The sequence below is a fragment of the Commensalibacter communis genome (assembly GCF_947179105.1).
GTDB classification, from domain to species: domain Bacteria; phylum Pseudomonadota; class Alphaproteobacteria; order Acetobacterales; family Acetobacteraceae; genus Commensalibacter; species Commensalibacter communis.
Window position 1 is genome coordinate 1 of the sequence record NZ_CAMXCK010000005.1, and the last position, 115,343, is coordinate 115,343.

Sequence of the window (115,343 nt, forward strand, 5' to 3'; positions counted from 1 at the left end):
AAAAATTAATCAATAGAGCAACTCATCTTATTTACTCTATTTTTAATAATGAATTCAAAGACTTTTTTAAGAATAAACATTACACTTTCATAACTCTTTTGAATGGCGCTGTATTTCTTAATAAAGGAAAAAACTATGTCTAAAGTCACGGGTGGGATTTGTATTCCACACTTAAAACAAAAAATTATCACGCCCGCATTGAATTATCTGAGTGTTGGTGGGTCACGAGCCATTAACCAAGTTACAGGAACGTTCTTGGCAGAGGGATATGCTGGAGGAGTTACCTATTTAAAACAAATCGGCAAAGAGGCCCCGCAAGTTGGTTCCATGCAGATGGAGCCAGCAGCCTATAATGATATTTGGAAGAACTTTCTGAGTAATCCAAAACCCAGCCACCTTGTATCCTTGCTTAAAAATATAGCTGGCTCTTTTAACACCGATAATAATGGTATCCCCAAAGCAGAAACAATGATTGGCAACCTATTCTTTGCAGCAGCAATGTGTCGTGTGTTTTATTTGCGAATTCCCACCGCATTACCATTTGCGACAGATGCCACCGCAATGGCTCGGTATCACAAACGATATTATAACACCGCCCAAGGCAAAGCCGTCTGGAAAGAGAATGTTGATTGGTTACAGCAGGCGATTGCTGCTTGAGTTGAATTATATCGATCTATATATATAATAGTATATGTCGGTATTATTGTAGGTATCAAAAAAATATTTAACTAAAAATTATTAATATATAAGGTTTAAAGAATAGAATTCGATGTCCGCCGTGGACACCATTAATTAATTTTATTAAAATTGAATATAAGTATTTGTATATTAAAAAGAGTATTATTCAAACTATAGTTGTTTTGATCAAGCATGTATGGTAGTATAAACAAGATGGTATTTTGTTGTTTATAATAAATGATAAGATATAGTCCATCATATATTTATTGTTAACATTAGTTCGATAATGTTATATAAAAGAGCAGCTATTTTGAACAATTTAATACCAGAAATAGAAAGCGCATATTGCGCTTTTTTTGTTTTTCTGAGGCATTGTTTAATAAAGTAAGTAAAATATTGTAATTTATAAGAAAATTGATTTTAACGAGAGCTCTTAATAAATATATTTTTATTTTTTAAGAAAGAAAAAACATGACAGATGTAGCGAATAAAAATTTATCATTAGTAACATGTGATAATGCAGGTCTAGTGATTAGCCATGATGCGCATAATGAGATGAATTCATTAACCTTAAAGACCAATGATGCAGGGCTAATGATTGATACCATTTTAAAAGAAGACGCCAAAAGAACAAGTCTGCAAAGTGGTTATTGTGTGGTTGATTTGAACTCTACCCCTCAATATAATCATTATCGTTCAATTGTACAAGCAAACCAAGCCCGTTTAGATATTACTTTTAATGATACGCCTAGCCATTATTATTCAGTAGTTAATTTGCAATCTTTAGGATCAAATTTAATTTTGAATGGTTCCGAGGGAGCTTCTGATGCAGGTGAAGTTATTAATTCTTATCAATTTTTAGCATCAGCAGGTAGATGCTCATTAGAATTTTCAAGTATCATGTCCGATAATCCTTCAGATAGTTGCAGTGTGTTTATTGGTGATGGAATGCAATTGCAAATGATGAACCGTGCTGATGATCAATCTTTACAATTGTTAATACAAGGAGATCCTGTATTAACAATTGACGCCAAAGAGGGTATTTCTTTATCTGGGACCGTTAAAGTTGGTCAATTAGTTGTATCCCATAAAAACACAATCGAAACACAGGGGTTATTGGAAGGAACTCAAGCATGGGATCCAGTATCTAAAAAACCTTGTTGGTGGAATGGGGAACAATGGGTCGATGCAACGGGTACTATATTGATTTAACCTGTTGAATTATTTGAGGCATGAAATGGGGCGCAACAGCGTCTTTTTTTATGCCTTTTTGATGGAGGATAAAATGAATCATTCCGACTTGATGATGCAAATTTTTCAAAGTTTCTTGGATGTTATTCCAGGGGATATTGCAGGAAATATAGTAGCTGTGGTCACGAGTGTTGCGACTATGTATAAGTTGATTGCTCGATATATGAAAAAGAAAACACTGCAAAAAAGAAGATTTAAACGGTTATATTTTTTATAAGTATGGTATGTTTCAAACTTTATCATTTGTTCATATTCATTCATGTTGTTTGTATTTATTTATGTTTAAACTGATTTGTTCTGTTATTATTTTATATTGTCTAGTAATGCTGTTTATTATTATGGGTGGGATTAGAGATCACTTATTCAAAGCAGATTTGATGGTTGTTTTGGGAACCAAAGTGGAACGGGACGGCACTCCGAGCCGCGGGCTAGAAGCACGATTGAATAAAGCAATCAGCGTCTATCAACAAGGATATGCACCTGTTATTTTAGTCAGTGGTGGCACAGGGCTAGAGGGATATAATGAAGCCAGTGTTATGGCACAATATTTGGTGGATCATGGTATTCCTCAACAAGCGATTATTCAAGACAGTCAAGGTGTGAATACCCGATCAACTGCCAAGAATACTGATGAATATATGCAAAAAAATCATATGAAATCCGTAATTATCATTTCTCAATATTTCCATATTCCACGTACAAAATTGGCATTTCAAGTGATTGGCATTGATAAAATTGGACAAGGTTCACCCAATTATACTTCTTGGCGTGATTTTTTCTCTGTTCCGCGTGAAATGTTGGGATATCCAGCCTATTGGTTAAATCTGAAATAAAATCAGTGAACAGATAGATTAAGAAATCCGATCAAAATGGAAACGGTGATAATCATGGTAAAAGTAGAAATTGCTAGAATGGATGCAGATTCTTCTTGATATTGTTTATATTGGTTGCTGAGTAAAATAATCATGGGACCGGAAGGCATGGCGCATAATAATAGCCCCTCATTAAAAATCGCTGTTCCTGATTTTAATAACCAGAGAGAGGCTATGCCAAAGAAAGCAGCAGGCAAAGCAATATCCTTGATTAGGGCAAAACCGATACATTCTTTTGTTAATCGAAACCGATTGACTGCCAATGTCATCCCTGCAACAAAGATGGCAATGCCAGAAGTGGCTTTGCCAATTAGAAAGCAGGTATCACTGATAAAACTGGGTAATTTGACCCCACAAAATAATAAAATAATCCCTAGTAAAGGCGCCCACACATAAGGACAATCTATAATTGCATGATAGATAGAGCTTCCGATAAGTTGATAGATTGGTTTTTGCTGTGTGGCACTTTGTTTTTCCAGTTCAATTTCGATGATAATGGTTGCCAAAGGAATTAATGCCAAATTAATGACCAAAGCAATCATGCTGATGGCGACACTGCTGTTATGTCCATATAAAGGATCCAGCAATGCGGGGCCATAGAATGGACCTGCTGAAAAACTGCCGCCCAGACCTGCTAATGAGGATTGAATAATATTTCTCTTAAAAACAATTCTGGCAACGAAAAACCCAATTAAATAAATCAATATGGTGCTTAGTAATAGAGCTAGAAAGAGTAATAAAGCACCGTGTAGCTGTTCTTTGGAAACGCTGAGGGTTCCTGCAAATAATACAGGGGGTAATGTAATGGTTAAGACCAATTTGCTGAGAACAGAAATCGCATTGGCATTGTCACCAAAGATATTTCTTTTTGCTGAAAAAAATCCAAAAATGAGGATAAATATAATGGGAATAATGATCCCAACAGATTGTAATAAATGGTTCATAAAGCGCTTTTATCATTGAAATTAAGAAGGCAAAATAGTTTTATTAAAATTGAATATATAAATTTTGTTAAGGCTGATAGTCAGTAAAACAATTTTTGTCTATTTGATCATAGTTGTTAAGATAGTGCTCTTTTATGATTAAGGCAGAAACAGTAATATAATGTTGGAACTCTTGTTGTGTGTAAGATCGGAAGTGAGGGCTCGTTTTCTGAAAGTCAGATAATCGCCGATTAACTGCCGATTTTTCAAAAAAGGAAGTATGGGCAGGATTGGGATCGCCGATGATATAGGCACGTTCTTGGAAATAATTTGATAAATCGTAAAGCGCATAATCTGCAATCGCACATTTTTCTTTTGCTGGTTCATATATTGATGTATTTTTATAGCAATTTTCAATAGCTTTGGTGGCGTTATTGAGCCCTTGCTGATATATAATAGCAAGTATAAAATTCTCTGTTATTGCTAATATTTCGTTGTTGGTTCTCAGAGTGTGATCTCGAGCCATTGCTGCATTAGGAAGTACAATACAGAATGATATACATATCATTTTTAAAACATACATATTCAATCACATCGCATCCAGCCAATAACACGCTCTTGATGAGTATTCAAAGGTGCTATTTGCTTTGTTAAATTTAATATATATTTTCCTTGGTGATTGACCGATAATTGGTAAGGGAACAATCCATCTGCGGTCTTACATCTCAAAGATACAATAGATGGTAAGGGTAGCGCAATATTCCCTTGATTGACCAGCGTAATTTTTATTGCTTCAGGGGTGTTAGGATCAGGGATTTCTTTGACCATAATTTGTCCATGTAAATTTTGATGCTTAATCATTGCCATCCATGTATCAAGGCTCCAATTTCGTTGGTCGCTTGCGATTGGCAAGCGAAACCAAATGATTCCTCTAAGATTAATAGGTGTATTATGTTGTAATTGTTCAATTAACGCTCTGACTTGTTGAGGATTGCTGTATAATTCTTGACCAGATTTTCCTGTTTTAAAGTCATTTTCTCCTTCTATTGCATAAATCGTTCCGGATGGTGTGGTTTGTATTTTTAGACCATAGGTTGGTAATGCGACATAAAAAGGATGGTGTGTTAACCTATTCATTTTCTGAATATACATAAGTGCAGTATTGTTATTAAATAATCCAATATGGGGGTCATCAATACTGTGGACTTGCAAAACAGGATAAGGGACTTGCTCTGTCAATTCTGGGAACACAGGCGACCGCATCCAATCTGGGATCATGGTAATATTTAACCGCACATCTTTGGGCAGTTTTGCTTTTAAAGAGCGGAGTAATTGAATATATAAAGACAGTTTAGACGTTGGCCAATCCAGATCAAGCTCTATGCGATGGATGTGGTGGATTTGATAGGCAGGGGATTGTTGGATCAAATTTAAAACTTCGTCAACAGAAGGCAGAGGGCGTAAACGATCAAATCGATAGACAGCAGTTAAGGATAAATGGGTTTCTTGTAAGTGATCGAATTGAACGGATGGATAAATGACTTGTCCATCAGGTTCAAACTCACCTGCTAAAAACCGCCATCCTATGACATAGGGCGTGGTTTGTTCTATGGCTGGTTGTAAATATTGATTCCATTTTTTCTGCCAAATATAGACTTCTTGTGGCAAAATACGGTGGCTGTGGGTGCTGTAGGTCAAGCAAAACAGCAGACAGATACATACAAATTGTATCAATCGATAACAATATTTTATTGTACAGTAATACAATTCATCCCTTTTTGTTTAAGCTGACGACAGGCCTGAATTGCTGATATTTGGCTAATCCCTGTTAATCGTGCGCGATAAAGTGTAGTTCCATTTTTATTGACGCTTTCTATAGATGGGTTGGCGAAAGAGAAACTATCTGCTATTTTTGATTGTGCTTTGGCGGTGGCTTGTTGTGCTAAACTGACTGAGGGATAGGCACCCACTTGAATACCCCAATTGCCTTTGGAAGAAGATGCAGTGGGGGCATAAGCAACTTGTACAATATTGGGGCGGGGTCGTGATTGGGTTGGATAAATAGGAGTCATCGGTTTATAAGTTGAGCCACCCTTTAAACTCCTTCTTATCCGAGGCTGAACGGTATTTTGTGCAACCATTGTCGTTGGCGCATAGGATTTTGGAGTGTAATAGGCCCCTAGGGGTAAAGGTGTCTTTGATTTAGAACGTCTGGATGATCCACTAGCATATTTAGCAAAAGGCCCACTCATTGGAACATCATTGCCAAGTTTAGCAGATACTGCGGTTAAATATTGTTTGGTTGCTTTGGGTAAAGAGGAGCCGTGTTTTAAATGATTGCTGAGTGTGCCAGGTCCACCATGATACGCAGCAACAAATCCAGGCGCGCCAAATTGGTTATATAAAATACGAATATACGCCGTGCCAGCCATAATATTATCTTGTGGATTATAGGGATCTTTGCCCAGCTTATATCGTTTTGCCATATCGCGATAGGTTGGGGTTTTCAATTGCATTAACCCTTTGGCACCATGAGGTGAGGTAATCGGGCGTTTATTATAATATTGATATCCACGGGATTCTTGTATTATTACGGCTCTGATCCATTGATCGGGAACATTAAACCGTTGTGAGGATTGGTTAATATAAGGTCCCCAAGGATCAGCAGGTGGTCCTGGTGGTCGCCATTCTGGGTGACTGTCCATATAATTGCTGTAACGTGATGAGACAACGCCGCTTTTATTCTTATTACCGCCACTCCCACAAGCAGTTAATAAAATAAGTGCCAAAACTGGTGAAAAACGTAAGACATATAATAATGAATGATATTGTATCTTGTGATGGATTTTCATTCTTATTCTAACCTTAATTAAGCAATTATGTATAGGTATATCAGAGAATGATTGTTTTGTTAAAGTCATATTCAGTTTTTATAAAAGGAGATGATCTTGTATGATTATTAAAATGTCATTATTTGCAAGAATAAATTATGATATCGTGGCTAGGAAACGCCGTAATAAAGGATAGATGATGATTATTTTCGAGGGCGAAGAGCTGTTGTTACATTTTCATGAGGCAGAGAGTGATTATATTATCATTAGTTTTGCGTCAGCAGATCAAACAGAGCAGGCATATAATCGTTATTTTCTGCAACCGATTGCCGAAAAATATCATTTATCTTGTGTGGGAATTACAACGAAGATTGATAATTTTTATCAGCACTCTGATATGCATCATATTATTCCTTTATGTAATGAGATTACACAATATTACAAAAAAATAATCATCATTGGTCTGTCTATGGGAGCTTATGCTGCGTTAAAATTCTCAGCAGCTCTGCACGCTAATATTGTTTTTGCAATGGGTGCTCGATACACGTTGGATGCACAGATTGCGCCTGTCTGCCCGATTATGCAACGAACGGTTGATCGGTTGGATCCATATTCTATTCAGGAAACCACGATTCAACCCGATGAAGTTACAGGGAAACTCTATATTGCCCATGATACTTACCATGGAATACCAGGCTATAACGATATCGATCATCAACATGCCAATAAAATTATAGAAAATTTACCCAATAGCGTGCTTGTGCCTGTGCCATTTGCTCATCATTTAGTTGTGAATAGCTTAAAAGGATCAGAAGAATTTAAATCTATTTTGGATATGTTAGTGACAGAAGAAGACCATCATGTCATTCGTAGAGTGGCTGAGGTTCGCAGGCATCATATTTATAATATTTATAGCAAGATCCTAATACTTAAAGATCGTTATCCTTTGTTGATTTATAAATTATTGATTAGCAAGGCTTTGGCACAAGTGAAAAATAATCATATTGTCTATGATGATTACGTCCGTCATTCATCCGTCATTTACCAGCTAGCAATGCGTGGATATATAAAAGAAAGCCGTTCATTGTTGCAAAGTTATTTTTTAAGAGGTTTTTTGTATTGCAGTTTATATGAAGCCAATCAAATCAATGAACAATTTGAACTTCATCCCAATCCATTGTTGAATCAATTGCATTACCTAGTGGCGCATAGCGGTCGTTTACTTGCTTTTGATCAAATTCAGAAAAAAATTACGACAACACATATATTCATGCATGACACTCATCTTGTTCCTTTACGGCTATATAAAAATCAGCTTGTTTGTGTGTGGAAAGAAATGATGTTTACATTGAGATATAATGAGCAAGCAATCTCTTTGGTGCCTTTTGATGCTGATAACCAAGCGAATGATATGCTGGTGATCGAGAAACAGGATCAAACAGTGATTATCTATACCCCAGAACGCAAATCATGCTTTCATGTAGATCTTGAAGGTAATAGCGAGTTCTGTCATGTCGAACCAAGAGAGTGGGAAAAATTCGCAGTAATTTAGAGGGAAAGTTTCAAACTTATCTCGTGATGATGCAAGACATCTGTTGTTGTTTTAATTCAGTACATGCTTGAGAGGCATAGTTTGCTGTTAATCCAGAGAGTTTCACACGATACAAAGACTGACCATTTTTAGGGATTGTATCAATTTGTGTTGTTGCGGAGGAAAGCAAAGAAGGTGCCTTTTGACGGGCTTGGCTGGCAGCACGATTGGCAACTACTTCAGATGAAAACGCCCCTATTTGGACGGCGTAATTGCCTTGGCTGGTGGCCGTGTTGCTGGTGCTATAAGAGGATGAAGGTAAAGATGCCTTTTTCTTTACTTTACGCGATGATGAATTATTGCTTGTTGGCGTATACGCCCCAGTGTTACCCGAAGAGGGTGACAAGATAATAATCGGTGGCTCTTTTGGAGAAGATGAGGGAACAATACGTTCATTAGGGGTTACCTTCAACGGTTCCGACGCGGGGTCTTTTTTACCACAGGCTGCAAAACTTAACAAAATCATCAAAGGAAGAAAGCGAGCGAAGTATAATGGACGAGCAAGACTAAATCTGTGAATAAGAACCATTATGAAACTCTTTAAAATAAAGAAACGATTATTCATATATATCAGAAAATAACAAAGTGCTTCAATTTATATTTATGGTTTCACCTTATAATTTTATAGTAAGGCAAGTTCTTCTAATTCCTTGCGAAGTTTGACTGGAATATCAAGCAGTTGAGCTCCACTAATACTCAAGTCAATCGGAGCATCTTGTGGCTTTAAATATCGCCATCCTTGAAAAGGACGCATGGCAATGGATTGCGTGCGAATAATTCCTGGTTCTAACAAAATTAGTGTGCATGGATTGCCGTTATCTCTTTTGCTGGGGATAAAATCTTTGATGAGTTGACGACAGCATAAAGAGCCTTTGATGACCCGATATAAGGATCCACCTTGTAAAATATCTTCAACTTGTTTAGGAGGGAAGCGGGTTAACGTATAAGGATAGCCATTATTATCCTTGGCTAACCGCAGGTTAATTTGTTGTAATTCTTCAATATCTGTAACACCAACAGCAACTTTCATGATATGCAGCATTAAAAACCCCTTTCGTTACACATATAGTGTATATTATTTCAGGAGAGCCTCCAAGATCGCATTCAGGCGTAAACGGCCTTGAGGTGTCGTTTTAAGGCACTTTTGATCCCAAGAGAGAAAATTTTCTTCAACCAATGCACTTAACATGGACATATTCACTGCATCTGTTAAAGCCATACCACACCTTCTTTCAAATTGCTGTGCTTGAACACCCTTTATTAACCTTAACCCCATAAGCAGCATTTCTTGTGCTTTCTCGGCGGGGGTCAATGCCTCTTTGACTGACAAAGCATGTCCGTTCTGTTGCACATGTTCCAACCATTTAACAGGATTTTTATGACGTTCTGTGGCATATAAAGTTTGATCCAAAGTCACCCGACCATGTGCCCCTGGCCCAATGCCGATATAATCTTTATATTTCCAATAGGTTAAGTTGTGACGGCTTTCTGCACCAGGTTTGGCATAGTTTGAAATCTCGTAAGCCTGTAACTCATATTGGCTTGTAATCATTTCCGTAGTGGCCAGCATTGCTGTGCTGAGCTCTTCATCAGGTAACGTGATCTTTCCCTGGCGGTATTGTTTGGCAAAAATCGTGCCTGGCTCGATGGTTAATTGATACAAAGACAAATGATCGTGCGTCAAAGCTAACGCTTCTTGTAATTCGTTTTCCCATTCTTGAATGGTTTGACCTTCACGTGCGTAAATGAGATCAAAAGAAATCCTGGGGAAAATTTTCTTGGCGATGGTTAATGCTTCAATTGCTTGCCCAACAGAATGTTCTCTGCCCAATGCTTTGAGGGCAGTGGGGTTTAAACTTTGAATACCCAACGATGCTCGGTTAATCCCCGCATGATAAAAATCTTTAAGCTTTTGATTTTCAACACTGGTTGGGTTGGCTTCTAGGGTTATTTCCAGATTTGCAGATACAGGTAGTAAAGAGGTCGCAGTATCAATCAATATCTGGGCAGTGGAGGGTAACATTAGAGAGGGCGTTCCCCCACCAAAAAAGATAGAAGTCAGGGGAACTTTGGGAATTTCAGCTAAGGTTGTTTGCAATTCTTGCACCAAGGCTTTGGCATAAGCCTCTTGTGGGATTTGTTCAGCAACATAGCTGTTGAAATCACAATACGGACATTTGGCAAGGCAAAAGGGCCAATGAATATAAAGCCCAATGCCTTGTTGCGTATGTTGAATTGTTGCTTTCATCTCTATTAGATAGATACGCGCACGGCTAATTCAACCACACGATCCGCAGGAATGCGTAAGAAGTCTGTCACAGGGCTGGCATTTCTGTTCATGAACATGAAAATTGCCATCCGCCATTTGCTCATCTTTGGAATAGAAGCAGGAACGATTTGCTCTCTGGTTGTAAAATAAGAAGCTTGTAAAGGATCAAAGAAATCTAATTGAGGTTGAGATTTTAGCAGTTCCAAAACTTTTGGCAAATTAGGCATTTCCATAAATCCATATCGCACAATAATTTGATAAATATTGGGCGCAAGCTGACGCATGGCAATACGATGGCCGTATTCTGCCTCGGGTTGCTTTAAGTTTTCAATCGTTACGAATAGAACATGGTCATGCAAGACTTTATTATGCCGTAAATTATGAATCAAAGAATTTGGGATGGACATCGGGTCTGGCGTCATGAAAATCGCCGTTCCAGAAACGCGGGTAATTTTCCCTTGAGGTAAACGAGCTAAGAAAGAAGCAATCGGCATCGCATCTTGAGCACGTTTTTTAATAATGATATTTCGTCCTTTGTTCCAAGAGGTCATCATAATGGTTAAACAAATACCAAGCAATAATGGCACCCAGCCACCTTCGGGAATTTTTAACGCATTGGCGGTAAAGAATGGAATGTCAATACAGAAGAAAATACCAAATATGATCGCAACTTTATAGGCTGGCCATTTATAAAGTTTATGGAACACAACGCAAGATAACGTGGTTGTACAAATAAATGTCCCAGTCACCGCAATACCATATGCTGCTGCCAAAGCTTCGGATGATCTGAAACTGACAATAAGTAATAAGGCACCAATCATTAAAGCATGATTTACGTCAGGAACATAGATTTGCCCTTCTTCATGAGCATTCGTATGTAAAATACGTAATCGTGGGAAATATCCAAGTTGGGTTAATTGTTTAGCAAGAGAAAAGCCGCCTGAAATTCCTGCTTGGCTGGCAATCACAGTGGCAAAAGTTGATAAAATAACCAAAGGTATATTAAACCAATGAGGGGCTAAGTAAAAGAAAGGATTACTTAATGCATGCGGATTGGTCAAAACCAATGCACCTTGACCCAAATAATTTAAAGTCAATGCAGGCAGTACAAAGAATACCCATGCATATCCAATCGGTTTTCTACCAAAATGTCCCATATCTGCATAAAGCGCTTCGGCACCAGTGACCGCTAACACAACAGATCCCAAGGCCAAAAATGCCATCCATTCATGATGGATCACAAAAGAAACAGCGTAATATGGGGATAAAGCAACAAGGACAAAAGGATGTTGTATCACTTGCAACAATCCCAAAATACCAATCGTGCTGAACCACAGGAACATGACTGGGCCAAATATCTTGCCGATGCGTTCAGTTCCTTTGCTTTGCATACAAAATAAACCAAAAAGAATGATTAGTGCCATTGGTACAATAAATTCTTGAACGCTTGGTAAAGAAACTTCTAGCCCTTCAATCGCTGATAAGACTGAAACGGCTGGTGTAATCATTCCATCCCCAAAGAAGAGACAGGTTCCAGCAATCCCAACCATACCCAAGGCGACTTTGCCAGTGGTGTTTTTGGTAACACGTTGTGCCAAAGACATTAATGCCAATATGCCGCCTTCGCCATTATGGTCGGCACGCATTACCAGCATTACATATTTCACGGTCACAATCAAAACCAAAGCCCAGAAAATCAAGCTGATAATCCCAAATATTTCCCAGCGTTGTAAATCAGCGTGATGATTGGAAACAACCCCCATTGTTGCACGGAATGCATAAATAGGGCTTGTACCGATATCACCATATACAACCCCAAGAACGGTCATCAAGATCGCTGCATTTATGGGTTTCACTTTATGTTCTGGTTGATCTGTTCCAAATTCAGTGATTTGGCTTTCTTCATCCAGTGAAGGAAGAACCATAACATCGCCTTGTATCTCTTCTGTTGGTTCTGGAACAGCATCACCATCAGCAGAAATAATCACAGATTTTGCATCATCAGCTTTTGTCGACGATGATTCGTCTTTGTGATGATTATCCTCTTCGTTTGAAGAATCAGTCATGTAAAGAAACTCCACATATATTCATAATCGCTACAGATTATTCAACAATAACTGTAAGCCAAAACAAACGACACATATAGCTTTTTATATGTTTTGAAAAGTTTTTTATATTTTTACGAGCCGATCCCCAAAGATAGCAGAGCCCACCCGCACGAGTGTGGCACCACACGTAATCGCGTCTTCGTAGTCAGCAGACATCCCCATAGAAATTTCAGGTAAGTCATAGTGATGGGCGAATTTGGCCAGTTGTTGGAAATAGGGAACAGGATGATGACCAACGGGGGGGATTCCCATCACACCTTGTATTTTGCAGCCAAATTGTTTCAGACAGAGCTCTATGAATTCATTTGCTTCGGAAGGTAAAATCCCTGCTTTTTGTGGCTCTTGTCCGATATTAATTTGAATAAATAAGTTAGGGCATCGCCCAGTTTTATCAATTGCTTTTTGTAAGGGGTTTAGCAAAGCAACGCGGTCAATTGTTTCAATGACGTTAGCAATTTTAACAGCATCGAGGATTTTATTGGTTTGGATAGCACCGATAATATGTAATTGAATATTAGGATGCGCTTCAATCAGAGGCGTGAATTTTTCCTTGGCTTCTTGAATACGGTTCTCACCAAAAGTAAAATGATGATGGTCAATTACTGATTGAATGGCTGTGATCGGGTTAAATTTCGATACCACAACTAATTGAATATCGTTGGGTTGACGACCACAACGCAAAGCGGCTTGCTCGATATTTTGTATAATTTTATCAAGATTTTGTTGTATATTAATATCGTTCATTATAAAAATCAGTATAAATGGAAATTCTTTTTATACTAGAATGAACAGAATGCTTTATCCATCTTTTTTTTCCCATAGATGTTCGCGCAACTGTGTGATGTTGGCTTTACGTGCTTGGAATTTTTTTCTGAGATAACTGTAAAAAAACCAATCTTTTAGGAAAAAAGGTGTGAATTCATAAAGCATTTTTTCAAGTTTATTCCACTGAACCTTTTTACGATCTGCTCGTCGTTCAGAAGGCATACACCAATGTTTAGCAGAATAATATGTCTTTCCAACTTTAAGTAAACGATGGATAACTTCATGGTCCATCAGAACATATGGCCATATGTTTTGGTCAAATCCTCCGACTTGTCTTAAACTTTCTGTGCGGAACGTTTGGGCATATCCACCCGCATGGCATTGTTTGCTGAATATTTTTGATTTTCTGACAATTTTACGACATCTTTTCTGGCTTTGATAGTCGTAATAAGGGGCATAAATATCACAAGCCATTACCCCAACGATTTCGGGATCTTGTTCAAAGATATGATTGCAAAACCAAAGATAATAAGGGGGATAATAAGTATCGGCATCAATCGTGGCGACATAAGGTGTGTTAACGGCCTTTAATCCTGTTTGTAAGGCAAGGGTTTTTCCAGGCTTGGGTTCATATAGATAAACAACATCAATATCTGGATAGGCAGCTAATGTTTTCTTAGCAATCTCTTCGGATTCGTCATCGGATGCATTATTGATTAAAATTAATGTAAAATCTTTGAAATGTTGAGAGCAAATTGACTCTAGTGTGCCAGGCAAGAAATTTTTTTCGTTATAATAAGGCAGCAAGATAGACCATTTCTTCATGGTGAAAAGTAACGTTCCTTGTCGTGGTATATTAAAATAAAGATACTATAATAAGCAGAAATGTGGCATATTTAAGGGATGTAGGATTGAAAATATGTATTTAAAGAGTACAACAAAGAAAATCCCATCAAACCGAAAACTGTAAGATTAAGTCAGAAATAATGAATAAAGAAAAAGACGACACACGTCAAATCGCTTTTGAAGCACTTTGTCAAGTTTTGGAACGTAACCGTTCTTTGGATGCTGTTTTAGATCATCTATTATCTCGTCATGCGGATAGTCGGGACAAAGCTGCTGCTTATCGATTAATTGTGTGCTGTTTACGACAAAAGGGCGTATTAGAAGCCATTATTGAACCTTTATTACGACGAGCGCCCCCTCAGCCTGTTTCTGTCATTTTGTTGTTAGGTGTTGCACAAATTATATTTTTGGAAACACCAAGGCATGCGGCAATTAATACAACGGTGAATTTGGCTCGTAAAAACGGATTTTCTGGGTTTACAGGTTTGGTGAATGCGGTTTTACGTAAAGTCGCCGATCAAGGAAAAGAATGTTTAGAAGGGCTCGATCAAGAGCGTTTAAATTTACCATCTTGGTTATGGCAAGAATGGGATAAAGCAGGCTTTCATCCCCGCCAATTAGCGCAATGCTTGAATTATGAAGTGCCTTTGGATCTCTCCGTAAAAGCGGGTTTGTCTGCTCCAGAGGGTGGAACATTATTATGCGCAGATAGCTATCGTTATCCCGTCGGCACAAAGGTTAATCATTTGTCTGGATTTGAAGAAGGACAATTTTGGGTGCAAGATGTGGCTGCTTCATTACCTGCATATTTACTGAATGTGCAACAGGGTGAAACAGTCGCCGATTTATGTGCTGCACCTGGTGGAAAGACTGCTCAGCTCGTGATGGCTGGCGGACAAGTCGTGGCTGTTGAAAAAGATCCAAAACGCATTAAACGCTTAAAAGAAAATCTGGCTCGTTTGCAATTACAGGCAAAAATTGTGCAATCAGATGCCGCCCAGTTACAATATAAAGAAGAATTTGACGCAATTTTATTAGATGCCCCTTGTTCTGCCACAGGCATTTTCCGCCGTCATCCTGATGTGTTACATATTAAAAAACCCAAAGAAATTAGTGCTTTGGTGAATGTCCAACGTCAATTAATTCAAGCAGCGTTAAGATATTTAAAACCAGGCGGACGGTTAATGTATAGTGTATGCTCTCTACAAATTGCTGAAGCTGAAGAGCAAGCAAAATACATGTCCAGTTTACCTGAATTATCCCCTTTACCCTTAACCGTTGATGATGTGCCATTTTTACCTGAAAGCATCACCAAAGAAGGTTGGGTCAGGACATTGCCCTCTATGTGGTCAGAAAAAGGAGGATTGGATGGATTTTTTATGGCTAGATTTATAAAAAAATGATTTACTATGATATATAAATGCAACGTTGCTGTAAAATCTGAAAAATCGGTGATTTTGCATGAATATCATATTTCTTTTTATTTGATTCGATGTCATTTTATTAGAATAAAGTTTGAATCCTTTTATTATTTAAAAACGGAGTTTTTATGCCAGCTTTAGCCGTTCCTCTCATTGCCCCAAGTATCCTTTCTGCAGACGCTGCTCGTTTTGGTGAAGAAATCAAGGCTGTTGATGAACAAGGCGCGGATTGGATCCATTTGGATATTATGGATGGGCATTTTGTGCCGAATATGACGTTTGGCCCTTCGGTTATCAAGGCGTTGCGTCCATATAGTAAGCTTCCTTTTGATGTGCATCTGATGATTCAACCTGTTGATTTGTTTATCGAGCCTTTTGCCAAAGCAGGGGCTGATCAGATCTTGTTTCATATCGAAGCAGGGCCTCATGCACATCGTACCTTGCAAACAATCAAATCGTTTGGAATCAAAGCAGGGATTGTATTATGCCCATCAACGCCAGCACAGGCAATCTCTGAAGTCTTGGATATGGTGGATACGATTTTGGTGATGACCGTTAATCCAGGGTTTGGCGGACAAAAATTTATTTCAAGCCAGCTACCAAAAATACAACAGATTCGTGAAATGGCTGATGCCACAGGACGGGATATTCGTATCAGTGTTGATGGTGGTATTACAGAGGAAACAGCACCATCAGTCATTAAGGCAGGGGCAGATGTTTTAATTGCTGGCACGTCGGTTTATGGTCAAAAAGATTACCGTCAAGCGATGAACGCTTTGCGTGGAACAGATAGAAAATAGCAATTATTTATTATCTGTTAAACAAAAAGGGGGGCAGGTTAGGATGGCTTTACAAAGCATGCTACGAAAAATGCGGCTGTCTTTGGCACGTTTGCCCCCCGTTGGTTATGGTAAACTGCCGTTAAATCCAGCCTATTTCCTGCGTGATTTGTGGAATGGGGATTCTATTTATGGAATGCATCTGACCAAAGGGGAATTGATTTACAAAGATTATATCATTCCTTTGCAACCAGGATTATGGGGTAAACAAAATATTCCTGTTGATGGGTTATGCAAGATTTACGATTTTTCTTGGTTACGTGATTTGCGAGAATTTGGCACCGATAACGCCAGATTATGCGCCCGAGCATTAATTGTCGATTGGATGAGCCGTCCTCCTAATACCCAACATAAGGTCGCTTACCGAGGGGATATTTTAGGAAAACGACTGACAAATTGGCTGGGGCACTACGATTTTTTTGCGTCTTCAGCAGATAAAGCATTTAAACAACAATTTTTACATCGCGTTATGATAGAGGGACGGTATATCACAGCGATGTTGCCCCCAACTGCTGGCAGTCATTATGCGTTTGCGATGTTAAAAGGGGTCATGGCGGTTTCTTTATGTTTGCCAGAACAATTTGATTTATCCACTAAAATAACCCGATGTTTAAAGAATGAGCTGGCCAACCAAATTCTGGAAGATGGCGTTCATATAGAGCGCAATGCTGAAATCCAATTAATGGTGTTACAAGATTTGGTTGAAATCAAATTAATGTATCAACTTACTAAACAACGACCACCCAATGAATTAACTAGTGCTTTGGATAATCTGAGCAGAGCATTAAGAGCACTACGCCATGGTGATGGTGGACTGGCTCTATTTAATGGATCAAACGAATCAAATCCGCAATCCATTGATCGTATTTTATTTCATGCAACCCAAAAACGCGTTGCGATGACCAATATGACCAAAGGGGGATATATTCGTTGTTATGCCAACAGGGCGACTTTGTTGGTTGATAGTGGAACACCTGCGGACATTGGCCGTAGAAGTAAGCATGCAGGGTGTCTTTCTTTAGAATTCTCGGTAGGTAAACAGCGTGTTTTTGTCAATTGTGGGGCGGGTGAAACCAAAACATGGCGATCAATTTTGGGATGTACTGCTGCGCATTCTGTACTTGATTTGAATGGCACGGATTCAGTGGAATTCGTTCAAGGTAAAGTGACCCCTCATTTCGAAGCCGTTGCTAAACACCATATGGAAGAGGGTGCACATCTTTTAGAGATGGGGCATAATGGGTGGTTAAAACGTTATGGGGTTATTTATCAGCGAATTATTTATTTATCATCAAATGGTCAAATCTTGAAAGGCGAAGAGCGTATCGATGGCCCTCAACAATATCCTTTTATGGTTCGTTTTCATCTTCATCCTTCTATTGTCGTTGAAGAGGATTTCATTGAGTTTGTCAATGGTAAGCCCGAGCATGTTTATGCGTTGATGGCTAATAATCCCCATGAAGGTCGACAAATTTGGTGGTTTCGATTTTCTGGTGCAAATGCAAGAATAGAAGAAAGCGTCTATTTTGGCAGCGGCAGCCGTGTATTAAGTAAACAAATTGTGTTATATGTAACGGTTCCAGAGAAGAAAAATAAGGATGAGGTCGTTTCTGTTCAAACAGAATTATTATCTAAGACAGATGAAACACACAAAGTCGATACTCAAACGGTATTGACCGAGCAACCAGAGGAAAGTTCAGATTATGTGGCTATTTTTCATAATAAAAACAATGATCAAGGAAGTGGGCAGGAAAGCGATCCTGCTTTACATTCTGAAACTGTGCTTGAAACAACTGTGCCGCAAGAAACGGTAATATCAGAGCCGACAAAGAATCACGAAAAAGAAAAGCACGCTCTTGAAACGGATAACCCCATAGAAGAAGTTGATGCACCGCAAATTGTTCGCTGGGCGTTGCACCGTAAATTATAGATTATCATTATGAAAATTCTTGAAGTCACTAATGTTGATTTTTCATTATATCAATTTTTGTTGCCCTTAATGCGCTCTTTAAAAGCACAAGGACATGGGGTCATTGGCGTTTGTGCAGAAGGGGATTTATTAACCAAGGTTCGGCAAGAGGGTTTTGACATTCAGACAGTGCCTTTTATTCGTTCGTATGCGCCCGTCGGTCAAATAAAAGCATTATGGGCAATTTATAGAATTATCAAGCAGGAAAAACCTGATATTGTTCATGCACATATGCCGATTAGTGGTTTTTTAACCAGACTAGCAGCGTTTTTCTGTGGTACGCCGATCATTGCTTATACATGTCATGGCTATTTATTTAATCAAGCAGGACAAGGGGTTAAGTCTTGGATCAGACGCGGATTATCGTTTGCTTTGGAATGGTCTGCTGGACAAATCACTGATTTATACATGACGGTTTCTGCCGAAGAAGCCAAAGATGCTAAAAAATTAAGAATACACTCACAACCTGTTTATATTGGGAATGGCAGAGATCCTGTAAAATTTGCACCAGATTCAACCATTCGTTCTGCAATACGTCAAGAGATTGGGATTGATGACGATAAAACAGTGTTTTTAATTGTTTCTCGCTTAGTGCGTCATAAAGGATATCCTGAATTATTAGCAGCATTTATGGCACTTGCTGTACGAAATAAGAATATTGAACTGTGGATTGTTGGGGAAAGATTATCTTCCGATCATGGACATGCGTTAGATCGTGCATTTGACACCGCCAAAGAAAAATTAGGTGATCAGCTTCGTTTATGGGGATACAGAGACGATATTGACCAATTGATGAAAGCGGCGGATGTTTTTGTGCTACCCAGTCATTTCGAAGGGTTACCTATGTCTATTGTTGAGGCAATGTTGTCGGAATTACCCGTCATAAGCACCGCAATTCGTGGCCCACGTGAACAAGTAGAGCATAAAAAGACGGGGTTATTAGTGCCTGCCGGCTCAGTGCAAGAATTGGCAAAGGCGATGGCATGGATGATTGAATATCCAAAGGAACGTCAAGCAATGGGTCGGCTTGGTCGACAACGTGGCGTGGCGTGTTTTACAGAAGAGCAGCAATTACAAAAAGCAATGAAATTATTATTGTCTTATTAGTGTTTTTGTAAATCCTGTATTAACCATAATTGAATGACGGATAGAATATAAGTTTGCTCATCTGAGGTCAAAGGACGTTTTTGAGCAATCTGATGCCATTTTTGCAGGCATCCTCGGTAACAAGTTGCTGTAGCGTGTTGGGCGATAAAAACGGGATGCCCTTTCCAAGGGGTTTGCTTGCCATCATTTTTAGGCTCTGCTGGAGCAAGTCGCTGCGCGATAAAATCATGCGCATGAGACATAATTTTATCCATTCCTTGTCGATCTAGATACGCGAGTTCCTTGTCTTTAAACGTAAAACGAGCGCGAAATGCAGAATTATGTAATCGTTTCAAAATATCATGAGGTGAGGGAAGAGGCATGTTTGCGAGTTTCTTGTTATATTTTGTGGGGAGTTTCCTTGTCGAAAGGATTAGTGTGTTAATGTATTTCAGAATATAATTTTTTTATCGAACCATACATTCCCTCATGCTCGACTTCCCCAAAATGAGGATTCATCATTAATATAAGAGATAATACTAGAATATGATTTTTAGGGCCTGTTAATCCATCGCCATCATATTTTTTCAGGAAAAAGTAGGCTCAACGTCATCGGGTTTGACGTATTACCCCATGAACAGAATGGGCATTAGATCATGATTAATTTCATGTCCCTTTTGCAAGAATTTGAAATAAACTCCATTTGTTCTTCAGATATTATGGATTTTTTTTACATTGATTGCATATTAAATCCACGTCAACTTTATTTCGTCCAACCACAAGTAGTCTCAATTTTATCATACCAATATAACGTTTGTTATTTCTTACATCCTTCGGTAATACCTTTATAAACAGGATCAGCACCTTGTTGTAAATAAGCCAAGATTTGTGGGCTGTTATAGATATAAAACCGTGGCATATCACCCAATAATTGTAATCGTTTAACCACAGAGACAAAATTTAAATAGGATTCAGTGCCACTGACTGGGATATTTTTATCAGCGATCACTTCTGAAGGTTTCCTGTCTAATACAGAAAGATCCGCTTTGTTATCTTGGATCAATAGTTTGGCAATCGTGATGTCCCCTAAGACGCACATATCGATGGTGACACTGGTATCTTTGGTATTTTCGTAACATTTTTCTACCGCCGAGCTCAATCCTTGTAACCCATTTTGACAGTAAGGAGGGGTGAATTGTTTAATAGCCGTTTCAATTGTCAAAGGCAGCATCGCAACAGGTGCAGGCACTGCATGAGCCGTCAAAGGGAAAAACAATAGTAAAGAGATAAAGGGCAGGTATTTTTTAATCATAATCGTTATGTTTCAATTCATCGTATATAGGGTCAGAATAGTAAGTTACTGTTTATTCTATGAAATATAAAGTTTTTTTACCCTTTGTTTTTTATTCAACTCAGGTGAGGATACCAAATTTTTAGAGATATCTTACACAGCTGAATAAATCGATGGTAAAAACCAACAGGATTATTACAAAATATTTCTATTCAAGTATAGCAATGATAACTGCGATGCGATGGCATAAATTGTGCGCTTCGTTCGTATAATTCTTATGAACAAATATGGACTAAGTTTCATCAGATGATTGGATTTGCTTTCCTAGTACAGAATGCTTTCGACCATAGCTGTAATATCCAAAAAAACCAACCAATGCATAGGAAACTAATAAAATCATTGGAATAGGGTTATGATGAAATATAGATGCAACCATATCAATCAATAGCGGAACAATCATTGTTAAACAGCAAATAATGCCTAATAATGGAACATATCCAATCCATATTCCTTTTATTCTAAAACCTCCAAAAGGTACTTTAAAAGGACGTGGTAAATCTGGATGTGCATTCCGCTGCCAGATAACGGTTAGGCATACAATACTAAACGCAGTGGCAGTCCCAAGGCTGACCAAATCGCTAATAATATCTATAGGCAAAAAAGCAGTGGCAACGGAAACGCATAAGCCCAAAATGAGCGTGCCTAGCCAAGGCGTTTTGTATTGAGGATGTAATTTACAAAATGCAGGGGGTAATAATCCGTCTTTTGCCATGATGAAAAAAATACGGGTTTGACCATATAATAATACCAACATAACAGAACATAGCCCAATAACAGCGCTGATTTTCAAGGTCCATGTTAAGAATGGAATATTGATATAATTGGTGGCAATCGCTAATGGATCGGAAACATTTAATTGTTTGTAAGGCACGACACCGACTAAAACAAAAGCAACCCCAATATAGATTAAAGTGGATATAACCAAGGAGGCAATAATGCCAAAAGGAATATCAGTTTGTGGTTTTCTTGCTTCTGATGCGGCGGTAGAGACGGCCTCAAAACCAATATAAGCAAAAAATATGGTCGATGCAGCTCTGAATATTCCTGTTGTCCCAAAATTCATAGTACCTGTTGATTCAGGGATAAAAGGGGTTAAATTCACAGGGTTAATATAGAAAATTCCAATGGCAATAAATAATATTAAAATTCCAACTTTTAATGTCACGATAATTCCATTGATTGTTGTAGATTCTGAAACACCAAATAATAAGGCAATTGAAGCAATAATAACCGAAATTGCACCAACCAAGTCAATCGATTTGGTAACCATAATTCCTTTGCCATATCCTTCGGGTGATGGTTGAAACATCGGATGATGGATAAAGGAAGGTAGATTGATATGAAAATCTTGTAGCAAAGAGGCGCTATAACTTGAAAAGCCAGAGGCTACGGAAACGGCTGAAATCCCATACTCCAACAGTAACAGCCATCCAACTGCCCATGCAAACTTTTCACCTAATGAAGTATAAGCATAACTATATGCAGACCCCGCAACGGGGATTGTAGAAGAAAGCTCACCATAAGAAAGTGCAGCAAAGAGACAAGCAATTGCGGCAATAATGAAAGATAATACAACAGCCGGTCCTGCGAAATTAGCTGCGGCAGTACCTGTCATAACGAAAATCCCTGCACCGACTGTGGCACCTACTCCAATGGTGGTAAGACGCCAAGGGCCTAAACAACGACGCAAACCGTGGGAGTTCGCTTCTTTTGTAATTTGTTCAAGGGATTTACGTTTTGAAATAAGGGACATACTTAAAATTTAATTGGCGGTAAAATCAGTTCTTCATTGAACAACTGATTTACTCGTGAAATGTAAAACAGTAATCGTCAAAGCACGCTGTTTAATAAGGCGCTCTTTGACGAAAAATATTAATCTGGTAGCGATTCTTTGCGTTGTTTAATGATGTCTTGGACATGTTCTTCAATCGCTAGACCAATTTTATCTGCTTCATTAGCAAAAATATGATTGGCTTTTGGTAAGATACGGTAGTCTACATCAATGCCTTTTTGTGCATTCAGCTTTTCAACAAGTTTATCGATTTCCCCAATAGGTACTATTGTGTCGGCTTCACCTGCAATCATTAACCCACCACAAGGACAAGGAGCCAGAAAGTTAAAATCATAATGATTAGCAAGCGGGGCGACGCTGATCCAGCCTTGGATTTCAGGGCGGCGCATCAAAAGTTGCATCCCAACGAACGCACCAAAGGAATATCCGCTGATCCAGAGTTCATTGGAGTTTGTATTGGCCATTTGCAACCAATCCAACGCAGCGGCCGCGTCAGAGATTTCACCAATGCCACCATCATATTCCCCCTGAGAGCGTCCAACCCCCCGAGAATTATAACGTAATACAGAAAAACCCAAATTTTGAAACGTTTGATACATCGTATAGGTAATACGATTGTTCATTGTTCCCCCTTGCAAGGGATGTGGGTGAAGAATTAACGCAAGAGGGGCGTTAGGTTCATGAGAATGATGATACCGCCCTTCAAGACGACCTGCAGGACCTGCAAACATTACCTCTGGCATATAATTATCCGTTAGTTAGATATAATGATAAACTGGATTGTTGGAAAATAATCACAGAGCTTACTTCTATAAAACGATTTTATATAAAGGAAAAGCATTTTTAAAGAATTTAATCATCTCACTGTGATTAAATTACATAATATTCGTCTTATTTTGTCATTTTATAATAAGTTATGAAATTATCCTTTTTTTCCTTGAGAAAATATTGGTAAATTTAGTAAACTAACTGACCATTTTCCTATATTGAAGATTTAAAATGAATAAGCCTGTTTATCTAGACGCGAATGCCAGCGAACCTGTTCGAGATTCTGTTATATCAGAGATGGTCAAAGCGTTGCATATCACGGGCAACCCTTCTTCTGTTCATGCGATGGGGCGGCGTTGTTATCATATGATCGAGGATGCACGTGAAGTGGTTGCAGATCATTTCGGTGGCGATGTTCAAAATTGTATCTTTACCTCTGGTGGAACAGAAGCCGATATTTTGGCGATTCATGGACAAAAGCAAGATCGCCCCCTATGGGTTGGTGCAACGGAACATCCCGCAATCAGTCAAATTGATTATCCTAAAACCATTTTACCCGTGACTCAGCAAGGTATTGTTGATCTGGGCTTTTTAGAGCAATCACTCCAACAGGCGGAAACGCCACCGTTGGTCTGCTTAATGCTGGCGAATAGTGAAACGGGCGTGCTGCATCCTATCAAAGAAGCAGCGGAACTGTGTCATCACTATGGTGCTTTGCTGCATGTCGATGCGGTTCAGGCCGCAGGGCGTGTAAAAATTGATCTGTCAGAATTGGGCGCAGATAGCTTGGCGATTTCTGCTCATAAAATGGGTGGGCCTAAAGGAATTGGCGCTTTATTATTGGCATCAGGAAATATCAGAGGGGCTAAACGATTAGATCCTTTGTTTATTGGCGGTGGTCAAGAACAAGGACGTAGAGGCGGGACGCAAGCATTACCAGTGATCGTCGGAATGGCGGAAGCTGTAAGGGCTTCTTATATTCAAGATCGAACGGCTATTATTAAAATGCGCGATGCGATTGAAGCGGCAGCGAAAAAGCACGGTGCCGTGGTTTGTGGAGAGGGTGCCAAGCGGTTGGATAATACGTCTTGTTTAGCATTCGAAGGGAAATCAGCCCAGCAACAGTTGATGGCCTTGGATATGGCAGGGTTTTGCGTGTCGACGGGATCGGCTTGCTCTTCTGGAAAAGTAGCAAAATCGCCCGTATTGATCGCCATGGGATTACAGCGTTTGGCTGGCTATAGTATTCGTGTTTCTTTGCCTTGGAATATTACCGAACAAGAAACAGAACGATTTATAGAGGCTTATTGTCGAATAGTTGCTTCATAAAGAGTTATAAAGGTTGAGATATCTTGGATCAATGTATCTATTTAGATTATCAAGCGACTACCCCTTGTGACCCACGAGTCGTCGAGGCAATGTTGCCTTATTTCACCAGTTCTTTTGGCAATGCCCATTCGGATCATGCGTTGGGGCAACAAGCCTATCATGCGGTTGAATACGCACGAGCGCAAGTTGCTGGATTATTGGACGTTTTACCTGCGGAAATTATTTTTACTTCTGGCGCGACAGAAGCCAATAATATCGCCATTCAAGGGGCTGTTAAATATTTACTAAAACAAGATAATCCAGCGCGAAGAGTCATTACGGTTTGTACAGAGCATAAAGCTGTCTTGGAAACCATTCATTCTTTGACCGAATGGGGGATTGAAATTGTTATTTTGCCCGTTGATGATGAAGGGTTGATTGATCCAGAGCATTTAAAAGAAGCCTTAGAAACGCCAACATTATTGGTCAGTATCATGGCTGCTAATAATGAAACAAGTGTATTGCATCCTATAGAAGCATTAGCTCGAATTGCGCATGAATATGGGGCTTTGTTTCATTGTGATATGGCGCAAGCGATTGGTAAAATCAGTCCTTGGTCATTTCAACATATTGATCTTGCATCATTATCAGGACATAAACTCTATGCTCCCAAAGGAGTTGGTGCCTTATATATCAGCCGTAAACCCAGAGTGAGGGTGTCTGCTTTGTTTCATGGTGGTTACCAAGAAAGAGGGATTCGTTCTGGAACGTTGGCTGTGCCTTTGATTGTTGGATTGGGGGCTGCGTGTGAGATTTTACAGCAAAAGGGAAAGGAAGAAATTTCACGCTTAGCTCAGTATAAACAACAATTTTTAGAGGGACTACGTAAGGCAATTCCAGCCGTAAGGTTAAACGGTTCTTTGGAAAAAACTTTGCCGAACAGTATGAATTTATGGTTTCCTGGGGTGCAAGCTCTTGATCTTTTCAAAAAAACGCCTCATTTATATTTATCAACAGGATCTGCTTGCACGATGTCTTCTTTGATGCCGTCTTATGTTTTATTGGCGATGGGTAAGTCAAAAGAACAAGCATTACAAAGTTTGAGATTATCGTTTGGTCGGATGACAAATTACCCTCAAATACAGCAAGTTATTGATGCTTTATCTTGTGCTTATGAAGATATTATGGCAGGAAGATAATCATTTTATTTAAAGGAAGTTAAAAATGCCTCGTATGACATTTATTGAACGTGACGGCACAGAACGTGAAGTTGATGCGCCTGTTGGATTGTCTGTTTTGGAAATTGCTCATAAAAATGATATTGATCTAGAAGGTGCTTGCGAAGGCTCTTTGGCTTGTGCAACTTGTCACGTTGTGGTTGATGAAGCATGGTGGGATAAATTAAAATCTGCTGCTGAAGAAGAAGAAGATATGTTGGATATGGCATTTGGGTTGGAAAAAACCTCTCGCCTTGGATGTCAAATTATTATGACCGAAGAATTAGACGGTCTCGTTGTTCGTTTACCAAGATTGTCATAGAATAATGCGTATTATGGTTGCCATGTCTGGCGGTGTTGACAGTTCTGTCACTGCGGCTTTGTTAAAAGAGCAAGGACATGATGTTTTTGGGGCTACATTACAGTTGTATGATGCACGTGGTGTGGTGAAAAAAGGATCATGTTGTGCAGGACAAGATATTCGTGACGCCCGCAGAGTTTCTGATCAACTCGGAATTCCTCATTATGTGATTGATGCTGAAGATCGTTTTCACCAAACGGTGATAGATCGCTTTGCACAATCTTATACACGGGGGGAAACGCCAGTTCCTTGTATCGAGTGTAATCAAGGGGTTAAATTTACTGACCTGTTGAATATGGCTCGGGAATTAGGCGCAGATGCAATGGCAACTGGACATTATGTGCGTCGGATAGAAGGTGCCAATGGGGCGGAACTTCATCGTCCTGTGGATATGAGCCGCGATCAATCTTGGTTTTTATTTGCGACAACCTCTGAACAATTGGAATTTTTACGTTTCCCTTTGGGTGCAATGCCGAACAAAGATATTGTTCGTCAAGAGGCTGAACGTTTTGGATTAACGGTTGCACAAAAATCCGATAGCCAAGATATTTGTTTTGTTACGGATAAGTCTTATATTCAGATCGTTGAAAAACTATCTCCTGAAGGATTGGAAAAAGGAGAGATTGTGAATGAAACAGGCGAAGTTCTGGGACAGCATGAAGGGATCGCCCATTACACAGTAGGGCAAACCAAACGCCTGGGGAATCTTGCAATGCGTCAAGGCGACAAGCAAATGGTATTGCGTATTGATTCTCAGACCAGACGGATTGTTATTGGTCCAAAACAAGATGCGGGTCGCAAGCAATTTTATTTGCGTGATTTAAATTGGTTGATGCCTATACCCGAACAGGAAATGCGTTGCAATGTTCAAATTCGTGCGCGCGAACAAGAACGTTCTGCGACTATAAGAATATTACCAGACCAACGGGTGCAAGTTGAATTAGATGAAGTGGGTAATCCTGCCCCTGGCCAAGCATGTGTCTTTTATCAGGGCTCTCGAGTTTTGGGCGGTGGGTTTATTACTTTGGCATAATATCAAATAATATTTTTCTTTTCTTCTATAAGTTGCTGTTGTATTACAGAGGATGCCTGAGAGATGGCTTCTTTGGGTATTAGCAATGAATCGTTACATATTAGGATACCGCAGTTGTTTTTAAAATCATCTTTGACCCATATAAAATCTTATATTTTGTGTGTTCTTGCGTTATTAGTGGTATCTATTTGTTGTATCTTTGATCAGACTGCTCATGCTGCGATTAGTATTGGGTGGACTAATCAAGTTGACTTAGCAAAAATTGCACAAGTCAATGGTGCTTATCGCAAAGCATTAGGGGAGCGGATTTATTGGAAACAATATGACGATGATTTCCAAATGCTTCACGATTTGGCGATTGAAAAAATTGATTTTGCCCCTGTTGGATTAATTGCCTTGACCTCTGCGGTGACAGCGGGTCTACAAGTACGCATTATTGCCATTAGTTCGCAATATGGCACAGGCAGTGGATTGGTTTTGCGTAACCAAAGCCATATTGATAAACCAGAGTCTTTGGTTGGAAAAAAGATTGCTGTGCCTTTTCTTACCTCTGCTCACTATAGTTTGTTAAAAGCATTAGAACATTGGAAGATTAACTTTCGTCAAGTGCAATTAATCAATATGCCTGCTGATAAAATTGAAGATGCTTGGAAAAAAGGCGATATTGATGGGGCTTATGTTAATGGGATTACGTTGCTACATTTCCAAAAAGATGGACATGTATTGGTAACATCGCAAAAGCTTGCGGATTGGGGAAATCCCACCTATGTTTTTTGGGTGACAATGGACAATAAGATTGCAGATAAACCTTATGTTGTTAGACCTTTTGTCAATACAACGTTAAGTATGATTAAAGGGTTTAACCAGCGAAAAGATCAATTAACACCGCAGTCTAAAGATGTTGTGGATGTTTCGAAATTATTAAAAATTTCTCCAGAAGATACATTGATCTTATTAAAAGGCAATCTTTATATAGGACAAAGAGAGCAATCTTTGATATTCGAACGTCGTTTACCTACATATCTAGGAAATGTTGCTTTATTTTTGCGTAGTTTAAATGTGATGAATAATGTTTTATCAGATTATTTGATTTACATTTACCCAAGTTTTGTTGATGACGCAAAGATCAAATAGTTATTTACATTCTATTAATCATTAAGAAGGAGAACGTTCTGTCATGATGGATAAAACATCAAGGATAATGACAGTGCTGCCTCCTAAAGAAGGATTTTCGACTGATTGTGTTGGTGCGGTTGGGTTGCTGGTGCGTCGTTTAGCACAACCTGATGATTTGATCGTCGGTAGGGCGCTGACTAGCTTACCATTCTCAGGGTTGCGTTATTTAGAGATTTCTAAAAACTGGTTTTCAATCTTTATGAAAAACAAAGCATATCGTTATGGTGTGGCCAGTGTGGTTAGAAAATATCGCCCTTGTTTGATTGAAATTCATAATCGTCCTGAAATAGCTTTGTTTATTGCTCAAAGATTTCCAAAAATACCCGTAACCCTGACATTGCATAACGATCCATTGTCGATGAGGGGACTAAAGACCAGTATAGAGCGCAAAAGAATATTGCGTAAAGTGCATGTTGTTGCGGTATCTCAATGGGTGAAAGAACGTTTCTTATCGCGTCAAGTTGTGGGTAATATTACTATATTGCCCAATAATATCGATCTTCAAGAAATTCCTGAATATGTTCCAATTCCAGAGCGAGAAAAAAAAATTTTATTCGTTGGTCGTGTGGTTGCAGATAAGGGAGCGGATTTATTTGTGCAGATATGCGAACAGTTTTTGCAAATAGATCCAACATGGACAGTGGAAATTATTGGTGCGGATCGTTTTGATGTGAATAGTCCTGAAACGCCTTTTATTCAGCAGTTGAAACATCAAATTAAGTCAAAACAGATCCATATGACGGGGTACTTGCCCTACGATCAAGTATTGCAAAAGATGGCGCATGCTTCGGTAGTCATTATGCCCAGCCGATGGTCGGAACCTTTTGGTATGACGGCTTTGGAGGCAATGGCATGCGGTACTCCTTTGTTGGCATCCTTCGTGGGGGCTTTGCCTCAAATCGTGGGGCAGGGTGGGTTGTTGATAGATCCTAAAAAGCCCGAACATGCGGTGCTATTATTATCTAAATTACTTAAAAATATGCAATTACGACAAGAGTTATCAGTAAAAGCGATACAACAAGCCTCTGTGTATAATAAACAAGAAGCATTTCAAAGATTGGTCGCATTTAGAAAAAGAATATGCTCTGCTTTATCCGTTGAGCATTATTAATAAAAGTTTTTTTTACGCTGCGATTATTATAGAATACGGCATTATGCTGGGTTATATGGAATCGTTATTAGCATTTATATGTTGAGTGGTGCAGTTTTTATATGGTTACAAGTAAAAAAATATCAGATTTTTTTCAATATACTTCAATTGGTGCAACGCTTATTTTGCCACTCTTTTTGACGCATTTCAGAGGGATCGCAGATGGATTAATCAGTTATGTAGCTATTTGTTTTATATTGAATTGTTTGATTAACAAAGAATGGGAATGGACGAAACAAACTTGGGTAATGCTGATGTTTGCTTGGTGGGGATGGTTGTTGATTTGCACCATCCCTTTTGGTTCATTTTCAGGCTATGCAACAAATGGCAGCTTTCTTCAAGCGATAGGTATTGTGCGCTTCTTGTTTTTTATTATTGCTCTTCAACAATGGGTGTTAAGAGAAGCAAGATATCGCAGATGGTTGGCTTATGTGATTGCATTTTGTACCATTTACATTTTACTTAATATGCTAGCTCAGCTCATTATCGGGTATAATATTTTAGGAATGCCACGTTACTTTGATGGAACTTTGACGGGTCCTTATGAACATCCTCGGGCTGCTGCACCATTATCACGTATTTTACTACCGGTTACTTTGGCTGGTTGTGCTTATTTATTATGGGAATATAAAAAACCTAAAGGTCAAATTTATACATTATTATGCTTGCTATTTGTGATTGGAATGATGGTCTTGGCAGGACAAAGAATGCCTTTTGTTTTATTTGTATTTGGTTTAGGGATTGCAACGATTTGGTTAAAATATCTGCGTGTTGTCGCATTGGCAGCGCTGGTTGCAATTCCTATGTTGATACTTGTGACTGCTTTTACCTCTCCTGAAAGTTTTAATCATTTGGTAACGCATTTTATAGATCAAATGTCCCATTTTTCATCCAGCCCTTATGGGTTAGTGTATGTCAGAGCATTCGTTATGGGGATTATGAATCCATGGGCAGGGTTAGGGTATGATGCATTCAAGCATGCTTGTGGTAATCCTATTTATTTTCATGGCTGGCCATTTTGGGATCCCAGCTCTGGAAATGGTGGGGGAGCAATCATTTGTTTAACGCATCCTCATAATCATTATTTACAGATTTTTATTGATGCGGGTATTCCTGGATTACTATTATTTATTTTAACGATTTGCAGTTTATTGATTGAGCTGACAAAAGGATTAACAATCACTGTAACAACCAAAAATCAAGCCATTCAAAAAGCATGGTGTGTGGGATTATTTGCAGCTGTTTTTATTCATGAATGGCCTTTATCCTCGACGAGCAGCTTTTTTAATATGCCTTTGGGGGGATGGTTTTTCTTATTACTGGGCATGGGTCTAGCATATAGTTGGGATTATCAAACAACAATCAAAGAAAGAGAGTAGAGATGTCTGAAATTAAAGATACAGTGCCAGTGACGGTTCTGACAGGATATTTAGGTGCAGGTAAAACGACTTTGTTAAATCATATTTTGACGCAACAACACGGTAAGAAATATGCGGTGATTGTGAATGAATATGGTGAATTGGGCATTGATAATGATTTGGTCGTTGATGCAGACGAAGAAATCTTTGAAATGAATAATGGCTGTGTTTGTTGTACGATCCGTGGTGATTTGGTGCGTATTCTAGGAACGTTGATGAAACGCCGCATGAAATTCGATGGGATTATTGTTGAAACAACGGGTCTGGCTGATCCTGCGCCTGTGGCACAGACTTTTTTTGTCGATGAAGATGTTAAACAAAAGACCAGATTGGATGCGGTGATTGCTGTAGTTGATGCTCAACATGTGATGCAAACCTTGGATGACAGCAAAGAAGCGGTCAATCAAATCGCATTTGCTGATGTGATTTTGCTGAATAAAACTGATCTTGTGGATGAAAAGACCTTAAAAACAGTTGAGCAACGGGTTAAAGCGATTAACCCTTATGTGGCTTTATATCATACGCAAAAAGGTCAAATTGCGTTGGATAAAATTTTAGATCGTGGTGGATTTGATCTTAAAAAAGCATTGGAATTAGCCCCAGATTTCTTGGATAATCATCACGATCACGATCACGATCACGATCACGATCACGATCACGATCACGATCACGATCACGATCACGATCACGATCACGATCACGATCACGATCATAAGCATGACCATGACGCACATCATCATCATGGGGATGGCGTGACTAGCATTTCCTTATTGGAAGATAAACCTTTAGATTCAAAACGCTTTGACCTTTGGATAGGTTCTGTTTTGCAACAATTTGGTGTCGACTTGTTACGTACTAAAGGAATATTAAATTTCTCTGATTCCAAAGAATGCTTTGCGTTTCAAGCCGTCCACATGATGGCTGATGGGGATTTTATTCGCCCTTGGAAAGAAAATGAAAAAAGATGTTCTAGGTTGGTCTTCATCGGTCGCTATTTAGATGAAAAGAAACTTCGCGATGGCTTTAAAAGCTGTATTGCTCAGTAAGAGAAGATAGGAACAAACATGCAAGCACCACTTCAATTAATTGACAGCCGAGGACAATTTAAAGAGGTTGAAGGCAATATCATTGGCTGTGTTCATTCTCAAGACGGTCAATATATTGCTTTTGCGACTGCTGATGGGGATTTATGGTTGGTTGCTCGTAAAGACTTGCAACAACCTAACAATTGGCAAAAATTACAGCCTCATGAAGGGGGAATATTATGTCTATCACAAGATATGACGCCCTCTGGCTTTATTACTGCGGGCGACGATAATAAAATTTTACGCACTATTCCAGGAAAAGAGCCTGAATTATTGCTAAAAACCAAACGATGGGCAGAGCGTATGGTCACTTGGTTTGATGAAACCAATGTTGGCATAATGGTTGCTTTTACAGTCGGGAAAGAGGTTCATATTTATCAAGATCATTTTGATGAACCGAAAACCATTATAGAACATGAATCAACCGTCAGTGATTTGGTGTTTAACCAAGATGGTCAAAAGTTGGTAACTTCTTATTATAATGGTGCTACTTTATGGTCTTTGAAAGACAATACCAAGGTTAAAGAGTTTACTTGGAAAGGCAGCCACTTGGTTGTTGCATTGCATCCACAGGAAGAGGCGATTGTAACCTCTATGCAAGACCACGATCTACATGGGTGGCGTGTTTCTGATGGTCATAATATGCGCATGAGTGGGTATCCAGTGAAAGTACAATCACTTAATTTCTCTAAAGAAGGTAAGTGGTTGGCAACCAGTGGTGCTGAAGCAGTGGTGATGTGGCCTTTTTTTGATGGGGGGCCGATGGGCAAACCACCTGTTGAATTGCCTGGTATTCCTGGTGGATATTGCACGATTGTGCGGTTTCATCCTGTTTATGGGGATTTGCTGGCCGCAGGGTTTATTGATGGCAGTGTTCTATTAATCAGCCCAGATGGGGAAAAAGTATTGCCAATCAGCTTGGGGCAAGACAAAGCATTTGGCGCAATTACTGCTTTGAACTTTAACAATTCAGGTGATATCTTGTGCTTTGGTACTGAAAAAGGCATTATTGGATTGGTCGATTTGGCAGCATCAGCATAGGTAACTTCTGATGGTTTTCGAGCAAATTATCGACCTTGTTTTTGTATTTTATGAATAATTTTTCCTAATTCATATCGTTCATCACAAATTTGGAAAAGCTCTCTGTTTGGGGCGGCTTTTCCACGAAAAGACCCATGCCATAAGGTAACAAGAATACCTGATTGCTTAACCGCCTGGATTGCAGGGATCAAGTCACCATCCCCTGTGGCAATAATTAAGTGGTCAATCTGTTTCGTCAAAGCAAGTTGCATCATATCAACAACCATCAAGATATCGACGCGTTTTTGATGAAAGCTGAGCGAATTACCCTCTTGATCTTCATATTTAGACAAGAAACCAAGCCTTACTTCGAAATGAGGAAGGAATTTCAGCGCCTCGAAGAAATTCATTTTTCCTTCATAAAGGTTTCTATCGTCTTCAGCTGTTGAAAAATCCAAGCTGGGCAGACAATTATAGTAAAAAGTTCTGAATAAAGAATGGTCCGAAGTGATTTCTTTCACTAACTTTTCGTAGTTAATTTGTAAATTAGGAAATTCTTGCCGTGTAATATATTCAATATACCCAGCGTCAAGAAGAATTGCACAACGAGAAGGAATTTGCATATTTATAACCAATTTGATTCAGTAATGCCCGTATACTATGCGAATTCTGTTAAAAAATATATATTTTAATTGGAAAAAATCAAAAAAAATATAAATTTATCGAAACGTTAATTTTTGGTTATTTTGGAATCGTTATTTTTGCTTCGTTTTCAGGTTCAACATGAATATTAACGGAAATCGAACCAACTGCTTTTCTCAGAGCCATTTCAATTTTGTCACATATTTCATGGGCTTTGTAAACATTCATTGTGCCAGGAACAACCAAATGAAAATCAATGAACGTCATTGCACCGACTTGGCGAAAGCGAACCATATGGAACTCTAATGCTTCGGTGGCATTTGCTTTGATGATTTCGTAAATATGTTCTGTGACTTGCTTTGGCGGTGCTTGATCCATTAACCCGTTGAAAGAGTCAACAATCACGTGTAATCCCACGCGTAGAACATTAATAGCAATACAAAAGCCTAATATCGCATCCAGTAAAGACCATTGAAACAGTGGGATTAAAATGAAGCCACAAATTAGCCCCACTGTTGTCCAAACGTCCGATAAAATATGCTCTCCACCAGCAATCAACGCAGGAGAACAATATTTTCTACCGACTTTGATCAGAATAATACACCAAAATAAATTGACGATACCCGCAGAACCATTGAATAATATCCCAATAAAAGGTGCTGTGGGCAGTTTAGGATGTTGCCAAGCTTCGACTGATTCATATAAAATTAATGCCGCCGTGGTTAATACGAGTAAACCTTCGATGGCTGCGGAAATATATTCTGCTTTATGATGACCATAAGGGTGTTGCTGATCGGCAGGGCGAGATGCAAAAATTAATGCAACACATCCCAAGATGGCAGCTGCAACATTAATCAATGTTTCCAGCATGTCCGAATAGAACGCAACACTGTTTGTAGTATACCAAGCTATGTATTTTAGAGTAAATACGAGGATACTGATAAAAATGCTGCCAATACTAAACAGTATTTTTTTATTTTGGATCACTTTGACAATCATAGAGGTAATTTCTATTGTTATGTTGAAATATCATACGGTTTCAGCGTGCGCTAAAAGACAAATCTCGGCTTCATGCTGTAATTCAATTTGAATGGTTGTATGTCCAATTTTAAACTGATCTTTTAACTGCTGAGAAGTAACAGATAGGAAATCATCTAAACGATGGTCAACATTACTGACCAAATGAACGGTCAACGCTGTTTCTGTGGTGCTCATTGCCCATATATGCAAGTCATGTAAATCAACGATGCTGGGCAATGCACGTAAATATTGTTCGACATCTTTGCGATTGATATTGGTAGGCACGCCATCCACCGCCAAAGTCACAGAATCCTTAAGTAAAGACCAAGTTCCCATAATAATAACAATTGAAACAACAAGGCTGATAATTGGATCCAATAGGTTAAAGTTGGTAAAGAGAATAATAATCCCTGTAATGACAACGCCCAATGAAAGCAGCGCATCATAAGCCATGTGTAAGAATGCGCCTTTGATATTCAGATCTTCTTTGTGTCCAGAGGCAAACATCATGGCAGTTACGCCATTGACCACCACACCAATTGCCGCCACAATAATGACTGTCCATCCAGCAACAGGTGCGGGGTGAAAAATACGTTCGATGGCTTCTAAGATAATACCACCTGTGACGATCAACAAAATCACAGCATTGGTCAGGGATGCGAGAATAGAAGTCCTGCGATATCCATAAGTGAAGTTATCAGTTGGTTTTTTTTGCCCCAGAATTGCGGCAATCCAAGCACATGCCAACGCAAGAATATCCGAAAGATTATGTCCAGCATCGGCTAATAATGCCAAAGAGTTACCCCAAAACCCCCATGCTGCTTCGGCGATCACGTAAATCAGGTTTAACGTAATACCGACCGCAAAAGCAGTGCCAAAAGATTTTGGAACATGGTGATGTCCATGTGCATGCGAATGCGAATGTGTATGGGAGTGACCATCGCATCCATGATGGTCGTCATGTGAATGGTCATGTTCATGATGATGAGTGGAATGATCGGACATGACAGGCGATCCTTTGGGGATGAGGGTGGGATTTTAATTGATAAAATAAGAAGGATATATAAATATGTATTTAATTTTCATATTATATACTCATTTTGGTGATAAATATAAATAGTTTTCTATGCTATTTATAAGGTATATCCTGAAATAAACTTGCTTAACTATTCTATTAATATTTTTCACAGTTATAAAGCCGATGATTCGAATTACAGAACTTAAACTTCCTCTTAATCACAGTGATGCAGATTTAGAAAATGCACTCCACGAACGCCTTGCAACCAATATCATTGATTACCACATTGTTCGTCGTGGTTATGATGCACGCAGACGGGGTCATATTTTATTGGTCTATACGATTGATTGCACTGTCGAGAATGATACGGATTGTTTGAATGTTCATACGCAAGATAAACATATTCAAAAAGCACCCGAAGTGAAGTATCAATTTGTTGTTGATCGTGCTGATGGTGAACAATTATCCAGCCAGTCTTCCTATCAGCGACCGATTGTGATTGGGGCTGGGCCCTGTGGATTTATGGCTGGGCTTTTATTAGCACAAATGGGACTACGCCCGTTGATTTTGGAACGTGGTAAAGCGGTTCGGGAACGCACAGTGGATACTTTTGCGTTTTGGCGTAAAACGAATTTTAATCCAGAAAGTAACGTGCAATACGGCGAGGGTGGGGCTGGAACATTCTCTGATGGAAAATTATATACGCAAATCAGTGACCCCAATCATTATGGGCATAAAGTATTAACGGAATTTGTCAAAGCGGGTGCGCCCGAAGAGATTTTATATCTTTCTAAGCCCCATATTGGGACGTTTCGCTTGGTCAGTATGGTAGAACAAATCCGTGCTGAAATTGAATCTTACGGCGGATCTTATCAATTTAGTGCGCATGTTGATTCAATATTGATGGATAAAGACCGTCAAATTATAGGGGTCAAGTTGACGGATGGCACTGAAATCGCCAGTCGTCATGTGATCCTCGCGACAGGGCACAGTGCCAGAGATATGATGACATCCTTATACAAAGATGGCGTTGCTATTCAAGCCAAACCTTTTTCTGTTGGGGTGCGTATAGAACATCCTCAATCCATGATTGATAAAGTCCGCTTTGGCCCTCAGGCCGGTCATGAAAAGCTGGGGGCAGCAGATTATAAATTAGTGCATCATGCAGGCAATGATCGTGGCGTTTACTCTTTTTGTATGTGTCCTGGTGGAACAGTGGTGGCTGCTGCTTCAGAAGAAGGGGGTGTGGTAACCAATGGAATGAGCCAATATTCCCGTGCGGAACGCAATGCTAATGCAGCGTTAGTCGTCAGTGTTGATCCTCAAAAAGATTATCCAGATAATCCTTTGGCCGGTATTGATTTTCAAAGAGCATTGGAACGCAAAGCCTTTGTCTTGGGTGGATCAGATTACAAAGCCCCTGTCCAACGTGTGGAAGATTTCCTTGCTGGTCGAGCAACAACTGCATTGGGGGAAGTTATTCCTTCTTATAAGCCAGGCGTCACCCCCAGTAATTTGATTGATATATTACCGAATTTTGTAGTGAATGCTATCAAAGAGGCTCTACCCTCTTTTAATCGTAAATTGTCCGGTTTTAGCTTTGCCGATGCAGTGATGACAGGTGTTGAAACCAGAACCTCTTCGCCTGTTCGTATTCCCAGAGAAGAAAATGGTAACAGTATCAATACACAAGGTCTGTATCCTGCAGGCGAAGGGGCTGGCTATGCGGGAGGGATCATGTCTGCTGCGATCGATGGAATAAAAATGGCCGAGGCTGTGGCAAAGGATTTAATGTGTAAATAATACTTGTTACGAACGTGGGGCGAATAGAATAATACTTGCCCCGATTAAACAAATTGCTGCACCTGTGATATCCCATTTATCAGGTGGGGTATCTTCGATCGCCCATAACCATATCAAAGAACAAAGAATATAAATTCCACCATAAATCGCATAAGCACGTCCAGCAACATCTACATCAACTTTAGTTAACATCCATGCGAAAAATAACAAAGAGAACGTGCCTGGGATGATCCATAATGGGGTCTTGCCCAAACGTACCCATGCCCAAAATGAAAAACATCCCGCAATTTCTGCAAAAGCAGCCAAGAAATAAAAGATAAAAGATATCATTAATTTATCCAAAAAATAGCGCTGATTTTTTAATAGAGTTTCCGCTATAAATGAGTTATAAAGGAACAATCAAGTTGATGTAAAGCGTAACTGAATGGCAATGAATTTGTATATGGTATAACAGATATACCATATAGAATTAATTTTCGATCGATATATAACAGTTTCTTTATTATTTGTTATAGTTTTTATTTTATTTTTTGTATCTTACCTTTTTTTTATACATTCGCATCATTACATTCTTGATAGTCTTTGTGCAGCATCTTCATTAACAAAGTGTATAGGGTGTAATTATGTTCTTTGGTCTTACAGCATTGGAATTGGCGCGGTTACAATTTGCATTTACCGTTTCGTTTCATATCATATTTCCAGCGACTTCTATTGGTCTAGCCTGTTTTTTGGCGATTATTGAATGGAAGTGGCTGCGTACTGGACAGAAAATTTACTTAGATATGTTTAAATACTGGTCCAAGATATTTGCGGTTGCATTTGGAATGGGGGTGGTATCTGGTATTGTGATGGCATATCAATTCGGAACCAATTGGAGCGAATTTTCCCGTATTGCAGGAAGTGTCACAGGTCCTTTGTTAGCATATGAAGTGTTAAGCGCGTTTTTTCTGGAGGCAGGTTTTCTTGGTATCATGTTATTTGGGTGGGGACGTGTTGGACCAAAAGCGCATTTTACGGCGACTTTTATGGTGGCATTGGGAACATGTATTTCAATGTTTTGGATCTTATCTTCGAACAGCTGGATGCAGACGCCTCAAGGGTTTACTGTTGAAAATGGAATTATTGTCCCCCATGATTGGTTGCAAATTATCTTTAACCCAAGTTTCATCCATCGATTACTTCATATGGGAACAGCCGCTTTTTTAGTGTCTTCTTTGTTAGTAGTTGGGGCATCAGGATGGCAGTTATTACGTGGTCATCGCTCGCCAATGACAATGAAAGCATTTTCCATGGCGTTATGGATGGTTTTAATTACGTCTTGTGCTCAAGTTTATTTCGGGGATGCACAAGGGTTAAATACGTTAAAATATCAGCCTGCTAAATTGGCAGCTATTGAGGCACATTGGGAAACCAATACGGATAATCCAATGGCTTTGATTTTATTTACTATTCCAGATATGAAGCAGGAAAAAAATTATTACACTGTTTCTCTCCCTTATGTCGGTAGTTTAATTTTAACCCATCGTTGGAATGGTGTTGTTAAAGGGTTAAAAGAGTTCCCAGCACAAGATAGGCCCAATTCTTTAATTGTTTTTTGGACTTTTCGCTTGATGGTTGGGCTATGTTTCTTGATGATTGCAATGTCTTTTACAGCGTTGTGGTTGAGGTATAAAAAGCGACTATATAGCAGCAAATGGTTCAGTTATTTTGCATTATTTATGGGGCCCACAGGATATATTGCGTTATTAGCAGGCTGGGTAACCACAGAAGTTGGTCGTCAGCCATGGGTTGTTTATAATATGTTACGCACAGAACATGGGTTTTCGAACACGGTTGTCGCAGATCAAGTCGGATTAAGTTTAATTATTTTTGTCACTGTTTACACGGTCGTCTTTGGTAGCGGAATATACTATATTTTCAAATTAATCAATCAAGGACCCAAGGAATATCCTTTGCATGCTTCACCTGCAAAACTGAATAGTAAGGATGAGTTATTATGATAGATTTAGCAGTTATTTGGGCGAGTATTATTGCTCTTGGTGTGCTGATTTACATTGTTTTGGATGGTTTTGATTTGGGAATAGGGATTTTATTTCCTTTTGTCAAAAGTCATAAGCATCGTGATGTGATGATGAATACGGTTGCCCCTGTTTGGGATGGAAATGAAACATGGATGGTGCTGGGAGGGGCTGGATTATTTGCTGCATTCCCATTGGTTTATGCTACGGTTCTATCCGCCTTATATATTCCGATTATTTTGATGCTTGTCTCTCTTATTTTCAGAGGGGTGGCTTTTGAATTTCGCTTTAAGGCACATCGCAGCAAATATCTTTGGGATTGGGCATTTATATGGGGATCAACCCTAGCCAGTTTTTTCCAAGGGGTTATTTTGGGCGCATATATCCAAGGGATACATGTGGTAAATAACGCCTATGCTGGGGGGCCTCTTGATTGGTTAACACCGTTTTCCATTTTTACCGGTGTGGGTGTTGTGATGATGTATGCTGCTTTGGGATGCGCTTGGTTAGTGATGAAAACCAAAGATGATTTGCAACAAAGTATGTATCAATTAATGCCTAAATTACTCATTGGTTTATTAGTCATTTTTGCAGGTGTCAGTTTTTATACGCCTTTTATTCATCCAGAGATCGCATCACGCTGGTTTAAGATGCCCAATTTAATGTATCTTTCACCAGTACCTGTCTTAGTGTTACTATTTTCTTGGTTGATTTTGCGTGCGTGTCGGACACAAAGTGATAAGCAACCATTTTTATATATTCTATGTTTGGTGCTGATTACTTATGCTGGTTTTTTGATTAGTTTATGGCCAAATATTATTCCACCTTCTGTCTCATTATGGCAGGCGGCAGCGCCCCATAGCAGCCAATTATTTGCTTTGGTTGGTGTTGCGATTTTACTACCGATAATTATTGGTTATACGATATTAACGTATTGGGTGTTTAAAAGTAAAGTGGGGGTAGATGATGAAGGGTATCATTAATCGTACAAAAAACTTACAATTAAAACAATGGCAATGGTTTGTTGTTTTATGGTTGTCTGGAGTGTTGTCTTTGGGTGTTGTGGCACAGTTCTTTCGAGTCATATTATTAATGGCCAAGAACAGCATTTATCATTAGAGTCTGAGATCTCTTATTATGGTGCTACTTGTATTTTATGATGTTGAGATCGATGTATAAATTCAGACAGCTTGCTCAAAATATTCAATTTTTGATCGAAAGTGGGTCATGGCCTGCACATAAAAAATTACCGTCGTTAAGAGCGCAGGCTCAAAGCTCCGGATATAGCTTGATGACAGTATTAAATGCATATCAAGAATTGGAAGCAAAAGGATGGATTTATACAAAGCAAAAATCAGGATATTACGTTTCTGGGGATATAAATATATCTCCAGAACATACCAACAAAGTAGCATTAAACACCAATATTGAAATTAATTCATTGGTATTCGATCATCTAAAGAGGTTGCAACAAGATCATGTCATTCCACTAGGATCGGCCTTTCCATCGGTTCCACTATTATGCAACATTCATTTTATGAAAATTCTTTCTCAACATGCCAAACTACCCAATAGCTCGCTCAGCACTGACAGCATGCCACCAGGGTCTTTGCATCTCAGACAAATCTTAGCCAGTCGATACAGTTTAAATGGGATTTCGACGCAACCAGAAGATATTGTGATTACTTCTGGAGCATTGGATGCATTAAATTTATCTTTGCAAGCATTGACTAAACCTGGGGATTTTATCTTATTACAACAAACAATCTTTTATGGGGCTTGGCAAGCAGCAGAAAGATTGGGTTTAAATGTTATCACGATACCCGAGCACCCCGAGCATGGGTTTGATGTGAATGCGTTTGAGAGTGCTTTGAAAAATTATCCAATCAAAGTTTGTTGGTTAATGTTAAATGCACATAATCCCATCGGATTTACCGTCAGTAATGAAATTAAATTAGTGATTGCAGAGTTGTTGCATCGATATAAAGTCTATTTAATCGAAGATGATGTTTATCAAGAGCTATTTTACGAAAAACAAAAACCTTTATCAGTAAAACATTTTGATAAAGAAAATTATGTATTGCATTGTTCATCATTCTCGAAAATATTAGGCGCAGGTGTTCGGGTGGGGTGGGTGCATTCTCGACCATTTTCCAATGCAATTCAACATTTGCAATTGATGAGCACTGTTTCAGCCAGTAATTTAATGCAGCATGCATTGGTAGATTTTATCGGCACACATCATTACGAAAAACATTTGAGACAATTACGGCTAAAATTACAGAAAAATAAAAATACGTATTATAAATTATTAAAAGAAATACTACCCAAAAGTTGCAAGATTTATTTATATGCGACAGGTTATTTTTTATGGATACAATTACCCATAAATGTTGATAGCACCGTTCTATACCAACATTTGCTAGATAAAAAAATTGTAATCGCCCCTAGCATTTTGTTTCAACAAGATAATTTACCTCGAAATTATATAAGGCTTAATTGTTCTTTTAATCTTACTGAACCTATAAAAAGGGCTTTATACACCGTTGTCGAGATGATTAAAATGCTAGAACAAAATGCAGGTGCTGATGGTTCGTAAATAGTTTAATTAATTTGGTAATGCTGAGGTAAGAAACACTCCATATATGTTGCATTTTCTCCGTAAGTTTTAAGTTTTTTCTGTAAATATGAATCAGCAGAAACAACCTTAAACCCATATTTTTCCCAAAATGGTACTGAATTTTGGATTGAGATTAACGAGGCATGTTCGAATTGTTTTTGAAGTGCAATTTTGGCAAAATGTTGGATTAATAATTTCCCCACTCCCATGCCTCTGGCATTAGGATGAATAGCCAGGTCATGCAAATATAAACAATTTGGGTTGGGTTCTGTTGTTTGTGTATTGCTGTGTAATTGGGGGGGATTCCCAAGCGAGGAAGGTAAAGAAAGTAAATATCCTCTGATGCCCTGGTTATCTTTGGCAATGAAACACGTGTCGGGGCTGCTATATATTTTTGAAGCGATCACTTCTGGAGATTCTGGTTCAATTTCATGGTAGCAAAGATCTTGAATTTCTAAAATATTGTCCAATTCGCGATCCGTAGCAGGATAAATATACATCGTTATTTTTTCATAAAATCAATAGGTTAAAAAACGGCATTATCTATATCATTTTGTTGAATAAAGGAAAAGTATATAAAATATTTTCAGAGCATAAAGAAATTGTTACAAACTATAATTTTGGAGTTATATTGTAAAAAAATATTCTATGATATCAGTGATAAAGGGTAATAAAAATGAAGTGTTTATGGTGGTTATTATTTGTAATGCTTGGATGTTTTCCAATACATATAGCCATTGCCCAAACCAATATTATCGTTTCTCCAAATAAACCGAAGACCGATATATTGCCACATGCTTCGACTGATATTACGGATATGGAAAAACAAGCACTATCCGGACATATCAAAGCGCAATTTAATCTTGGAGTATTATATCTAGAGGGTAAAAAAATCCCCAAAGATTACCGTAAGGCTATACAATATTTCGAACAAGCAGCCAATCAAGGTGATGCACAATCCCAATTTAACCTCGGTGTCATTTACTTTCAGGGGGTTGCGACCTCTCAAGATTATATGAAGGCAATGAAATATTATCAAATGGCTGCATTTCAGTATATGCCCAAAGCAGATTTTAATGTTGGATATATGTATGAACAAGGCATGGGGGTAAAACCCGACATGCAACAAGCAATCATTTGGTATAAGCGGGCAGCAGAACTGGATGTACCAGAAGCGCAATATAATTTGGCACTGATCTATTATCAAGGAAAAGGCGGTTCTGTTGATTATCGTAAAGCGCTTGGATTATTTAAAGCAGCTGCTAAACATGGTCACTCGGACGGTGCTTATAATGCAGGATATATGTATGAAACAGGCAAAGGAACCGATATCGATAAAGAAAAGGCTAAATTTTATTTTAAGCAATCGTGTGATTTACATAACGCGGATGGATGTAAAGAATATAAAGAATTATTATAATCTATGTGTAACGAGGAAAAAAGTGATTTTCAGGTTGTGTTAGAAAATGCAAAAGAGGCTGCGTTCAGTCCCAAATTGTTTTTTCAGTTCGTTGAAAATATTGAGCATTTACCTAACAAATTACTTTTTATGTCAGAACATCAAAGACAGAATTATCCAATATTGTGGTGGGGATTACAAGAGGCTCATTTGACCTCTTTCCCAGCATGGCTTGATGCAGGCGAACCTAAAGATTGGACAGGGTTGGAAGATTATCAATTAAAAGCAGTTGAAGGTTTGACTCTATTTAATATCGTTAATGTTAGGGAATTATCTGCTTGTCGTTCAAAGATTGATTGATATAATTTATTCTGCATTTAAGCATTAAACTGAATTGCTTAGTTTTGCAAAAAAAATATCTATCATTATGAATATCGTTTTGATCTTCTATCGGAACAAGAACGATGTGAAATATTGGATATTTGTAATTATATTAAGCGTTTCGAAGATGAAGGTGGGGGTGCTGGAAATCTTTCTAGAATTGTTGGTGAATGTAAAGATTTCATGACTATTTTAAAAAAACATAAAAGAGACATAGAGCATCAAGATTGTTTTTAATGGTTGCGATTCTTCCTATGAAAATTTCGATTCATCTTCTTCTAGCCCCTCGGCTCCACAGGCTTGAAATAAATAATTTATGTTCCTCAAGGAAAAGACCAGATCAGGGACGGTGATAAAGTCATAAAACTGACCAGGATCCTTATCAAAAATGGTATTTCACCAAAACCAATTTTTATTTTCTTCTTCGAATCAATAGAGCCAACTGGATAAACCCCACCCATCATAAGACATAGAAATCGACAAAATTGCTTTTCTTAATTGATACAAAGATTTGTGAGTCATGGTATTAAACGCTGTCTTTCTAGCATCAATTTTTAATAGATCATGATCGTTATCGTTAATTCAAAAGAAAGATGGATTATTATATTATTATTTTGCAAGTTATTTTTCTTTATTTATAATCAACATAAATTTTAATCTGACTCAAACCTTGTGATAGCGAGCAAATATGTTAAATATCCGTTGTATTACCATGCAAAAAAACGAAACTTATTTACTAGACGCATGGATAAAATATTACGCATATTTGTTCGGTGTCGAAAATTTATATATTTTGGATAATGGCTCCACCGAGGAAAAAACAAAAGAGATTTTATCTTCTTATATAAAACTTGGATGTCATGTGATTGATGAATATCATACCCATGAGGACTTTGAAAATAAAGGGGATATCATCTGTAATATCATTAAAGGATGGGATCAGAGAGATGAGTATGATTTTGTCATACCGATCGATATTGATGAGTTTATTATTTTACACCAAGACTATCCATCTTGTAATAAAGAGAAAATTCATGACTATTTTAAAAGTCTGATCGGTATTCAAGATGCGTTTATCATGCAAGAATCATATTTGAATGTTCCTGGTGAAGTAGGATTTTTCTCACCAATTTGTGTTTCTAAATGTTTTTTTGCAAGTAAAACAATTGATTCTTTGGATCGCGGTTTTCATCATCCTGTATCTAAATACTCTTCGACATGTAAGAATACCCAATTGGGTTATTTGCACTTTCACAATCGCTCTTTTAAAGAAACCGTCGAGTTGGCTAAACAAAAACTTGCTCATCGTGTCGATGTTCATAACTTAGACGCATTAAAAAATTACGTAGGGGCAGGGGATCATTTGATTAAATATTTTTTAATGAATGAGTATGAATATTATCAGTTATATCGTAATCATGGAAATATTTATTTTTATGAGGCTATTTTATTATTTATATCTCTTTCTATTGATATAGAAGCGGTGTTTAATGGTAAATATAAAGAAATAAAGCCTTCACACGATACAAAAATTCTTATTCGCTATCCTAATATTCACAATACGGAAAATTACTTGTTTGGTTATTTTGATGTGACGAATTATTTATTTATGAACCAAGATGTAAAAGAGGCAGCTATTCATCCCATTCAACATGTTTGCCTACATGGATTTGTCGATGAAAAACGTGTCGCTCATGCATGCCAATCAACAATTTCAGCTGAACGAGATAGTTTTGCAGAATATTTATCAAATCCAAATGATTTGTATATTTTTAACTTAAAACTATCTCAATTAAAGTAGCTAATTTTTAATCGAATAGCAGAGTAAAAATTTTATTATTTTTGAATGTTAATCATACATTAAAATATTTATAGTTTAGTGATTAAGGTCAATGAGGAATATTTTTAAATTCAGTAATATCTGATATCGTTGCCATCATAGATATAGGACAAGCCATCCCCGTTTTATTCAGTGGCTTGTCTGTCTTATCGATGTTGATCCACAATCAATTGTTAACTCATGATTTTATGGTTGAAGTGGTTGGTGTTCTTTTGGATACAAGGAATCATATCGTATTGCTGAACGTAAAGGTCATAATGTAAGTTTTTGGTCTTTGCTGGTTTTTTTATTCAGCCCTATCTTTGTCATTTTGTATTCTTGCCGATCAGGAAAGAGGAAGAAGTTACATTATTTTGGCATTCATCTTTTGTGAAAACACATAATTGAATAAGCTGTATTCTATTTTCTTTGTAAAAAAGACAAAACCTCTTATTTCTTTGATCTCATATTATGGTATAGAATAAAAGTAATTATCGAATTTATAAACTAAAGCACTATTGAAATGATGGGGGCTGAATTGACGAATAAAATATTGGATAAAAAAATTGTCCAACGTGTTGCCAAGCTTTCTTCTTTGGCGGTCAAAGAAGATGAATTGGCAGTTTATGCTGCTGATCTTGGTGGTATTATCAATTGGATGGAACAATTAAACGAAGTTGATATTACCGATGTGCAGCCGATGGTTGGCACGGAAATTGCGCAATTACGCTTGCGCGAAGATGTGGTGACGGATGGGGAGTGTAAAGAAGATGTTCTTTCCAATGCTCCTAAACGGATTGCTGATTTTTATGCTGTGCCAAAGGTGGTTGAATAATGTTAACCGGAATGAAAATTACAGAGGCAGTCGATGGATTGCGTCAAAAGAAATTTAGTGCCGAAGAATTAACCAAAGCACATGTGAATGCGATTAATAAGCTGAATGATCGTATTAATGCCTATATTACAGTGACTGCGGACGCTGCAATTGAACAAGCCAAAGCAGCAGATCAAAAATTGGCTGCTGGGGATGCGCCTGCATTAACGGGGATCCCGTTGGCGATCAAAGACTTATTTTGTACCAAAGGTGTAAAAACCACCGCTGCCAGCCGTATTTTGGAAAATTTTGTGCCTCCTTATGAAAGCACAGTGACGGCTAATTTATTGCGTGATGGTGCGGTATTTTTGGGCAAAGTGAATCTTGATGAATTTGCGATGGGTTCTGGCAATTTAAATTCTGCCTTTGGTGCCGTGGAAAATCCGTGGAAACGTCAAGGCGAGGATACCTTCCTTGTTCCTGGTGGGTCTTCTGGCGGTTCTGCTGCTGCGGTGGCTGCTGAAATGGCCATGGGTGCAACTGGAACGGATACGGGTGGCTCTATTCGTCAGCCTGCGGCTTATTGTGGGATTACGGGGATTAAACCAACTTATGGTCGTTGCAGCCGTTGGGGCATTATTGCGTATGCCAGTTCCTTGGATCAAGCGGGTCCAATGGGGAAATCTGTTGAAGATTGTGCGATTATGTTGCAATCAATGGCTGGATTTGATCCAAAAGACAGCACCTCTGTGGACAAAGAAGTTCCTGATTACCGTGCTGCTTGTAATCGTTCTTTAAAAGGCATGAAAGTCGGTATTCCAATGGAATATCGTGCGCCTGGTCTATCCCCTGAAATTGAAGCAGTCTGGCAACAAGGCATTAATTGGCTTAAAGAAGCGGGTTGTGAAATTGTTGACGTATCTTTGCCTCATACAAAATATGGGTTAGCAACTTATTATATCATTGCGCCAGCTGAAGCATCTTCAAACCTTGCTCGATATGACGGGGTTCGTTATGGGCAACGTGTTGCTGGGGATAGTTTGGATGAGCTTTATGCCAACACACGTGGCGCAGGCTTTGGTGACGAAGTCAAACGTCGTATCTTGATGGGAACCTATGTGCTTTCTGCAGGATATTATGATGCGTATTATTTGCGGGCGCAAAAAGTGCGTAAATTGATTTATCAAGATTTCATGAATGTGTTTGATAAAGTGGACGTGTTATTAACCCCCACCGCCCCAACCGCAGCTTTTGCCAAAGGTGAAAACCAAGAAGATCCAGTGCAAATGTATTTGAATGATATCTTTACGGTTCCTGCCAGTATGGCTGGGGTTCCTGGTTTGGCACTTCCTGCGGGATTAAGCAGCCAAGGATTACCTTTGGGATTACAATTATTAGGTCGTCCTTTTGGTGAAGAAACTCTTTTTGCCGTTGGTTCTGCGATGGAAAAAGCAGCTAACTTTACCCACAAACCTACTCTTCGTGCTGGAGGTTCCCTATGAGTTATATGATTGAAGGTTCAACGGGTGCTTGGGAAGTGGTCATTGGGTTAGAAGTCCACGCTCAAGTTATCAGTAAAGCTAAGTTATTTTCTGGTGCTTCTGCACATTTTGGTGCTGATCCCAATACTCATGTCAGCCTTGTGGATGCAGCTTTTCCTGGAATGTTGCCAGTATTAAACCGTGAATGTGTGGATCAAGCTATTCGTACAGGACTTGGGTTAAATGCTAAAATTAATCTGATGAGCCGTTTTGACCGTAAGAATTACTTCTATGCGGATTTGCCTCAAGGCTATCAGATTTCTCAGTTCGAGTTCCCCATCGTTGGTGAAGGCAGTATTGAAATTGAACTAGAAGATGGTTCGGTTAAAAATATCGGGATTACCCGTTTGCATTTGGAACAAGATGCAGGGAAATCAATCCATGATTTAACACCTAAGGATACGGTTGTGGATTTAAATCGTTCAGGTGTGGCGTTGATGGAAATCGTCAGTGAACCTGATATGCGTTCGCCAGAAGAAGCAGGTGCTTATCTTCGTAAAATCCGTGCGATTGTGCGTTACCTTGGCACGTGTGATGGAAATATGGAAGAGGGCTCTATGCGTGCAGACGTGAATGTGTCTGTGCGTAAACCTGGTGAAGACTATCGTACGCGTTGTGAGTTAAAAAATATTAACTCTATTCGTTACGTGATGCAGGCGATTGAGATCGAAGCTAAACGCCATATCGAGATTTATGAAAATGGTGGCGAAGTTGATCAAGAAACGCGTTTATTCGATGTTGCTCGTGGGGAAACCCGCACGATGCGCAGCAAAGAAAACGCCCATGATTATCGGTATTTCCCAGATCCAGATTTGTTGCCTTTGATTGTCGAGCAATCTCATGTAGATCATTTAAAATCGACTTTGGCAGAATTACCAGATGACAAACGTAATCGTTTCCAATCTGAATATGGATTGACTCGTTACGATGCGAATGTGTTGGTTGCTGAACAAGATGTAGCCAATTTCTTTGAGAAAGTCGCTAAAGGCCGTGATGGTCGTATGGCCTCTAACTGGGTCACGGGTGAGTTATTTGCTGTATTGAACAAGCAAGGATTAACCATCCATGAAAGCCCCATCAGTGCCGATGCATTGGGTTCTTTATTGGACTTGATTGCGGATAATACGATTAACGGTAAAATTGCCAAAGAAGTCTTTGAAGATATGGTTGAAACGGGCGATATGCCTGGCGATATCGTTGAGCGCAAAGGCTTAAAGCAAGTGACCGATACAGGCGCGATTGAAAAGGTGATTGCGGAAATCTTGGCTGCTAATCCTGATAAAATTGCACAATATAAATCGGGTAAAGATAAATTATTCGGTTTCTTTGTTGGGCAAGTGATGAAGGAAATGCAAGGTAAAGCCAATCCTGCGATCGTCAATGATCTTTTGAAAAAACAATTATCTTAAAGAATGATTGAGAGTCTCTTAATATCTGTTTTACTCAAGTGTATTAAGAGACTCAATAAGGTATTGGAATTGAAGGCAATGGCATATCCGTGTGTTTGTTGTGGCTTTTTAACCAGAACTGAACCCAGTAACGGGGATTATGATATCTGTCCCATTTGTTTTTGGGAAGATAATCCTATACAAAACGATCAGCCCGATGCAGATGGTGGAGCGAACAGTATAACGCTTCATCAAGCACGGTTAAACTTTAAAGAATTCGGTGCAAGCAAAAAAAGATTTATAAAAAATGTTCTAGCACCAGATAAGACAGAATATCCTATTTAGCGTAATATTAAATGGCTAGTGTCAAGAATGATGATTGGGTTTTCTCAATAATGCGACCTATATTTTTCATTTGTCGCTGATTAATTGTTTAGAAAATTATTTTTGAAAAAAGTTAAAAAGGAAATTGACAGTTCCTTAATAAACCATTAGAACCATATCAGAGCAAACGCCGTGTTACTAAGCAACTCTTCTTGCGGAGGGGTGGCCGAGAGGCTGAAGGCGGCGGTTTGCTAAACCGTTGTACGATGAAAGTCGTACCGTGGGTTCGAATCCCATCCCCTCCGCCATATATCTATACATTATCTTGCCATATAATACAGTATAACACCTATAGAAACAGCCGTTTTTGATGTTTTTGCTCTGCATTATGCAGCATTTCAAAGCATGAAAAGTGGTGGTATATTTGGTGGTATCAAATAATTTTTGTTGGTATTGTCATGGCACGCGATAAAAGAAATAGACCTTTAACAGATAAAGGGATCAAATCATTCAAACCTCGAGATAAAGAATATTTAAAGGATGACACGCAATCATTATATCTTATTGTTGTACCTAATGGTTCAAAATTATGAAGCTTTAGATATAAGTTTAATTAAAGACAAAGGGAATTATCTTTAGGTTCTTATCCTCTTGTAACATTTGCTCAGGCAAGGCAGGCTCGTGATGATGAAAAATGTGAAATCGCAGACGGCATTGATCCAAATACTGTAAAAAAACAAAATAAAGCGCTGAAGAAATGTAATTAGCAATTGCAGAGGACTTTAGCCCAACATGGTTTTTATTTAGAAGGGTAGCTAATGACGTTTACAGCTCAAGAAATGAACGATGAAGCAAAGACTTTTTTTGATTATATACATCGTCAGTTGATTCCATCCTGTTTTGAAAGTTTAAATTTGGGTAATTTATGGATTGCTCGTCGGGTGAAGGCAACCACCGCTATACTAGTCGCTATCAAAAAGAGTAAGAATAAAACTATCCCTGCGTATGTTTATGCAAATCTTAGAGAATTTTATTTCGAAGTTAAAAAGAAAAATAAGGTGCCATCACGAATAAACCAGAAGTAGGCGGGATTGCAGCAGATCTATTGCGCAGCACCATTTTGGGAATTCCATTCTTGATTCATGTTGTGGTAAGGGAAACATTTCGACGGTCTTTTATAAAGTGGGATATGAAAATATTGAATGTCATGATTTGGTAGAGTGGGGCATTGCAACTCCTTCTTTGCAAGCAATATTTAAATAACAAGATTTTATTACAAGTTCCAAAGATAAATATGGGATACAATTGTCACGAGCCCACCGTTCAAAGATGCCTTGCCGATTATTGAAGAGGATTTGCGTGTATGTAACTAACTTTAAAGCTTGTATGTTGCTGCGTTTGGTTTTTTTAGAGTCAGAAAGGAGCACAGAGTTTTTTAAGAAATCTCCATTGGCCAGAATATGGGTCGTGAAAGACCGTGTGACAATGTACCATGGGGATTTATATGCCAGAATTAATTTTTAAGCGAAGGGATATTGGAGCATTTCGTTGGACCATCGCTAAAGTAAAGTCAAGTCTATGATAAGCTCTTTAAGATCTGGGCGGTTGTAGATATAATACCATTGCATGATCTTGAGTATAATTGTGTTGGGGAATATGAGCAGCAAAGAAATATCCCAGAAACTGCACCTGAACCTGAATTACGCAATGGGTCAGATGTTATCGACGTTCACTTTGCTTGAAGAAGCTATGAAGGCTTTATAAAAAGAAGCTTGTACTTTTGTAAAAACTACATTAATATATGACAAAATGGATGTTTATTTAGTTATTAACCTTTACCTGGTTTTTTACTAAGAAACTTGCCAGCATGGAAAACATCTTTATTATTCCAAATTACTCTAACTGGCGTAACCACCAAAATCTGTTATTTTTAGTGTTGATAAGTAATACGATGCTTTTTGTGAAAACGCTACAGTCCTTGAATACACTATGTTTTTATAGTATGGTAAGATAACAAAGTATTCTAACATCAAATATCATCCCTTCCACAGAAAATTATTAGAGATTCAAAAAATGTCACGTTTAGCACTCAATCAACTCAAAGATTGAGATTACCTGTAGATCATCTGATCTCTTAGACAAACACGATTCATTGATAAACCAATGGGCAATATCCGTAAAAGGGCCTAAAAGTAGGATTGTTTGTTTAATGTGTAATTACAGTAAACAGCAGTTTATTTAAATTTAAGATAGTTATTATTATATTTTTATTACAAAAAATATGATTATATAATTTTAAAATTAACCATTAAGCAAAATATAAAAACAACAGTATATCTCTTTGAAAAACATTTGAACAAGATTAATTATTTGAAACAAAATCGAAATTTAAATAAAATCACTCTACAACAAGTTGCAAATGCAACAGGATTAAGTATCACAACGGTTGATCGTGTAATTAATCGTCGAGGTGGTGTTTCTAAAAAATCTGAAATTAAAATTTTACAAGCAGCACAGGCTTTAAAATTAGATCGGTTTTTATTTATTCATCACTTACAACATATACGCGTGGCTGTTTTAATGCAGCCATCCAGCAACCATTATTGTGAAGTGTTAAAAAATACTTTTGATGAGTTAAATCATTCTAATCAATCCCGTATTACCTTTTTTTTACATTCTATTAATGTGCAAAATATTCCTGAAACCATTCAAAAAATTAAAAATGTTTCTATTAAATACGACGCGTTAGTTATTATTGCTCCTCATATTGATAAAATATCTCAACTGATCCAATCATTGGCTCAAAAAATCCCCGTTATTACCTTAGCAACCGATATTCCTGATAGCGCAAGGATGATTTATGTCGGCCCGAATAATTACCAACTTGGCCGAGTTGCGGGTGAATTAATGGGACGTTTCCTTGGCTCAATAGGCGGAGAAGTCATTGTTATCTTGGGGATTGCGAAGATGCATGGCCATACGGAAAGAGAACGTGGTTTTAAATCTATTTTACAAGAATCTTTTCCGCATTGTCATATTGTTAATTCATTTGAAAGCTATGAAAATAGTTACGAAATGAAGAAAATTATAATTAGCGCATTAAGAGAATATAAAAATATTAAGGGAATATATAATATTTCGGATGAAAATTCTGCCATTAGTGAAGTCTTAAATACTACAAAACTTGATAAGAAAATGACACTCATTACGCATGAGCTCACGCCTATTCATAAAGAGCTTCTTAAAAAAGGGGTGATTGACGCTATTATTGATCAAAATCCAGAATTAGAAGCAAAACAGATCTTAAATACAATTATTCATTATTTTCATAATGATAAAAATGTTATTCCAGAATATGACTATACACCCTTTAATATTTATTTACGTGAAAGTTTATTATAATTCTTTTTTATAACTAAAGAAAATGTGATGAACGAACACTGTAAATATGTTAATTTTGATGGGTTTCCATCATTTTGATCGTAGTTTATTAGAAAATATAGCGATAACTTTTGATGATATAGATACATTTTATCAAGAGTATATCATGACGCAACTTATTCAAAAACACGATCAATTATTAAAAGTTGGGGTTAGCCCTCTTTCTTGGGTTAATGAGGTTTTAGAGGACCTTGGCAAAGGAACGACCGCTGACCAATGTCTCTCTGAAGCAAAAACAGCTGGATATGCAGGGGTAGAGACAAGTAAGATTTTCCCTTCTGATCCAAGTGAATTAAAAACGCTGTTACAAAAACATGATCTACAACTTGTTTCAGGGTGGTATAGCGGTTTTTTAACAGAGAAATCTGTTGAATACGAATTTAAAGATGTCATTCATCATGCTGAATTACTAAAAGCATGTGGTTCATCCGTCATGGTATATGGGGAATGTGGGCATATGGCACAGGATGCCTTGGATATTCCAATGTCCCATAGACTGACTTTATCCCTTGATGCGTGGAAACATTATGGCGAACGCCTGACTTTATTTGCAGAAAAAGTAAAATCTGAATTTGATATACAAATTGCATATCATCATCATTTAATGATGGTAGCCGAAAAGTTGGATGAAATTCGCACTTTAATGAACACAACTGGAGATGCTGTTGGGTTATTATTAGACACAGGCCATGCTTATGCGGGTGGATTTGATTATGCCATTTTAATTTCTGAATTTGGGTCTCGCATAAAACATATCCATTTAAAAGATGTACGTGGGAATATTTTCCAAGACATTAGAAATAAAGATGCTTCTTTTAATGAAGGGGTCAGAGCAGGGATGTTCACTGTTCCAGGGGATGGAATAATTGATTATGAACCTTTGGCGCAATTTCTGAAAAATAGCAATTATTCAGGTTGGATATTGGTTGAAGCAGAGCAAGATCCAACCAAAGCTAATCCTTTATCGATGGTTAGCTCTGCTTATCAATTTATTCAAAAACAAATTCTAAAAAATCAATAGAGTTAAGGGGAATTTTGATGACACGTAAAAAACTGAATATTGGATTAATTGGCTCTGGCTTTATGGGACAGGCTCATGCAGATGCCTATCGAAGAGCCGCTCTGTTATATCGTAATTTAAAAGCAGAACCCATTTTGCATACATTTGCTGATGCGACCCCAGAGCTTGCCGCAGAAGGGGCAAGCCGTTTTGAATTTTTACATTCTACGCATGATTGGAAAAAACTCGTCACCCATCCTGAAATTGATTTGGTGGATATTACAACGCCTAATTCGATGCATTTTGAAATGGCGATGGCTGCTATTGAAGCAGGAAAGCATGTTTATTGTGAAAAACCGTTAACCGTGAATTTAGAAGATGCCAAGGCACTGTCTAAAGCGGCTAAAAAACATGGTGTAAAAACGATGGTTGGGTTTAACAATATTAAAACCCCGTCTGCATTACTTGCTAAACAATTGATTGATCGTGGAGATATTGGACAAATTACCCGTTTTCGCGGATGGTTCGATCAAGGATTCTTCAATGATCATGATATGCCATGGAGCTGGAGATGTTCTAAGAAACTTGCAGGAACAGGGTCTTTGGGGGATTTAGGGGCGCATGTCATTAGTGTTGCACAATTTTTAATGGGGCCAATTGAAAGTGTTTTGGGTCAAGAACAAACATTTTTTAAAACAAGACCAGCACCAGGCGATGGGTCTGGATATAAAGCCAGTGCAGATTTAAATGCAAAACGATTGGATGTTGAAAATGAAGACCAATTTCAATCCCTAGTTCAATTTAAAAATGGTGCAGGCGGTACTATTGAGTCTTCTCGAATTGCAGCAGGAAAAGTTTTCGGTGTTTATTGGGAAATATCAGGCACTGAAGGCACGATTATCATGGATGGTGAGCGATTTAACGAATTGAAAATTGTTCGATATCAAGATGATAAAGCGGATCGTGGATTTAAAACCATTTATGCAGGCAGTCAAGTTGAACAATTTAACGGCTTTTTTGGATTTGATTTTGCTGGCGGAGGGCTGGGCTATTTCGATGTAAAAGTCATTGAAATTTATGATTTAATTCAAGGGATTATGGGATCATCTGCATGCTTTCCAGATTTCTATTTTGGGTATGAAAATCAAAAAATTATTGATGCAATGGCTCAATCTGTTTCTGAACAAAAACGTATTTTTATTGAAGGATAATCACATGACAGGAATAGCTTTAATTGGTGCAGGGCGCATGGCCAAGGTACACGTTGCATCTATCCTTGCTGCTGGGGCAAAAATTGCCACAATTTATGATCCCGTTGCAGAAGCCAGCAAATCGCTTGCCGCACAAACCAATGCTAAAGTTTGCTATAGTGCAGCAGAAGCAATGAATGATCCTTCGGCAGAAGCGATTATTATTGCCACGTCTTCGGATACACATATTGAATTGCTGTATGAGGCTGTTAAAGCCAAAAAACCTGTTCTTTGTGAGAAACCCTTATCTGCGAATTATCAAGAAGGTATAAAATTCATTCGCACTATTGGCGATGATGCCGCAAAGAAAATATGCGTGGGGTTTAACCGTCGTTTTGATCGTGGCCATGCCTCGGTTCGAAATGGGGTTCATGCAGGGCATATTGGACGATTAGAGCAATTAACGATTACCAGTCGGGATCCATATCCTCCACCATTAGAGTATATCCCACGTTCAGGTGGATTATTCAGGGATATGATGATCCATGATTTTGATATGGCGCGCTCTATTATCCAGCAACCCATTATCTCTGTCACAGCCCATGGTTCGTCGATTGTTGATCCTGAAATAGGAAAGCTTGGGGATATTGATACAGCAAGTGTCACCATGATTGCTGAAGATGGTGCGTTGATTACGATTTTAAATTCTCGTCATTGTGCTTTTGGGTTTGATCAACGCATTGAAGTTTTTGGGGCAAAGGGAATGTTGGTTTCTGATAATCCAAGACAATCAGGATATACAACTTATACCAGTGAATATCCAGGAACGTCAGCACCGATATTAGAATTTTTTATGGAGCGTTATGGCCCTTCTTATACCGCAGAAATTCAAACCTTTATTGCTTGTTCACGTGAAGGAAAAGATATGCCGATTAATGCCATGGATGGCATGATGGCGGCCTATTTAGCTGAAGCCGCAACTGCTTCCTTAAAGCACAAGAAAACCATTACCCTTACAGGACTAGATCAGGAGTTTACACATGTCTGATTTAAATATACGCCATAAAAATACCATTGCTTTGATTACTGGAGGGGCGCAAGGGGTTGGGTTTGCAATTGCTCGCCAATTAATCGCCGAAGGATGCACAAAAATCATGTTGGCGGCACGTGATGTACAAAAGGGTGAAAAGGCCATTGCTGAGTTATCTTCTGCCAATGTGAATGTGCAATTTACCTCTTTTGATTTACAAGATACGCAAGCATGTCTTGATTTAGTCTCAACAACAGTCAAGACATTTGGGGATGTGAATGTCCTTGTCAACGCCGCTGCTTTTGGAGGACGTGGAACATTAACAGACACGTCCGCAGAATTATGGGATCAAATGTTTTTTACTAATGCTCGTGCGCCCTTTTTCTTAATGCAAGGGTTTGTTAAACACCGAATTGAACAAGGAGGATACGGATCGATTGTAAATATCTTGTCTCAATGCGCCCATTGTGGGCAATCTTATCTAGCCCCTTATTCATCTTCAAAAGGAGCGTTAGCAACATTAACCAAAAATGTCGCCAATGCGTATCGATCCAATCGTATTCGTTGTAATGCAATTTTACCAGGATGGATGGACACACCTGGTGAAAATATTACCCAACGTAAATATCATGGTGCAACGGATGGATGGTTGGAAAAAGCTGAGGCAGAACAGCCTATGGGTCAATTATGTAAACCCCATCAACTTGCGGAATTGGCAAGCTATTTATTAAGCCCCAATGCAGGAGTGATGACAGGTGCATTAATTGATTACGATCAAAATGTTGCTGGTGCATATCCAGAATAAAAGGTCTTGTTACAAATAATGTTCTAAGCTGTAATATGTATGAAAATTTGGTAGTGTAGATAGATATTATGTTATTTAACCCGCAGATGTTTTGAATGATTTTAATTTGTTTATTAATTAAATATCATACAAAAAAAGAAACGTACCTATCATGGAGATAGATGGGGGGATCTTTGGGTCCTTCCTAGCTTCTTTTGCATCACAGGTATTTCGCACCCTGTCTCGTGTCTAGCTAATAGGTTTTTTAGGGGGTGCAACCTAGCATGCAGTTGGGTTGCAGTACGGCAGAAACGATAAGTTAAAGTGAGGCTATACGTTGTGCTGGAGTTAGCCGAATAAACATTCAAAAGCAATTAAAAGTTGGATGGATACAATATGCTGGGAAAAATAAGGTTGATCTCGCATCTTTCAATGCTTGGCTCGCGAGTAAAAGAGATTTTGACCAAACTGTTGAGTTATCACAAACGTGGATAATTCCATATAATCCACCCTTACCTATTTTAAAAACCTTCAAGATGCAGAGCTTTCTAATGCCAGTTATGAGGCGCGCCTGAAACAATTAGACTGTGATTTTAAATTGGGTGCTGTGGTCAGGATTGAAGATGTGGTTGATGACCTCTCTTCACAACTAAGTGCGATCAGAACGCGTTTACTCGTAATCCATGCGGAAATGGCGCCTTTAATATTTAACTGTAAAACAGTTGCAGAAACTCAAGGTAAAATGCATCAATTGATGGTTAGAGCACTAGAAGAATTATCCGAGGATGAACGATGGATCCAACATTTACAAGAAAGGGAAAATAGCTTTTTGGAAAACACTTCTGAAAGCACAACGGCTTAATCTTTCCCCACCTCCTGTCTTGAGCCTCAGCCAATGGGCGGAGCAATATGCGTATTTATCCAAAGAAACTAGCGCACAAACAGGGCGATTTGAAGCCTATGCCTATCAAGTTGGAATGATGAACGCCATTACGGATCCGACAGTGGAAAAAGTCTTCGTGATGAAGTCAGCCCGTGTGGGGTATACAAAGATCATCAATCATATTGTTGGCTATTATCTACATCAAGACCCAAGCCCAATTTTAGTCGCACAATCGCGCGTGGAAGATGCAGAGGATTACTCCATCCCCCCATTATATACCAAAACATTTCTCCACATAATACAGCATAACATCTAAAGAAACAGCCATTTTTGAGGTTTTACTCTGCATTTTGTATCATTTTATATTATTTCAAAGCATGAATTTGGTTGGTAATTGTCATTGGCATGCGAAAAAAACAAATTAAGGCAGCTTATAATCGGATAGAGTATAACGAAAGAAGAAAAGCACTTTATCAAATTTATATAAAAATGCTTTTTAATGGTCTTATTCCTGTTGCGAGAATGCTCCGATAAAATCATTATTAATCATTTTCTCAATATTATTGCTATGTCTGAAACATTGGTAACACTATAATCACCGAGTAGGGTATTCCAGCCTCTTTTATCATTTCTTGCAATCCGTACATTGATTAAAGTATGGCAAGAAAAATTAAATTCGTTTTTGTAATTAAATAATGATACAATAGTAAAGTTATTAATTAGATTAAATAATTTTTTTTTATTTATAATTTTATGTATTATTAGGATAAAATCATGAGACTTAATTTTTTTTCAAGTATTGGTATAGGATTATTACTGTCTTGTACAACTTTTATACCCTTTGCGCAAGCAGAGGACTATGTAAAAACATCTCAAATTAATACACCTAATGGGGTGGCAGGATTAAATGCGAGTGGGCAAGTAAATGCAGATGTAGATAATAATAGCGTTCAAACATCACAAATAAAAATTGCTACGCAATATAAAGCTGTGGATGGGTCTGTTATTAATCGACCATTGATTAAAATGGTTCCTGATGCAACATCAGAATTTACACTAGGTAAAGAAACGGTGCAGTTTGGTGGTGATTATGATACCAATGAACAACTTGTACCTACGGGGCTGTCTATTTTTGGAAGGCCTTATGGAAATTATAATGCGGGTTGTACTTTATGTATTTTCTCTGCTGCTGGAGGTGTTGGTGCCGGAAGTGGGAAAGCAGCAATCTCTGGAAACGATTATCGTGGGGGTGCAGCCGCTATAGCTAAAAATGATATGACCGTTGTTGGCTTTTATCACTTTGATGAAAATTCGTCAGCTAGGGTTGTTGCACAAGCAGCCTCCTTTGGTTCAGGTGTGGTGAATTTATCTTCTCCGATGACAAATGCGGAAATGTCACAATTACATGTTGGGATGTATGTGGCAACAAATGTAATTGATCCTACTATAGTAAGTAAAAGTGATTTCATAAAACCTAAACGATATTGGGGATTTATAAAATCTTGGGATGCAAACCATATTTATGTTTATGATTGGGCAGTTCCAGAAAAGAATGACAAGTCAAGTGGTCAAATTCCTGATACTAATTATTTAGATGATCAGCTTTCTGAATATAAAGTGCCAATGATATTTGTAGGTGTGCCTAGTGGGGTAATGGCTGAGAACGAATATTTAGATGCAGATGGTACAAAAGTTCTTGGAGATCAAGCAACTGCAGTAGCGAACTCTTTTCGTAGAGAAGAGTTTGATTTTCGTGCACATGATTGGACAAAACCAAATAGTTTACTATTTCATGGTTGGGTCACCTCTTTTGAGTGTCGTCCAAATTGTGATCCAAATGCATTGGCGGAGGACAGTTTTGCTTATCTTGTTAATGGTCCGGACGGATTGCCAAAAGCTTATGTTGCACTAATGGGTGGGGATGCGTTAGAATTCGCAGGCTATAGTACATTCATAGGGGGGAATGGGGCGCCACAATCTTATGATGCACAAGGGAATAGTAAGGACTCTGTTGTAGTCGGTTCAAATCATATCATGAGCTCTTTTGCAAGCAGTTTACCTGAGGGTAACGTTATGCATATGAGTACGATCGTAAATAGAGAGATTCTTGGTACGAGCAATTGGCGTGATTATGGTGTACGTTTGGTAATGGATGTTGATAGCCAACGTGACCGTAAAACAGGATTAAATAATGGATCACGTATGGGTTCAATTGCTTTTAATTATAACGGAGCTCATTATGGTGGTGTGTGCTTGCTTGGATATGATTCCAATCAAGGGTTATGTCAAGAAGGAGATGGCTCAGTTAGTTTTGCCAAAGAGATAAATGCAAAAGAAGACGCATTTTTTCATAATGGAATTTTTACTGCCTCGGCTAGCTATGACCCAGCCCAAAAAAGCGTTAGTGGGCAGGGGGCAATGCAAACGTGGAATACGTATTATCCAGGTAATGCCCATACTGAATTTACGAATATTGACTCAACGAATGCTTATGGTGGTTTTGATTTTTACAATATACACACTGCTTCCTCAATCGAGAATGCCCAACCTTTGGTTAGGTTTGGGATAAGAGATTCATTTTTTGATATTTATCCAACGATGAAACAGGGTTTATCAATATCAGCTAGCAAAAAAATATTATTTAAAAATAATGATGACTCTAAGGGGGTTTATTTGACTCTAGATTCAAGTAACTATACTGACGACGATCAAGCGTCAGGAAAACCAGATACACGTGGTGATCTCTTGGTTGGCAGTGAAGTGGCTGATGGTGCTAATATCCGTGGTGTGAATGGATATTATGGTAAAAGCTTAACTGTGACACAACAAATATCTGCTGCGCAATTTCATGGTCAACTTTCAACACCGTCTTCATCATCTGAAGCTTGTAGTGCGGGTGATTTCAAAGATGATGCTAATTATCATTATGTTTGTGTTGCTGCTAATAAATGGAAACGAGTTGCCTTATCTGATTTTTAGTAATTGGTTTTAGTAAATTAGTGAATCTTAAGAACCACCCGTTAAGGTGGTTCTTTTACGTTTGAAATCATAAGGAAAAATTAAATACAATCGAAGCGACAAGTGAAGTTTATATTTCTCTTTTGAAACAAGAGGCTATGAAATCAGCTTTTGAATATACTCGTTTCATTAGGATGTATCATACAATTAACCAATTCACAGGATTTTGTTAGCAGAAAGATACACAGAGAGAAGCAATGATTTAAAACATACTTAGTAAAGGATCAGTAGTAGGTGCATTACAAAAGGTATTTTTTACTTATCATGATATATAGCAAAATTTAAATTTGCATTAAAACATAATTATCGTCAGGTATTATCTTGAGTATAGGTTGCTACGAACATGTTATAAGTTTTTTTAAGAACAAAATGTCAGGGTTCTGATGTGATGCATAGTTTGAAGTGTGATATATTTTTATTTTGAAATCTATTCATATTTATATCATCTTAACCACAGGTAGCTCATCCCAACGGGTTGTATATCGTTGGCTTAATAGATCACGTTTAAGATTCCATTGGGCATTGGTGTTGATGCCACCAAAGCTGATGGTATTTCTGCCCATTTTTTTATTAATTGTATCAAGAGTTGACATTAGTTGATTGCTGCGCGTTTTTGTTTCTGTATCCTCGGTTTGACTAAAGAAATCTAACTGTCTTTTGTTTTGATCGACGATATCCAGCATCATTACACCTGCTTTTTGATAGGAGTAATCCTCTTTGAATATACGGCAAACCCCTTCTTGAGCGGCTGTAATGATATGGCGTGTATCGTTGGTTGGATAGAGCAATGGAATAACGATCGATGGGTGATATTGCGATTGTTGTTCACCAAAACGGTTGGTTCTCAAAAAAACTAAGATTGCTTGTGCTAAGGATTGTTGAGTGCGCAACTTTTCAGCCCCTCTGCTGGCATGCAGGCGAATGACATCGTGTAGGTCATCAATATTATTTGTCGCTTTTCCAAAACTGCGAGAAGTCATGATGTTCTTTTTCGGTGTATGTATGTCTTCTAATTCAATACAAGCAGTGCCACGTAACTCTAAAATAGTGCGCTCTAAAACAACTGAGAATTGTTTACCAATAAAATGAGCATCAAAATTCCTTAGTTGCCATGCGGTTCGAATGCCCATATTGCTTAATTTAGCGGATAATTGACGACCAATGCCCCAAATCTCGGAAATTGGGAGTTGTTGTAATTGTTCTATAAAATCAGACGCATTTGGATCTAAATAATAAACGCCTTGAGAGCCCACTTTCTTTTTCGCAATATTGTTGGCAATTTTGGCTAAGGTTCGTGTGGGGGCGATACCCACACAAACTGGGATGCCTGTGCTTTGACGTATTATTTTTCTTAGATTGCGACAATATTCAACCGGATTACGTTGGTGTTGTAGGTGTAAGAATGCTTCATCAATAGAATAAAGTTCGGTATCAATAATGTAATCTTGAACAATAGAAAATACTCTTTGGCTCATATCCCCATAAAGTTCATAATTGGAGCTGAGTAAAGTAATTTGTTTTTTGATATGAGGCGGAATTTTAAAGGCTGGCATTGCCATCGGTACTAACGGTTTTAACTCATTAGACCGAGCAATAACGCAACCATCATTATTCGATAAAATACCGATTGGTTTTCCTTCTAGTTTAGGGTTAAACACCCGTTCACAAGATGCATAAAAATTATTGCAATCAATCAGACCAATCATAGATGACGTTTTCGAAAAGAATGTATATTATGAATGACGACACCCCAAATATAAATTTCTTTATCCTTCATCTCTATCGGGGGATAGTCTGGATTACCTGATTTAAGATAAGGGGTGTTATTTTTAAAGGCTAATAATTTGCACGTTAATTCCCCATCCAAAGCAACAATAACAATATCACCTTGATGAGGCTCTAATGATCGATCAACGATCAGCAAATCATGGTCAAATATACCATAATCCATCATTGAATCACCAGATACTCGAATATAATAAGTTGCAGCTGGATGACTGATTAAATGGTCGGTCAGGTCTAGTTTATTTTCAATATAATCACCAGCAGGGGAAGGAAAACCAGCCCGAACGATAATTTCGATATGGGTGATAAAGGTCTTAATTGTTTTGTCTGCAATATTATGAACAGACAGAGCAGTTGTTTCAACCATATAAACCTCGAATAATAACAATGAGCTATATATGGTTTTCAATCGATGGAATTCAATCAATTTTTTGGATGGTTTTTTAAGAGTTTAAATTGAACTTGTGGGGCCGTTTAATCAAGCTGCATATGTCGCCACAAGACCAAACGTAATCGTCATTGAATGACATCGAACTATGGGATAAGGAAACAATATAACAGCTATAAATATGGTTATTTTAAAATTTTGTTTTTATTTTTTGTGGATAAAACTGTTAGTAACTCTGTGTATAATATAAAATTATATTATTTAAGAGAATAAATGGGATGAAATATGATCGTAAATCTTACGATTATCGTTAACAGAATTTAAGGAAATAAAGCCTTGTATCGAATTCGTCTTTTGTAAAGAATCAAGAATAAGAATCTAGAAAGAAAATAGAATTAGTTTTGTGAATAATATTGATGCATAGAAGCAATTAAACGAAAAGGATTGGTTAAGATGTGTATATTTACTCACGAGAATGGATAAAATTATACGTTATGGTATAGAAGTTAATCTTATTATTAAAAGTAAATGACAATTTATTAAAAGATACTGAAATCAACATGTTACATAACATGGATGGTGGAGGGGGTTGGATTCGAACCAACGTAGACGTACGTCAGCGGATTTACAGTCCGCCCCCTTTAGCCACTCGGGCACCCCTCCGTAAATAAGTTAAGAGGTTAATAACAGGTTTGTTAATCAATTGTCAACAAGATAAATAACTTTTCGCTGGAGAAATTTTGTTTTTTTTTATAAAGTTTGGTTTTTAATAATTTTAAAGATTGATAATCCATGAATAGAAGACCTCGTCCCAATACAAATAACAGTACGAATTATAATATAAAGGGTGGTTTTTGGTTGTATGGGCAACATGCAGTACAAGCTGCGTTATTAAATCGTAAACGTCAAAAAATGCGTTTAGTGGCAACGTCTGATGCGTATGAAACCGTGACTTCAAAATTGGAAATGCCGCTTAAAACAGGACATGAAATTGTTGAACGTCCCGTGTTGGATCAAATCTGTGGCAAAGAGGCTGTGCACCAAGGGATTGCGCTACATGTAATGCCGTTAGGCAGCGCTAGTATAGAGGATATGTTAGAGCGTGAAGGGCCTATTTTAATGCTGGATCAAGTTACTGATCCTCGGAATATTGGGGCAATTTTACGTTCTGCGGTGGCTTTTGGAGCAGCTGGGGTGATTTTACAAGATCGTCATTCCCCTGATGAAAGTGGGGTTATGGCCAAGGCAGCTTCTGGTGGGTTGGATACTATTCCCATTATGCGTGCGGTTAATCTTTCCCGTGAATTGGTGAAACTAAAAGAATCCGGATTATGGGTCGTAGGATTGGATGCACATGGTAATCTGTTGAATGGTGCTGATTTTGTGAAACGCCGTATTGTCTTGGTCTTGGGGGCAGAGGGCGCAGGGATCAGGCAGTTGACCAAGAAAAATTGCGATGAAATAGCCAGTTTACGAATGACGGGCGATATTGACAGTTTAAATGTGTCTGTGGCTGGTGCGATTGCTCTATATGAGATCACGCGCCATTTCTTCTAGTCTCTGTTCTCATTATCAAGGTATAATTCTATGGGGTTAAAATCGCTTTTTTCTGCAATAAAAAAACAGTTTATAGCGCAGAAGGATTCCAAGGAAGTAATTTTAGAATCAGAACCAAAGGAGTTATACCTTGCCGATGTTGCACAAGAACAAGTTGAAGTTGAATTTTGTGAATTATGTGACGGTCAGTTAAAATGGTCGGGCGTTGAGCGTTTATCGAACCAACATTATTACCCGTTTTCGAACTGGAAAAGTGCTGCCAAGCCGATTTATTGTTATTGCTTACAAGAAATTGTTTTAGACGTTTATTACAAAGTTTTTTTCAAAGATAACAGAACTATCGTTAATAGCAGTCACTTTATCAATGGTGAGTTATTACGCTCTTTGTCTGTTCACTCTGATCGTTTGATTATTCATGAAGATCAAGAATCTGTTTTTTGCTGCTTTGACCATTGGGAAGATAATTATTTTCATTGGTTAGCCCATGCGATCCCTGCGTTCTACGCGGCGAAACAATCAGGTATACAGGGTAAATATCTTATTCCGATGGAGTTGACCTCTTGGCAACAGCGTACCTTGGAGTTGCTGGGTATAGAATTATCTCGATGTCTCAAAGTAAAAAAGGATCAACAATATTTCTTTCCATCTTTGATTTATTATGAGTTGGCGACGGGCGAGGCAGATTTTATTGACTCTAAATTGTCGGTTCAAGCGTATAAAATGATGGTCGAGAATGTAAAAATTCCTGTTATCCCAGAATTATGTCACGATAAGATTTATATCAGCCGTGCCAACAAAGAACATCGCCATTTAAGTAATGAAGGCGAATTGATTGAGTTACTAAAAGCAAGGGGATATTTTATCCTTGATCCAGAAAAATATAGCATTGATGAACAGATTATGATCTTCCAACAGGCTAAAATCGTTGTGGCATTATTGGGGGCTGGATTATCCAATATTGCTTTTTGTAAACCAGGCACGGTTATTTATGAATTGATCCCCAGCCATCATGATAATCCTTGTTTCCTGACGATGTCTTTACAGGGTCAATTAAGATATTGGGCAGATAAATTCGATACAGGTGTGGATCATAACCAACCAGATCACCTCAGCGCATGGGTCAACAGGCTTGATATTGATTTTGTTTCTAAAAGATTGGATGAGCTGGAACAATTCATCACAGAATAAATTGTAATTTTTTATTCGGCGATTATGTTATAATAAAACCATATTGGGAATCAAAGGGGTAGATCATGCGTCAATTACTGAATGCTGTTATTGCAGGGGCTTGTTTGTTTTCTTCGACCAGTTTGGCTTGCACCAGGGCTGTTTATTTGGGCGATAATAATCAAATTATCACTGCACGATCTATGGATTGGAAGCGGGACGTTGGAACGAATTTATGGATACTCCCTCAAGGAATGGATAGAGACGGTGCTACGGGCGACAAAACAATCCATTGGAAGTCTAAATATGGCAGCGTGATTGCAACAGGATATGATATCGCGACCACAGACGGGATGAATGAAAAAGGTCTGGATGTAAATATGCTGTGGTTGGTAGAGTCCGTCTATCCCACACCTATCAAAGATAAGCCAACTTTATCAATTTCCGTATGGGGGCAATATGTATTGGATAATTTTGCCACCGTTGATGAAGCGGTTGCTGCTTTGGAAAAAGAACCGTTTACTGTGATAACGGATAATGTCCCAGGCGAGAAAAGAATGGCCAGTTTACACATGTCTATTTCTGATCCAACGGGCGATAGTGCGATTATCGAATATATTGATGGCAAACAAATCATTCACCATAATCGCAAATATCAAGTGCTGACGAACTCACCTGCATTTGACCAGCAATTAGCGCTGGATGCCTATTGGAAATCCATCGGGGGAACGGTGATGCTGCCTGGAACCAACCGTGCTGCGGATCGTTTTGCCAGAGCTTCTTTTTATATTAATGCTATTCCCAAGAAACTTGATGATCGGACTGCGGTGGCAAGCGTGTTTAGTGTGATCCGCAATGCGTCTGTGCCGTTTGGGATTAATACAGAAAACGAACCCAATATTTCCTCAACCAGATGGCGCACGCTGGCGGATCAGCAAAATAAACGCTATTATTTTGAATCAGCATTAACGCCAAATATATTCTGGGTTGATCTAAATCAAATCGATTTCTCCGAAAAAACAGGCAAAGTTAAAAAACTAGACCTTGGCAAAGACCAAACCAATATTTTCTCTGGCAATGTCACCGCATCGTTTAAAGAGGCACCAATGTTTAAATTCTTGCCGATTAATGGGGTGAAGTAAGGGTATATATAAGCCTCTTGAAGAAAAGGGGCTAATTGTAATTAATTGTTTTTGTTAAATCTTTTTAGAAAATTTTGAGCTATTTTTTTGTTGTTATCATTGTCAAGTTTGCTGATGATTTTTGCAATTTCGATTAGAGGTAATAGCTTTTTTTCGAAAAGTTGTTGTGCTTCTGGATTATTGTTTAATAGATTATTTTGATGTGTATAAATATCGTATGAATTACGATCAATAGCGTTCATTGCAAGAATTGCACAGTCGTGATGTTCGTGAAAAAAATTTGTATCCATTTAGGGTCTAAAAGGTTAAAAAAGAGTATATACATATTGGAAGACCAGTTGGAAAAATTTTGGGTTTCGGCTAATTCTTTGAATTTGATTGTATAGATTTCTTTGATTATATCCTGATGTTTCTCAAGTGCGTTGTTCAATGCGTGATGAGGTATCATTGTATTTGTGATTATAACTCTAATTATAAACAATTTTGTTAATATAGGGTTAAAAGGGTAGTTTCTATATAATTTTTCCAGCTGTTCTTGATGTGAGTTACTATCAAGTAATTCAAAACTGTTAATTAAAATAGCTCTTATTTCTACATTTACATTATATTCAATGGTTGTTGGTATTGTTTCTCTTAGATAGATGGTGATAGATATTAGGAAATAAATAATTTGTTTAATAGTATCTTGAGGATAGGTCGATAAATGTTTTTGCCAATAAAAGATTAAATATTTGGGTGTTGAAAGATTAGTATCAGGACATTTTATATCTGATTGTTGAATGATTGAGAGTGCATATTCGGTATTATCCAAATTATTTTCTATTTCTGCAAGCTCAGAAGGAGATAGTACCGTTTGATAAGAGCCATATATAAAACAGTTATAGAAAGATTGTTCAATCTCTTTCAAATCTAGAGTTGGAGGAAATAATGCAAAAAAGATATTGATTTTCTCTTCATATTTTTTTATTTCTTCTTCAATTTGTTTTTCTTCTATTGTGAGATCCCTTCGAATATCTTCGGGTATAAGTCGAAGAAAGCTCATCTTAATACAAAAATCTCTATGGTTTTTGATAAAATCATAAAGATTATGATTCAATAAACGCCATGATTCGGTAATAATGAAAAGAGGTGGGTTAACAGTGTTTTTAACAGAGAGCCACCCAACAACTAGAGCATTAATAAGACGGTTAACTTGCCGAGGATTTTTTAGTTGTGGGTATAGAAGTTGTTCAAAATAAGAAACGCAATTTTCTTGTAATTGTAACTGTTGATAAAGATCCCATATTTCAGTTCTAAGTTTATTCCAAAAAATTGTTGCACTTTAAATGGGATAATATGGGGAAGATTAAAAGAACCTTGCACTATTTTTTCAATCCATTGAGGCCCTTCGTGATCGGTATCTTTTTCAAGTGCTCTTTCAACAATTTTTCGGTCAAACCCTAAAAGATAAGTCACATAAGGCAAATCTGCTACGGATTTTACCAGTCTGAGGACTTGACGCATTTCATCAGCAGGCAGGCGGTCTATATCATCGATAATGATTAACAGAGGACGTTTTTGTGCTTTTAGAGCTTTATTCAATGCTCGCTTCGTTTGTTCCAAAGAAGGTCTTTTTTGAAGATTTTTTATAAGGAGTTGTGTGGTATTGCCTACCATTTTGGAGGTCGCGGGATTTAGATAAGAAAGCGCCTCAAGTGAAGGTAACGTTAATGCAGCAATGGTTTTCAAAAACGCTTTAATATTGCCCCAGCTGTTATCAAGTTGCTTTTCAAGCTCATGAAAAAATGCAGTTGTTAAATTTTCTTGATTAGAAAATAACCAAGGTGAAAAATGGATGATCGTTGTAAGTGGTTTAGTTTCTTTGATCTGTGAAGGTCTATCTGGTTCGAATGTTTTATATAAAAATAAATCATTTAATATTTTGAATTTTGTATATTTAGAGCGATATCTTTGTAGCCATTTTAAATGTTCTACCACTAAATTAATCGCCGAGGTTTTCCCAGAACCCCATTCCCCATGAATGCCAAGGATAAGCAATCCTCTCTGGTGGTGGCATTATCTAAAATCGTCGCAATATTTTTTGCAAAAGGGCTGTATCCTAAACAATCAGCAGCTAGGTCTGTAATGGGGCTATCAGCGGACAAACTATTCGCAGATATATCATTCATATACTGAACCCTTTTGTACTATATTGATGTTAAATCACATAATCAATCGGGGGCAGGGATAGATCCATTGAAATGCCAGGCATATCTTTGTGTTTGATCCCAACTGGACGGGCGGGATTGCCAACGACTGTGGTGTAAGGCAAAACATTTTGCAGTACAATAGAGCCAGCGCCAATCTTTGCCCCTTCGCCAATTTCTACATTGCCCAGAACTTTGGCACCAGCACCAATTAAGACGCCACGACGAACTTTTGGATGGCGATCTTGCTCGACTTTTCCTGTTCCACCCAAGGTTACGGCTTGTAAAATAGAAACATCATCTTCGATGACAGCCGTTTCCCCAATGACGACACCTGTGGCATGGTCAATCATAACCCGTTGACCCAATCTTGCAGCGGGGTGAATATCTACCGCAAAGACTTCGGAAATACGGCTTTGCATATGTAACGCAAGGAAAGGACGCTCTTGTCTCCATAACCAATGGGCAATGCGGTGGGCTTGGATTGAATGAAATCCCTTAAAAAATAAAAAAGGCGTCACCAAGTTTGTACAAGCTGCATCACGCATCATGACTGCAATTAAATCCGCCGCTGCAACGGAGACCAAAGGAGGGCTGAGTTGATAGGTTTCTTGAATTAGATGCGTCAAGGCTGATGGTGAAATAGAGGTGTCGCCCAATTTGCGTCCGATAATATCCGCTAACGCTGCCGAGAAATTAGGATGGCGATGAATGCACGCATTAAAAAAACTGGCCAACAAAGGGTCACAACAAGCACGGCTCTCATCAACTATTTTCATCCATAATGCATCCAGATTGATTTCATGACTGTCTGGACCACTAGCAAGCGTATTGCGTGGATTATTCATAGCGTTTTGTTCTGGAATAATAGGATATGGGTAACGCGATAAAGAATCACTCATTAATAAAGCCTCGGAATATTTATTTTTAAAAATCTTTAAGATAAAGCGTAAATAGATATTATTACTATATTTCAGTTTATATAATATGTCATTTTTAAGAAACAGATTTAATTTTTATATTGGTTCGGTAAAAAAATATTACCCACAATCACAGTTTCGTGTTTAGAATTAACATATATATCAATAACAATTTATTTATTGAAGTATAATTATCATTTTGGGTTGTTTGGGGATTTTATATTTTTCATACATATTATTTCAGAGGGGGATTTTATTCGATGAGGGGCAGAATTCTGAATATTTTGCGGCTAAGAAATTATTTGTTGATTGGGTTGCTATGCTTAATGCCCATGCATGCTTATGGTGCCACGATTGTTTCACCAACGTTGGATACAGGGGATACAGCATGGATGTTAATCAGCTCAGCGTTGGTTTTATTGATGACTATTCCTGGTTTGGCGTTGTTTTATGCGGGGATGGTCAGAAAGAAAAACGTTCTGGCAACGATGATGCAGTCTTTTTCTATTTGTTGTATGATGAGTATATTGTGGGTTGTGATTGGATATAGTCTTGTTTTCACCACAGGAACACCTTTTATTGGGAATCTCTCTCAATTTATGTTGGGTGGGATTCTAGACCATTATCATTTTGGTATTGATAAAGGATTTGTACTGGGGTCAGATACCGCGGCACCTGTGATGATGACTATTCCACAAAGTGTTTATGTTGTTTTCCAAATGACATTTATTATTATTTCTGTGGCAATTTTGGTTGGTTCCGTTGCGGAACGAATGAAATTCAGTGCACTATGTTTATTTTGTCTTGCATGGGGATTATTATCCTACGTGCCGATCGCGCATTGGGTTTGGACTTCAACAGGATGGTTGGCTGCGTTAGGAGCAATTGATTTTGCTGGTGGTACTGTGGTGCATATTAATGCTGGGGTGGCTGGTTTGGTTTGTGCCCTCATGGTTGGCAAAAGAATAGGGTTTGGTAAACGTGACTTATCCCCTCATAATGTGGGCTATGCGGTTATTGGTGCCTCTTTGTTATGGGTTGGTTGGTTTGGCTTTAATGCGGGTTCAGCGTTAGGTGCAAATGGACGTGCAGGGATGGCGATGTTGGTCACTCAAATTGCAGCTGCATCAGGTGGTATTGGTTGGATGTGTATTGAATGGATCAAGCGCAAGAAACCAACCGTTTTGGGGATTGTTTCTGGTGCCATTGCGGGGCTTGTGGTGATTACGCCAGCCGCAGGGTTTGTCTTACCTGGGCCTGCATTATTAATGGGCTTTATTGGTGGTATAGCATGTTTTTGGAGCTGTTCTTACTTGAAGCATAAATTAGGGTATGATGATTCGTTGGATGCGTTTGGTGTGCATGGTATTGGTGGTATTATTGGTGCTATTTTAACGGGTGTATTTGCATTCGGCCCTTTATCAGCCACAGAATCTGATCCAGCAGGAATTTCAGCGTCCGTTGGATTGGTAATTGCGCAAATTGAAGCCGTTATTGTGACGATCATTTGGAGCGGTGTGGTCTCTTGGGTTTTATTAAAAGTGATTGATAAGCTGGTTGGTTTACGTGTTACTCAAGACGAAGAGCGCGAAGGATTGGATATGGCTTTACATAACGAGCAGATTAACTCATAATTCTAATCAACGAATGAATAATGCTTTTCATCAATATTACAGCATTATTCATCGGGCAATTTTCTTTACATCAAAAGGGTAATCCATGAAAAATTTCCTTTCTCCAATTTCTGTATTGGGATCATATGCTGCCGTTGCTGCGTTAACTGTTGGTACGATGGCTGGTTTTTCTTATTCTGCACATGCAGCAGAAGGAAAAGCATGTTACGAGCAATTTAGTGAAGCTAAAAAGAGCAATACATTAAAAGAAAAGAATTTCAAAGAATTCAAAGCCGCACATTGCGATCAAAAAGCTGCTGCACCAACGGATAAACCAGTAGCAGCAAATGCGCCAAAAGCTGATAAGCCAGCGGCTGCAACAAATGAACCAGCTAAAAAAGATTCCACTAAAAAAGAAGCAGCAGAAAAAGCACCAGTAGTTAGCGGGGATGTTGTTTTCCCAGATAAAGTTGATCCTCAATTCGCCAGTGAAAAAGAGGGAACTGCTCGTATGAATACCTGTAAAAAGCAATATCATTTGAATAAAACATCAAATAAAAATGGTGGTCTTAAATGGATTCAAAAAGGTGGTGGATATTACAGCGAATGTAATAAACATTTAAAATCAGCCACAGGTAAATAATTTTTACTAATATGATAGTTAAATAAAAGGCCTATTTCTCGAAAAGGAATAGGCTTTTTATTTATTCTTCGTCAGGGTACAAATCTTCTCTCTTAACAACTTGGATCTCGCCTTTTTGAATGGTGATAGGATCCAGAATAATAATGTAATCACATAATGCCACCGTTGCAGGTCGGTGTGCTACGATTACACGCGTGACTTGCATATTTTTCAAGGTCTCAGCAATATGGCTTTCTGTATATTCATCAAGATGGCTGGTTGCTTCGTCAAGGAATAAAATTTCAGGTTGACGGTATAAAGCCCGTGCAATAATAACCCGTTGCTTTTGTCCGCCCGATAATGAGCTGCCCATATCCCCAACAAATGTCTCGAACTTCATGGGCATTGCCATGATATCGTCGTAAATGGCTGCTTTTTTCGCACATTCCATGATACGGTCAGGATTTGGATTATCATCAAAGGCACAAATATTATCTGCAATAGATCCGGAAAATAATCCATCATCTTGTAAAACACCTGCAATATTTTGACGATAATTATCTAAGGATTGTTTAGTAATATCTTGCCCTTTGTATAAAATCTGCCCTTCTTCTGGGAACGTAAGCCCCATCATAAGTTTTAATAAAGTTGATTTTCCACATCCCGACGTGCCTACAATCGCAATACTTTGCCCCTGAGGGATCTGTATATTCAAGTTTTGAAAAACCCAAGGCTCGGCTGGTGAATATCTAAAACCTAAATTATGGCATTCTAGTTGTTCAGATTGTTTTTGATCTGGCAAACTGGTTGTGTTTTGGGGCAGATTGTAATCAGTTGTATTCTTTTCTGTAGGGGTAAGGGCAATATCAGAGATGCGGTCGCTTTGAACTGATAACATACGAAGTTTAAACACAGCACCAATTAGACTGCCAATACGTCCTGTAAATTGATCTTTATAAGATAAGAACGCCACCAACATCCCAACAGACATTTGGTTATCCATTACAAAATATGCCCCAACAACCATCATAATCAGGCGGTCAGAGGCAAAAATTGCATCATTAATACGTCCGAAAATCAGATCATAACGTTGTGTTTTTAAGCCAACATTGATGCTGTCTACTAATAAATTGAGCCAACGTGCGCGACGGCGCTCACGCAATCCCAATAATTTAATGCTGGCCATCCCACGCACGGTTTCAATAAAGTGAGAATCTTTTTTAGCACTGTAGATAATGCCCTCTTCAGAGGCTTGTTTATAAGGGCGATATGCAATAAAACGAACAATTGCATCCAGTGTCACCGCAACAACAGTTACAATCGCCAACCATTTGCCGTATATAAACAGCATGATTAACATGCCTACTGCCATAATACCATCCATTACCGCTTGAACCATATCGGTGGTAATGGTGGTTTGAATGGTGCCCAATGATCCAAAACGCGACAAAATATCACCAACATGACGTTTTAAAAAATAATCAAGCGGCAGACGGGTCAAATGGTCAAAAAGTCCAGCATTCCATTGCACATTTAATCGTGTGCTAAATAACATCATCATCCATGTTCTTGCGGTGGCGATAATCATTTGTAATAAAATTAATAATCCCACCCCAATGGCAATTGTAGTCAGTAAATTTTTATCTAAGGTCACAATGACCTCATCAATAATAACTTGGGAGGCCATTGGCATAATAATGGCGATTAGTTCAAGACCTAATGAGGCAAAGAATAAATAGCTTAATGTTTTTTTTAAACCATCGGTTTTTCTGAATAAATCTCTTAATTTTAAATTATTACGCTCATCTTTACGCTCGAATTTTTCATTGGGTGAAACTTCTAATGCAACCCCTGTGAATTCTTTATTGACCTCTTCCCATAAGATTTTACGTTGCCCATGGGCAGGATCATTAATGATAATACCATTGCTTTTGACTTCAGTTAATACAACGAAATGATTCAGACTCCAATGTAAAATGCAAGGTAGTTTTAATTTATTCAGTTCATCCATATCTAGGCGTAACGGACGGGTTACCATACGGTTGCGATGTGCGACATCAATAATATTTTGTAACGTAATTCCCTTGATCGAAATGGATTCACGACGACGAAACGTCGTCAAATCAATATAATTTTTATAATGCCCCATAATCATTGCAAGGCAGGCCAAACCACATTCTGCTGCTTCTACTTGAAGAATAACAGGGGTTGTATGTCGGAAACTGAAATTGAGTTTGTTCAGAACATCTATCATGGTGTTGGTTTAATCAATCTGGTTTGAACGGTATTTTTGACTTTGATGAATGGGTCTAGCATCCATTGATATAACCGGCGATAATCAATCGCGATATCAGCCTCTACACGCATCCCTGGTTGTAAAAAATGTTTCTGGTTGTGATATCCCACGATAAATTGATCGCTTGGCTTTACCCTAACACGATAGAGATTGTGGTCACCTTCAGCATTTTTATTCGCAAATTCGTTTTTAAGCCGTTCGCTATCTTCTTTGCCCATCGTTTCAGAAGTGACGGGCGTATAGGTAATTTCTGATACTATCCCTTTATATAAACCAAATTTTTGATAAGGAAATGCGGAATAACTTAAAACAACGGTATCGTTCTTTTTTAACAAACCTACTGCAGAACTGGGGACGTAAAGTTCTGCCTCTAACTGCTGTCCTTCTGGAACAATGCTAAGTAAAGCAGAGTTCTGCGTAACTTGTTGACCAATGTAGCCACGTAATGCGGTGATATTGCCGCTTATTGGTGCGGTGATGATAATAGTTTGGTCTTTTTCACCTTGAATAATTTTTTCTTCAGTTTGAGTTATTTTTTGTTGAATATCATATAAATCATGTTTTAATGTGCTATCAAATAAACGAAGTTTAGAGGTATTTTCTAAAATTTGCCCTTCTATAGAGGTTTGACTTTGCAAAAACTGAGAATGAGACCCTAGAATTTGAGCGTAAGTATATAATTGATTTTGATATTCTAAATTCGTTGCCAAAGCCATTTTTTTGGCTTTTTCAATCATATTTAGCGAAGCCTGGATTTTTGGAATAATAACATTATCTTGATTAATTTGATCGGTAACTTTTTGATGTTGCCGATATAAATTGGTTAGCGTACTGGTAATATTATTTTTTTCAATAGGGGCATTATCTTTGCGCAAATTATATTGATCGATCAATATTTGTTTTTGTTTTTTAAGCACTTGATTGATTTGTGCCTGAGCTGGCCCATTAACATTATTATTTTCAAGGCTGATTGCAAAAAGTTTTTGCCCTTTTGTTACAAAGTCGCCTTCTTTGACATTTTTTTCGACGATAACCCCAGTTGCCCTCGACCCAACGGTAACCAATCCAGAAGTAGGCATCATACTACCAACGGCATGGGTTCGACGGGTATATCCACCGTAATAAATATATAAAACCACTAATATTGTAAATATCAGGGATATCACTGATATAATTTTAATAGGAATAGGTTGGATATCTTGAACTTTACCAAGCCAAGTATCGCGTTTAGCTTCTAATACTTCATTTCTAAAAAGTGAGCTCATTCATTCGCTTTATGTAGTGGGGTAATATCAAAAATATATGAAGTTTAAAAAAATCCTAGTTACTGAAAGCAAATCTGTAATATTTTAGTCTTTTGCATACCGTTTGATTACTATAATTTTTAAATAAAAACTGGCGTGCAGAGTATCGATAATTTTGTCTTCAGAAACAAACGCCCAAGATACACAGCGAACCATATTAATAATCGTGATGATATTCACAATATTAAAATAGAGTTACTGTTAGATGTCTGTCTGATAATCCAGTGAAATCTTCATCAATAATTTAAGCAATCGTTATAAATAAGATATTATCTATTCAGCACGATTAAGATGCAAACTGAGTTTTGAACTTCTGTGATCCGAAGCTCACTTATTTACCTCCAAATATTTGTAAATTGTTTTAAACTCTTAATTGCTGATTGATTAAGAATGTTACGATTTATAACACATTCATTATTATATTACAACCTTATTGATATTAAAATATGTTCGGATTAATTATAATTTCGATATACTAATTTATATTTCATTATAACGGTGTGTAGATATTATTTTATATTCATTTTTCCAACCATATTATAACTGCCAATCACGAGGCTTTGAATTGTAATATCTGGGGTCGAAGCTATGTCGCCATCCATACCATTCCCTTGATACTCTTTAGTTAATTTCGGCAAAATAATCGGTTTGACAAAGTTCGGATTATCGCTTTTTGGCCATAAAAGAACGCTGCCATCTTCTTTGATTTGTATAATTTTTAGTGTTGCTTCATAACAATCAGTCAAAGAATCTCTTCTAATGGTGATGACGCAGTCCCCATCTTCTGGATTTCGTCCAATATCAGAAAAGTTAATCGCTATAACAATGGTCCCTTCGGGATATAATAAGTTCATGGAATCCCCTTTAACGGTCAGGGCAAAGCTGTTAAAATGCTTGTAGCGGCGATCAACAGGTACAGTCAAAGGGATCCAATCGCTTTCTGGCCATTCCGTTGCTGTGTTCCATTGTCCGGCTTGGACTTCGCCACGAATATAGATAGTTGTAATTGGAATCGGTGAATTTGCCTCGATATTTGATGATGAGTCGTGTTTTTTCACCGGATTAAGGAAAAAGTTTACGTTTACATCTAGTGCCTGAGCCAGTTTTATCAATTTATCAGTTTTAGGTATATTATTATATCTTTTTAAATTTCTGATAAAATCCTCTCCAACACCGGCTTTGATTGAAGCTTTTCTGGCGCTAATTTTTTTTTCTTGTAGTAATTTTTCAATTTGATCTAGTAAGATTTTATTCTTCATGTTCATTAATTTACTGAATGTTGAAAAGCTATCAGGATTTATAGCCTTAATTTATGTTGACAATAAGGTTAAATAACCTTAAAAGTAACTTACATTACAATTATTCACCTTATATTAATAATTTTATCGCTATAAATATTTTAAATGGTTTTTATATTGGAATATAATACATATTTAAAGATATTTATATCAAATAGAGGAGGTATCGGTTTATGAAGAATTTATTATGTATTTCTAAATATTCAAGAGGATATATAAAATAATTAACTCAAATTTATTTTCTTAATTAAAGATGTTGAAAGTGAAATTGTTTTTTTTTAAATTTTCTCATGGTGCGAGAATTCTGTTTTTATATAAAATTCTTTCAGAAGTTGATTTTATATTTCCAGCGGCAAGTATTGAAGAGTTTTTTTAATATATTTTTATTAGCATAAGAACAATTATTCATTACTAAATAGAATCTTTGAGATCTATGAGTCAACAATAAAGATTAAGGGTAAATTATTTCGTTAAAAAGCAAATATTGGATATTTGATAATTACTCTTCAAAAGTTGTGGTTAAAGGTAAACACCATGGAAAAAATGGGTTTTAAGTATAGTTGGGGGAAATTTTATTGGGATGCATGGTTGAATGATATTAATTTACAAAGTTGTGATTTAGCAGCACAAGGATTGTGGATTAACTTAATTGCGATTATGCATAAAAGCGATCAAATAGGATATTTGGTTATTAATGGTCGCCCAATGAATGTGGCTGATATCGCCAAACGGGTTGGTATTCGCAAGGACAGAGCTGAACGCTTATTACAAAAACTAATCGATAATGATGTGTGTTCCGTTACTGACGAAGGTATCTTATATTGTCGTCGTATTGTGCGAGAACAAAAAAAACGTAATCAACATAATAGTGGTAATGAGTTCGATCTTGATTATAAAAAAAACGATAACCAGTTTGAAAATAAAAAAAAATGTTCTGGTTATCGTAAAAAAAATCAAGGAGAACAAAATGTTATAAATTTTTCTTCCTTATATAAAAATATAAAAAAAGAAATACAAAATATAGACATCTTAACTGATATGGAAACGGTAAAAGAAAATATCAAGAGTAAAAATGAAAATTTTTATTATGCTTCGGGTTCCCGTTTACCCTCAGATTGGTATCCAGATACACAATGTCGTCAATTTGCTTTTGATTTAAATCTTTGCCCAGACACTATGGTTGAGGATTTTAAAGACTTTTGGCATGCTAAGCACGGAAAAGAAGCAATCAAAATGGATTGGTCAGCAGCATGGCGTAGGTGGTGTAGGATTGCTAATCAATGGCTAAAAACGACGTCTGTTCAATCTGATGAAAAAAAAAATCTTAGTTATTTTTAATGATTTGAAAATACACGCGTAAAAATAGGAATGTTTTATGTATTTAATTTCTGAAAACATCAATGATGGATATGTTGAGCATCACCTATTGACGTTACCAGATTGGATTTCTGTTGTTCCAACAACCGAAGAATATGTGCAAAATAAGTTTATAATTGGTTCTACTTCTTCTTTATTTGGAAAAGAGAATGTTCAGCAATATTTGGCAGAGTTAGAGCTGTTGTCACAGACCGTGGTTAATTTTGAAGTTTTTGTTGATTTCTTTAAAATTATTAATTTTGCGATTGCTAATCCTTTGAATAACGAGATTTTTAACCTTAAGGTGAAATCATTATATTCAATTTTTAAGGCCGTTCCTTTGCTATTTTTTAATACAGATACCTGTAGAGAATTGGCAGTTTTAACACCTTTTTTCCCATCTGCTCATGATGTTGAGCGAGTCTTGATAAATCATCGGCAAAAAATCACTCGTAATATAAAGATATTACAAAACATGATTCAACAAAATTAAAGCGTTTTATTATTAAGGAGTAAATTAAATTGACGAATTATACCAAGAAGCAACCACAGATTACGTTTCCAAAAATTGTAAAAAAACAAGGGATGATCGTTCCATATTTACGTGGTGAATATCAAGTCGAGAAACAAGTAGATTCAGATAATCCTAAAAGGGTTACCACTCGTTTACGCCGTAAATCGGTTTATGATGAGATGTTGAACAGAGGATCTATTACCAAAGAACAAAGAGATTATGCGGAAAAATATGCAATTTTATGTGAAAAGGCTTTGGGTCGAACAGGGGATTTATACGCTAAAATGAATTTTATGAGGGACGGAGTGGGATGTTCTTGGGAACCCTCTGCTGCGCAACATGAAGCCTATGAAAAACTTTTTAAACTATGGAATGAAATAGGGCGCTATCATAAAGAAATATTGAATATGATCGTGCTGGGGAATATGAGTACAAAAGACATCTCTCAAGCAATGAAATTGAATTTACATTATACAATGGGACAAGTGCTTTCGACCTTTATTTTACTAGAAGAAGCATTTGAAAATGTGTTTGTGAAATAAATCTTATCATAAAAGATTAAAAATGGTACTCTTTTGGCAGTTTTTTATAGCGAAAAGAAGATATCAAAATGATAAAAAAGACTATAGTGATTTACGTTCTTGGATTATTAATGTCGTTGCCTGTATCTGCTAAAACGTTATATACGGGTAAACCGGAACAAAAACCATTAGAAGTTGCTGTTGCTTTTTTACAGGATAAATTACCCAGTGGGGATGCAGAGGGCAAACAGATTGTAACCTTACAGCAATCTCGTATATATTGCAAAGGTCCGCAATTATGCCCTTTACAAGCAAAGATCGCTTTGACAATTGATGGTTTGGATGACGACAGCATCAAGAAAAAGCGATATGAACTAATTTTACAATTTAATACCAATCAATCTTGGGAAATTATCAAACAAGATATCACCCAAACTTGTCAAAGAGCGCGTGGTCATCAAAATTTTTCCAAAGCCTTATGTCGATAAAATATGTAGTTTGATGGTTGAATAGGGCTTGCATTCTTGTCAAAGTTATGTTAAATTTATTGTACAATGTATTCATTGCGTCTTTATTATAGATGTGAGTTTATAATACATTTTTTTTCAAAAGAAATTTTAATAAAATCTTATTGATGGCGATCATTAATCGCTAAGTATATACTCTTTTAAAAAATAGCCCCATTATTAGAATGATAGTGGGGCTATTCTTGTTATTTCATTTTTCCGATCAGCTCGTTTTTAGATTTTTGAAAATCTTGCATAAATTTTTGGTTAGCATGTAGCCTGGCAACAATGGCTGCACCAATGATACGACCTGCATCAACATCACTTTGCCAATGGACACCGCAAATAACCCGGCTTTGCCCGAAATCATATCCTCTCTGCAAAATTTGATCTTGTTTTTGAGGAAACATTTCTGCAAATACTAAGGCGGTCGACCAACCTATGGCAGTATGACCAGAAGGATAAGATCCATTATGCTTTAGTGTATTATCATCTTGTGGTGAACATGTCTGTGTACGATAATATACATAGGGTCTGATACGTTTATAGTATTTTTTTGCTTTCTCGGTTCCTAAAAAGCCGCTATCGACCATAATATTACGCATTAAACGATAAGTGGCCGGTGTATTTTCTTTGGAAATGGATACACCGAGGACTTTTGAAAACGGTTTCCCAATATTGCTATCGCTAAGATCTGCATCGGATTTGGCAACACTCCATCTGGGAGTATGCGCAAGTCTAGATGCTTGTTTATATGTCTCTTGGTCAGCGAGGAAAGCCGCACTATTTTCCTTTGGAGGTGGTGGAAGTAAAGCGAAACTATTTACTATATCGCTTTCTTTTAAATAAGATGTATAGGATTCATTTGTTTTTTTTTGCAAAACAGATTGTGTTTCTCTTGCGAATATATACGTTGGAATACCCAATATTATACTGCCTGCAAGGAGTGATGCCGTAATTTTGTTGAAAATCATTAAGGAATCCTGTTGATTAATTTAGAATATTACATTTTTTATATAATTTTATAAATATAAACTGATCAAGTCATTTCGAATATGTATGCGTTAAAAAAATATTTTATACCAGTGGAAACATATAAGTGTCATTTGACAAATAGTTTAAAGGTTATTGTCCAGCTTTTTGTATGTATATACAAAAATACGAATGGCAGGTTTTGTGAATAATTTCTTCCTGATCTTATATATAATATTTAGATTTAGTTTGTAGCTTATTTCATCAAACCTGTCTTTGTTCAGGAAAACTGATGATAAATCTTTGTCATATTTTCCTGTTTTCAGCAAAATAAAATAGAACAGTTTTATGGGTTCTATTTATTTAAGTAATCATTCTCACTTATATAATTAAGACGGCAAAAATGAAAAATTTTCAATCAATACATATTGGTATCTTACGTTATCCTGGCGCACAAGAGGCAAGCATATTAGGGTTAAAAGATCTATTTAACATAGCGAACCAATTGGCTCAAAAAGTAGTCGAACAATGTTTGCCTAATGTAAAAGTAAGCATCATTGATTTAGAAGATAAAATTGATTATACGGATATTGCATTTTTAAAATCCTATTATCCGGATAAAGATTTCTCGGCAATTATTATTCCCCCTGATTTACAAGGGGTACCTTCTATTTCAAAGGATGATGTATATATCAAGTTTCTGCAGTGTCATCACCAAAAGGGTACAATTTTAGCCTCTGTTTCCACAGGGGCTTTTTTATTAGGTGAAACAGGATTGTTGGCAAATAGAGTTGTTACCACACATTGGAAATATGCAAATTCTTTACAAAAAGTATTCCCTCAAATTCATTTAAATATCAATCAACTACTAATTGATGACATAGACATTGTCACTGCAAGTGGTGGGCTGAGTTGGGCAGATTTGGGATTATGTTTGATTAAGCGATTGTTAGGTCCAGTTGTAATGGCTGATACGGCTAAAATGTGTTTACTACAACCTACGAGCAGAGAGCAACGACATTATAGTGTTTTTGAGCCGTCTTTTTATCATGGGGATGATGCTATATTAAGAGTTCAACGATGGATTTCAACGACTAAAGTTAGTGATAAAATTACCTTAAACAAATTGTCTGTTGTAGCAAAATTAACCAAACGAACATTGCAAAGACGTTTTGTAAAGGCAACAGGTTTTAATGTGACTGAATATTTACAACGTTTTCGTGTCCATCAATCGCAAGTATTCTTGCAATTTACGCACATGCCAATTCATAAAATTGCTTGTAACGTGGGATATAAGGATGAAGGCGCATTTACCAGAGTGTTTACCAAAATTGTAGGGTTAAAACCAAGTAAGTATCGTTGTATATTTTCAGTTATTGAATGAAGTAATGAAATAAAAAATCTTAGAATAAGATCAGCGTTTATTATTTTAAATGAACTAATGGCGAATATAATGAAAATTATGTTCGCCATTTTTATTTGTAAAACAGAAATGGAAAATAATTATGAAAACATATTATTTTGATGATTATGGGGCGGCATCCAATGGGGCATTTGATTGTACAGCCATATGGAATAAAATTGTAGCAGAGATTAATTTAGCGAGTGCAATTATTGAATTTGGATCAGGCACATATTTATTTAAAAGCAATATTCAATTGAATTTGAATCAAGGACAATATTCAAATAGAAGCCAATCGATCACGATTAAGGGACGGGGCAAAGGCGTGACCAATCTGCTATGGAGTGGTGGTACAAGCTCTGGTCTTAGTATGTCTCATTACGATGGGGCGCAGAGTGAATGTCGTTACAATATACATGATATTAGCTTTATTACAAAAGATACCAACAAAGGCACAGCCATTAAACTAGAGAATAAAAACCCTTATCGATTTGGAGGGGGATATTTATCAATGAGAAATGTTGCAATTAGTGGTCAAAATGGTCAAGCCTCTGGCAGCTATGGATGGGCAGAATGTTTAAACCTGAACACGATTTCATTTAACAACATTATTGATTGTGACTTTATTGGTAATTATCACACAAATACAAATACTAATTCCAGAGGGGTTGTTATTAATAGCAGCATCGGATCGTCCAATCAGACCCTTTCTTCTATTGTAACTAATTTTACAGATTGTAACTTTTTATACCTTTCAGATGGCGTGGCAAATGGTTTAGGAACTCAGGGTTTATCAATTTCTCAATCGAATTTTACAAATTGTAAATATGGTGTTGTTGTGCCAGAGAATGGATATCAAATCAGCATTTCATTGTCTCAATTTGATTGTACAGATTGTGCAGTATTTTTGTCAGGTGGAACGACATGCTTCTTATTTAGTAATAATTTGGTATTTACCGGCCAAAAAAATGGATATGGCATTTGCTGTAATAGTTATGTGGATGGCTATATTATTACAGGTAATCAATTTGAAGGCGCCGGAATAGAAAATAACGTGAATGCGATTGTAATGAATGCATCATCTCCATCGGGGATGAACACAAATATTATTAGCAGTAATATATTTAGGAAATACACAACTGGAATTTTGCTAGCATCTGCATCAAGAGGTTGGAAAGTTTTTGGTAATGTATACGCTTTGACTTCGAATACCGTTTATAATCAAGGTCAAAATAATAGTATTAAGGATTAAATGATAGGTTAAGATGAATGTCTAAAGCAAGTGCTGATATAATGCCATCCACTAAAGTTACTCCAAAAAAGACAGTAAGAAAAGCACCGACTAAATCAATTTCTAAAACACAAAAAACACCTTTAGAGGTTATGATTTTTATCATGAATAAAAGTCTAGAAGAAGAAAATTATGATTTGGCGTTGAATGTAGCTTACAAAGTTGCACCTTATCTTCATGCGAAATTAACAGAGTCAAAATTAGAAGTAACCAATTTAAAGCGTCCAGAGGAGATGAGTGATGAAGAGCTGCAAATCTTTATCGGCGCAAGCAAAGCAGGCAGCCCTTCGTGAGTTAACAAGACGGCAGTCAGCCCGAACGCATTTGATTGATTTTACAATTTATACAAAACAAGATTATTGTGTTGGTTCCCATCATCGTCTTTTATGTGAAAAATTAGAGGCGGTTGAACAAGGTAAAATCACACGTTTAATGGTTTTTATACCACCCAGACATGGGAAGAGTGAATTAACGTCTAAACGTTTTCCTGCGTGGTTTTTGGGGCGTAATCCTACTAAACAAATTATTGCTGCCAGTTACTCTGCAAAATTATCCGATAGTTTTGGCAGGGATGTGCGTAATATTGTTGGTTCTTCTTTGTTTAAAAATATCTTTCCAACGGTTGCTTTATCTTCAGATAGCAAAGCAAAGGATTTATGGGAAACCAATCAAGGAGGTATTTTCCTGTCTGCTGGGGTTGGTGGTTCTATGACGGGTTATGGCGGGGATCTAGCGATCATTGATGACCCAATCAAAGATCGTCAAGACGCAGAAAGTGAAGTTGTCAGAGAAAATATTTGGGATTGGTATAAATCCGTTTTACGTACCAGAATTATGCCAGGTGGTGCGATTATATTGGTTTTGACGCGCTGGCATGTTGATGACCTTGCAGGGCGGTTACTCAATGAAATGGAAAATGGTTCCGGTGAGGCTTGGGATATTTTACACTTGCCAGCAAGGGCGATGGAAAATGATCCTTTAGGTCGATCAGTAAATGAACCTTTATGGGGTCAAGCTTTTGGCGAAAAAGAATTAACACAAATTGAAAAAGCGGTGGGTGAACGGGATTGGATGGCGTTGTATCAAGGCGTTCCGACAGTATTAACAGGCTCATTTTTTAAAACACAACGGGTTTCTATTCTGGATGCTGCGTCGAAAGCAATTAAAATTGTTAGGCGGTGGGATTTTGCCGCCAGCAAAGCTACGGGAAGTTATAATCCTGATTGGACTGTTGGGGTTAAAATGCAGCGTAATGAAGATGGCGGATATACGATCCTTGATGTTGTGCGTTTTCGTGGCCGTCCTGATGAAGTAGAAAAAACCGTAATCGCTGTAGCCAGTCAGGATGGATATGATGTGCATATTGTTTTACCTCAAGACCCTGGTCAAGCAGGGGTTGCTCAGGTGCAATATTACACAAAATTATTGGCTGGATATAAAATTCAGTCCATCAGAGAAACTGGGGATAAAGCAACCCGAGCCGAGCCTTTTGCAGCGCAAATAAATATGGGGAATATTGCATTAATCCGTGCCCCTTGGAACAGAGCATTTTTAGAAGAATTAAGTTGTTTTCCAAAAGGCGGTCATGACGATCAGGTCGATGCAGCATCAGGAGCCTTTGCATTCATAGCTATCAAAAAAGGCTTACCCAAAATGCCGTCTTTTGCAAATTTATTACGTATTTCAAAATAGCCAGTTGTGGTTTTTTAAATAGTCGAGAAAAGAAGTAATGGTAAAAAAAACTAAACTAAGAGAAATTTATATTTCTGAAACCAGAAAAAATAGCCCGATTGATAAACATGATCTTTTTGCACCTTATGAAGTGCCAGATGGAATTGTGGGTGAAAGCGATGAAGATGATCATTCGTTGGTCAGTGACAGTATTTTTACAGATCAGTTTCGTAATTTTAATATAACGAATGATCCGATGACTACTTTGTTCGAAGAGGGGATTGGGTTTCCTGGCTATCCTTATTTGGCGCAACTTTCTTTGCGTGGTGAATATCGTATGGTCGTTGAGACCAGAGCAGAAGAAGCAACAAGGCAATGGATTACAATTAAAAGCCAAGAGAATATTGTCAATTATGATGATAAAATTGCCCAGATTAATGCGGAATTCAAAAGATTGGATGTTCAAGGATTGCTTCGAAAAGCACTTTGTACCGAGGGTTATTTTGGACAATCTTTTTTATATGTTGACTTGCAAACGGCCCTACATGATCCAGAAGAGAAAATGAGTCCTCTTTTTTTAACCCCTAAGAAAATTAAAAAAGGGGAATTAAAAGGATTTAAACTGGTTGATCCAACATGGGTTACGCCTGTTAATTATGATGCTATTGATCCATTTAGTGAAGATTTTTATAAACCTTCTATATGGTGGGTTTTAGGACAACAAATTCATGCATCTCGTATGATTTCAATGGTTTCACAACCTGTGCCTGATATTTTAAAGCCAGCTTATAATTTTGGTGGCGTGCCTTTAGCATTTATGTGCAAACCTTATGTCGATAATTGGTTACGGACACGTCAATCAGTGGCGGATTTAATTAAATCATTCTCTACAATGGTGTTAAAAACGGATTTATCTCAGCTGTTAAGCCCAGGCTGTGAAGAATTAAGCAAACGTGCAGAATTGATGGCGGCATATCGAGATAATCGTGGGTTGCAAATTGTCGATAAAGACAGTGAAGATTTGGCAAATATCGCAACCCCTTTATCGGGTTTAGATAAATTACAAGCACAATCTCAGGAACATTTGGCCTCTATTTCTGGTATTCCTTTGGTGAAACTTCTTGGCATTACACCCTCGGGCTTAAATGCTTCCTCTGATGGGGAAATACGTTGTTTCTATGATAAAATTTCAGCATTACAGCAATCTGTTTTACGTCAACCTATCCAAACGATTTTAAATATTGTGCAACTGCATTTGTTTGGCATTGTTGATCCTAATCTTACCTTTGAATTTAACTCTTTGTGGCAGTTGGACGAGGTTCAACAATCACAAGTTGATGTGAATACAGCAAAGATTCTTGCCGATTATTCAGATATGGGTGCCGTGGATACAAAGAAAATTAAAGAGATAATTAGTCGTAAAAATTTTTAGAATAATCAAAGAATAAATTGATGGTTTGAAGCGCTCCCGAATGGGGGCTTTTTTTATGTCTTTTTATTCATTTTCAAAATAATAATGAATAAGGTTAAAAGAATGAGGCTATTAAATATAGTATTTGCTACAGCCCTGTTTGGGGCTGTTTTTAGTTTGGAGGCAGCTCAAAACGCATCGGCAAATATTGCTGATGATCTTAATGTGAATTATAACAAAATAGTCGAAGATTGTGGTACAGCCAATCGTCCTGCATTTTTATGTTCTGGAAGTTTAATTCGTTTTACATCAACAAATAAAAAATATCATACATGGGATCCAAGCCCGTATTCTATAGGAACTGGTGGTGTTTCTTTTATGTATATTCGTAAAGACATCCCAGTCCAATTGTTTTTTCAAGGTAAAACATCTGGTATTCTTTATTATCCGTCCATGCTAAAGCCATCATCAAAAGGTAGAGCTGAGGTTGCTTGCGCTTTTCCAACGGATGCTTGGACAGGTGGTAGATCTAATAGTGGTTGCGGACGCCCTGATAATAATAATATGTGTCAAGATATGGGCATTAATACAGAGGATGCTTGGTATAAAGATTTTATGTCTAGACCTTATAATCCTCCTGATGTTAGTACTAGATTACAATACCAATGTGCATTTGATATGAGAATTGGCGTACAAAACACAGCAGCAGCGTTTAATGAAAATTTAAAAGCGATTAAAATGCACACAGATATTGGTTATGGCTATAATGAAATTATGATTAAGACACCGCCAACTGATGGTGGTGGGCATGTGATTAGCCCAGAAAAGTTACCAATTCAAGCTTTTTTTTATACAGTACAATATGGGCGGAGTGGTCTTGAAGATGCTCAGTATTTTCAGCGAGATTTTTATAATGTTACAGCCCGTGTAGTTCCTATTGTCAAGGTAAATATTGATGATCCACAGAATATTTCTTTTTCATATAACGAGGAGGACAGAGCTGTTACAATAGCTGAGCAATTAAATTCAAATTTAGTAGATACTGTTGATAATTGCGGATCAGAGACTTCTCCTTCTTATGAGTGCTCTGGTACTTTATTGCGTCAAACATCTTATAAGAGTCGTGTTTGGGATCCAAATGCAGCTTCTATTGAAAAGGGAGGAGAGTCTTTTTTCTATTTGCGTAGAGATATTAAAGTTCGGCGCCTGCTACATTCAGGCAGAAATTCAGGTTTTATTTATTACCCTTTAAAACAGGCTCCGCAAGGAATAAATAATGCTCGTATTACTTGTTCTTTTCCAACAATGGGTTGGTCTGATGGCAGGGGTGACGGTCGTTGTGGCGCATATGCAAGATTTCCACAAACAAGTATTCAGTGCCAACGACAAGGAATTTATACTGCAGAAGATTGGTATAAGAAATTCTCTGATCCGACTATAAATGGAGATGATAAATTTGCAAGTCAATGTGCATTTGATGTTGTTAATTTTCAAGATAATATGGCGACTGCTTTTAGTGAATCTATCAAAGCACATAATATGGCTTATAGTAATAATACCTCTAAAGGAAGTGGCTCTAACGAAGTGATTGTCAGAACCCCTGAAACAGATGGTAATGGTCATGTTATTAATCCAGAAAAGTTGCCTATACAAGCGTTTTTTTATCAAAATGAAACTGGTTTAAATGAGGCACAAGCATATCAGAAAGATTATTATAAAGTTACAGGAAGAATAGTTCCTGTTGTTTATATGAACACAACTAATTTTAATAATATTGTATTTTATTTTATCACTGCGGATCAAGCTGTTAACAAAGGCGCAGATATTGCAAAAGAATTAAACGGTTTTTACAATAAAGTTTTTGATTGTGGAGGCGAAGATAGCCCTACGTTTGCTTGCTCAGGAAATATAATTCGTTTTACGAATTATTCTAAAGATTTCAGGGTTTGGGACCCCAGTCCCCCAGCAGTTGGAAGGAAGGGGGTATCCTTTATGTATATTCGTAAAGACCTTCCTCTTGATAAAGCTTTTAAAAATAATACATCTGGGATAGTTTATTATCCTACACAAAGAATGCCCGTATATAAAGAAGCATCTTCTGTAAGATGCGTATTTCCTGTTGATGGATATAGTGATAGACGATATACGAACGGACAAAATGATGCTTGTGGTACTAATATAAACTATCCGAATGATAGTAAACCTTGTCAAGAACAAGGGATTACTACAGCAGATGCATGGTATAATCATTTTTCTTCTATTCCAGATATAGATAAAAATAGACTCAATCATCAATGTGGTTTTAATTTAATTGATCAGCACGATAAAACATCAGTTTTTCAAGCAGTTCTTGATGGACAAAAAAGACTACAAAAAGAAAGAGGTGGTGCGAATTATAATGAATTGGTCTTAACAATACCTGCATACAAAGCTGTCAATACAGTTAATGGCATATCATATCAAATCGAGAATCCTAAAGTTTTACCAATAGAAGCCTTTTTCTATACGAATGAAAGTGGTTTGACGGAAGCTCGTGGATACCAACAAGATTATCATGACACGGTTGGTGTTGATGTGCCAATTGTAAAGTTTGACCTTGATATCACAACAGGTCAAGTCGCGTATAGCTATAATAAAACAGATCAAACTGATGTGTATAATCAAAGCAACTAATTAAAAAAATAATTCAATGACATTAAAAAACAGAACGTTGGTTTTTGATGCGCAGTCTATGCGTTTCGAAGACTGGAACGGGCATTTGCGCGTGCATAATACGAATTTAACCAAAGCAAATGTCTGTGAATATTATGGTGTTGAGATCAATAACCATAAACAATATGGGTTAGACCCCAATAAAAAATATCGTTTTTTACGTTCGCCCGACGCTTTGGAAAAAGCGGTGGGCTCTTTTAAAGAGCGACCTATTCTTTACGTTCATAAAGCAGCAGATGCGCATCGTTTGGATAACTCCAAAGTTATTGGAACGACGGGTTCAGATCCTGCGTTTTCTTATCCATATATTCAATCTTCTATCACCATTTGGGATGGGGATTATATTGAGGCAATTAAGAATAATACGCAGGCTGAATTATCGGCATCTTATGCATTTACCCCGATTATGGATAAAGGTGAATTTGAAGGGGAATCTTATGACGGGATTATGACAGAAATTTATGTCGATCACGTCGCATTAGTGGCAGAAGGACGGGCAGGTCCAGATGTTAGAGTTTCAGATGAAAGGTTGAATAACACAATGCCAAAACTTAATGATACAGGGCTGCAACTTACGACAGCTTTGGCAAATTTATTAGGCAATACGGGGCTTAATCGCAGTGATGTCGAGGATGCAGTGGCCGTTGCCAGTGGCACAAGACGGAAAAATCTTGGCAAAATTTTACAAGCCATTTTATCGAATAACATGACAGCAGCAGATTGTGATTGTGTCAAAGATGATCAAATCGATGCTGCGGTAAATCGTGTGATGGACGAAGGCGAAGACTATATCGGCGACGAAGAACCTGTAGACACGGTTTCAGCACAAGATGAAGATGGATCAGAGTTGGATGTATCGGATTGTGATCGTTTGAGTAAGAAAAATCCAAAAAAACGCGTCCAAGCATTTGATGCAGCCTCTTTGGAACGTTCAATTGAAAAGAAATTGACAGCCAAAGCAAAGCAAGCCCAAGAAGCACGCCAATTGGTGAAACCTTTGGTGGGTGAATGGGCAATCAGCGAAGATGATGGCGAGGAAATCTTGCGCAGTGCGCTTGTAGAAATTACAGGTGAAGCACCGCCGGCTTCTATGGGATATGCTGGATTAAAATATGCGATTGATTTGGTTTTAATGCACAAATCTCAAGGCAGAGCAAGCGATAGTAAAAGAATGCAAAAAGGTGATTTGCAACGTTTTGGTGCAACACGGTTACGGAGTATTTAAGAATGTCTTTTCAAAATAAAGTAAATTTAGAGCCAGCAAAAGGTTGGCATGGTGATTTTGCTTCTACTAATGTCAGAGTATCTTTGCTAGGGGACGGTTGTTTCCAAGCGGGTGCAAATGGTGTGCAAGCAGGATCTTTTGTTTGGGTGGATGAAGCAACCCAAACCGTTGTAAATACAGGTGAAGGTGTCCCTGCTGGGTTTGTTGGTCGTGAAATAACGGGTGTGCCAGCACAATATTTAGAAGAAGCCTCCATGAATATCCCAGAAGGATTCATGGTGACTGTTTACGAAAAAGGTGAGTTTTTGGTTGCTTTGCCAGAAGGTAAGGATGAAGTCAAACGTGGCGATACTGTTTTCGTAGATGTTTCAACAGGTGCGGTTACTGTAAAGGGTAATATTCTTCCAACAACCTATAAATATGTATCAAGCGCCAAAGGTGGCGATTTGGTAGCTATTTCAGCGTGGATCTAAGGAATTATTTAAATGTCTATTCAAACAAAATCATGGGCTCGTGACAGAGCTATTTTAGCAAGCGAATTTGGGATCCATTTACCCAATGTTGTGGAATATAATACGAACGCGAGAGTAGGTGATAGTGCATTCACTCCTATCACTGCTGGCAATAATGCTATCCCTTCACAATTTACCACCTATATTGATCCCCAGATCATTGATGTATTAATTGCCCCTTTAAAAGCTGCACAGATTTATGGTGAAGCCAAAAAAGGCGATTGGCTACATGATACCATGATGTTTACGGTTGTTGAACCTGCGGGTGATGTGGCAGCTTATGGCGATTTCCACCAAGCTGGTTATAGCCGTATGAATACGAATTTCCCACAACGTCAACAGTTCCTGGTGCAGGCATTTGCAGAATGGGGCGATCGTGAAGTTGGTCGTGCAGGTCTTGCCAATATTGATTTGCCATCTCGTAAACGTTTGGCAGCAGCTTTGTTGTTAAATCATTGGCAAAACCAAAGTTATTTCTTTGGGGTAGCAAATTTACAAAATTACGGTGCATTGAACGATCCTAATTTATTGCCAGCGATTGCACCAAAAACTAAAGCAGCCTCAGGTACAACTTGGGAAAAAGCAACAGCAATGGAAATCTATGAAGATATCCAAGAGCTATATCGTGAGCTACAAAGCCAAACCAAAGGTGTGGTCAGTTTAGATAGCGCTGTGGATATGGATAGCCCATTGAAATTGGTTGTTTCCAATAATGTGCAAGCTTATTTATTAAAAACCAATGAATACGGTATTTCTGTTCTTGATTTATTGAAAAAGAACTTTCCTAATTTGGTTCAAATGAGCGCACCACAGCTTTCTTTGGAAGGTGGTGAATTGGTACAATTATTCGTCGAAAATTATCAAGGGATTGATACATTTACCTGTGCGTTCTCTGAAAAATTACGTAGCCATGGTGTGGTGCGTGAAAGTTCTTCGATGAAAGAAAAATTAACACAAGGCTCTTGGGGAACCATTTTAACACGTCCTGTATTAGTCGCACAAATGATTGGGGTTTAAAGAATGAGTGATGATATTTTGGTCGCGTGCAAATTACCGCACGGGATGTATTTAGACGTTGGGAAACAGCGTGTAAAATTAAACGGAGTTATGCAAAGTGGGCGCATCGAAGCGCCTTTTTTTATGGCTCCTTCTAACAGTGTCGGATTAACCAAAGTTCCTCGTGATTTTTGGGAAGCATGGATCAAAGATCATCAAGAATTCGAACCTGTTAAAAAAGGTCTAATTTTTGCATCTGATAAAAAGAAGCGTCTGTTAGACGAAGCAGATGAAAAATCAGAGCTAAAAAGTGGTTTAGAACGGATTGATCCTTCTAAATTGCCTAAGACTTTGGAACAAGTGAAAGCAGGACAAATTTAATGAGTGAACGATCCGATATAACGGATCGGGAAGTCGTATTTGAGTGGTCGGAATGGGCTGCAAGTTTTCCAGAACTTGAAAGCTTTTTCCGACCTTTTAATGTGCAAAAAATTGCCGAACGTGCGGCAATATATTTCAACCCCAGCAGCAAAGGGGTTGTTTGCTGTGCAAAAGAGCGTCGTATTTTATTGAATCTATTGGTTTCTCATTTGGTTTTATTGCAAAAGAAAACCGCCGATGGGGATCAATTAATGGGGCCTGTTTCCTCTGTATCAGAGGGCAGTGTCTCTTTGTCAGTAGATACAAAAGGCAGTATTGGTAAAATTGATCCATGGTTGTCTCAGACCCGCTATGGTCAAGAATTTTGGGCGCTCAGCAAAAAATATCGCAGCACATTGTACATCCGACCTATTCCCGATCCAAGACTAAGAATTTTTCCATAAGGAACAAGTGATGGCTGATATTAAGGTAAAAACAACAAAAAATAAATCTGCTCCAAGTAAAAAAACGGTTAAAATTCAAAAACTCAAAGCATCAGATAAAGTTTCTGCTGCCGCAGAAGAGATAATGGATGATGAAGACGATGCTCAATTTGATGAAGGGCAGTGTTTATTACGTTCAGTATTAAATATAACCAAAAATTGTCACGTCCAAGAAGATGAAGATCAAGAAAATACAAAGGATAATGATAGTTTTGAACCTGTTGATCGTGTCATTTCATCTGAAATTCATCATAGAATTTTTGATAATGAAAATTCTGGACAAACAATAGAAGAAGATCAACGAAACTATGTCGTTGTTGGATGTCGCTTTCCAAATGGTGTTGTCATTTCTCTAGGGAAAAGCAAAGTCCTATTACGTGGAATCAATGATATGTCGATTAATGAAAAAGAAGCAACTTATGAGAATGTTGGTTTTACCAGAATTACCAGATCATTATGGAACAAATTCCTTAAAACACACGCAAATTGGCCGCCGTTATCTAAAGGTTCGGTTTTTGTCGTGAATAATAACGTAATTAAATAGAATAATTTTAGAAATTAGGAGACAATATGACAGTTAACGATTATCAAAGTCAAGGTGTAATGACACTAAATACACCGGTAAGTTATAGTATTAACAAGCTGTTAGGTGGAAGTACAATTCTTGGCGGAAATAACTATACCGCTTTTTTCATTAATTATGATGAAAAGAACGTAGTACAAAGCACTGTACAGAAAGCAACAAACGCAACAATACATGGTGTTTCTAATACTAACCTTCAGATAGTTCAAGGAAGCGGTAATACAATTTATGCAGATCGTGATCTAACGTTTTTGAATGGAACAGGAAAAACTTATGCTGAAGTTAATGGTGCATCATCAATTTTTTGTAGTAACGGATTGGATTTAACCCTTGATGCTTTTGGTGCTAATAGCTTGATTGTTGGCGATAAAGGCAGCTATATGGTTAATGCTTCTAAATCGACAGCTGATATTTCAGTTTATGCTTATCCAAATAATGATGTGTTGTCATCATTATGGATGTTTTCAGGTGATGGCAACACGATTTTTGCTGCAGGAACAGGGATGTCTGTGTTCTCTGGTAGTAATGCTTCTAATAATAGCTTTGTGTTTACTAAGTCTTCTGTTGCGGGAGGTAAAACTATTATTTTAAATTTTGATCATAATCCAAAAAATAAAATTGTTATGTATCACTATAGTTTAGATCAAAATAGTTTAAAAGAAATTTTGAATAACGCATATAATCTGAATAACAACGCCATTATTGAATTAGAAAATCATACAATTATTTTAGCAGGCATCTTGGTCAAAGATATCAATAGTGCTCAATTCGAATATGCTTAACATATATTAAAAACTCAATAACTTAGAGAAACTAATAAATATAAAAAAACTCTATTTTAAACGAGTTATCTACTTATATTTCATTTAAAAATTTAAGGATAAACACGCCATGAAATTCCTTCGTGAAATTTCATTGATGGCTGTTATTATATCTGCAATTAGTATTGGAAGCGCTGATTTGGCAGATGCCAATGTTGCGCAAGATTTAACAGCTAACTATAATAAAATTGTAAAAAATTGTGGGTCAAGTGATCAACCAGCCTATTTATGTTCAGGAAATTTAATTCGCTTTACGACGAACAACCATGATTATCTACCATGGGAGGCACCTCCAACTGCATATAAAAATGAAAATGGTGTCTCTTTTATGTTTACGCGTCGTGATATAAAGAACCGTCTTAGTTTTAACGGTCAGTATTTTGGCGTTATTTATTATCCCCCCTTAATTAGACCTCAGGGGAAATTACAAGCCAAATTTTCATGTGTATTTCCTATTGATGCAGATACCAATGAACGGATAAAAGGTTGCGGGGTTAACGCACCTGATAGTAAAGTGCACGGCAGTGAAAGTGATAATTGTCAAGATCAAGGAATTTATACTGCACAGGCATGGTATCAACATTTTATTTCCGTTCCCAAAGCTGTTGACGGAGCAAATTGGACAAGAGGGATTCATCAATGTGGATTTAATGTTGCAGAAGGTACAGAAAATAGAGCTGACATTTTCAATGAAATGTTAAAAAGTCGTGATTTAGCTGTATCTGAAGGTATAGTTGAAGGTGATACATTTATGTATTACAACGAAATGATTATGAAATTATGGCCAGCGGACAGCAACGGTCATATCAGTAATGCACAAGATCTTCCTATACAAGCATTTTTCTATACAACGGATTCAAATGGTAATTCTGGATTGGAAGATGCTCGTTTTTTTCAAAAAAGATATTATGATTTAAATAATCATATCGTTATTCCAATTGTAAAATTGTATCAAGATAGTTCATTCAAAAAAGTTAGTTATAGTTACAATATAGCGGAACAGAGTTTAACTAAATAACTATTTACATATAAGTATTTTTTATTAAAAATTTAAGGATACCATCATATGAAATTTCTTCGCGTAATTTCATTAATGGCTGTTATTGTGTCTGCGGCTGGGTTTGTCAAGCAAGCAGATGCTAATGTTGCACAGGATTTAACAGCTAATTATAATAAAATTGTCAAAAATTGTGGCGCAAGTGATAAACCTGCTTATTTATGTTCAGGAAATTTAATTCGTTTTACCAGTGCTTCTACGAGTTACCATGTTTGGGACCCAAGCTATCAATCTTATACGAAAAAAGGCATTCCTTTTATGTATATAAGACGGGACATTCCAATTGATAAAGCTTTTCAAAACAAAACTTTGGGGTTGATTTATTATCCTTCAATGATTGTTCCAAAAGGAAAAATAGGCGATGAGGCAAGATGTTTGTTTCCTGTAGATGGCTGGACAGATGGTAGAATATTAAGATGTGGCGAGCATTCTACATATCCAACCGCCAGTAAAGCTTGTCAAGATCAAGGAATTGATACAGCAACATCATGGATTAATCATTTCACCTCTATCCCTGATAATGGTTCTGATCGCTTGCGTCATCAATGCGGTTTTGATTTATCAAATGTCAGAACAAATACAGCTAATATATTTAATGAAGCATTAAAAGCTCAACAATCACTGCAAGCTATTAGAGGGAGTTATAGTTATAATGAGTTATTAATTAATGTGGCACCTTTAACAGTGAATAACTTGGTCGCAGAACCTGCAAAGCTTCCTATTCAAACATTCTTTTACATGGTGAACGATCAAGGTCAAAGTGGCCTTGATGATGCACGTTATTATCAAAGAGATTATTATACACAAACAGGGTTGATTGTTCCAATTGTTAAAGCAACTCTAGATATTAAAACAGGAAAAATGACTTATTCCTATAGTGATTCCGATCAATTGATTAAATAGCGTTTCTATACGCTAATGAATAAAAAAGCTGTAAATTTCTTATGGTTTGAAATTTACAGCCTTTCATCTTGTTTAAAAAACGAGGACAGGTTTTTTTAATAAGATGTAGTAATGCACAGAATAAAAGGAAAACGATCATGAAAATTCATGAGTTAGTCAGAGGAATGATTGGGGTTGTGAATCCCAACATTATGGGGTCTTTGTATCGATCCAAAGGATATGAGTTAGAAGGAACTCAACAAAAGCCGATTTACGAAGACCCCATTCAAGTTGAATTGCAAATTCAGTCCGTGCCAGGGGATAAATTAACCCATTCTCACTTTTTAAACCAACAAGGCGAACGTAAAGTCGTTTATGTGAACGGCCAAGCATTTGGCATTGATCGTGTGCGTGGAGCTGGTGGCGACTTATTGGAATTTTACGGCAGACGCTGGTTGGTTGTACAACGCTTGGAAGCATGGGAGAACTCTGATTGGTGCAAAGTAGCTGTCGTTGCTCAATTGGATAAACCAGAAGATGACGATGCTGTGCTGGAAGATTATGTGGAGTAATTTGTTCAATGGCACAATATAGAGAAAAGAAACCGTCTTATTTTGCAAAAAAACATCTGCGAATAGTAAGTTCACTCCAAAAGAATTGTAACAATAAAAGGGAACAACTTAGGCGGAGGGCTTGGTAATTGGCAAAACGATATTGATTATGCAGTATATGATTGCTTTTTAATATCTTAACAATCAATCTAGGAAAGTAGATGAATAAATGACTGAAAAGAAAATTCCTGTAAAAGTAACAGCAAAAGCTCCTAAAGATAAAGAATTCCCAGAGCCTAAAAAATTAACTTACAAAGAAATGTATAATTTAGTTGCTAAATTTTTACAAAAAGCTATACCGATTAAAGGGGCTAAATTAAAGATTATTAATAGCTTACAAAATCGCACCGCAACACCCAAAGCGCCTTATATTACGCTGCATATTATTGATGATAATCAAATGTCGACGCCAGAAACACGATATACGGATAAATATAAAATTACGTGGTCTCGTACTGAGATGACAATCAGAATGAATTTTGTAGGTGGAGGAAATATTGCGGCTCTTGAAATGGCTAAAGCTTTTACTATTCGGTTTAATGATGCCTGGGCAACTGAACAATTTTCAGAATATAGCGATATTTTCTTTCCACTGTATAGTGAGGATATTGAAATTAAAGAATTTGTAATTAACGCTGAAGATCAATATGAAGATTCATGTTCAGTAGTTGCTTATTTTGAATATCATCCAGAGTTTGGCGTTTGTGCCAATAGTGCCAAAGAAATTGTGATGGGTGTTGGTATCGTTGATTAGGAGAGTAATATGCCCACACATCAACATAAAAAACATGCAAGTAAACCTCATCAGAAACAGAAAAAAGCATTTGCAAAACAAACAAAAGCTTTTGCTAAGCCACAAAAGTCTCATGCAAAACAAAGTAAATCTGCAACAAAAACTGTTATACCTCCAACGCTTACACTCGCACGTTTACAAGAGATCAGAAAGCTAGTAGAAGTAAATAACAAATCAAAACAAAGTACAGAAATGGTTATTTGTCAAATTTATAAAGAATCAAGTTTTAATAAAAATGCAACTAATTCAAAAACTTCCGCAAGAGGATTAATGCAATTATTAATTTTTCCTATTCAACAAATTTTTCAAAATCGTTATGAAAAAAATTTGGGTCATCCAATATGGGATGCTAAAGAATTAAAGAAAGTACATAAACAAGGAAAGGCTTTTCATGATTCAGCGCAGATATTTGACGAAGCAACAAATATTCAATATGGGACCGAATACTTACAATATTGTATAGATTTAAAAGGTTCTATAAGTGCTGGATATCAAAAATATCGAGGTCCAGAAGAATTTGATTATTATAGTAAAATTCAAGCATGTGCGGTAAAGTTAAAAAATAATCCCAATTCAATACAATCTTTAATTGATATGAATAAATGAAAAAGACAATTTATTTTATTACTCTTCTTTTTTGTATTATTATTTTTAATACACATACAGCATTTGCTCACTTAAAATCACGATATCATACAGTTCTTTCTTGTAAAATGATTAATGGCGATAAAGTAATATTAAAAGATTTGAAGCCTATTGGTAATTACCCATATCTTGAAATTGATGGAAAAGAATATTTGGCGAATGGTGATAAACCATATCTTGAAATACAAGGAAAAACATCATTAGCATTTGATAAAGATGTTACTTATGGCGAATGGACTGGTCTGATTCTTAAGCAGTGTATTCGACACACATTAGTTGTTGTTATGGGATTTGGCTCTCCTTATCCAAGAGGGCTAGCAATCCGACAAAATCCTATTACACATAAATATGAACGTATAGATTTTGGACAAAAAAGCTTACCAACGGCATTATATTTTAAAAATAATGAGTGGGGTGTCATTCTACCGAATATTGAAAATGGATATTACGTAGGTAAAAAATACTTAGTTCATTTTTATAAATCTGGAAAAAATATATCAGGAAAACAAGATCATATAAAAGGCACGAATAGTTTTCCTGTTCCCAAAAAGGATTTAGTTTATATTCCTCTACCTAAAGAATATCAATAAATGAAACGTTTATTCTATTATATTACCATTCTTTTATTTATTGTGAATTTAACTGAAAACAACTCTTTCGCTAACTCAAGACAGCAGTATCATTCGGTTCTTTCTTGTAAAATGACAAGTGGTAATCAAATTACATTAAAAGTGTTGCATATTACAGATAATAAAGATTATTTTTCAAATGGTGATAAACCTTTTTTTGAGATAAATAGAAAAATAAATTTAGCTTTTACAAATTCTATTCGCGATGATTTTGTCGGAGAAATCTATTTTGCTCAATGTATTAAGGAGACTTTGATTTTTGCAATGGGGCAGGTCTCACCTTATCTTTCAGGGATAGCTATCCGACAAAATCCTATTACGCATCAATATGAACGGTTATATTTTGCAGAAAAAGCACTACCACATTGGCTTTATTTTAAAAATAATGAATGGGGTGTTATTATACCAAATATTGGGTATGAAACAGATAAAAAATATCTAGTGTATACTTTTAAATCTGGGAAAAATCAGCCAGAGTTGCAACAAAAGATGATTCCTATGAATCATTTTCCTGTTCCCAAAAAAGACTTAATCCGTATCCTGTTACCCAAAGGCATGCAATAAATCAATTCTATTATTCAACAAAACAGATAAAAAAATTAAACGACCCATTGGAGGTCGTTTTTTTATGTTTTAACCAATAATTATATAAGAAAAAAAAATGAATACAAAAAATAATTCATCACAACTCAAGGTCAAAACTCCTAAAAACGGAGATTTGCCAGAGTTAAAACTATTAGATTATAGTGAAATGTATGATTTTGTCGCAAAATTTATACAGAAAGTCATTTTAATCAAAGATGTTGATCTAACGATTGCGAACAGGACAAGTATAAGAGTTTCTATTCCTAAACGCCCCTTTATCTTATTATGTATCGAAGATATTTATGATTTACCAGAATTAAAGACTTACATCGTGGATCATCAGGAAATCTCGCTGATTCAATCAGAAGTCATGATGAATATACTCTTTTTCGGGAATGAACAAATAAGCTCAATAGAGCTGGCTGAAGCTTTCCAGGCCAGATTTAATAAAGGTTGGGCGACTGAACAATTTGCGCAATATAGCAAAGCGTTTATTCCGCTTTATAGCAATAACTTACGGGTGAAACCTTTTTGCTTGGGTATAACAGATCAATTGGAAGATAGATGTTCCGTAGACGCTTATTTTGAACTTCATCCTGAAATTGTTGAACATAGCGATAACGAATAAGCTGACCTCATGCAATGGTTCTTTAAATTAATTTTTTTATAATAATTTGAGATGTTTTGATGGTTTTCATGTTGGTTTATTTTTTAATAAAACTCTGTTCTAAATATTTTCTTAATCGTTGTTTCTTTAATCCGAGTTTATATAAAAGTGAAAAACGATCGTAACCTTGTTCATACACGGTTAATGCAATTTTCGGGATATCTTTGCGGCGAGTTTTAAATTCAATAGTTGTGTCTTTTATATGAATAGGGAACTGTTCGGTGCTAGCCAACATATCTGGATAAGAGACTTGATCTATGATCTTGTTTTTTTGGATATCAAGTAAATAAACAAATAAGATCATCGGTTGGTAAGGATCCATACAGTAATTCGTGGTGTCGTCCTCCACAAATAAAAGATAAAAGTGTTTATGTTTCACACATAATAAAAGATTGTCTCTGTCAATCATTATACTTGTATCTGTATCATGAATATAAATGGTGCTTGTTGCATAGTCCGAATTGTTGGATGATTGCATTACTTTTAAGTGAACTTCTTGACTGTTGGAAATAATATGCATTCGACTACGTAAAATATAAATAATATATCATTAAGGAGGAAATAATGGATCCAATGGATAAAGTTAGTTAAGGCGTATCTGCTGGTGCTTTGGCTTTTTTAGAAAATCTTGTAGGTGGTTTGGATAGAATATCCGATATGTCGGGATGGGGAGATTATGGTGGATTTTCTCCTCCTACTGGAGAGCTGAGCTATATGTCAAGAAGTTGGTCGGAGCAGGGGCGTTTTGTAAAAGCTATAACAAATTTAAGAAAAGATGATTCCATTAGAAAAATGATTGACATTATTTTAGAGGATGGTTTGGAATTTATTTTCGGCTATTCTAAATTACCTTTGGCAGCTCAAGAGAAAATATTACAAGATCTTACTAATATGCTTATAAACAAAACAATACATAGTGCTATAAAATTTGCAACAAAATGGCAGTTAAAAAAATGCTTGTAGATATGATTACAGGGGTTGTTATCAGTCAAGTTATGGTCACCGTAAAAACTTATGAAACGAAGAAATCTCCCAAGTGGAAAACAACGATTGCTGTTACAGCTATATAGGTCGAAGGTATAATAGAGAAAGCAGCGATGGTATCTCGTACGTTAAAAATAAAGGATCCAGTCCTTTGGCAAAAACTTTACAATCGAAACTATGATATGTTATATTTTTTAATTGAAAAACCATTAAGAGATTTTATGAGTGTTAAATATAAAACAGCGAAACGAGGCGTGCAAGAGATGGGTTGTGACCAACAGTTAGAGTTGTATAAAGATGCTCTCAATAATATGTAAAAAGGTTGCTACTTTTTTTCGGCGTTTTGCCTTATGTACGTTAGATACTGTATTTTTTAACATTACAGTTATTTTGTTTTTTGGAACATTTATTTTCTGTGATGGTGTTATGAAAATTATTGGTCCGATTATATCTGTTGGAATCGGATATCTTTTAAAGAAATTATCAGATTATTTATTTTCTATATACAATGATTATTAATTAATAATATTCGTATAAAACTATTATAATTTTTGGAATTTACAATTATGTCAAATCAAAATGAACCTGGCAGCCAAGTGCTTGCACAGGCAATACCCGATGATTCTTTTCCAGATTTGGAAACAGTGGATCATGATTATTTATATATTATTCTTGCAAATTTTATTCATAAAGCTGTTCCAATCAAGGGAAGTGAGCTAACCATTATTAATGGTTTTAATAACAGAGTGGCATCACCAGAAGCCCCTTTTATAATTTTACAAATTTTACAAGAACAATAACTATCTTCCAATGAAACGCGTTATACAAATACGCATAAAATTGTTAAAAATATTTCGCAAGTTATTATACAAATACAATTTTATGGAAATAAAGCGATTAGAGCATCAAAAATGGCCAAAGCGTTCTCTTTACGATTTAATGATAGCTGGGCAACCGAACAATTTGCACAATATGGACAGGTATTTTTTCCGTTATATTGCGATGATATCAAAAGTCAGCCTTTTATGGATATGGAAGATCAATATGCTGATTTTTATACGGTAACCGCCTATTTTGAATATCATCCCGAGGTCGGAATGTGCCAAGACAGTGCTAAAGAGTTACAGATGCAAACAAAACCAGCCTCTTAGGTTGGTTGCTGTTTATGTTTTTTTAAATAATCTGAATTAATTTTTAAAATTACCAATCATAGGCTTGCTTCTTTTGTATAAAGATGATATATTAACTCTATAATGGTTTTACTGTGTTTATTTCATAAATCCATCTATTCAGAGCAAGGTCTTTAAACTTGGTTAACAAGTCGATAAAGGCCTTTTTTATTGCGCTGTTGATAAATCTTTTATCGTTTTATAACTAAAAGAGGCTGGACATGTCTTATGATGGCATGCCTGCTGCATGTCATATTCATTGTTCAGATCGTTTTTCCCAAACGAATGAAATGCGAAATCAGTATGATGCTGATATTCGTCAAATTGTTGATACATTTAATCACTATCTTAAAAAGAAATATCCAACGTCCAATTATCATGATCTTGATTGGCGATTGGTCAAAGCAATCATATGGACAGAAAGTGGGCATAAAAATTCTGCATGGCGTTTACGCCCTATGCAAATTGGGAATAATGGTGATGCTGGGTTAAAGGCGGTATTACATATCAAGAAAACTCGGTTAAAAAATGGAAAATTACATATTCAAAGTGAGGGAGCAGAGTTGATTATTCCCCCTGAATATAAACCTAATTTAACCGTGAACAATAAACATAAAATACGACAAAACCCACAGTTAAATATTCAAGCTGGAGTGACTTATTTATTAATGCGCCATGCGAAATTTGGTTATAAAACGGTCGTTAATGATGATGTTGAACATATGATTACTGTCAAAGCAGGGGATAGTTTGAATAAAATTGCGTTGTCTCACCACACGACTATTGGAGTGCTTAAACAATTAAATCCAGAAATAAATCAGCACCATTTACATACTGGAATGCAATTAAAATATAAAAAAGCAACAGTCAAAAAATACATCACAGGATGGCAAGCGATTAATTTTTCAAGTGTAGCAAAGAAATATAATGCCAAAGGGGATCGCAATTATCAATATAAACTGCGCTATGCTTATGCTTCGATAAATAAAGAATGAGGGGTCATTGATGAAAAAATGAAAAACAAATAAACGGTCAGGTTGTAGCCTATGGAACAGAAGATGATGATTTTCCAGAATTAGAAACGATTGATCAAGAAGAATTATATAATCTTATTGCTCAATTTATACGTAAAGCGATACCGATTAAAGGTGAAAAATTATCTATTGTGAATGGATTAAGCAATAGGGTATCTCCACCTCAAACGCCTTATATTTTATTACAATCTTCAAGAGAAGGAACGCTTTCGTATAGTCAAACAAGATATACTAATCAGCACAAAATTATTCATCAAGTTTGTGAAGTGATTGTTTCAATTGAATTTTATGGCAATCCAACGATCAAATCGCATAAAATGGCCAAAGCATTTGAAATAAGATTTAATGACAGTTGGGCGAGTGAGCAATTTGCACAATATAGCAATATTTTATTTCCATTATACAGTGACGATATGAAAAATATGCCCTATTTGGATGATGATCAACAATATGCTGATTGTTATATTGTTGATGCGCATTTTGAATATCATACAGAAGTTGGAATGTGCCAAGACAGCGCTAAAATGATTGCTATGCAGGTAAATGCTGTTGATAATAAAGAGTAAGGCGGTATTATCATGGCAGGACAAGAAGAAACTTTAAAACCCATTCCACCAAGATTTACCAAAGATAGTTTTCCGTTATTTCCAGAAGAATGTGCCGCTTATACCGAGGTTTTAAATATTACCCCCGTTGAAACGGGTCTAGGTCGCGATGTAGATCGTATTGCAGCTTTTTCCCCTACGATGCAACAACAGCTTAGGGAAGTAAAAGCAAAAGGATGGCAATTTTTGTATAGTGATCGGAGTATAACTGACAATGAACATAGTGTAGTTTTTATCAATAAAAATCTTTATGGTAATGCTGAAGATATTGTAACAGCTTTAGTACATGAACTAGGACATATTTTTCATCCAACAAAAAGCCGACGTGATGTTTTTAATGGAGAAGCATATGCAACAATTAATAATATTAAAATAATAAATAAAATTAATAAAACGGGTTGTTATAAAATAGGCGTTACTGCTGGTAAAAAGACTGCGGTTTTGTATAGTCAAGCTTACGATAAGATGCTAAAAACAGGTAATATACAACAAGCTCTTAAAACGATTGGGCATGTTTACAAGTGTTATGAAACTACGAATATGGGTATTTCTTATGCTGAATATTATCATGCGGATACTAGTGATTGTAAAAAATAAGCTTTACAAAATAAGATTAAATAAATCCTATTTATTTATTTATTTATTTATTTATTTATTTATTCATAATCGCACTACCATTTTATCCAATCGAGCTGCAAGCAACAACAAATCAGTATTATCCTATTTTGAAAAAGACAATACAGATAGATGTTGATCTTGTAAAATTATTAAAGCTTATTCCTAAAAGTTCTAAAATACCAATAGAAAGCTTACAAAAACTTTTCAATAATACGCTTGAGCGTTCTACTACACCCTATATCATTTTTTATAAAGGTGGACCATACCAGACGAAAGATGGTACAATGTTAATGGTCGAAATAAGAAATATATTAACAAAACCTGATGTGGTGGGGATATTGGATATTCGTATAATCAAAGATTCTTGCGTTGCAATTAATACAATTAAAAATCCTTTTCATATGATCTTCTTACCTCCAGATACGTTACATGATGGTGCTCCATTTTATTATGAGGCACCTGTTGACTGGGGGATATTTGCAATTTCGGTAAGCCCTTTTAGAAAAAATTGTATTGATTCAATCGTTATCAGAGGGTTTGGTGATGATAGCGAAAAACAAGGTAAAATTGAAGATCGCAAAGCATCATTAAGAGGTGAGTTTGATGATTTTAAAAAAGCGTTTGGTGTGCAATAAAGATAACACACAGCCATGAAATCCTTTGTGAAAAGCTGTTTTTGATACTGATAAAAGTTTATTGTGCTTAACTTAGAATCCTATTACAATCATTCTAACGAAGTTGATATAAAGTAAAGGATCTCTTATGGATTCAGTTGTAATTTTCAAAGCCGGAATCATCGGTGGTTTGGGCTTTATTATCGCTATTGGTGCCGTCATCGCATTATTGACTTTTCCATTTAAATCGTCACAGTTGAAAGCCTTCAAAGTCAGTAAAATACCATCATTGATAACATTGGTTATTATATGTGTTATCGGTTGGGGCAGTGCCTATTGGTATCTATTTATGAATCCAAATGTGAATAATCCAGCCGACCAAACGAGATTAACCCTTTTTGCTTCTTTGTTTACATTGACGCCTTCTTTAGCGATCGTCAGTGCTGCTTTTGTGTATTATATTAAGGTTCAAAAAGCGTTGAATGTGACTGTCGATAATAAAGATTAGTTTTTAAAGAACTCTTGAAATATAGAAAAACAGCTCTTAAACGAGTTCAACTAATAATTTTATAAGATCAAAAATAGGACAAGTAATATATCGTAGATATATTACTTTTTTTATTGCATCCCCTTTAAAATATTAAAGATATTTAAACAAATAAAAATATATTCATAGGTTAAAAATAAATGGATTTGAAAGGAATGTTGAAAATCAATACAAGCTTAACGATGGCTTGTTTTGGTTTTTTATTATCTATAGCATATGGGCATGCAAAGGATAATATTACTAAATACCAAATAAATACTGGTGATGGCGTTGTTCAATTAAATAGCAGAGCAACTATAGATAATCCTAGTGATATTGTTGCATCACAAGTAAAAGTTGTAAACCAATATCAATCGAGTGATGGGTTTATTATTAATCGACCATTGGTTAAATTGGTTCCTGATGCAACATCAGGATTTACATTAGGAAAAGAAATGGTACAGTTTGAACAGATTGTACCGATGGCTCTTTCTGTTTATGGAAGACCATATGGCAACTACAATGCTGGTTGTACTTTATGTGTTTTTTCTTCCACTGGAGGGATGAATGGTGGAAGTGGACAAGCAGCAATCTCTGGGATAGATTATCGTGGGGGTGCAAACGCTGTGACGTATGGTGATATGGCGACCGTTGGTTTTTATCATTTTGATGAAAATTCATCAGCCAGGGTCGCTGCGCAAGCAGCCTCCTTTGGTCCAGGTGTAGTGAACTTATCTTCTCCTATGACAAATAAGGAAATGTCACAATTGCATGTTGGGATGTATCTTGCAACAAATGTGATTGATCCTACTATAGCGAGTAACAATCAATTTATAGATCCTGAAAGATATTGGGGGTTTATTAAATCTTGGGATGCAAATCATATTTATGTTTATGATTGGGCAGTTCTAGATGGAGGTAATGCTTCAGGTGGTCAAGTTCCTAATATTCGTTATTTAGATAGTCAACTTTCTGAGTATAAAGTGCCAATGATTTTTGCAGGTGTATCTGATAAAGTCTTTGCTGAAAATGAATATATGGATGCAAGTGGTAAAAGAGTGTTGGGCGATCAAGCAACAGCAGTAGCTAATAAATTTGAAAGAGAAGAATTTGATTTTCGAGCACATGATTGGACAAAACCAAAAAGTTTAGTATTCCATGGTTGGACTACTTCATTTGAATGTCGTCCTAATTGTCATCCAAAAGCTGTAACAGAGGATAGTTATGCCTATCTTGTTAATGGTCCAGATGGATTGCCAAGAGCATATGTCGCGCAAACTGTTGGTGAGGCATTAGAATTTTCTGGTTACAGTACGTTTATAGGTGGTAATGGCGCACCATTATCAGTTGATGTGAATGGTAATATTAGTTCAGCGGTTGTTGGATCTAATCATATTATGAGTTCGTTTGCGAGTGCATTACCTAGCAATAATATAATTCATATGAGTAGTGTTGTTACTAGAGATATGGTTGCTACAAATGATTGGCGTGATTATGGTGTACGCTTAGTGATGGACGTTGATAGTCAAAGAGATCGAAAAAAAGGTTTGTATGGTGGAACGCGTATGGGATCTATTGCCTTCAACTATAAGGCTGCCCATTATGGTGGGATTTGTTTGTTAGGGTATGATTCTAATCAAGGATTATGCCAAGAGGGAGATGGGTCTGTAAGTTTTGCCAAAAAAGTGACTGTGCAATCTGAAGCTATTTTTCAAAACGGCTTGTCAATATCACCTAATTATAAATTATTTTTTCAAAACAATAAGCATGTTTATGCGGCTTATCTTTTTACTGATCCAAATGGAGATATGAATCTTGGCACTCAGATTAGTGGTGGAGCAAGCATTCGTGGTGTAAATGGATATTATGGTAAATCAGCTATCTTAACAGAGAAACTATCTGTTCCGAATATTTCAAGTGATAGTGTTACTGTTAATAAAACATTTATAGTACAGGGTAATTCTATGTTTAATGGAATTAATATGTTTCAGTATATAGCTACAAAAACGTTAGAAGCGAATGATCATATTACTTCCACTAAGTTTATTGGGACATTGTTAACGCCGACTTCTTCTTCTGCACCGTGTACTATGGGTGAATTTAAAGATGATACAAATTATCATTATGTTTGTGTAGCAACTAATAAATGGAAGCGCGTTGCATTATCTGATTTTTAATCATCTTTTAATATAGTTGATTATTGTAGCAAAGGTGCCTTTAAAGTGGCGCCTTTTTTATTAAATAACCATTAAAAGATTTCGGGTTTGATACTCGATATAAAACAAGGGACATATTTTATATGTCCTTTTTTATTTAAATAACAATCCAAAATAAAGTAAGGATTAAGAATTTTATGTCTATACCTTTAAATAATATTGTAAAAATTAATCCTGGCGTCTTAGACGTTGGGAATAATGGAAATAACCTGTTTGGGTTAATGTTGACAAAATCAGTAGGGTTGCCAGCTGGTCAAACAACTACTTTTACAAGTGCAGACCAGATTGGAAGTAAGTTTGGTTATGATTCCAATGAATATAATCTGGCGACAGTATATTTTGCTGGTTTTACGAATTCAGATCGTGTTGCAGCACAATTATACATGGCTCCTTATTATTTAACCAATCCCTCTATTAGCTTAATTGGTGGAACATTAACCAGTCTATCAGATGTACGTGATTTTTCAGGAGATTTATCTATTACGATTGATAAAAAAACATTTGATTTGGCTCAGGTTGATTTAAGTCGCTCTAAAAGTTTAAGTGATGCAGCAAAAAAAATAAGCGCAGCTATTCCCATTGATGATGCTACAAAGAAGCAGCCTGCTACTATTTCTTATGCAAATGACGCAATGATTATTACCATTGAAAATGGTGGATCAGACATTACTGCTTCTGGTATTTTAGCTACAAAGTTGTTTTTAACAGGTGAAACAGGTGCAAGAAAATCTGTAATACAACCCAATACAAATGTATCTGATTTATTAAATACATTGCGTCAAACTAATTTATCTTTTTGCTCAGTATTTTTGGCTTGGGATCTTTCAGACCAAAAGGATCTGGATAAGTTATCAGTTACTGATCTGAACAAGTTAATCGAGGCAGATCGTGCAGAAAAATTGGAATTTGCAAAATGGGCAAATTCAATGAAAGATGACGTTTGTGTTTTATTGAATGATGCAAATCTTGATGGAAAAGCAACCAACGCCTCTACCATTATGGGTTCTGCAAATGTAAAAGAAGAAGAATTATCTTTTGCAGAGGTTGTAACACAAAGAGATTACGAAGGGGTTGCTTGCACTTACCGTAACCCGACACTTTGTGCATTTATTGCAGGATATCCTGCCGCTTGGGATTTAACCAAGACAGACGGACGATTTACCGCAGCATTCCGTAGAAATTCCTTATTAAAAGCAAATGTTCAAAATGAAAATGATGCTTTGGTATTAAAAGCTAAAGGATATAATTTCTATGGTTCTTGGGCTTCTGCAACTAGCAACTTTACCTTTATGTATGAAGGGCGTATTTCAGGACAATATGTATGGCTAGACAGCTGGTTTTGCCAAGTTTGGATGCGCCGTCAATTGCAATATTATTTTGTGATGACTTTGTTAGCCAGAGGGCAAATTCCTTATAATACCGATGGTAAGGGGATCTTAACCACTGCGATTAAACCAGCAATTGATCAATTTGCAAATTTTGGTGCTATTCGTTCTGGGATCAGCTTGGCAGATGAGCAAATCCAACAATTGAAACAAGCAGGCTTAAATCAGTCTCAAATTAACAACATCACAACCGTTGGGTATTTCCTTAAGGTCGATATGGCAAGAGTAAGTCCACAAACACGAGTGGCTCGTGGATCGCCTCCTATTGATTTCTGGTACACAGATGGTCAATCCGTTCAACAAATCAACATGAATAGTATCGAGATTCAGTAACATGGCAGCAAATAGAACAATTACCGCAATTAATACGAAATTAACGTTGATTGCGTCAAACCCTTGGATGAATAATACCGCAGCAGATGCTGTGGGTCTTGGATCAACAGCAACAGGATTTGTTTCCCCGTTGGTTGGTGTTCCACTTAGTTTAGAGGGTATGACCTCTGACAATCCATTCAGCTTTTCCCATCAAACAATGGTTGAAACGGCTACATCAATGGAAGGCAATTTATACGGTGGATATTTAGCAACGGCGAATACAGTTGAATTAACCATTACCTTTATTGCGGCCTCTGATTCATTGGCAACGTTGCAAGCATTGGCAAAAGTTATGCAAGTTCAACGTGAAACCATGAAGTTTAATGGTACTATGATTGTTCCTTCACAGGGAAAAACATTTGCGTTGAATAATGGGTATTGGTTGGAATGGCAATCAATTCCAACACATGCAAAAATCTTACAACCAATTGCGTGTAAATTCCGTTTTGAATCTGTGGATGAAACATTGGAAGTTTAATAGACTGCAAGTCTTTTATAACGACCACCATAATTGATAATGTTAAAGTTTAAATAAGCATATAAAGGCATCTGTAAGGGTGCCTTTTTTATTGGAGAAATATAGATGGCACGTCGCTCAATTGATCTGAAGATTGAAGAAAAAGGCAGAGACCAAGGCAAGCTTTTTAAAATCACTGAAATGTCCGCTTTTGATACCGAAGCATGGGCCGAACGCACGATTAATGCGATTTTACGTAATGCGACATCAGAGGATTTATCATTATTGCTGCCAATCATATACACATATGTGCAAGAAGCCAGCGAAATGAAAACATTTGAAGAAGTGGCAATAGAGAACGAAGAAGGGCGCGCACTATTAAATCAAGCAACGGAAACATTAGCGATTTACTTAGCATCGATGTTTTTTCAGCTTCCTTATGATGAATTAAAAGTGGTCAGCGAACCTCTTTTGCAATGTTGTTCAATCTATTTAAATCCTGGTCAAACAGAAATGTCTGACTCGGTATTAAATAACCCCAATCATTACATCGAAGAAGCTTCTACGATTTTTGCATTAAAACGGGAGGCATTTAAATTACATACTGATTTTTTTACCAACGGCGCACAGCGGTACTTAGACCTATTTATCAGCAAAATGGACCGCTTCAAGACAGATCAGGAATCAGATACTACACCAACGTCCCCCAATCCATAGGACAAGTGATAAGCGCAGGTTTTGCGACCTTGAATGAATTAAAAACCATATACGGGGTGCAGGATCTGTACAACTTTTTAGAAATTATTTTAATTAACAATTACAATGAGATCATTATCAGTGAAGAAGTAGCACGGAATATAAAGAATGGCAGACCTTTCGAATAACAACCAAAATTTTAATGTTGTTTTGCAACAAATAAATAAGAAGATTGAAGAGACAGAAAGGTCTGTGGTGGCTGCTGTCAATAAAATTAATGCAACCAAGATAATAAGTGATAACCTATCTATTGCTACAAAGAAGACTGACCAAGATGCTCCTGTAAATTCAGGATCTGATTCAGATACCTTGCGAACAATCAGCACGACATTAGCAAATATATTAACGGCTGCAAATCAGACTGCAACAAATACAAGTAAAATTGGTTCGCAATCTCCAGAAGAAAAAAAACCTAAAATAAATGATTTATTTTCATCTAAAGAGAGCGAGATTCAAAAGCATATTGATAAATTAAGTGGATCCTTTGACAGCTTTAGGGATGCGATTGCCGTATTGGCAGATCGTATGTTAACGGTTGCGGACATGGGTAAAATTGCGGATGAGTCGTTTAGCATACAAAATGTTGCGGACATGACGAACTCTGATTACAAAGATGTTCAGCAAGCAATTAATGTCGGAAATCGTTATGGTGCTAATAAACCAGAAAGTTTGGCATTTTATAAAAGAATGTCGGATATTAATCAGGGAATTGCACTGAATGATCCATCAAGAATAAGGCATCATAAAGAGCTTGAACAACTTGATAAGGTAAGTAATGGTCAGGTTCTGAAAGAAGGCTTAACACCAGAGCAACGTATGGAAGCAATTCGTGGTGCTTTCCAGACAATGATACGTGATGCTAAAAAGGACGAAAAAGGCAACATTGATCCCAAAGATAATGAGAAAATTCAAGCCCTAGCCAGAATTATAGGTGAAGATGTCCCTGGCATTATTAAAATGCTGACCGATGCAGAACATGGCCATAAGGATAAAAAGAGTGGTAAGTATATATATGGATATCAAGATTACAAAAAAGAAGAGCAAGTAAATTCAGATACTGAGAAGAAGTATAAAGATGCACTTTCAGACCAGTCTGATAATAATTCAAAAACTGATAATGAGAACAGAGGTAATAATTATAGAGCCACAGCTGAAGGAAAGCTATATTCAGATTTTAATAATGCGGTAAAGAGCTTTTTTCTCAATCATTTGGGTGGGGTTGTTTCAAAATTTAAAGTACTTGTCGCGGTCACCAATGATCTAATTGACAAATTTGATTTGCTTGCTCAAACAATATTGGGGATCGTTGGTCTGATTGGCGTTGCTAAATACGGCAAGTTACTCTTAAAGGGAGCAAGAGGACTTCTCAAAGGCAAGGGTGGTTCTGGCAAAGGTGGTGATGGCAAACCAAGTTCTGGCGATAAATCGTCTGGCAAAGGTGGTGATGGCAAACCAAGTTCTGGTGATAAATCCTCTGGCAAGGGTGGCGATGATAAACCAAGTTCTGGTGATAAATCCTCTGGCAAGGGTGGCGATGATAAACCGAGTTCTGGTGATAAATCCTCTGGCAAGGGTGGTGATGATAAACCAAGTTCTGGCGATAAATCCTCTGGCAAGGGTGGAGATGATAAACCGAGTTCTGGCGATAAATCTTCTGGCAAAGGTGGTGATAAAAAACCTGCCTCTGGTGATAATACCCCGAATAAAGGAAGAAACAATTTACAAAACCTAAAGCAGGCTGAAGATAATATTCAGCAAAAAGCTTCAGAGATCGCAAAAAAAGATGCCGGTAATGTGGTTGAAAAAACAGCATCCAAAGGGAGTTGGCTTGGCAGAAAGTGGCGGTTTACAAAGATAATGGCAAAAAGCCTCGCCAAAATTACATTAAAACGGTTGCCACAAAAATTGCTTGCTTCTGCTGCGTCCGCAGAAACTGGCCCTGGTATGTTGCTTGTTGATGGTGCTTTATTTGCAAAGGATGTTCATGATGCGTATCAAGAGGCTTCACAGGAAACGAGTACAGAGGATAAAAAAACCGCGCAACAGCAAGAAAATGAGAAAAAGAAACAAAAAGCCAAAGAAGAATTTCAGAAAAAAGTGGAGCAGTCGAGGAAATATTTGCAAAATAAACAGATAAATGATTTGCCTGTCAAAGAATCAATACCAACATCTTCTTTAAATAGTCCTAAAAATATTGGGAATATAATGGCTAATCCACATGAAATGGCAATGGCAAAACAAACACAATTGGCATCAACAACATTGAATACCAATAATAACCAAAAATTTAGTACAGTGATTAATGTAAATTCAATGGCGACCGATCCAAAAATTATGGCACAAGAAATCAGGCAAGCCCTGAATAACAGAATGCTTGCCAAAGCCTATGGGGTTACCACACCTGAATCACAACAACATACAAACCCAAGATTGGCTTAATTCGCAGGGCATTCTTTCAAGTCAGCACGTATTTTTTTAAAGTTAATGATAGCTGGGTCTCCAATATAGTCAGAGGCTTTTACATTTTTATAACGAGGAAGATTGATATAATGAACACCACGATCATGCGTCATTTGACGTCCAACAAAGGAAATATTTTGTGTTGGGTCTTCTAGTCCGCGTTCGTGGCTATATTCTTGTAAATATCTGGTTGTGTAATAAAGCGTATAATGCCCGATAACACATTTATCGATATCAGGACTGTTTTCTGATGTTTCTTTGAAACATTTTTTTACATTATCAACCAATCCTTGGAAACCAGTTTTACACCAAGGATCTGCGAAATCTCTAATGGCTGCTTGGATGGTTGCTTCTGGCATTTTTTCAGGAGCCAAAGGCACTTCTGCCTGTGCAACCATTGGCATGGCAAGGGCGGTTAAGACGAACAATGTTTTTTTCATCAAAGAGTTCCTTTTTTGAAAGAGGGTTAACTTGGTTAGGAATATCATATAAACGCAGAAGATGAAATAATTTTGGTTATCATATTGTTTTGTAAAAAAAGACTGTGAAACTGATCGCTGTGAAGTTAATTTTGAAAAAGGAAAGTTGAACAAATTAAACAGTCTAAAAAAGAATTGGCAGAGCAAAAGAAGAACGAAAGTCAAATAAAACCGATTGCTGTTCCTGTTGGGAATGATTTTAAAGGGAAGCCTTATGCGATGGCTAATCCACATGAGGTGGCGATGGCGAAACAGATGCAGTCCATCATAATGACGAATAATAATCAAAAGTTTGATACGGTGATTAATGTGACATCAATGGCGACTGATCCAAAAGTTATGGCACAGGAAATCAGGCAAGCATTGAATAACAGAATGCTTGTCCAAGCCTATGGGGTAACTTTCCCTGAATCACAACAATATGCAAATCCAAGATTAGCTTAATCCTTAGAGCATTTCTTTCTATTTTCTATAAGTTTTTCGTAAGTGCTATCAACTGCTGGTATAAAATAATTACTTACATCTATATTTTTATAGCGCGCTATATTAGTGTAATGAACCCCACGATCGTGCGTGGCTTGGGGTCCAACAAAAGGAATATTCTTTGTTGGATCCTCTTGTTCATTTTTTTGACTGTAATTTTTCAAATCTTTCGTTGTGAAAGAAAGCATATAATGTCCGATAACGCATTTATCGATATTTGGACTGTTTTCAGATGTTTCCTTGAAACATTTTTGGACGTTTTCGACCATGCCTTTGAACCCTGTTTGACACCAAGGATCGACAAAATCATGAATGGCTGCTTTGACTGTTGCTTCTGGCACTGTGCTTGGAAGTGTTTCAGCCTGTGCAACCATTGGCAGAGCAAGGGCGGTTAAGACGAACAATGTTTTTTTCATCA

Annotated in this window: 118 protein-coding genes, 2 tRNA genes and 1 pseudogene; 87 read left to right on the plus strand and 34 right to left on the minus strand. The window is 37.1% G+C overall.

All coding sequences use genetic code 11. From position 1 onward, the window contains the following. Positions 1-135: 135 nt before the first annotated feature. The 4 genes from PQG52_RS08640 to PQG52_RS08655 all read left to right on the plus strand — a co-directional run bounded on the left by PQG52_RS08640 (position 136) and on the right by PQG52_RS08655 (position 2,762). Positions 136-657, plus strand: coding sequence for a hypothetical protein (locus PQG52_RS08640; protein ID WP_271829035.1), 522 nt, complete (start codon positions 136-138; stop codon positions 655-657). Positions 658-1,149: 492 nt separating this feature from the next. Continuing rightward, entirely contained in the window at positions 1,150-1,890 is a 741-nt protein-coding gene (locus PQG52_RS08645; protein ID WP_271829036.1) for a hypothetical protein, read from the plus strand. Between the two features lie 73 nt (positions 1,891-1,963). Continuing rightward, positions 1,964-2,146: a hypothetical protein gene (locus tag PQG52_RS08650; RefSeq protein WP_271790643.1), complete on the plus strand. Its 183-nt coding sequence runs from the start codon at positions 1,964-1,966 to the stop codon at positions 2,144-2,146. Positions 2,147-2,207: 61 nt separating this feature from the next. Continuing rightward, the gene (locus PQG52_RS08655; RefSeq protein ID WP_271829037.1) at positions 2,208-2,762 is read left to right on the plus strand and encodes a YdcF family protein; all 555 of its coding nucleotides are present in this window, start codon (positions 2,208-2,210) and stop codon (positions 2,760-2,762) included. A gap of 2 nt (positions 2,763-2,764) precedes the next feature. Here PQG52_RS08655 and PQG52_RS08660 read toward each other — a convergent pair whose 3' ends face one another. The 4 genes from PQG52_RS08660 to PQG52_RS08675 all read right to left on the minus strand — a co-directional run bounded on the left by PQG52_RS08660 (position 2,765) and on the right by PQG52_RS08675 (position 6,576). After that, entirely contained in the window at positions 2,765-3,745 is a 981-nt protein-coding gene (locus PQG52_RS08660) for an AEC family transporter (protein ID WP_271790641.1), read from the minus strand. Positions 3,746-3,812: 67 nt separating this feature from the next. After that, positions 3,813-4,292, minus strand: coding sequence for a hypothetical protein (locus PQG52_RS08665; RefSeq protein ID WP_271829038.1), 480 nt, complete (start codon positions 4,290-4,292; stop codon positions 3,813-3,815). Between the two features lie 17 nt (positions 4,293-4,309). Beyond that, positions 4,310-5,422, minus strand: coding sequence for a DUF3142 domain-containing protein (locus PQG52_RS08670; protein ID WP_271829039.1), 1,113 nt, complete (start codon positions 5,420-5,422; stop codon positions 4,310-4,312). Positions 5,423-5,472: 50 nt separating this feature from the next. Continuing rightward, entirely contained in the window at positions 5,473-6,576 is a 1,104-nt protein-coding gene (locus PQG52_RS08675) for a lytic transglycosylase domain-containing protein (protein WP_271829041.1), read from the minus strand. A gap of 175 nt (positions 6,577-6,751) precedes the next feature. Here PQG52_RS08675 and PQG52_RS08680 point away from each other — a divergent pair, with 175 nt between their 5' ends. Continuing rightward, positions 6,752-8,107, plus strand: a complete 1,356-nt coding sequence (locus PQG52_RS08680) for a hypothetical protein (protein WP_271829042.1) — start codon at positions 6,752-6,754, stop codon at positions 8,105-8,107. Positions 8,108-8,123: 16 nt separating this feature from the next. On the opposite strand, the gene PQG52_RS08685 is transcribed toward PQG52_RS08680, so the two are convergent. The 6 genes from PQG52_RS08685 to PQG52_RS08710 all read right to left on the minus strand — a co-directional run bounded on the left by PQG52_RS08685 (position 8,124) and on the right by PQG52_RS08710 (position 14,113). After that, positions 8,124-8,675, minus strand: coding sequence for an SPOR domain-containing protein (locus PQG52_RS08685; protein WP_271829043.1), 552 nt, complete (start codon positions 8,673-8,675; stop codon positions 8,124-8,126). A 93-nt stretch (positions 8,676-8,768) separates the two neighbouring features. Further along, entirely contained in the window at positions 8,769-9,188 is a 420-nt protein-coding gene (locus PQG52_RS08690; protein ID WP_271829045.1) for a DUF1489 family protein, read from the minus strand. A gap of 33 nt (positions 9,189-9,221) precedes the next feature. Beyond that, on the minus strand, positions 9,222-10,394 hold the full coding sequence (gene hemW / locus PQG52_RS08695; RefSeq protein ID WP_271829047.1) for a radical SAM family heme chaperone HemW: 1,173 nt from the start codon (positions 10,392-10,394) through the stop codon (positions 9,222-9,224). A gap of 5 nt (positions 10,395-10,399) precedes the next feature. Further along, on the minus strand, positions 10,400-12,340 hold the full coding sequence (locus tag PQG52_RS08700) for a potassium transporter Kup (protein WP_271829175.1): 1,941 nt from the start codon (positions 12,338-12,340) through the stop codon (positions 10,400-10,402). Between the two features lie 246 nt (positions 12,341-12,586). Next, entirely contained in the window at positions 12,587-13,267 is a 681-nt protein-coding gene (locus PQG52_RS08705) for a YggS family pyridoxal phosphate-dependent enzyme (RefSeq protein ID WP_271829048.1), read from the minus strand. A gap of 54 nt (positions 13,268-13,321) precedes the next feature. Next, the gene (locus PQG52_RS08710) at positions 13,322-14,113 is read right to left on the minus strand and encodes a glycosyltransferase family 2 protein (protein ID WP_271829049.1); all 792 of its coding nucleotides are present in this window, start codon (positions 14,111-14,113) and stop codon (positions 13,322-13,324) included. 161 nt (positions 14,114-14,274) lie between these two features. On the opposite strand from PQG52_RS08710, the gene PQG52_RS08715 reads away from it, so the two are divergent. From PQG52_RS08715 to PQG52_RS08730, 4 genes are all read left to right on the plus strand, one after another. Further along, positions 14,275-15,537 carry an RsmB/NOP family class I SAM-dependent RNA methyltransferase gene (locus PQG52_RS08715; protein ID WP_271829050.1) on the plus strand — a complete coding sequence of 421 codons (1,263 nt, stop codon included), beginning with the start codon at positions 14,275-14,277 and terminating at the stop codon, positions 15,535-15,537. 146 nt (positions 15,538-15,683) lie between these two features. Continuing rightward, positions 15,684-16,355, plus strand: a complete 672-nt coding sequence (rpe, locus tag PQG52_RS08720) for a ribulose-phosphate 3-epimerase (protein WP_271829051.1) — start codon at positions 15,684-15,686, stop codon at positions 16,353-16,355. A gap of 43 nt (positions 16,356-16,398) precedes the next feature. Further along, positions 16,399-18,324, plus strand: coding sequence for a heparinase II/III family protein (locus PQG52_RS08725; protein WP_271829052.1), 1,926 nt, complete (start codon positions 16,399-16,401; stop codon positions 18,322-18,324). A gap of 9 nt (positions 18,325-18,333) precedes the next feature. Then, positions 18,334-19,470, plus strand: a complete 1,137-nt coding sequence (locus PQG52_RS08730; protein ID WP_271829053.1) for a glycosyltransferase family 4 protein — start codon at positions 18,334-18,336, stop codon at positions 19,468-19,470. Here PQG52_RS08730 and PQG52_RS08735 read toward each other — a convergent pair. From PQG52_RS08735 to PQG52_RS08750, 4 genes are all read right to left on the minus strand, one after another. Beyond that, positions 19,467-19,832, minus strand: coding sequence for a DUF4186 domain-containing protein (locus PQG52_RS08735; RefSeq protein WP_271829054.1), 366 nt, complete (start codon positions 19,830-19,832; stop codon positions 19,467-19,469). The two genes, PQG52_RS08730 and PQG52_RS08735, sit on opposite strands and share 4 nt — an antisense overlap. A 434-nt stretch (positions 19,833-20,266) precedes the next feature. After that, positions 20,267-20,761, minus strand: coding sequence for a hypothetical protein (locus PQG52_RS08740; RefSeq protein ID WP_271829055.1), 495 nt, complete (start codon positions 20,759-20,761; stop codon positions 20,267-20,269). 271 nt (positions 20,762-21,032) lie between these two features. Beyond that, positions 21,033-22,553, minus strand: coding sequence for an APC family permease (locus PQG52_RS08745; RefSeq protein ID WP_271829056.1), 1,521 nt, complete (start codon positions 22,551-22,553; stop codon positions 21,033-21,035). Between the two features lie 119 nt (positions 22,554-22,672). Further along, positions 22,673-23,335, minus strand: a complete 663-nt coding sequence (locus PQG52_RS08750) for an alpha/beta hydrolase (RefSeq protein WP_271829057.1) — start codon at positions 23,333-23,335, stop codon at positions 22,673-22,675. 256 nt (positions 23,336-23,591) lie between these two features. Between PQG52_RS08750 and PQG52_RS08755 the strand changes: the two genes are divergently transcribed. The 9 genes from PQG52_RS08755 (at position 23,592) to PQG52_RS08795 (ending at position 33,149) form a co-directional block, all read left to right on the plus strand. Next, entirely contained in the window at positions 23,592-24,689 is a 1,098-nt protein-coding gene (locus PQG52_RS08755) for a cysteine desulfurase family protein (protein WP_271829058.1), read from the plus strand. 23 nt (positions 24,690-24,712) lie between these two features. Further along, on the plus strand, positions 24,713-25,867 hold the full coding sequence (locus tag PQG52_RS08760; RefSeq protein WP_271829060.1) for a cysteine desulfurase family protein: 1,155 nt from the start codon (positions 24,713-24,715) through the stop codon (positions 25,865-25,867). 25 nt (positions 25,868-25,892) lie between these two features. Then, positions 25,893-26,207 (plus strand): ferredoxin family 2Fe-2S iron-sulfur cluster binding protein, encoded by a 315-nt coding sequence (locus tag PQG52_RS08765; RefSeq protein WP_271829061.1) that lies wholly within the window; start codon positions 25,893-25,895, stop codon positions 26,205-26,207. A 4-nt stretch (positions 26,208-26,211) separates the two neighbouring features. Beyond that, positions 26,212-27,279: a tRNA 2-thiouridine(34) synthase MnmA gene (gene mnmA / locus PQG52_RS08770; RefSeq protein ID WP_271790621.1), complete on the plus strand. Its 1,068-nt coding sequence runs from the start codon at positions 26,212-26,214 to the stop codon at positions 27,277-27,279. A gap of 63 nt (positions 27,280-27,342) precedes the next feature. Then, a complete protein-coding gene (locus PQG52_RS08775; RefSeq protein WP_271829062.1) occupies positions 27,343-28,413 on the plus strand; it encodes a taurine ABC transporter substrate-binding protein in 1,071 nt (356 codons plus the stop codon). 43 nt (positions 28,414-28,456) lie between these two features. Beyond that, complete coding sequence (locus tag PQG52_RS08780) at positions 28,457-29,566, plus strand: glycosyltransferase family 4 protein (RefSeq protein ID WP_271829063.1); 1,110 nt, start codon at positions 28,457-28,459, stop codon at positions 29,564-29,566. A gap of 101 nt (positions 29,567-29,667) precedes the next feature. Next, entirely contained in the window at positions 29,668-30,984 is a 1,317-nt protein-coding gene (locus PQG52_RS08785; RefSeq protein ID WP_271829065.1) for an O-antigen ligase family protein, read from the plus strand. Between the two features lie 2 nt (positions 30,985-30,986). After that, on the plus strand, positions 30,987-32,069 hold the full coding sequence (locus PQG52_RS08790) for a CobW family GTP-binding protein (protein WP_271829066.1): 1,083 nt from the start codon (positions 30,987-30,989) through the stop codon (positions 32,067-32,069). An 18-nt stretch (positions 32,070-32,087) separates the two neighbouring features. Further along, complete coding sequence (locus PQG52_RS08795; RefSeq protein ID WP_271790616.1) at positions 32,088-33,149, plus strand: WD40 repeat domain-containing protein; 1,062 nt, start codon at positions 32,088-32,090, stop codon at positions 33,147-33,149. A 26-nt stretch (positions 33,150-33,175) separates the two neighbouring features. Here the strand turns inward: PQG52_RS08795 and PQG52_RS08800 are convergent, their stop codons facing one another. The 3 genes from PQG52_RS08800 to PQG52_RS08810 form a co-directional block, all read right to left on the minus strand. Continuing rightward, complete coding sequence (locus PQG52_RS08800; RefSeq protein ID WP_271790615.1) at positions 33,176-33,751, minus strand: NYN domain-containing protein; 576 nt, start codon at positions 33,749-33,751, stop codon at positions 33,176-33,178. Positions 33,752-33,869: 118 nt separating this feature from the next. Next, positions 33,870-34,769: a cation diffusion facilitator family transporter gene (locus PQG52_RS08805; protein WP_271829067.1), complete on the minus strand. Its 900-nt coding sequence runs from the start codon at positions 34,767-34,769 to the stop codon at positions 33,870-33,872. 30 nt (positions 34,770-34,799) lie between these two features. Next, positions 34,800-35,795 carry a cation diffusion facilitator family transporter gene (locus tag PQG52_RS08810; RefSeq protein ID WP_271829068.1) on the minus strand — a complete coding sequence of 332 codons (996 nt, stop codon included), beginning with the start codon at positions 35,793-35,795 and terminating at the stop codon, positions 34,800-34,802. Positions 35,796-35,991: 196 nt separating this feature from the next. Here PQG52_RS08810 and PQG52_RS08815 point away from each other — a divergent pair, with 196 nt between their 5' ends. Further along, on the plus strand, positions 35,992-37,611 hold the full coding sequence (locus tag PQG52_RS08815; RefSeq protein ID WP_271829070.1) for an NAD(P)/FAD-dependent oxidoreductase: 1,620 nt from the start codon (positions 35,992-35,994) through the stop codon (positions 37,609-37,611). A gap of 6 nt (positions 37,612-37,617) precedes the next feature. Here the strand turns inward: PQG52_RS08815 and PQG52_RS08820 are convergent, their stop codons facing one another. Continuing rightward, positions 37,618-37,941 carry a YnfA family protein gene (locus tag PQG52_RS08820; RefSeq protein ID WP_271829071.1) on the minus strand — a complete coding sequence of 108 codons (324 nt, stop codon included), beginning with the start codon at positions 37,939-37,941 and terminating at the stop codon, positions 37,618-37,620. A 293-nt stretch (positions 37,942-38,234) separates the two neighbouring features. Here PQG52_RS08820 and PQG52_RS08825 point away from each other — a divergent pair, with 293 nt between their 5' ends. The 4 genes from PQG52_RS08825 to PQG52_RS08840 are packed head-to-tail and all read left to right on the plus strand — an operon-like array spanning position 38,235 to position 42,228. After that, the gene (locus PQG52_RS08825) at positions 38,235-39,611 is read left to right on the plus strand and encodes a cytochrome ubiquinol oxidase subunit I (RefSeq protein WP_271829073.1); all 1,377 of its coding nucleotides are present in this window, start codon (positions 38,235-38,237) and stop codon (positions 39,609-39,611) included. After that, positions 39,608-40,612 (plus strand): cytochrome d ubiquinol oxidase subunit II, encoded by a 1,005-nt coding sequence (gene cydB, locus PQG52_RS08830; RefSeq protein WP_271829074.1) that lies wholly within the window; start codon positions 39,608-39,610, stop codon positions 40,610-40,612. Before PQG52_RS08825 ends, cydB begins: the two co-directional genes overlap by 4 nt. After that, complete coding sequence (locus PQG52_RS08835) at positions 40,593-40,748, plus strand: hypothetical protein (RefSeq protein WP_271790608.1); 156 nt, start codon at positions 40,593-40,595, stop codon at positions 40,746-40,748. The genes cydB and PQG52_RS08835 overlap by 20 nt, the downstream gene beginning before the upstream one ends. A gap of 52 nt (positions 40,749-40,800) precedes the next feature. After that, on the plus strand, positions 40,801-42,228 hold the full coding sequence (locus PQG52_RS08840; protein WP_271829075.1) for an aminotransferase-like domain-containing protein: 1,428 nt from the start codon (positions 40,801-40,803) through the stop codon (positions 42,226-42,228). Positions 42,229-42,233: 5 nt separating this feature from the next. On the opposite strand, the gene PQG52_RS08845 is transcribed toward PQG52_RS08840, so the two are convergent. After that, on the minus strand, positions 42,234-42,749 hold the full coding sequence (locus PQG52_RS08845; protein ID WP_271829076.1) for a GNAT family N-acetyltransferase: 516 nt from the start codon (positions 42,747-42,749) through the stop codon (positions 42,234-42,236). Positions 42,750-42,925: 176 nt separating this feature from the next. On the opposite strand from PQG52_RS08845, the gene PQG52_RS08850 reads away from it, so the two are divergent. The 19 genes and pseudogenes from PQG52_RS08850 to PQG52_RS08935 all read left to right on the plus strand — a co-directional run bounded on the left by PQG52_RS08850 (position 42,926) and on the right by PQG52_RS08935 (position 61,222). Beyond that, the gene (locus tag PQG52_RS08850) at positions 42,926-43,669 is read left to right on the plus strand and encodes a tetratricopeptide repeat protein (RefSeq protein ID WP_271801743.1); all 744 of its coding nucleotides are present in this window, start codon (positions 42,926-42,928) and stop codon (positions 43,667-43,669) included. Positions 43,670-43,672: 3 nt separating this feature from the next. Beyond that, the gene (locus PQG52_RS08855) at positions 43,673-44,008 is read left to right on the plus strand and encodes a hypothetical protein (RefSeq protein ID WP_271829077.1); all 336 of its coding nucleotides are present in this window, start codon (positions 43,673-43,675) and stop codon (positions 44,006-44,008) included. Positions 44,009-44,122: 114 nt separating this feature from the next. Continuing rightward, on the plus strand, positions 44,123-44,266 hold the full coding sequence (locus tag PQG52_RS08860) for a hypothetical protein (protein ID WP_271829078.1): 144 nt from the start codon (positions 44,123-44,125) through the stop codon (positions 44,264-44,266). A gap of 451 nt (positions 44,267-44,717) precedes the next feature. Beyond that, entirely contained in the window at positions 44,718-45,830 is a 1,113-nt protein-coding gene (locus PQG52_RS08865) for a glycosyltransferase family 2 protein (RefSeq protein ID WP_271829079.1), read from the plus strand. A gap of 544 nt (positions 45,831-46,374) precedes the next feature. After that, positions 46,375-46,683 carry an Asp-tRNA(Asn)/Glu-tRNA(Gln) amidotransferase subunit GatC gene (gatC, locus tag PQG52_RS08870; protein ID WP_271829177.1) on the plus strand — a complete coding sequence of 103 codons (309 nt, stop codon included), beginning with the start codon at positions 46,375-46,377 and terminating at the stop codon, positions 46,681-46,683. After that, on the plus strand, positions 46,683-48,164 hold the full coding sequence (gene gatA, locus PQG52_RS08875; protein ID WP_271829080.1) for an Asp-tRNA(Asn)/Glu-tRNA(Gln) amidotransferase subunit GatA: 1,482 nt from the start codon (positions 46,683-46,685) through the stop codon (positions 48,162-48,164). The genes gatC and gatA overlap by 1 nt, the downstream gene beginning before the upstream one ends. Continuing rightward, a complete protein-coding gene (gene gatB / locus PQG52_RS08880) occupies positions 48,161-49,612 on the plus strand; it encodes an Asp-tRNA(Asn)/Glu-tRNA(Gln) amidotransferase subunit GatB (RefSeq protein WP_271829081.1) in 1,452 nt (483 codons plus the stop codon). The genes gatA and gatB overlap by 4 nt, the downstream gene beginning before the upstream one ends. 78 nt (positions 49,613-49,690) lie before the next feature. Next, positions 49,691-49,936, plus strand: coding sequence for a CPCC family cysteine-rich protein (locus tag PQG52_RS08885; RefSeq protein WP_271829083.1), 246 nt, complete (start codon positions 49,691-49,693; stop codon positions 49,934-49,936). Between the two features lie 195 nt (positions 49,937-50,131). After that, positions 50,132-50,223, plus strand: a tRNA-Ser gene (locus PQG52_RS08890). A gap of 324 nt (positions 50,224-50,547) precedes the next feature. Continuing rightward, positions 50,548-50,682: pseudogene (locus PQG52_RS11490) on the plus strand (Arm DNA-binding domain-containing protein); the annotation flags it as partial. A 51-nt stretch (positions 50,683-50,733) separates the two neighbouring features. Beyond that, entirely contained in the window at positions 50,734-51,000 is a 267-nt protein-coding gene (locus tag PQG52_RS08895; RefSeq protein WP_271829084.1) for a hypothetical protein, read from the plus strand. 1,285 nt (positions 51,001-52,285) lie between these two features. Next, positions 52,286-53,317: a LacI family DNA-binding transcriptional regulator gene (locus PQG52_RS08900; RefSeq protein WP_271829085.1), complete on the plus strand. Its 1,032-nt coding sequence runs from the start codon at positions 52,286-52,288 to the stop codon at positions 53,315-53,317. A 145-nt stretch (positions 53,318-53,462) separates the two neighbouring features. Further along, the gene (iolE, locus tag PQG52_RS08905; RefSeq protein WP_271829086.1) at positions 53,463-54,377 is read left to right on the plus strand and encodes a myo-inosose-2 dehydratase; all 915 of its coding nucleotides are present in this window, start codon (positions 53,463-53,465) and stop codon (positions 54,375-54,377) included. A gap of 17 nt (positions 54,378-54,394) precedes the next feature. Beyond that, complete coding sequence (locus PQG52_RS08910; protein ID WP_271829087.1) at positions 54,395-55,567, plus strand: Gfo/Idh/MocA family protein; 1,173 nt, start codon at positions 54,395-54,397, stop codon at positions 55,565-55,567. A gap of 4 nt (positions 55,568-55,571) precedes the next feature. After that, positions 55,572-56,594 carry an inositol 2-dehydrogenase gene (gene iolG / locus PQG52_RS08915; RefSeq protein ID WP_271829089.1) on the plus strand — a complete coding sequence of 341 codons (1,023 nt, stop codon included), beginning with the start codon at positions 55,572-55,574 and terminating at the stop codon, positions 56,592-56,594. Beyond that, positions 56,587-57,381 (plus strand): SDR family oxidoreductase, encoded by a 795-nt coding sequence (locus tag PQG52_RS08920; protein WP_271829090.1) that lies wholly within the window; start codon positions 56,587-56,589, stop codon positions 57,379-57,381. The genes iolG and PQG52_RS08920 overlap by 8 nt, the downstream gene beginning before the upstream one ends. A gap of 604 nt (positions 57,382-57,985) precedes the next feature. Continuing rightward, positions 57,986-58,222, plus strand: coding sequence for a hypothetical protein (locus PQG52_RS08925; RefSeq protein WP_271829091.1), 237 nt, complete (start codon positions 57,986-57,988; stop codon positions 58,220-58,222). Next, positions 58,146-58,559 carry a phage terminase large subunit family protein gene (locus tag PQG52_RS08930; RefSeq protein ID WP_271829093.1) on the plus strand — a complete coding sequence of 138 codons (414 nt, stop codon included), beginning with the start codon at positions 58,146-58,148 and terminating at the stop codon, positions 58,557-58,559. The genes PQG52_RS08925 and PQG52_RS08930 overlap by 77 nt, the downstream gene beginning before the upstream one ends. 458 nt (positions 58,560-59,017) lie before the next feature. After that, positions 59,018-61,222 (plus strand): hypothetical protein, encoded by a 2,205-nt coding sequence (locus PQG52_RS08935; RefSeq protein WP_271829094.1) that lies wholly within the window; start codon positions 59,018-59,020, stop codon positions 61,220-61,222. Between the two features lie 476 nt (positions 61,223-61,698). Here the strand turns inward: PQG52_RS08935 and PQG52_RS08940 are convergent, their stop codons facing one another. From PQG52_RS08940 to PQG52_RS08950, 3 genes are all read right to left on the minus strand, one after another. Continuing rightward, complete coding sequence (locus PQG52_RS08940; RefSeq protein WP_271829095.1) at positions 61,699-62,967, minus strand: Y-family DNA polymerase; 1,269 nt, start codon at positions 62,965-62,967, stop codon at positions 61,699-61,701. Continuing rightward, positions 62,964-63,413, minus strand: a complete 450-nt coding sequence (locus PQG52_RS08945) for a LexA family protein (protein ID WP_271829097.1) — start codon at positions 63,411-63,413, stop codon at positions 62,964-62,966. The genes PQG52_RS08940 and PQG52_RS08945 overlap by 4 nt, the downstream gene beginning before the upstream one ends. A 598-nt stretch (positions 63,414-64,011) precedes the next feature. Further along, a tRNA-Tyr gene (locus PQG52_RS08950) sits at positions 64,012-64,097 on the minus strand. 129 nt (positions 64,098-64,226) lie between these two features. On the opposite strand from PQG52_RS08950, the gene rlmB reads away from it, so the two are divergent. The 3 genes from rlmB (at position 64,227) to PQG52_RS08965 (ending at position 67,300) form a co-directional block, all read left to right on the plus strand. Further along, a complete protein-coding gene (gene rlmB / locus PQG52_RS08955; RefSeq protein ID WP_271829098.1) occupies positions 64,227-64,991 on the plus strand; it encodes a 23S rRNA (guanosine(2251)-2'-O)-methyltransferase RlmB in 765 nt (254 codons plus the stop codon). 30 nt (positions 64,992-65,021) lie between these two features. Beyond that, the gene (locus PQG52_RS08960; RefSeq protein ID WP_271829099.1) at positions 65,022-66,179 is read left to right on the plus strand and encodes a glycosyltransferase family 61 protein; all 1,158 of its coding nucleotides are present in this window, start codon (positions 65,022-65,024) and stop codon (positions 66,177-66,179) included. A gap of 65 nt (positions 66,180-66,244) precedes the next feature. Beyond that, complete coding sequence (locus PQG52_RS08965; protein ID WP_271829100.1) at positions 66,245-67,300, plus strand: linear amide C-N hydrolase; 1,056 nt, start codon at positions 66,245-66,247, stop codon at positions 67,298-67,300. A 41-nt stretch (positions 67,301-67,341) separates the two neighbouring features. On the opposite strand, the gene PQG52_RS08970 is transcribed toward PQG52_RS08965, so the two are convergent. The 5 genes from PQG52_RS08970 to cysE all read right to left on the minus strand — a co-directional run bounded on the left by PQG52_RS08970 (position 67,342) and on the right by cysE (position 70,334). Next, positions 67,342-67,542 carry a hypothetical protein gene (locus tag PQG52_RS08970; protein WP_271829101.1) on the minus strand — a complete coding sequence of 67 codons (201 nt, stop codon included), beginning with the start codon at positions 67,540-67,542 and terminating at the stop codon, positions 67,342-67,344. Further along, a complete protein-coding gene (locus tag PQG52_RS08975) occupies positions 67,539-68,342 on the minus strand; it encodes a hypothetical protein (RefSeq protein ID WP_271829102.1) in 804 nt (267 codons plus the stop codon). Before PQG52_RS08975 ends, PQG52_RS08970 begins: the two co-directional genes overlap by 4 nt. 164 nt (positions 68,343-68,506) lie before the next feature. Beyond that, a complete protein-coding gene (locus PQG52_RS08980) occupies positions 68,507-69,277 on the minus strand; it encodes a KAP family P-loop NTPase fold protein (RefSeq protein WP_271829103.1) in 771 nt (256 codons plus the stop codon). After that, complete coding sequence (locus PQG52_RS08985; RefSeq protein WP_271829104.1) at positions 69,277-69,468, minus strand: hypothetical protein; 192 nt, start codon at positions 69,466-69,468, stop codon at positions 69,277-69,279. Before PQG52_RS08985 ends, PQG52_RS08980 begins: the two co-directional genes overlap by 1 nt. Before the next feature lie 29 nt (positions 69,469-69,497). After that, positions 69,498-70,334: a serine O-acetyltransferase gene (gene cysE / locus PQG52_RS08990; RefSeq protein WP_271790597.1), complete on the minus strand. Its 837-nt coding sequence runs from the start codon at positions 70,332-70,334 to the stop codon at positions 69,498-69,500. Between the two features lie 398 nt (positions 70,335-70,732). Here cysE and PQG52_RS08995 point away from each other — a divergent pair, with 398 nt between their 5' ends. Beyond that, the gene (locus PQG52_RS08995; protein ID WP_271790596.1) at positions 70,733-72,040 is read left to right on the plus strand and encodes an ammonium transporter; all 1,308 of its coding nucleotides are present in this window, start codon (positions 70,733-70,735) and stop codon (positions 72,038-72,040) included. Between the two features lie 85 nt (positions 72,041-72,125). Continuing rightward, complete coding sequence (locus PQG52_RS09000; protein ID WP_271829105.1) at positions 72,126-72,662, plus strand: hypothetical protein; 537 nt, start codon at positions 72,126-72,128, stop codon at positions 72,660-72,662. Positions 72,663-72,723: 61 nt separating this feature from the next. Here PQG52_RS09000 and PQG52_RS09005 read toward each other — a convergent pair whose 3' ends face one another. The 3 genes from PQG52_RS09005 to PQG52_RS09015 all read right to left on the minus strand — a co-directional run bounded on the left by PQG52_RS09005 (position 72,724) and on the right by PQG52_RS09015 (position 77,506). Continuing rightward, positions 72,724-74,895, minus strand: a complete 2,172-nt coding sequence (locus tag PQG52_RS09005) for a peptidase domain-containing ABC transporter (RefSeq protein WP_271829106.1) — start codon at positions 74,893-74,895, stop codon at positions 72,724-72,726. After that, positions 74,892-76,202: an HlyD family secretion protein gene (locus PQG52_RS09010; RefSeq protein WP_271829107.1), complete on the minus strand. Its 1,311-nt coding sequence runs from the start codon at positions 76,200-76,202 to the stop codon at positions 74,892-74,894. The genes PQG52_RS09005 and PQG52_RS09010 overlap by 4 nt, the downstream gene beginning before the upstream one ends. Positions 76,203-76,750: 548 nt before the next feature. Beyond that, entirely contained in the window at positions 76,751-77,506 is a 756-nt protein-coding gene (locus PQG52_RS09015; RefSeq protein ID WP_271829108.1) for a LexA family protein, read from the minus strand. Positions 77,507-78,073: 567 nt separating this feature from the next. On the opposite strand from PQG52_RS09015, the gene PQG52_RS09020 reads away from it, so the two are divergent. The 4 genes from PQG52_RS09020 (at position 78,074) to PQG52_RS09035 (ending at position 80,418) form a co-directional block, all read left to right on the plus strand. Further along, positions 78,074-78,877: a hypothetical protein gene (locus tag PQG52_RS09020; RefSeq protein ID WP_271829109.1), complete on the plus strand. Its 804-nt coding sequence runs from the start codon at positions 78,074-78,076 to the stop codon at positions 78,875-78,877. 37 nt (positions 78,878-78,914) lie between these two features. Continuing rightward, positions 78,915-79,388: a hypothetical protein gene (locus PQG52_RS09025; RefSeq protein WP_271829110.1), complete on the plus strand. Its 474-nt coding sequence runs from the start codon at positions 78,915-78,917 to the stop codon at positions 79,386-79,388. Between the two features lie 29 nt (positions 79,389-79,417). Beyond that, on the plus strand, positions 79,418-79,951 hold the full coding sequence (locus PQG52_RS09030; protein WP_271790578.1) for a hypothetical protein: 534 nt from the start codon (positions 79,418-79,420) through the stop codon (positions 79,949-79,951). Between the two features lie 68 nt (positions 79,952-80,019). Next, a complete protein-coding gene (locus PQG52_RS09035) occupies positions 80,020-80,418 on the plus strand; it encodes a hypothetical protein (RefSeq protein WP_271829112.1) in 399 nt (132 codons plus the stop codon). Positions 80,419-80,642: 224 nt separating this feature from the next. Here the strand turns inward: PQG52_RS09035 and PQG52_RS09040 are convergent, their stop codons facing one another. Next, entirely contained in the window at positions 80,643-81,410 is a 768-nt protein-coding gene (locus tag PQG52_RS09040) for an acid phosphatase (protein ID WP_271829114.1), read from the minus strand. A gap of 401 nt (positions 81,411-81,811) precedes the next feature. On the opposite strand from PQG52_RS09040, the gene PQG52_RS09045 reads away from it, so the two are divergent. The 21 genes from PQG52_RS09045 (at position 81,812) to PQG52_RS09145 (ending at position 100,725) form a co-directional block, all read left to right on the plus strand. Next, on the plus strand, positions 81,812-82,792 hold the full coding sequence (locus tag PQG52_RS09045) for a GlxA family transcriptional regulator (RefSeq protein WP_271829115.1): 981 nt from the start codon (positions 81,812-81,814) through the stop codon (positions 82,790-82,792). 121 nt (positions 82,793-82,913) lie between these two features. Then, the gene (locus tag PQG52_RS09050) at positions 82,914-84,062 is read left to right on the plus strand and encodes a hypothetical protein (protein ID WP_271829116.1); all 1,149 of its coding nucleotides are present in this window, start codon (positions 82,914-82,916) and stop codon (positions 84,060-84,062) included. 17 nt (positions 84,063-84,079) lie between these two features. Beyond that, on the plus strand, positions 84,080-84,394 hold the full coding sequence (locus tag PQG52_RS09055) for a hypothetical protein (RefSeq protein ID WP_271829118.1): 315 nt from the start codon (positions 84,080-84,082) through the stop codon (positions 84,392-84,394). Beyond that, complete coding sequence (gene terL, locus PQG52_RS09060; RefSeq protein WP_271829120.1) at positions 84,342-85,793, plus strand: phage terminase large subunit; 1,452 nt, start codon at positions 84,342-84,344, stop codon at positions 85,791-85,793. The genes PQG52_RS09055 and terL overlap by 53 nt, the downstream gene beginning before the upstream one ends. A 37-nt stretch (positions 85,794-85,830) precedes the next feature. Beyond that, positions 85,831-87,204 carry a DUF1073 domain-containing protein gene (locus PQG52_RS09065; RefSeq protein WP_271829121.1) on the plus strand — a complete coding sequence of 458 codons (1,374 nt, stop codon included), beginning with the start codon at positions 85,831-85,833 and terminating at the stop codon, positions 87,202-87,204. A gap of 102 nt (positions 87,205-87,306) precedes the next feature. Further along, the gene (locus PQG52_RS09070; protein ID WP_271829122.1) at positions 87,307-89,856 is read left to right on the plus strand and encodes a hypothetical protein; all 2,550 of its coding nucleotides are present in this window, start codon (positions 87,307-87,309) and stop codon (positions 89,854-89,856) included. A gap of 16 nt (positions 89,857-89,872) precedes the next feature. Further along, positions 89,873-91,120 (plus strand): DUF2213 domain-containing protein, encoded by a 1,248-nt coding sequence (locus PQG52_RS09075; protein ID WP_271829124.1) that lies wholly within the window; start codon positions 89,873-89,875, stop codon positions 91,118-91,120. Between the two features lie 2 nt (positions 91,121-91,122). Next, the gene (locus tag PQG52_RS09080) at positions 91,123-91,593 is read left to right on the plus strand and encodes a structural cement protein Gp24 (protein WP_271829125.1); all 471 of its coding nucleotides are present in this window, start codon (positions 91,123-91,125) and stop codon (positions 91,591-91,593) included. Between the two features lie 12 nt (positions 91,594-91,605). Next, positions 91,606-92,649 (plus strand): major capsid family protein, encoded by a 1,044-nt coding sequence (locus PQG52_RS09085; RefSeq protein WP_271829126.1) that lies wholly within the window; start codon positions 91,606-91,608, stop codon positions 92,647-92,649. Between the two features lie 3 nt (positions 92,650-92,652). After that, positions 92,653-93,009, plus strand: a complete 357-nt coding sequence (locus PQG52_RS09090; protein WP_271829127.1) for a hypothetical protein — start codon at positions 92,653-92,655, stop codon at positions 93,007-93,009. Beyond that, positions 93,009-93,452: a DUF4054 domain-containing protein gene (locus tag PQG52_RS09095; protein ID WP_271829129.1), complete on the plus strand. Its 444-nt coding sequence runs from the start codon at positions 93,009-93,011 to the stop codon at positions 93,450-93,452. Before PQG52_RS09090 ends, PQG52_RS09095 begins: the two co-directional genes overlap by 1 nt. 10 nt (positions 93,453-93,462) lie before the next feature. Next, positions 93,463-94,035, plus strand: coding sequence for a hypothetical protein (locus tag PQG52_RS09100; protein WP_271829130.1), 573 nt, complete (start codon positions 93,463-93,465; stop codon positions 94,033-94,035). Between the two features lie 26 nt (positions 94,036-94,061). Beyond that, the gene (locus PQG52_RS09105) at positions 94,062-94,856 is read left to right on the plus strand and encodes a hypothetical protein (protein WP_271790563.1); all 795 of its coding nucleotides are present in this window, start codon (positions 94,062-94,064) and stop codon (positions 94,854-94,856) included. Between the two features lie 109 nt (positions 94,857-94,965). Continuing rightward, a complete protein-coding gene (locus PQG52_RS09110; protein ID WP_271829131.1) occupies positions 94,966-95,913 on the plus strand; it encodes a hypothetical protein in 948 nt (315 codons plus the stop codon). Positions 95,914-95,961: 48 nt separating this feature from the next. Beyond that, positions 95,962-96,855 (plus strand): hypothetical protein, encoded by an 894-nt coding sequence (locus PQG52_RS09115; RefSeq protein WP_271829132.1) that lies wholly within the window; start codon positions 95,962-95,964, stop codon positions 96,853-96,855. Between the two features lie 137 nt (positions 96,856-96,992). Next, entirely contained in the window at positions 96,993-97,406 is a 414-nt protein-coding gene (locus PQG52_RS09120; protein WP_271790560.1) for a hypothetical protein, read from the plus strand. Positions 97,407-97,614: 208 nt separating this feature from the next. Next, complete coding sequence (locus tag PQG52_RS09125) at positions 97,615-98,199, plus strand: phage neck terminator protein (RefSeq protein ID WP_271829133.1); 585 nt, start codon at positions 97,615-97,617, stop codon at positions 98,197-98,199. Positions 98,200-98,208: 9 nt separating this feature from the next. Continuing rightward, on the plus strand, positions 98,209-98,844 hold the full coding sequence (locus PQG52_RS09130; protein ID WP_271829134.1) for a transglycosylase SLT domain-containing protein: 636 nt from the start codon (positions 98,209-98,211) through the stop codon (positions 98,842-98,844). Further along, a complete protein-coding gene (locus tag PQG52_RS09135; protein ID WP_271829135.1) occupies positions 98,841-99,473 on the plus strand; it encodes a hypothetical protein in 633 nt (210 codons plus the stop codon). The genes PQG52_RS09130 and PQG52_RS09135 overlap by 4 nt, the downstream gene beginning before the upstream one ends. Then, on the plus strand, positions 99,474-100,076 hold the full coding sequence (locus PQG52_RS09140) for a hypothetical protein (RefSeq protein WP_271829136.1): 603 nt from the start codon (positions 99,474-99,476) through the stop codon (positions 100,074-100,076). 97 nt (positions 100,077-100,173) lie between these two features. Next, positions 100,174-100,725, plus strand: a complete 552-nt coding sequence (locus PQG52_RS09145; RefSeq protein ID WP_271829137.1) for a hypothetical protein — start codon at positions 100,174-100,176, stop codon at positions 100,723-100,725. 76 nt (positions 100,726-100,801) lie between these two features. Here the strand turns inward: PQG52_RS09145 and PQG52_RS09150 are convergent, their stop codons facing one another. Further along, complete coding sequence (locus PQG52_RS09150; RefSeq protein WP_271829138.1) at positions 100,802-101,284, minus strand: hypothetical protein; 483 nt, start codon at positions 101,282-101,284, stop codon at positions 100,802-100,804. Between the two features lie 89 nt (positions 101,285-101,373). On the opposite strand from PQG52_RS09150, the gene PQG52_RS09155 reads away from it, so the two are divergent. The 14 genes from PQG52_RS09155 to PQG52_RS09220 all read left to right on the plus strand — a co-directional run bounded on the left by PQG52_RS09155 (position 101,374) and on the right by PQG52_RS09220 (position 113,942). Continuing rightward, positions 101,374-101,727: a hypothetical protein gene (locus PQG52_RS09155; protein ID WP_271829139.1), complete on the plus strand. Its 354-nt coding sequence runs from the start codon at positions 101,374-101,376 to the stop codon at positions 101,725-101,727. A gap of 134 nt (positions 101,728-101,861) precedes the next feature. Next, the gene (locus tag PQG52_RS09160) at positions 101,862-102,065 is read left to right on the plus strand and encodes a hypothetical protein (RefSeq protein WP_271829141.1); all 204 of its coding nucleotides are present in this window, start codon (positions 101,862-101,864) and stop codon (positions 102,063-102,065) included. A gap of 249 nt (positions 102,066-102,314) precedes the next feature. Beyond that, entirely contained in the window at positions 102,315-102,548 is a 234-nt protein-coding gene (locus PQG52_RS09165) for a hypothetical protein (RefSeq protein WP_271829142.1), read from the plus strand. A 39-nt stretch (positions 102,549-102,587) separates the two neighbouring features. Further along, the gene (locus PQG52_RS09170; RefSeq protein ID WP_456304939.1) at positions 102,588-102,899 is read left to right on the plus strand and encodes a phage neck terminator protein; all 312 of its coding nucleotides are present in this window, start codon (positions 102,588-102,590) and stop codon (positions 102,897-102,899) included. Between the two features lie 239 nt (positions 102,900-103,138). Further along, a complete protein-coding gene (locus PQG52_RS09175) occupies positions 103,139-103,912 on the plus strand; it encodes a LysM peptidoglycan-binding domain-containing protein (protein WP_271829144.1) in 774 nt (257 codons plus the stop codon). Between the two features lie 89 nt (positions 103,913-104,001). Beyond that, on the plus strand, positions 104,002-104,517 hold the full coding sequence (locus PQG52_RS09180) for a phage neck terminator protein (protein ID WP_408869547.1): 516 nt from the start codon (positions 104,002-104,004) through the stop codon (positions 104,515-104,517). 12 nt (positions 104,518-104,529) lie between these two features. Continuing rightward, positions 104,530-105,153 carry a hypothetical protein gene (locus PQG52_RS09185; protein WP_271829147.1) on the plus strand — a complete coding sequence of 208 codons (624 nt, stop codon included), beginning with the start codon at positions 104,530-104,532 and terminating at the stop codon, positions 105,151-105,153. Between the two features lie 128 nt (positions 105,154-105,281). Continuing rightward, positions 105,282-105,809, plus strand: coding sequence for a hypothetical protein (locus tag PQG52_RS09190; RefSeq protein WP_271829148.1), 528 nt, complete (start codon positions 105,282-105,284; stop codon positions 105,807-105,809). A 127-nt stretch (positions 105,810-105,936) separates the two neighbouring features. After that, entirely contained in the window at positions 105,937-106,296 is a 360-nt protein-coding gene (locus PQG52_RS09195) for a hypothetical protein (RefSeq protein WP_271829150.1), read from the plus strand. Between the two features lie 179 nt (positions 106,297-106,475). Then, positions 106,476-108,491 carry a hypothetical protein gene (locus PQG52_RS09200; protein WP_271829152.1) on the plus strand — a complete coding sequence of 672 codons (2,016 nt, stop codon included), beginning with the start codon at positions 106,476-106,478 and terminating at the stop codon, positions 108,489-108,491. 176 nt (positions 108,492-108,667) lie between these two features. Further along, entirely contained in the window at positions 108,668-110,248 is a 1,581-nt protein-coding gene (locus tag PQG52_RS09205) for a DUF3383 family protein (RefSeq protein WP_271829154.1), read from the plus strand. Between the two features lies 1 nt (position 110,249). Then, complete coding sequence (locus tag PQG52_RS09210) at positions 110,250-110,768, plus strand: phage tail fiber protein (protein WP_271829156.1); 519 nt, start codon at positions 110,250-110,252, stop codon at positions 110,766-110,768. Positions 110,769-110,873: 105 nt separating this feature from the next. Next, positions 110,874-111,464 (plus strand): hypothetical protein, encoded by a 591-nt coding sequence (locus PQG52_RS09215; protein WP_271829157.1) that lies wholly within the window; start codon positions 110,874-110,876, stop codon positions 111,462-111,464. Between the two features lie 147 nt (positions 111,465-111,611). Next, entirely contained in the window at positions 111,612-113,942 is a 2,331-nt protein-coding gene (locus PQG52_RS09220; protein WP_271829158.1) for a hypothetical protein, read from the plus strand. Here PQG52_RS09220 and PQG52_RS09225 read toward each other — a convergent pair. Then, complete coding sequence (locus tag PQG52_RS09225; RefSeq protein ID WP_271829159.1) at positions 113,939-114,403, minus strand: hypothetical protein; 465 nt, start codon at positions 114,401-114,403, stop codon at positions 113,939-113,941. The two genes, PQG52_RS09220 and PQG52_RS09225, sit on opposite strands and share 4 nt — an antisense overlap. Positions 114,404-114,577: 174 nt before the next feature. Between PQG52_RS09225 and PQG52_RS09230 the strand changes: the two genes are divergently transcribed. Beyond that, a complete protein-coding gene (locus PQG52_RS09230) occupies positions 114,578-114,886 on the plus strand; it encodes a hypothetical protein (protein ID WP_271829160.1) in 309 nt (102 codons plus the stop codon). On the opposite strand, the gene PQG52_RS09235 is transcribed toward PQG52_RS09230, so the two are convergent. After that, complete coding sequence (locus PQG52_RS09235; RefSeq protein WP_271829161.1) at positions 114,883-115,341, minus strand: hypothetical protein; 459 nt, start codon at positions 115,339-115,341, stop codon at positions 114,883-114,885. The two genes, PQG52_RS09230 and PQG52_RS09235, sit on opposite strands and share 4 nt — an antisense overlap. Between the last annotated feature and the right edge of the window lie 2 nt (positions 115,342-115,343).

What these genes read in the sequence shown, in the direction of transcription:
- PQG52_RS08640 (WP_271829035.1), top strand. Translation starts at nt 136, where the DNA reads ATGTCTAAAGTCACGGGTGGGATTTGTATTCCACACTTAAAACAAAAA.
- PQG52_RS08645 (WP_271829036.1), top strand. Translation starts at nt 1,150, where the DNA reads ATGACAGATGTAGCGAATAAAAATTTATCATTAGTAACATGTGATAAT.
- PQG52_RS08650 (WP_271790643.1), top strand. Translation starts at nt 1,964, where the DNA reads ATGAATCATTCCGACTTGATGATGCAAATTTTTCAAAGTTTCTTGGAT.
- PQG52_RS08655 (WP_271829037.1), top strand. Translation starts at nt 2,208, where the DNA reads ATGTTTAAACTGATTTGTTCTGTTATTATTTTATATTGTCTAGTAATG.
- PQG52_RS08660 (WP_271790641.1), bottom strand. Translation starts at nt 3,745, where the DNA reads ATGAACCATTTATTACAATCTGTTGGGATCATTATTCCCATTATATTT.
- PQG52_RS08665 (WP_271829038.1), bottom strand. Translation starts at nt 4,292, where the DNA reads ATGATATGTATATCATTCTGTATTGTACTTCCTAATGCAGCAATGGCT.
- PQG52_RS08675 (WP_271829041.1), bottom strand. Translation starts at nt 6,576, where the DNA reads ATGAAAATCCATCACAAGATACAATATCATTCATTATTATATGTCTTA.
- PQG52_RS08680 (WP_271829042.1), top strand. Translation starts at nt 6,752, where the DNA reads ATGATGATTATTTTCGAGGGCGAAGAGCTGTTGTTACATTTTCATGAG.
- PQG52_RS08685 (WP_271829043.1), bottom strand. Translation starts at nt 8,675, where the DNA reads ATGGTTCTTATTCACAGATTTAGTCTTGCTCGTCCATTATACTTCGCT.
- PQG52_RS08690 (WP_271829045.1), bottom strand. Translation starts at nt 9,188, where the DNA reads ATGCTGCATATCATGAAAGTTGCTGTTGGTGTTACAGATATTGAAGAA.
- hemW (WP_271829047.1), bottom strand. Translation starts at nt 10,394, where the DNA reads ATGAAAGCAACAATTCAACATACGCAACAAGGCATTGGGCTTTATATT.
- PQG52_RS08700 (WP_271829175.1), bottom strand. Translation starts at nt 12,340, where the DNA reads ATGGTTCTTCCTTCACTGGATGAAGAAAGCCAAATCACTGAATTTGGA.
- PQG52_RS08705 (WP_271829048.1), bottom strand. Translation starts at nt 13,267, where the DNA reads ATGAACGATATTAATATACAACAAAATCTTGATAAAATTATACAAAAT.
- PQG52_RS08710 (WP_271829049.1), bottom strand. Translation starts at nt 14,113, where the DNA reads ATGAAGAAATGGTCTATCTTGCTGCCTTATTATAACGAAAAAAATTTC.
- PQG52_RS08715 (WP_271829050.1), top strand. Translation starts at nt 14,275, where the DNA reads ATGAATAAAGAAAAAGACGACACACGTCAAATCGCTTTTGAAGCACTT.
- rpe (WP_271829051.1), top strand. Translation starts at nt 15,684, where the DNA reads ATGCCAGCTTTAGCCGTTCCTCTCATTGCCCCAAGTATCCTTTCTGCA.
- PQG52_RS08725 (WP_271829052.1), top strand. Translation starts at nt 16,399, where the DNA reads ATGGCTTTACAAAGCATGCTACGAAAAATGCGGCTGTCTTTGGCACGT.
- PQG52_RS08730 (WP_271829053.1), top strand. Translation starts at nt 18,334, where the DNA reads ATGAAAATTCTTGAAGTCACTAATGTTGATTTTTCATTATATCAATTT.
- PQG52_RS08735 (WP_271829054.1), bottom strand. Translation starts at nt 19,832, where the DNA reads ATGCCTCTTCCCTCACCTCATGATATTTTGAAACGATTACATAATTCT.
- PQG52_RS08740 (WP_271829055.1), bottom strand. Translation starts at nt 20,761, where the DNA reads ATGATTAAAAAATACCTGCCCTTTATCTCTTTACTATTGTTTTTCCCT.
- PQG52_RS08745 (WP_271829056.1), bottom strand. Translation starts at nt 22,553, where the DNA reads ATGTCCCTTATTTCAAAACGTAAATCCCTTGAACAAATTACAAAAGAA.
- PQG52_RS08750 (WP_271829057.1), bottom strand. Translation starts at nt 23,335, where the DNA reads ATGCCAGAGGTAATGTTTGCAGGTCCTGCAGGTCGTCTTGAAGGGCGG.
- PQG52_RS08755 (WP_271829058.1), top strand. Translation starts at nt 23,592, where the DNA reads ATGAATAAGCCTGTTTATCTAGACGCGAATGCCAGCGAACCTGTTCGA.
- PQG52_RS08765 (WP_271829061.1), top strand. Translation starts at nt 25,893, where the DNA reads ATGCCTCGTATGACATTTATTGAACGTGACGGCACAGAACGTGAAGTT.
- mnmA (WP_271790621.1), top strand. Translation starts at nt 26,212, where the DNA reads ATGCGTATTATGGTTGCCATGTCTGGCGGTGTTGACAGTTCTGTCACT.
- PQG52_RS08775 (WP_271829062.1), top strand. Translation starts at nt 27,343, where the DNA reads ATGGCTTCTTTGGGTATTAGCAATGAATCGTTACATATTAGGATACCG.
- PQG52_RS08780 (WP_271829063.1), top strand. Translation starts at nt 28,457, where the DNA reads ATGATGGATAAAACATCAAGGATAATGACAGTGCTGCCTCCTAAAGAA.
- PQG52_RS08785 (WP_271829065.1), top strand. Translation starts at nt 29,668, where the DNA reads ATGGTTACAAGTAAAAAAATATCAGATTTTTTTCAATATACTTCAATT.
- PQG52_RS08790 (WP_271829066.1), top strand. Translation starts at nt 30,987, where the DNA reads ATGTCTGAAATTAAAGATACAGTGCCAGTGACGGTTCTGACAGGATAT.
- PQG52_RS08795 (WP_271790616.1), top strand. Translation starts at nt 32,088, where the DNA reads ATGCAAGCACCACTTCAATTAATTGACAGCCGAGGACAATTTAAAGAG.
- PQG52_RS08800 (WP_271790615.1), bottom strand. Translation starts at nt 33,751, where the DNA reads ATGCAAATTCCTTCTCGTTGTGCAATTCTTCTTGACGCTGGGTATATT.
- PQG52_RS08805 (WP_271829067.1), bottom strand. Translation starts at nt 34,769, where the DNA reads ATGATTGTCAAAGTGATCCAAAATAAAAAAATACTGTTTAGTATTGGC.
- PQG52_RS08810 (WP_271829068.1), bottom strand. Translation starts at nt 35,795, where the DNA reads ATGTCCGATCATTCCACTCATCATCATGAACATGACCATTCACATGAC.
- PQG52_RS08815 (WP_271829070.1), top strand. Translation starts at nt 35,992, where the DNA reads ATGATTCGAATTACAGAACTTAAACTTCCTCTTAATCACAGTGATGCA.
- PQG52_RS08820 (WP_271829071.1), bottom strand. Translation starts at nt 37,941, where the DNA reads ATGATATCTTTTATCTTTTATTTCTTGGCTGCTTTTGCAGAAATTGCG.
- PQG52_RS08825 (WP_271829073.1), top strand. Translation starts at nt 38,235, where the DNA reads ATGTTCTTTGGTCTTACAGCATTGGAATTGGCGCGGTTACAATTTGCA.
- cydB (WP_271829074.1), top strand. Translation starts at nt 39,608, where the DNA reads ATGATAGATTTAGCAGTTATTTGGGCGAGTATTATTGCTCTTGGTGTG.
- PQG52_RS08835 (WP_271790608.1), top strand. Translation starts at nt 40,593, where the DNA reads ATGATGAAGGGTATCATTAATCGTACAAAAAACTTACAATTAAAACAA.
- PQG52_RS08840 (WP_271829075.1), top strand. Translation starts at nt 40,801, where the DNA reads ATGTATAAATTCAGACAGCTTGCTCAAAATATTCAATTTTTGATCGAA.
- PQG52_RS08845 (WP_271829076.1), bottom strand. Translation starts at nt 42,749, where the DNA reads ATGTATATTTATCCTGCTACGGATCGCGAATTGGACAATATTTTAGAA.
- PQG52_RS08850 (WP_271801743.1), top strand. Translation starts at nt 42,926, where the DNA reads ATGAAGTGTTTATGGTGGTTATTATTTGTAATGCTTGGATGTTTTCCA.
- PQG52_RS08855 (WP_271829077.1), top strand. Translation starts at nt 43,673, where the DNA reads ATGTGTAACGAGGAAAAAAGTGATTTTCAGGTTGTGTTAGAAAATGCA.
- PQG52_RS08865 (WP_271829079.1), top strand. Translation starts at nt 44,718, where the DNA reads ATGTTAAATATCCGTTGTATTACCATGCAAAAAAACGAAACTTATTTA.
- gatC (WP_271829177.1), top strand. Translation starts at nt 46,375, where the DNA reads ATGGGGGCTGAATTGACGAATAAAATATTGGATAAAAAAATTGTCCAA.
- gatA (WP_271829080.1), top strand. Translation starts at nt 46,683, where the DNA reads ATGTTAACCGGAATGAAAATTACAGAGGCAGTCGATGGATTGCGTCAA.
- gatB (WP_271829081.1), top strand. Translation starts at nt 48,161, where the DNA reads ATGAGTTATATGATTGAAGGTTCAACGGGTGCTTGGGAAGTGGTCATT.
- PQG52_RS08885 (WP_271829083.1), top strand. Translation starts at nt 49,691, where the DNA reads ATGGCATATCCGTGTGTTTGTTGTGGCTTTTTAACCAGAACTGAACCC.
- PQG52_RS08895 (WP_271829084.1), top strand. Translation starts at nt 50,734, where the DNA reads ATGACGTTTACAGCTCAAGAAATGAACGATGAAGCAAAGACTTTTTTT.
- iolE (WP_271829086.1), top strand. Translation starts at nt 53,463, where the DNA reads ATGACGCAACTTATTCAAAAACACGATCAATTATTAAAAGTTGGGGTT.
- PQG52_RS08910 (WP_271829087.1), top strand. Translation starts at nt 54,395, where the DNA reads ATGACACGTAAAAAACTGAATATTGGATTAATTGGCTCTGGCTTTATG.
- iolG (WP_271829089.1), top strand. Translation starts at nt 55,572, where the DNA reads ATGACAGGAATAGCTTTAATTGGTGCAGGGCGCATGGCCAAGGTACAC.
- PQG52_RS08920 (WP_271829090.1), top strand. Translation starts at nt 56,587, where the DNA reads ATGTCTGATTTAAATATACGCCATAAAAATACCATTGCTTTGATTACT.
- PQG52_RS08930 (WP_271829093.1), top strand. Translation starts at nt 58,146, where the DNA reads ATGAACGATGGATCCAACATTTACAAGAAAGGGAAAATAGCTTTTTGG.
- PQG52_RS08935 (WP_271829094.1), top strand. Translation starts at nt 59,018, where the DNA reads ATGAGACTTAATTTTTTTTCAAGTATTGGTATAGGATTATTACTGTCT.
- PQG52_RS08940 (WP_271829095.1), bottom strand. Translation starts at nt 62,967, where the DNA reads ATGATTGGTCTGATTGATTGCAATAATTTTTATGCATCTTGTGAACGG.
- PQG52_RS08945 (WP_271829097.1), bottom strand. Translation starts at nt 63,413, where the DNA reads ATGGTTGAAACAACTGCTCTGTCTGTTCATAATATTGCAGACAAAACA.
- rlmB (WP_271829098.1), top strand. Translation starts at nt 64,227, where the DNA reads ATGAATAGAAGACCTCGTCCCAATACAAATAACAGTACGAATTATAAT.
- PQG52_RS08960 (WP_271829099.1), top strand. Translation starts at nt 65,022, where the DNA reads ATGGGGTTAAAATCGCTTTTTTCTGCAATAAAAAAACAGTTTATAGCG.
- PQG52_RS08965 (WP_271829100.1), top strand. Translation starts at nt 66,245, where the DNA reads ATGCGTCAATTACTGAATGCTGTTATTGCAGGGGCTTGTTTGTTTTCT.
- PQG52_RS08970 (WP_271829101.1), bottom strand. Translation starts at nt 67,542, where the DNA reads ATGAACGCTATTGATCGTAATTCATACGATATTTATACACATCAAAAT.
- PQG52_RS08975 (WP_271829102.1), bottom strand. Translation starts at nt 68,342, where the DNA reads ATGAGCTTTCTTCGACTTATACCCGAAGATATTCGAAGGGATCTCACA.
- PQG52_RS08985 (WP_271829104.1), bottom strand. Translation starts at nt 69,468, where the DNA reads ATGAATGATATATCTGCGAATAGTTTGTCCGCTGATAGCCCCATTACA.
- cysE (WP_271790597.1), bottom strand. Translation starts at nt 70,334, where the DNA reads ATGAATAATCCACGCAATACGCTTGCTAGTGGTCCAGACAGTCATGAA.
- PQG52_RS08995 (WP_271790596.1), top strand. Translation starts at nt 70,733, where the DNA reads ATGCCCATGCATGCTTATGGTGCCACGATTGTTTCACCAACGTTGGAT.
- PQG52_RS09000 (WP_271829105.1), top strand. Translation starts at nt 72,126, where the DNA reads ATGAAAAATTTCCTTTCTCCAATTTCTGTATTGGGATCATATGCTGCC.
- PQG52_RS09005 (WP_271829106.1), bottom strand. Translation starts at nt 74,895, where the DNA reads ATGATAGATGTTCTGAACAAACTCAATTTCAGTTTCCGACATACAACC.
- PQG52_RS09010 (WP_271829107.1), bottom strand. Translation starts at nt 76,202, where the DNA reads ATGAGCTCACTTTTTAGAAATGAAGTATTAGAAGCTAAACGCGATACT.
- PQG52_RS09015 (WP_271829108.1), bottom strand. Translation starts at nt 77,506, where the DNA reads ATGAACATGAAGAATAAAATCTTACTAGATCAAATTGAAAAATTACTA.
- PQG52_RS09020 (WP_271829109.1), top strand. Translation starts at nt 78,074, where the DNA reads ATGGAAAAAATGGGTTTTAAGTATAGTTGGGGGAAATTTTATTGGGAT.
- PQG52_RS09025 (WP_271829110.1), top strand. Translation starts at nt 78,915, where the DNA reads ATGTATTTAATTTCTGAAAACATCAATGATGGATATGTTGAGCATCAC.
- PQG52_RS09035 (WP_271829112.1), top strand. Translation starts at nt 80,020, where the DNA reads ATGATAAAAAAGACTATAGTGATTTACGTTCTTGGATTATTAATGTCG.
- PQG52_RS09040 (WP_271829114.1), bottom strand. Translation starts at nt 81,410, where the DNA reads ATGATTTTCAACAAAATTACGGCATCACTCCTTGCAGGCAGTATAATA.
- PQG52_RS09045 (WP_271829115.1), top strand. Translation starts at nt 81,812, where the DNA reads ATGAAAAATTTTCAATCAATACATATTGGTATCTTACGTTATCCTGGC.
- PQG52_RS09050 (WP_271829116.1), top strand. Translation starts at nt 82,914, where the DNA reads ATGAAAACATATTATTTTGATGATTATGGGGCGGCATCCAATGGGGCA.
- PQG52_RS09055 (WP_271829118.1), top strand. Translation starts at nt 84,080, where the DNA reads ATGTCTAAAGCAAGTGCTGATATAATGCCATCCACTAAAGTTACTCCA.
- terL (WP_271829120.1), top strand. Translation starts at nt 84,342, where the DNA reads ATGAAGAGCTGCAAATCTTTATCGGCGCAAGCAAAGCAGGCAGCCCTT.
- PQG52_RS09065 (WP_271829121.1), top strand. Translation starts at nt 85,831, where the DNA reads ATGGTAAAAAAAACTAAACTAAGAGAAATTTATATTTCTGAAACCAGA.
- PQG52_RS09070 (WP_271829122.1), top strand. Translation starts at nt 87,307, where the DNA reads ATGAGGCTATTAAATATAGTATTTGCTACAGCCCTGTTTGGGGCTGTT.
- PQG52_RS09075 (WP_271829124.1), top strand. Translation starts at nt 89,873, where the DNA reads ATGACATTAAAAAACAGAACGTTGGTTTTTGATGCGCAGTCTATGCGT.
- PQG52_RS09080 (WP_271829125.1), top strand. Translation starts at nt 91,123, where the DNA reads ATGTCTTTTCAAAATAAAGTAAATTTAGAGCCAGCAAAAGGTTGGCAT.
- PQG52_RS09085 (WP_271829126.1), top strand. Translation starts at nt 91,606, where the DNA reads ATGTCTATTCAAACAAAATCATGGGCTCGTGACAGAGCTATTTTAGCA.
- PQG52_RS09090 (WP_271829127.1), top strand. Translation starts at nt 92,653, where the DNA reads ATGAGTGATGATATTTTGGTCGCGTGCAAATTACCGCACGGGATGTAT.
- PQG52_RS09095 (WP_271829129.1), top strand. Translation starts at nt 93,009, where the DNA reads ATGAGTGAACGATCCGATATAACGGATCGGGAAGTCGTATTTGAGTGG.
- PQG52_RS09100 (WP_271829130.1), top strand. Translation starts at nt 93,463, where the DNA reads ATGGCTGATATTAAGGTAAAAACAACAAAAAATAAATCTGCTCCAAGT.
- PQG52_RS09105 (WP_271790563.1), top strand. Translation starts at nt 94,062, where the DNA reads ATGACAGTTAACGATTATCAAAGTCAAGGTGTAATGACACTAAATACA.
- PQG52_RS09110 (WP_271829131.1), top strand. Translation starts at nt 94,966, where the DNA reads ATGAAATTCCTTCGTGAAATTTCATTGATGGCTGTTATTATATCTGCA.
- PQG52_RS09115 (WP_271829132.1), top strand. Translation starts at nt 95,962, where the DNA reads ATGAAATTTCTTCGCGTAATTTCATTAATGGCTGTTATTGTGTCTGCG.
- PQG52_RS09120 (WP_271790560.1), top strand. Translation starts at nt 96,993, where the DNA reads ATGAAAATTCATGAGTTAGTCAGAGGAATGATTGGGGTTGTGAATCCC.
- PQG52_RS09125 (WP_271829133.1), top strand. Translation starts at nt 97,615, where the DNA reads ATGACTGAAAAGAAAATTCCTGTAAAAGTAACAGCAAAAGCTCCTAAA.
- PQG52_RS09130 (WP_271829134.1), top strand. Translation starts at nt 98,209, where the DNA reads ATGCCCACACATCAACATAAAAAACATGCAAGTAAACCTCATCAGAAA.
- PQG52_RS09135 (WP_271829135.1), top strand. Translation starts at nt 98,841, where the DNA reads ATGAAAAAGACAATTTATTTTATTACTCTTCTTTTTTGTATTATTATT.
- PQG52_RS09140 (WP_271829136.1), top strand. Translation starts at nt 99,474, where the DNA reads ATGAAACGTTTATTCTATTATATTACCATTCTTTTATTTATTGTGAAT.
- PQG52_RS09145 (WP_271829137.1), top strand. Translation starts at nt 100,174, where the DNA reads ATGAATACAAAAAATAATTCATCACAACTCAAGGTCAAAACTCCTAAA.
- PQG52_RS09150 (WP_271829138.1), bottom strand. Translation starts at nt 101,284, where the DNA reads ATGCATATTATTTCCAACAGTCAAGAAGTTCACTTAAAAGTAATGCAA.
- PQG52_RS09160 (WP_271829141.1), top strand. Translation starts at nt 101,862, where the DNA reads ATGGTATCTCGTACGTTAAAAATAAAGGATCCAGTCCTTTGGCAAAAA.
- PQG52_RS09165 (WP_271829142.1), top strand. Translation starts at nt 102,315, where the DNA reads ATGTCAAATCAAAATGAACCTGGCAGCCAAGTGCTTGCACAGGCAATA.
- PQG52_RS09175 (WP_271829144.1), top strand. Translation starts at nt 103,139, where the DNA reads ATGTCTTATGATGGCATGCCTGCTGCATGTCATATTCATTGTTCAGAT.
- PQG52_RS09185 (WP_271829147.1), top strand. Translation starts at nt 104,530, where the DNA reads ATGGCAGGACAAGAAGAAACTTTAAAACCCATTCCACCAAGATTTACC.
- PQG52_RS09195 (WP_271829150.1), top strand. Translation starts at nt 105,937, where the DNA reads ATGGATTCAGTTGTAATTTTCAAAGCCGGAATCATCGGTGGTTTGGGC.
- PQG52_RS09200 (WP_271829152.1), top strand. Translation starts at nt 106,476, where the DNA reads ATGGATTTGAAAGGAATGTTGAAAATCAATACAAGCTTAACGATGGCT.
- PQG52_RS09205 (WP_271829154.1), top strand. Translation starts at nt 108,668, where the DNA reads ATGTCTATACCTTTAAATAATATTGTAAAAATTAATCCTGGCGTCTTA.
- PQG52_RS09210 (WP_271829156.1), top strand. Translation starts at nt 110,250, where the DNA reads ATGGCAGCAAATAGAACAATTACCGCAATTAATACGAAATTAACGTTG.
- PQG52_RS09215 (WP_271829157.1), top strand. Translation starts at nt 110,874, where the DNA reads ATGGCACGTCGCTCAATTGATCTGAAGATTGAAGAAAAAGGCAGAGAC.
- PQG52_RS09220 (WP_271829158.1), top strand. Translation starts at nt 111,612, where the DNA reads ATGGCAGACCTTTCGAATAACAACCAAAATTTTAATGTTGTTTTGCAA.
- PQG52_RS09225 (WP_271829159.1), bottom strand. Translation starts at nt 114,403, where the DNA reads ATGAAAAAAACATTGTTCGTCTTAACCGCCCTTGCCATGCCAATGGTT.
- PQG52_RS09235 (WP_271829161.1), bottom strand. Translation starts at nt 115,341, where the DNA reads ATGAAAAAAACATTGTTCGTCTTAACCGCCCTTGCTCTGCCAATGGTT.